Source organism: Ruegeria sp. CDSA221 (assembly GCF_059611825.1).
The window spans coordinates 1-104,823 of record NZ_JBXWPK010000013.1 but is presented as its reverse complement, the minus strand read 5'-3'; the positions used below and the strand labels follow the sequence as shown (position 1 = coordinate 104,823).

Here is a 104,823-nt window from a genome sequence, read left to right as displayed (position 1 = left end):
GGTTCGGTTACACCGCACACCAAGTTCGAAGCCGAAGCCTATATCCTGACCAAGGAAGAGGGTGGCCGTCACACGCCGTTCTTCGCGAACTACCGTCCGCAGTTCTACTTCCGTACAACTGACGTGACCGGCACCGTGACCCTGGCAGCTGGCACCGAGATGGTTATGCCCGGCGACAACGTGTCGTTCGAGGTTGAGCTGATCGCACCGATCGCGATGGAAAACGGCCTGCGTTTCGCCATCCGCGAAGGCGGCCGCACCGTCGGCGCCGGCGTTGTGTCGAAAATCGTCGAGTAATTCGCGCAAGCGAATGATCAAATGGAAAGGGCGCCCATCCGGCGCCCTTTCTCGTTTGATCTCGACAAGCCCGCGACGCACCCATGTCGTACACCAATGAGTGTTGAGTGATCGGAGGCGGTGATGAGATCGTTCGTCGAATAGTCTCAGACCTAACCGTCGAAACAAAAAAAGCCCGCCCCAAACGGGGCGGGCTTTTTCTGTTTGAATTTGGTAGTTCAAGACGGGGGAATTCCTAAAGAAGCAGCATGCTTCAGTCGTATGCGGCGTCCACTATGAATTCCACCTTCAGTTCGGGCCGCGCTAGTTTTGCTTCGCCACACGCCCTCGCAGGTGCGTATCCTGCAGGAACCCAAGCATTCCAGACCTCGTTCAAACCAGCAAAGTCCTTCATATCGGCCAGCCAGATGGTCACACGCAGCATCTTTTCCCGTGATGAACCTGCGCGCTCTAGCAGGTCGTCAATTTTCCCAAGGCAAATACGCACCTGTTCCTGAATGGTATCACCTTCGGCGACTTGCCCGGTCAAATAGGCCACACCATTATGTTTAACGATTTTGGACGATCTCTCGCCGGTTTCGATGCGTTCTATCATTGGAGTGATCTCGCTGTTTCCTGTTTGATGCACGCGTTCATGGTCATAAGATGCCCCGCATGGCAAACGGAAACCGCTTGAGTAACTTTCAGAAAAGTTGAACTGGTCGGGGACGGCCCGGGTCGATAGCATTTCGCCACGCCTAGGCTAGCTTGCCAGCGACACAGTATACCAGATTGCGCTTTTGCCGTTGAAGTGCTCTCTAGTTGGTTTCAGTGGATTGCATCGGGCGAAACCGCAAGAAGGATACTTCGACATGGACGAAACCGTAGAACGACTGTCCAAACGCCTGAAGCGGCGAGGATATCAGGTTTCGCCAATGAAGGAGACGGGTGCCTATATCGGTAATCTGGGTTTTGAGGTCGAGACAGTATTCGATGTCGGGGTGGCCTCGGGAACCGAGCATTTGTACGAAGCTTTCCCTGCAGCCAAGTTTGTGTTGGTTGAGCCCATTTCGGATTACGAAACCAAGGTACGGAAAAACTGGGGCGACAAGATCGATTTTGATTTCCATGCTTGCGGAGTTGGTGCCGAAAGCGGACAGACGACTCTTCGAATTCCAACAGTTGGCGATCGTTGGCTCGGCACACGGGCAACGATGCAGGAGTTTGACGAAGCGGCAATCCAGCACACCTCGCAAGTTGAAGAGCGACAAGTCCCGGTAAAAACACTGGATGAGATTGCGTCTTCCTACAAGGAACCTTTCGGATTGAAAATCGACACGGAAGGTTTTGAAATCGAGGTTATTAAAGGTGCATCGGAGATGCTGAAAAAATGCACCTTTGTATTGGCTGAAGTCTCTGTACGGCGTCGGTATCATGGCGGTTATAGGTTCAGCGATTTTGTCGCCGCGATGGCAGATCACGGGTTTGAGCTGCACGAATTCGTCAGGCCACCGTCTGCAGAAGCGACCGATTGCGATGCCATCTTTGCCCCTTTCGAAAGCTCAGTGTTCGACTATCAGGATACCAGACTGTCACGTATGGCGGCACGCGTAGCCAAGACATAGTCTAAGGGCATCTTTCCGCATGCAGCGCGAGTTGTGTTGTCCGCGAAGGCGTTGAGCCAATCGCGATGGAAGATGGCCTGCGCATTGCGATCCACGAAGGCGGCCGCACCGTCGGCGCCGGTGTTGTGTCGAAGATTGTTGAGTAAGTCGCGCAAGCGAATGATCAAACGGAAAGGGCGTCCCTCGGGGCGCCCTTTCCTGTTTCCGTTTTCAACTTGATATTTAGTTGGCGTTTTGACTTAAGCTCACTCAGCATTCTGCTTTTGGACCGTATATACGAACAAACACTGACGAGAAAATTTTGAACAAAACAACGTTTTTGATCCTCTCTTGCCTCGTATTGTGCGCTTGCACCACGCTTGAAACGACACAAGTTTCTTCAAGAAAAAAGCTGACCATCCTGGGGGGCGTTGCTTTGGATGCCGATTGGCATTGCGGCGCAGGCTTTTCAGATCCGAGCTTCAAACGTATCAGTTTGCCTAGCGTTTTCGAAGTTGATTTCATTAGAAACCGGTATCAAGGAGCGCTTAAACCTGACGGTAAAGCGCTTGCAGTATTCGATAGTGAAGAGAACTGTTCGCTATTGATTGAAGCCAATGAAAAGTTTGTTCTTGCGAACGGTGGATTTCCGCTGAAAGAACACATAGGAAAAAGCATGTATGCAGAAATTGTCGCTGCGACTGAAGAGTTCTATCGGAAATGCGAAAACGCTGAGATCAATTCGCGTGTTGACGCCAGCAAAGTCGAGTACCCTTCGTATAATGGCCCGGGTTCAGTTGTCCTAGAGCCGAAGTCCATTTGCGAGATGGAATTGGAAGCCGCCTCTCTAAGGTTTGGAGTTGTCGTTGATGACAAACCTACTGGCCTTTACATTGTGGACGGCAATGCTTTTCTTTGGCTCCCGTATACTGAGTGTTTTGAGCATTCAATTGATACCAATCTGATAAAATGGTGTGAGTAGCTGGAGCGGCATCGATTACACGTGTCGAAATACATTAAACCCCCTTGCCAAACCCCACCAACCCCTGTAGTTCGCGCGAGTTCTCTATGAGAACATCAAGGCGGGGTGATTCCCGCCTTTTGGGTTCGATGAGGGTTGGCGATGCGCGCTTGTCCTCCTCTCAACCTCAACGCCTGATAAAAGGCTGTTATTATGCAAAGCCAAAATATCCGTATTCGGCTGAAGGCATTTGACTATCGCGTTCTGGATGCCAGCACGCAAGAGATCGTCAACACTGCCAAGCGGACCGGCGCGAACGTGCGCGGCCCGATCCCGCTGCCGAACAAGATCGAGAAGTTCACGGTTCTCCGTGGCCCTCACGTTGACAAGAAATCCCGCGACCAGTTCGAGATCCGCACGCACAAGCGTCTGCTCGACATCGTTGATCCGACCCCCCAGACCGTTGACGCGCTGATGAAGCTCGACCTCGCTGCTGGTGTGGACGTCGAGATCAAGCTGCAGTCGTAAGATCGGAGGGTATAGATTATGCGCTCTGGTATTATCGCAAAAAAAGTCGGCATGACCCGCCTGTTCATGGAAGACGGCAAGCAGATCCCTGTGACCGTTCTTCACCTGGACAACCTGCAGGTTGTTGCACAGCGCACGGACGAGAAGGACGGCTATACTGCTGTTCAGCTGGGTGCCGGTGCTGCCAAGGCAAAACGCACCTCGAAAGCCATGCGCGGTCACTATGCCGCTGCCAAGGTTGAACCCAAGCGTAAGCTGGTCGAGTTCCGCGTCTCTGAAGATGGCTTGATTGAAGTTGGCGCCGAGATTTCGGCAGAACATTTCCTGGAAGGTCAGAAAGTTGACGTTTCGGGTACTTCGATCGGTAAAGGCTTTGCCGGTGCAATGAAGCGCTGGAACTTCGGTGGTCTTCGCGCCTCGCACGGTGTTTCGATCAGCCACCGTTCGCACGGTTCAACTGGCCAGTGTCAGGATCCGGGCAAAGTTTTCAAAGGCAAAAAGATGGCCGGTCACATGGGTGCTGCCCGTGTAACCACCCAGAACCTGGAAGTCGTCAAAACCGACGCCGACCGTGGTCTGGTCTTCATCAAAGGCGCCGTTCCCGGACCGAAATCCGGTTGGGTTACCGTCAAGGACGCCGTCAAGAAGAAAGCACCGGAAGGCCTGCCTTTCCCGGCTGCTGTGAAATCGGCTGCAACCGAAGCACCTGCGGAAGAAGTTCCCGCGGAAGGTGGTGAAGCATGAAACTTGATGTAATCAAACTGGACGGCGGCAAAGCCGGCAACATCGAGCTGGATGCAGACCTGTTCGGCCTGGAGCCGCGCGCGGACATCCTGCACCGTGTGGTCCGTTGGCAGCGTAACAACGCGCAGGCTGGCACCCACAAGGTCAAGACCCGCTCGGAAGTGTCCTACTCGACCAAGAAGATCTATCGCCAAAAAGGCACCGGTGGCGCACGCCACGGCGCCCGTTCGGCACCGATCTTCCGGGGTGGTGGCGTTTACAAAGGTCCGGTCGTGCGTTCACATGGTCATGACCTGCCGAAAAAGTTCCGTAAACTTGGTCTGCGCCACGCGCTGTCTGCTAAAATGGCAGCTGGTGAGCTGGTTGTGATCGAGAACGCCGAAGCCGAAGGCAAGACCGCCGCTCTGGCCAAGCAGGTTGCAAACCTGGGTTGGAAACGCGCTCTGGTCATCGACGGGGCGACCGTGAACGAAGGGTTCCTGAAGGCGTCGCGCAACATCGAAGGTCTGGATATCCTGCCGTCGATGGGTGCAAACGTTTATGACATCCTCAAGCGTGACACTCTGGTGCTCACCAAAGCGGCTGTCGAAGCACTGGAGGCTCGACTGAAATGAGCGCGAAGGCAGAACACTACGACGTGATCCGCAAGCCGATCATCACCGAAAAGTCGACCATGGCGTCCGAAAACGGCGCGGTTGTCTTTGAGGTTGCGATTGACAGCAACAAGCCACAGATCAAAGAGGCCGTTGAGGCACTGTTTGGTGTGAAGGTCAAAGCGGTGAACACCTCTGTGACCAAAGGTAAGGTCAAGCGGTTCCGCGGCCAGTTGGGCAAGCGGAAAGACGTCAAAAAAGCATATGTGACCCTTGAAGAGGGTAACACCATCGACATTTCCACCGGTCTTTGATCGGGCCTGTCTTTGGACAAACCATTAAGACCCCCGCGAAAGCGGGGGTTTTTCTTTAGGTAGTGACACCAAAAGTTGAGCGCCATTCCCAGCGTCTCGAACAGAAAATGATTGCTATGCCGGTGGGGTCGTCTATCCGGTATGGAACAAACAAACGATATGGCAGGCGCATGACCCAATCCACTCTCTCGACCCGGGACAACCCGGATGTGACTGTCGCGCGGGACTGGGTGTCGACGCTGGCCAAATATCGGGAGCCAAGCCAACCGCGTAGCTGGTTCGAGCTGGGGGTTACCTGTGTTCCCTTCATAGCGCTTTGGGCCTTGGCCTGGATGTCTTTGTCGGTCAGCTATTGGCTAGCGCTTGCGATCTCGGTTCTGAACGCAGCCTTTCTGCTGCGCCTGTTTGCCATTCAGCATGATTGCGGTCACGGGGCATTTTTTACGAACCGGACGGTCAGTGACTGGGTCGGTCGGGGGCTCGGGGTGCTGACGTTGACGCCTTACGATGTTTGGCGGCGCACACATTCCTCGCATCACAACTCATCTGGCAATCTGGATAAGCGCGGGATGGGGGACATCCATACGCTGACGGTGGCCGAATACCGGGCGCTGACGCCTTTGAACCGGTTATTTTACCGGCTCTATCGCCACCCGATCACCCTGTTTGGCTTTGGGCCCGGCTATTTGTTCCTGTTTCAAAACCGCCTCCCGCTTGGCTTGACCGGTATTCCGAAATTCTGGGTCAGCGCGATGGCGACGAACCTGGCCATTCTGACCGCACTGGGGGCCATCTACTATTTTGGTGGCCTGATGCCGGTTCTGCTGATTTTCCTGCCTTCGACCCTGATCGCTGCAACGGCTGGCGTCTGGTTGTTCTATGTCCAGCACCAATTCGAAGAGACGCAATGGGATCCGGATCAGGACTGGCAACTGCACGAGGCCGCTCTGCACGGCAGCTCGCACTATATCCTGCCATCCGTCTTGCAGTGGTTCACGGCCAATATCGGCATCCACCACGTACACCATCTGTACAGTCGCATCCCGTTCTATCGCCTGACCGAAGTGCTGCGGGATCATGACGAATTGGCCAACAGCAACCGGATGACCATCCGCGAGAGCCTCGCCAACGCACGGCTACACCTGTGGGATGAGAAAAACCGGCGCCTGCTGTCCTTTGCCGAAGCGCGCGCGCTGTATGGGTGACGGGATCGGTCAGAGGGTGTGAACGATAGCCGGAAATCCGGTCGTTGCCCCCGGCGTGTGATGCGGATACGGTCGCTCTTATGAAACATGTCCCCAAAGAAACAACAGATGAGGCCCTTATTCAGGAGTTCCTGGATAAAGGAGGCAAAGTCAGCATCGGCAAAACCAAACCCGCGCCCGCTGAGCTGGGTTTGAGCAAGAATGTTTGGAACGCCAAGCTGACCAAAGAAGAGAAGGCCGCGCGCGACAAGAAGTGATCGTGCGGGGCTATGGGTGAGCGTTGAGGCTTCTGGTGTAACACTGGAAAATGGCATCCATTGACGTGTTCGCCAGCCTCTGGTCGGCCTCGTCTTTGGAGAGAGATATTGGGCCCTCGCGAAAGCGGGTTTTTTGTTGTCTCTATCCGCAAGCCGCGCCAGTGACTGCCCGTGGGATGGCGCCGCAGCGACTGATCTGCGCGCTTTATAGTGCCAAATACATCCAACCTCAGAGCGAGGCGCAAACGTCCCCAAGCGCCAGCCCGCCGGGACGGGCAGTCGCTGGCGCGGCGGCCTTCGGCCTTGATTCCGCGCTGGATTCGTGTTGCGAAATTGGAAGCATCCCTGATGTTGAGGCGAGATGGGCAGTGCGGTTGTGCCTGTAAGTGACTTTAGTTTATCTCGTTTAGACCGATGTTACGTATTTAATAAATGGCGAAGAATTCAGAGGCGCTTAATTTGAACTACTTTGAATGGGTAAAAGCAGTAGTTGAGGCGCCAGCGAAGGTCGTATGGACTGTACTAGCTGTTAGCTGCACAATACTCCTAGTTGATTATTATTGGCCTGAGCGATTTGCTGGGCTCCCGCCGTGGGCACTGCCGCTGGGGTGGTTGGCATTCATTTTCTTTGGGTGTCTGGCTTTGACCTCTGTAATTAAGGGCCTGCTCTTGTTTGGTGGTTGGACCTTCAAGCTTCTCCGAAGTGCCTCAACATTTGTTGCTGCTCCATTTCGAAGGCGAATGATCAAAAAAAAGCTGTTGGACCTAGAGCTAAGTGAGGTGGAGAAACTTAGCGCAGCTCGTGCAAAGGAAGACAGGGCAGTAAATATCATACCCGACTCAGAAATTGCCATCAGCTTGCTAGGCAAGCGTTTAATTAATCGACCTTCGCTCGTCGTTCCTAATCGCAATGGAACTATAAGTTTCAAAATACCGAGGGAGGTTTGGAGAGTGATGTTATCTTTGGAGGAGTTTCGCTTACATAACCCGAACGCGTTGCGAAGAGCCTTGGGGCCGTATGGGAATGAGCGTGACCTATTGCGTGCGCTTCCACAAGCTCACCCGGCGGTTATCCGGAAAAACGAAACAAATACGTAGAAGAGTACTGCTAGATGTAGAAACCTGATTGATACCTTGAAGCTTATTCTTGGTCAGGAGTTTTGGATGAAACGAATTTAGACTGCCCTATAGACACCCACCCCCAACACGGCTATATGCACCCAATCTTGCGGCCTCGGATTCGTTCCGGGGCTTCTGATATTTGTAACCGGGGACCTTCGGGGCCCTATACCCTTGGCACCTACGGGGGCCTATCACATAGCGGGGCAATGCCTCGCACTTGCTAAACGGAAGACAGAAAGCATGGCACTCAAGTCGTACAAGCCGACGACGCCGGGCCAGCGCGGGCTGGTGCTGATCGACCGTTCGGAGCTTTGGAAAGGACGTCCGGTCAAGTCTCTCACTGAGGGTTTGACCAAATCGGGCGGCCGGAACAACACCGGACGGATCACTTCACGCCGCCGCGGCGGTGGCGCAAAGCGTCTCTACCGGATCGTTGACTTCAAACGGAATAAATTTGATGTCGCGGCAACCGTCGAGCGGATCGAATATGACCCGAACCGGACCGCGTTTATCGCACTGGTAAAATACGAAGACGGCGAGCAGGCATATATCCTGGCTCCGCAGCGTCTGGCTATTGGTGACAAGGTTGTGGCTTCGGCCAAGGCCGACATCAAGCCGGGCAACGCAATGCCGTTCTCGGGTATGCCTATTGGTACCATCGTCCACAACATCGAGATGAAGCCTGGTAAAGGCGGTCAGATCGCACGTGCGGCCGGTACTTACGCGCAATTCGTAGGCCGCGATGGCGGTTATGCTCAGATCCGTCTGAGCTCGGGCGAGCTGCGCATGGTCCGTCAGGAATGCATGGCCACCGTTGGTGCCGTGTCCAACCCCGACAACAGCAACCAAAACCTCGGTAAAGCCGGTCGTATGCGCCACAAAGGCGTGCGTCCGTCGGTTCGTGGTGTTGCTATGAACCCGATCGATCACCCGCACGGTGGTGGTGAAGGCCGTACCTCGGGTGGCCGTACACCGGTTACGCCTTGGGGTAAGGACACCAAGGGTAAGCGTACTCGCAACAAAAACAAAGCGTCCCAGAAGCTGATCATCCGCTCGCGGCACGCCAAGAAGAAGGGACGTTAATCCATGTCTCGCTCTGTTTGGAAGGGTCCTTTCGTCGATGCTTACGTGCTGAAAAAAGCCGAAGCAGCGCGCGAGTCGGGCCGCAACGAAGTTATCAAAATCTGGTCGCGTCGTTCCACCATTCTGCCCCAGTTCGTGGGTCTGACCTTTGGTGTGTACAACGGCCAGAAGCATATCCCCGTCAACGTCTCGGAAGACATGATCGGTCAGAAGTTCGGTGAGTATTCGCCGACTCGCACCTATTACGGTCACGCCGCTGACAAAAAAGCGAAGCGGAAGTAAGTCATGGGCAAGGAAAAGAACCCCCGCCGCGTGGCTGAAAACGAAGCAATGGCAAAAACGCGCATGCTCCGTACCAGCCCGCAGAAACTGAACCTGGTTGCGCAGATGATCCGCGGCAAGAAAGTTGAGAAGGCTCTGACCGACCTGACTTTCTCGAACAAGCGTGTCGCGCAGGACGTCAAAAAGTGCCTGCAGTCCGCAATCGCCAACGCTGAGAACAACCACAATCTGGACGTCGACGAGCTGATCGTTGCCGAAGCATGGGTTGGCAAGAACCTGGTCATGAAACGCGGTCGCCCTCGGGCCCGTGGCCGTTTCGGCAAGATCATGAAGCCGTTCTCGGAGATCACCATCAAGGTGCGTCAAGTTGAGGAGCAAGCCTAATGGGTCATAAAGTAAATCCGATCGGCATGCGCCTTCAGGTGAACCGCACCTGGGACAGCCGCTGGTACGCCGACACCAAGGACTACGGTGATCTTCTGCTGGAAGATCTGAAGATCCGTGAGTTCATCAACAAAGAGTGCAAGCAAGCCGGCATCGCCCGTGTGATCATCGAACGTCCGCACAAGAAGTGCCGCGTTACGATCCACACAGCACGTCCGGGTGTCATCATCGGCAAGAAAGGCGCGGACATTGAAGTTCTGCGCAAGAAAATCGCCCTGATGACAGACAGCGAACTGCACCTGAACATCGTCGAAGTGCGCAAGCCCGAGCTTGACGCACAGCTGGTTGCCGAGTCTATCGCTCAGCAGCTGGAGCGCCGGGTTTCGTTCCGTCGCGCGATGAAGCGGTCTGTTCAGAACGCCATGCGTATGGGCTCTCTGGGTATCCGGGTGAACGTCGCTGGCCGTCTGGGTGGCGCCGAAATCGCACGGACCGAGTGGTACCGCGAAGGCCGTGTGCCTCTGCACACGCTGCGCGCCGACATCGATTACGCACAAGCCGAAGCGATGACTCCTTATGGGATCATCGGGATCAAGGTCTGGATCTTCAAAGGTGAGATCATGGAGCACGATCCGCAGGCACGTGACCGTAAAGCACAGGAACTCCAGGACGGCCCTGCACCTCGTGGTGCTGGTGGCGGTCGTCGCTAAGGAGGGAAAGATATGCTTCAACCAAAGCGTACTAAATTCCGCAAGATGCACAAAGGCCGGATCAAGGGTGAAGCCAAGGGCGGCTCTGATCTGAACTTTGGCACCTATGGACTGAAAGCTCTTGAGCCTGAGCGTGTAACTGCACGCCAGATCGAAGCTGCACGTCGTGCCATGACGCGTCACATGAAGCGTCAGGGCCGTGTCTGGATCCGCATCTTCCCCGACACTCCGGTTACGGCTAAGCCGATCGAAGTTCGTATGGGTAAAGGTAAAGGTTCGGTCGACCGCTGGGCATGCAAAGTCAAGCCTGGCCGCGTGATGTTCGAAATCGACGGCGTCAATGACGACATCGCCCGCGAGGCCCTGCGCCTGGCTGCGATGAAGCTGCCGATCAAGACTCGCGTCGTGGTTCGCGAAGACTGGTAAGCGACCCGGGGGCGACCCCGCTCGCGACAAGATTGACCCCCGTCGGGAAACCGGCGGGGGTTTTGGGTTTGAGGGCGTTGCTCCGCCACAGCCTCGCAAAACACCCATCGCCTTCATCGAGAGGCTGGTTTAAGACAGACCCATGGCACAGATTGAATCACTTTTTGTCACCCGTCTCTATCGCGCAGCTTTGTCCGAGTTTGATCCCAAGATCGACCCGGAGGAGCTGGAAAGCTCCTGTCTTGTCATCGCCGAGGATGATGAGGCCGGGCAGGAATGGTGCGAAGAAAACGGCTATCCCGGTTATACCAGCTATGCCTCGCTGACGGATCTGCCTTGGCGGTTTCCGATCTTTGCCGATCTGGTTAAGGTGCTGGACCAGCACGTTGCAGCTTTTGCTAAGGATCTGGAGTTTGATCTGGGTGAGGGTGAACTAAAGCTTGAAGACCTTTGGATCAACATTTTGCCCGAGGGCGGAATGCACTCCAGCCACCTGCACCCACACAGCGTGATCTCGGGCACGACTTATGTTTCGATGCCCGAAGGCGCTAGCGCGCTGAAGCTTGAAGACCCGCGCTCGGGCCGCATGATGGCAGCGCCCACGCGTATGAAAGGGGGGCGTCGGGACCTGCAGCCATTCATCTATGTGAAGCCTCAGGTTGGCGATGTCTTGCTATGGGAGAGCTGGTTGCGCCACGAGGTGCCGATGAACATGGCCGAGGATGAGCGGATTTCCGTCAGCTTTAACTATAAATGGGACTAGCACGGTCGTTTAAGGGACTCTGATTCAAAGGAATGTGTGAAAAGTTCTTGCATTGTGTCGTCAGATAAACGATGTGGGGGGCGCTTACGTTTTTCTTTTTCGACCACTGTCTCCCGAATATCGGCGTTCAGTCTTTCGATCCAGACCGACAACGCCGCGCTGTCGCAATTCCGCGGACAGCAATTTACTAGGAGACTACGGATATGGCCAACGGCACCGTAAAATGGTTCAACACAACTAAAGGTTTTGGCTTCATCGCACCGGAGACCGGTGGCAAAGACGTGTTTGTACACATCTCTGCTGTCGAGCGCTCGGGTCTGACCGGCCTGGCCGACGACCAGAAAGTAACATTCGACATCGAACCCGGCCGTGACGGTCGTGAGTCGGCTGTGAACATCGCTCTGGCGTAAGTCACTTAGACTTAGACAGTTGAAGACGCGGCCTCGTGCAAACGAGGCCGCGTTTTGCGTTTGTGGAAGGTAGTGCCGAAATTGCGATTGACTGCACTGCGACGCACTGATGAAGATCGCCGCGAAGGAAGTGATCGGTGTTAGCTTTGACAACAAGTGGTATAAACCCGTGTCTCAGGCAGGCCATGGAAACTGCTACTCCAGTATTTTGGGGGGGCGTGTTGGTGCTGTTTCTGCTGATACTTTATCGAACGGGTTGGAACTTGAGGGAGAGCATTCTGGCGATCATAGGATTACGCGGAATGCGAAACATTACCTCGGTTGAAATGGTCGTTTCGGCGGTGACAATCAGCGCAACGTTTTATGTCCTGCTTCAAGCTTTGGAAGCCTGCAAGCAGATATAGTTTCTACTTGGCTAGTTTGCTTGCATTCCCATACGCCAAACTTTCCCTTGCCACCCACCCCTGAACCCCCTATAGAGCGGCATCTTGCGTTCCCCCGGCCGAGTCGGGGGATTCGTATGTCTATCATTCATCCACCAGGTCAAAGGTGACCCTGCATAGGGGCCTTCTGGTGTTTTGAGCAAAGGAAAAGGCGATGAACGCCCAAGAACTGCGTGACAAGACCCCTGACCAGCTCCGCGAGGAACTGGCCAACCTGAAGAAAGAAAGCTTTAACCTGCGCTTTCAACAGGCAACCGGTCAGATGGAAAGCACCGCTGGCATCAAAGCGGCCCGCCGCAACGCCGCCCGCGTTAAAACCATCCTGAACGAAAAGGCCGCTGCTGCGGCATCGGAGGAGTAATCCTATGCCTAAGCGTATCCTGTCCGGCACCGTAACCAGCGATGCCAACGCACAGACTGTAACCGTATCCGTCGAGCGCCGCTTTACGCATCCGGTTCTGAAGAAAACCATCCGTAAGTCCAAGAAATACCGGGCTCACGATGAAAAGAACGCCTTCAAGGTCGGCGACACAGTCCGCATTATCGAATGCGCGCCGAAATCGAAGACGAAACGTTGGGAAGTTCTGGAAGCGTAAGCCTCCGGGATTTTCCCATTTGTCGAAACCCTGGGGGATCTAACAAGACCAGCCCCCACAGGTCGGGAGAAACCACATGATCCAGATGCAGACCAATCTGGATGTCGCTGACAACTCCGGCGCACGCCGAGTTCAGTGCATCAAGGTCCTGGGTGGTTCCAAGCGTAAATACGCCTCTGTAGGCGACATCATTGTCGTCTCGGTGAAGGAAGCCATCCCACGCGGCCGCGTAAAGAAAGGTGACGTCCGTAAGGCCGTCGTCGTACGCACCGCCAAAGAAGTCCGTCGCGAAGACGGCACCGCGATCCGTTTCGATCGCAACGCCGCCGTCATTCTGAACAACAACAACGAGCCCGTAGGTACCCGTATCTTTGGCCCTGTTGTTCGTGAACTGCGCGCGAAGAACTTCATGAAAATCATCTCGCTTGCTCCGGAGGTGCTGTAATCATGGCTGCTAAACTCCGCAAAGGCGACAAGGTCGTCGTGCTGGCTGGCAAGGACAAGGGCAAAGAGGGAACTATCACCTCGGTCGACCCGAAAGCCGGTAAAGCCGTTGTTGATGGCGTGAACATCGCCATTCGCCACACCCGCCAGTCGCAGACCTCGCAAGGTGGTCGCCTGCCTCAGGCAAACCCGATTGAGCTGTCGAACCTGGCTCTGCTGGACAAAAACGGTAAAGCAACCCGCGTTGGCTTCCGCATGGAAGGTGACAAGAAGGTTCGTTTTGCCAAGACCACGGGGGACGTGATCGATGCTTGATACCGCAACCTACACCCCGCGTCTGAAAGCTCAGTACGCTGAAACCATCCGTGCCGCTCTGAAAGAAGAGTTCGGTTACAAGAGCGATATGCAGCTGCCCAAGCTGGAAAAGATCGTTCTGAACATCGGTTGTGGTGCAGAGGCCGTCAGAGACTCGAAGAAGGCGAAAGCCGCTGTTGAAGATCTGACCGCGATTGCAGGCCAAAAGGCTGTTGCAACACTGGCGAAGAAGTCGATCGCGGGTTTCCGCGTCCGTGAAGACATGCCGCTGGGTGCGAAAGTTACCCTGCGCGGTGACCGGATGTATGAATTCCTGGATCGTCTGATCACCATCGCGCTGCCGCGCGTTCGTGACTTCCGCGGTGTTAAGCCTTCTTTCGACGGTCGTGGCAACTTTGCCATGGGCATGAAAGAGCACATCGTGTTCCCGGAAATCGACTTCGACAAGGTCGACGAGGTCTGGGGCCTGGATATCGTAATTGCCACCACAGCGAAAACCGACGCTGAAGCGAAAAGCCTGTTGAAAGCGTTCAACATGCCGTTCAACGCTTAAGCGCCGGGAGGATTGAGACATGGCTAAAAAAGCAATGATCGAACGCGAGAAGAAGCGCGAACGCCTGGTGGCCAAATATGCCGCAAAGCGTGCCGAGCTGAAAGAAATCGCGAATGACGAGAGCAAGCCGATGGAAGAGCGTTTCAAAGCGCGTCTGAAACTGGCGAAACTGCCGCGCAACAGCTCGGCAACTCGTCTTCACAACCGCTGTCAGCTGACAGGTCGTCCTCATGCTTACTATCGTAAGCTGAAGGTCAGCCGTATCATGCTGCGCGAGCTGGGTTCTGCAGGTCAGATCCCCGGCATGGTGAAATCGAGCTGGTAAGGGAGACATAGATATGAACGATCCTATCGGCGATATGCTCACCCGTATCCGCAACGCGCAAATGCGCGGCAAGTCCACTGTAAACACTCCGGCGTCGAAACTGCGCGCTTGGGTTCTGGACGTGCTGGCGGACGAAGGTTACATCCGTGGCTACGAAAAGATGACCGGTGAAAACGGTCATCCGGCCATCGAAATCAGCCTGAAATACTACGAAGGCACCCCTGTCATTCGCGAGTTGAAGCGGGTCTCCAAGCCCGGTCGTCGCGTATACATGGGCGTCAATGACATCCCGCAGGTCCGTCAGGGTCTGGGTGTGTCGATTGTCAGCACTCCGAAAGGTGTGATGTCGGACCAGAATGCACGCTCCAACAATGTTGGCGGCGAAGTGCTCTGCACCGTCTTCTAAGGAGGTCTGTCAATGTCTCGTATTGGTAAACGTCCGGTCGAACTGCCCAGCGGTGTAACCGCCTCGGTTTCCGGCCAGACCATCGAAGTCAAAGGCCCGAAAGGTGCCCGTAGCTTCACTGCGACTGATGACGTTACGCTGTCGGTCGAAGACAATGTGGTTCAAATCAACCCGCGTGGCATGTCCAAACGTGCCCGTCAGCAATGGGGCATGAGCCGCACCATGGTTGCCAATCTGGTAACCGGTGTGACCGAAGGCTTCAAAAAAGAGCTGGAGATCCAGGGTGTTGGTTACCGGGCTCAGATGCAGGGGAACACCCTGAAGCTGAACCTGGGCTACAGCCACGACGTTGATTTCGTTGCTCCGGAGGGTGTCACCATCACCGCACCGAAGCAGACCGTGATCATTGTGGAAGGTAACGACCAGCAGCAGGTGGGCGAAGTCGCGGCGAAAATCCGCGAATGGCGCCGTCCCGAGCCGTATAAAGGCAAGGGTATCCGCTATAAGGGCGAATTCATCTTCCGCAAAGAAGGCAAGAAGAAGTAAGGACGCAAACAATGGCAAACAGCAAAAGAACCCTGTTTCTGAAGCGCCGCCTGCGCGTTCGGAACAAACTTCGCAAGGTCAATGCAGGTCGTGTACGCCTGTCGGTTCACCGTTCGAACAAGAACATCAGCGCTCAGCTGATCGACGACGTTCGTGGCGTGACCCTGGCCTCGGCCTCGACCCTGGAAAAAGATCTGGGTGTAGTTGGCACAAACAACGTCGAAGCGGCTACGAAAGTGGGCGCAGCCATCGCCGAGCGTGCCAAGAAGGCAGGCGTCGAAGAGGCTTATTTCGATCGTGGCGGCTTCCTGTTCCACGGCAAAGTGAAGGCTGTCGCCGACGCTGCGCGTGAAGGTGGTCTGAAGATCTAAGACTTGCGGGCAGCGCCTCAGCTGCCCCGATGATCCGGGGGCCTCGGCAATAGTCGAGGCTCACTTGGATTGAAACAACGGCGCCGCAATGCGCCACATGAGAAAAGGGATGCCAAATGGCAGAACGTGAAAACCGTCGGGGCCGTGGCCGCGACCGCGACGAAACTCCGGAATTCGCAGACCGTCTGGTCGCGATCAACCGCGTGTCGAAAACCGTAAAAGGTGGTAAGCGCTTTGGCTTCGCCGCTCTGGTGGTTGTCGGCGATCAGAAAGGCCGCGTCGGCTTTGGCAAGGGTAAAGCAAAAGAAGTACCCGAGGCCATCCGTAAGGCAACTGAACAAGCCAAGCGTCAGATGATCCGCGTGCAGCTGCGCGAAGGTCGGACCCTGCACCACGATATCGAAGGCCGTCACGGCGCCGGTAAAGTGGTTATGCGCTCGGCACCTGAAGGTACTGGTATCATCGCCGGTGGTCCGATGCGTGCTGTGTTCGAAATGCTGGGCGTCAAGGACGTTGTGTCCAAGTCGCTGGGCTCGCAGAACCCGTACAACATGATCCGCGCCACCATCAACGGCCTGCAAAAAGAGCAGAGCCCGCGTTCGGTTGCACAGCGTCGCGGCAAGAAAGTTGCTGACATCCTGCCCAAGCGGGACGAAGCGCCTGTTGCTGCTGAAGCAGAAGCATAAGGAGAGCGACCCATGGCAAAAACCATCGTCGTCAAGCAGATCGGTTCCCCGATCCGCCGCCCCGCCGAACAGCGCGCGACCCTGATCGGTCTGGGCTTGAACAAGATGCACAAAACCCGTGAGCTGGAGGATACTCCTTCGGTCCGCGGTATGGTCAACAAGATCCCGCATCTGGTAGAGATCATCGAAGAACGCGGCTAATCGCGAGTTCTTTGAAGACTTAAAAACGCCTCCGTTCTGATCGGGGGCGTTTTCTTGTTTGGCCGGTCGTTTTTTTCCGGCTCGTCTTATGGTGCTGTTCAGTGCCTCGGCGCAAACTCGGCTAAGACCCGAGCGCCTTTTTTTCTGCAAACTCAATATCGACTTCATGGCGCAACGAAGGTTCTCTGCCTGGTTTTTCGTACAGCCTGGGGCATCCATCGCAAAAACTGGCTGCTGCCTCGCGTTTGGAATGAGCACGCGGGTTCCAGACCTGCCGGCGCAGAGCTTTGTATTTTTCGTTGTTCCAGATGGTTTCAAGCGGTTCGTCGAAAACATTTCCCAACACATGCGGATCACGGTTCTTGTCGGAAACATATTGGCGGCCGGATCGCCAGAGACAGCAGGGAATCACATCGCCATCAAAGCGAATGACCGTGCTGCTGTGGGGCCAATGGCACCTTGGGGTGAGGGATGATGACAGGGGCAGGCCATTTTCAATCCGATCGGGATCGTCGTCTACGACGTTGTACAGATCTCCATTTGCATCGAACCGTAGCCCTTCAAACGTGGTAAAGGCGTCGATACCAATCTCGTCTACGATGGCCTTCACCTGATCCAGTTCATCCTCGGCGTGATGGGGGAAAGAGATATGCTGTATTTCTATGAACGGAGATTTCAGACCCTTCCTCTTTTTATAGCCAGCCAGTAGTCGCAGGTTGTTCAGAACGAAATCCAGGCGTCCGCGAACACGGGTAACCTGAAAGCTTTCCTGCGTCGCGCCATCAACTGAGATTGTGATATGGCTAAGCCCGGCATCGACTAGGTTATGAATTCTCTCGGCTTTTAGCCGATAACTGAAATGGGTGGTGATATGGCTTTCCAAACCGGCTGCGGTCGTGGCCCGGATCATGTCGGTGAGGTCCGGGTGTGCCAGAGGATCGCCATAGTAGAACATGCTTACACCAAGCGCGCGATCTTTGATCTGGTCAATGATATGCCGGTACTGCTGAAGGCTAAGCTTGTCCTGCTTTCCGAACTTCTGATCGCTGAGTAATGGCCGGTTGCGTCGGGATGGGTTCGCATGGACGCAATGTGGACAGGCTAGTGAGCACAGCGGCGAAATATCAATTTTCACCAGAGACGGCAGCGGGGCGGCTTGTTGAGAGTGAAGAAGATAGCCCCGAACGTTGCGCAACAGGTTTGCCGATTGCTTCAAGGAAGGACGGCGCTGAATCCAGCGCAACCTTCTAATAACGCTTGAAACCAAAGGCATGGAGTATCCTCATTCATGAAGTCGAGGACGCCCTAAACGTGCGAGGCGAAAATGGTAAAACAGGCCGAAATAGCCCGATAGTTCACAGATATGTGATAGAATAGTGAAAATATGGGTCCGTAAAAGAAAAAAGATATTAAAATATATAAATTTGATAAATCTTATCTTTAGCCGAGAAATCCAAAGGTCTATTTCAACGAAAGCCTGTAGTGGGATGTCTAAACAGTGTTTTCACTGCCATTCCCCCAATGCATACCGGCCAGACCGAATCTTCTGTTGTTAGCGTTATCTGGCGTTCTTATTTGAGCTTTGTCCCAAATAGGAACGCAAACGAAATCTGGAGAATACGCTCCGGTTTAGAAAGGAATATAGAAATGGCAAACACAGCAACTTTTTCCCGCGAAGGCTTTGGTCTGACCGCCCGCATCGCAACTCTGATCGCACGCGTGAAAGAGGCCTATGCCCTGCGCGCCGAATTCGGCCGCACCTATTCAGAGCTTCAGAACCTGACTGATCGCGAACTGAACGACATTGGTATCCGCCGGTGCGATATAAGTGATATTGCGCATAAGCACGTCTACTGCTGAGAACCTGGCAGGCTGAACAACACCGAGGCGCCATTTGGCGCCTCTTTTTGATTCTGCGTGCTTGAAAGGCACAGGCACGGTGAAATTGGTCGCTCTGCATTGTGGATCGTTTGGAAATTTTCCATGAGAATTATTAGAGGGGGCTATGTCCCAATAACGCGATGACGAGGCTGACACAGTGCGAGACTACCAGATCGGCATGTTGTGGGTGGATGGCCCGCTGAGCTTTCTCGAGCAGCTCTGCATCAAATCCTATCTGGATACCGGTCAATCCGTTCGCCTCTACACCTATGGGAATGTCTCCGGGATACCTGAAGGTGTGGATACCCGCGATGCGCGCGATGTGATGCCTGGCACAGAATTCATTGCGCATAGCCGTACTGGTAGCCCGGCGCCGCATTCGGACAAGTTCCGATACCGCATGTTGGCGCAGGAGCCCGATTTGATATGGGCGGATACGGACGCCTATTGCATGCGTCCTTTCACAACGGAGACCGGGCATTTTTACGGAATGCTCGAAGGAGAGATTGCGATCGGCGTATTGGGCATTCCGTCAGACAGCCCGGCGCTGGATCTGCTCATCGAATATACAACGGACCCGTATCGGATTCCGCCATGGCTGCCCAAACGATATCAGGAACCCCTTCGTGCGGCACAGGATGCAGGTGATCCGATCAATGTGCCCGCGCAATATTGGGGCGCATGGGGTCCGTCAGCCTTTGCCTGGGCTTTACGGCAAACCGGCGAACACCAATTTGTTCTGCCTGAGCATGTGTTCTATCCGGTGAACTTTACCAGACGGCGCGCTTTGGCACGCCCAAACGCCGATTTATCCAGGTTCTTCCACGAGGACACAGTTTCCATTCACTTTTATGGTCGCCGGATGCGTTCGATCCTTAGGAACAGGTATAATGGCCTGCCAGATCCAGATAGCCTGGTGGGTAAGCTTCTGGCCAAACACCGGATTAATCCACTGGACGCGCCAATCCAAAATGCTGAAGGCTAGACAGTTTGGGTGTTGTTCACTTCAAAACTTGCATCCTCAGCCACAAAGCTGTATCGGGCTCCGGTGGCGTACTGCGCCGCAAGAATCAAAACCAAGAAATGCCGTGTTTGACCCATCACGCTTCGGGGTCATTTCCGGCGAAGGAGAAGCGAAATGAAACTGAATGAATTGCGCGACAACCCGGGCGCCACACCGAAACGGACCCGCGTCGGCCGTGGTCCCGGTTCCGGCAAAGGTAAAATGGGTGGCCGTGGTATCAAAGGTCAGAAATCCCGTTCGGGTGTGGCCATCAATGGCTACGAAGGCGGTCAGATGCCGCTGTACCAACGCCTGCCCAAGCGCGGCTTTAACAAGCCAAACCGCAAGGCGTTTGCCGTTATCAACCTGGGCCTGATCCAGAAATTCGTCGACGCCGGTAAGCTGGATGCCAAAGCTGCGATCACCGAGGACGCACTGGTTGCATCCGGTCTGGTTCGCCGTAAACTGGACGGTATCCGCGTTCTGGCCAAAGGCGAAATCAGCGCCAAGGTGACCCTGGAAGTAACTGGTGCTTCGAAAGCTGCCGTTGAGGCAGTCGAAAAAGCGGGCGGTTCACTGACGGTCACAAAAGCCGCTGCGGCAGAGTAAGCGCTTGTGAGCGGGCCAAGACCCGCTTACATAGACCTCAGAGTTTTCCAAGACGCCGCCCGAGCCGGAAAACGGTTCCGGGCGGTGTTTTCATAAGAGAGACCGATTTATGGTATCAGCAGCAGAACAAATGGCAGCCAACACTAGCTGGGCTGCTTTGGGCAAAGCCACCGATCTGCGCAACCGCATCCTGTTCACACTGGGTTTGTTGATCGTCTATCGCCTGGGCACTTTTATACCGGTGCCGGGGATCGACGGACAGGCCCTGCGTGAGTTCATGGAGCAAGCGGGGCAGGGCATCGGCGGTATGGTTTCGATGTTCACCGGCGGGGCGCTTGGGCGGATGGGTATCTTTGCCCTCGGCATCATGCCTTACATCTCGGCCTCGATCATCATTCAGCTGCTGACCTCGATGGTTCCCGCGCTCGAACAGCTCAAGAAAGAGGGCGAGCAGGGTCGTAAGAAGATCAACCAATATACCCGTTTTGGCACCGTGGCGCTGGCCACCGTTCAGGCCTATGGCTTGGCCGTTTCGCTGGAGTCGGGCGATCTGGCGACCGATCCGGGCCTCTATTTCCGTCTGTCGACTATGATTACACTGGTTGGCGGCACCATGTTCCTGATGTGGCTGGGTGAGCAGATCACCGCGCGCGGCATCGGCAACGGTATCTCTCTGATTATTTTCGTTGGCATCATCGCCGAGGTTCCGGCAGCGTTGGCTCAGTTCTTCGCAAGTGGCCGCAGCGGCGCAATCAGCCCCGCAGTGATCATCGGAGTGATCGTCATGGTCATCGCCGTGATCACCTTTGTGGTGTTCATGGAGCGCGCTTTGCGCAAGATCCATATTCAATACCCGCGCCGTCAGGCCGGTATGAAGATCTATGAGGGCGGCTCGAGCCACCTGCCGGTCAAAGTGAACCCGGCCGGCGTTATCCCGGCGATCTTCGCCAGCTCGCTGCTGCTGCTGCCGGTGACGATCTCAACCTTCTCATCGGGTGCGACCAACGGGCCGATCATGTCCTGGCTGCTGGCCAATTTTGGACCCGGTCAGCCTCTGTACCTGCTGTTCTTTGCGTCGATGATCGTATTCTTTGCCTATTTCTACACGTTCAACGTGTCGTTCAAACCGGATGACGTGGCGGATAACCTGAAAAAGCAGAACGGTTTTGTGCCGGGTATCCGTCCGGGTAAGAAAACCGCCGAGTATCTGGAATACGTGGTCAACCGCGTGCTGGTTCTGGGTTCGGCTTATCTGGCGGCGGTTTGTCTGCTGCCTGAAATCCTGCGGGGCCAGTTTGCCATTCCGTTCTATTTCGGTGGTACTTCGGTTCTGATTATCGTCTCTGTGACCATGGATACGATCCAACAGGTTCAGAGCCACCTGCTGGCGCATCAATACGAAGGGCTTATCGAAAAGTCCCAACTGCGCGGGAAGGGTAAGAAACGCGGCAGGAAGGGACCCGCTCGTCGATGAACATCATTCTTCTGGGCCCCCCGGGGGCGGGTAAAGGAACGCAAGCGCGTCATCTTGTTGAAACACGCGGCATGGTGCAGCTGAGCACCGGAGACATGCTGCGCGAAGCCAAAACCTCGGGCACCGAGATGGGCCTGAAGGTTGCAGCCATCATGGATGCCGGCAAGCTGGTCACCGATGAGATTGTCATCGGCCTGATCGAAGAGAAGCTGACCACCGAAACCGGTGCCGGTTTCATCTTTGACGGTTTTCCGCGCACATTGGCACAAGCCGACGCATTGGCGGCTTTGCTGACCAAGCTGGGCCAGTCACTGCACACTGTGATCGAGATGCGGGTGGATGACGATGCCCTGGTGGATCGGATCACCGCACGTTCGACCTGTTCGGGCTGTGGCGAAGTTTATAATGACAAGACCAAGCCGATCCCGGCAGATGGTCGCTGCACCAACTGTGGTGAGCAAAAAGAGTTCACGCGTCGCGCCGACGACAACGAAGACAGCCTGCGCACGCGGTTGATGGAGTACTACAAAAAGACGTCGCCGCTGATTGGTTATTACTACGCCAAAGGCGATCTTCGCCCGGTCAATGGGTTGGCCGATATCAAGGAAGTGACTGCGTCGATCGAGGCCGTACTCGGCTAGCTCCAATATGGCCTTGACGCCAAGCGCAAAAGCCCATATCGACCCCCATCCCTAAAGGGAATCAAGATCGCAGGCGGGATTCGTCCTAACTGCCCCGACCACCTCGAATAATACTGGGCCCTCTGGCGTCACTGCCACGGTCAAGTGTTGTGAAAAAAGGTTCCGGAGCTACGGAACCGCAACAAAAAGGAAAGTGACACGTGGCACGTATTGCCGGCGTAAACATCCCGACTGCAAAGCGGGTACCTATCGCCCTCACATATATCACCGGTATCGGCAACACCTCGGCGCAGGCCATCTGCGAAGCCGTAGGCATTGAAGCGCACCGTCGCGTCAATGAGCTGTCGGATTCCGAAGTTCTGGCCATCCGCGAACATATCGACGCAAACTTCACCGTCGAAGGTGACCTGCGTCGCGAAGTTCAGATGAACGTCAAGCGCCTGATGGATTTGGGTTGCTACCGCGGTCTGCGTCATCGTCGTAACCTGCCCGTTCGCGGTCAGCGTACCCATACCAACGCTCGTACCCGCAAAGGCCCCGCAAAGGCCATTGCTGGCAAGAAGAAATAAGGAGGGTCTGACCGATGGCACGCGAAAAGACTCGTACCAAGAAAAAAGAGCGCAAGAATATCGCATCGGGCGTGGCCCATGTGAATTCGACCTTCAACAACACCAAGATCCTGATCTCGGACGTGCAAGGCAACGCCATTGCATGGTCGTCGGCCGGGACCATGGGGTTCAAAGGGTCGCGTAAATCTACACCGTATGCTGCTCAGATGGCTGCGGAAGACGCAGGTAAAAAGGCGCAGGATCACGGCGTCAAGACGCTGGAAGTCGAAGTTCAGGGCCCCGGTTCGGGTCGTGAATCGGCTCTGCGCGCACTGGCTGCAGTGGGCTTCAACATCACGTCGATCCGCGACGTGACGCCGATCGCTCACAATGGCTGTCGCCCGCCGAAACGCCGCCGCGTCTAAGCGAATTAGAATTGAGCTGGGGCCCGCATTTTCGCACGGCCCCAGCACGTCATTTTGAACCTCGGGCGTCTGCACCTTGTTGGTCATGGGGCGCGGACAGGAATGGAGGGATTACATGATCCACAAGAATTGGGCAGAATTGATCAAGCCAACCCAGCTGGAAAGCAAGCCGGGAAACGACCCTGCGCGCCAGGCTACGTTGGTTGCGGAACCGCTGGAACGTGGCTTTGGTCTGACTTTGGGCAACGCGCTGCGCCGCGTTCTGATGAGCTCGCTGCAAGGTGCGGCCATCACCAGCGTTCAGATCGACAACGTCCTGCACGAGTTCAGCTCGGTCGCGGGCGTGCGTGAAGACGTCACCGACATCATCCTTAACCTCAAGCAGGTCGCTCTGCGCATGGAGGTTGAAGGCCCCAAGCGTCTGTCGATCAATGCAAAAGGTCCGGCAATCGTCACCGCAGGGGACATCAGCGAAAGCGCTGGCATCGAGGTTCTGAACCGCGATCACGTCATCTGTCACCTGGATGATGGTGCCGACCTGTTCATGGAACTGACCGTCAACACCGGTAAGGGCTATGTCTCGGCTGAAAAGAACAAGCCAGAAGATGCACCTATCGGCCTGATCCCGATCGACGCGATCTATTCGCCGGTTAAAAAGGTCGCCTATGATGTTCAACCGACGCGTGAAGGTCAGGTTCTGGACTATGACAAGCTGACCCTGAAGATTGAGACTGACGGTTCGATCACCCCCGAGGACGCGTTGGCCTATGCCGCGCGCATCCTGCAGGATCAGCTGTCGATCTTCGTCAACTTCGATGAGCCGGAAGCGGCTGGTCGTCAGGACGAGGATGATGGTCTGGAGTTCAACCCGCTGCTGCTGAAGAAAGTAGATGAGTTGGAACTGTCGGTCCGTTCGGCAAACTGCCTGAAGAACGACAATATCGTCTACATTGGCGATCTGATCCAGAAGACCGAAGCCGAGATGCTGCGCACCCCGAACTTCGGCCGCAAGTCGCTGAACGAGATCAAAGAAGTGCTGTCCGGCATGGGTCTGCACCTCGGCATGGATGTCGAGGATTGGCCGCCTGACAACATCGAAGATCTGGCGAAGAAATTCGAAGACGCGTTTTAAGCGCGTCTTCCCAATGCCCGCGCTTGCGGGGAATGCACGGGCAATCATGCCCCAAGGAGAGCCGGTGACACGCATCGCCGGCCAGACAAAGCAAAACGCTGAAGAAGGAACTAGAAAATGCGTCACGCACGTGGTTACCGCCGCCTGAATCGTACTCATGAGCACCGTAAGGCTCTGTTTGCGAATATGGCTGGCTCGCTCATCGAACATGAGCAGATCAAAACAACTTTGCCCAAGGCAAAAGAACTGCGCCCGATCGTTGAAAAACTGATCACTCTGGGCAAGCGCGGCGACCTGCACGCCCGTCGTCAGGCCGCATCGCAGCTGAAAGAAGACAAAGACGTCGCAAAGCTGTTCGAAATCCTGGGCCCCCGTTATGCCGAGCGTCAGGGCGGTTATGTCCGGATCCTGAAAGCAGGCTTCCGCTATGGCGACATGGCCCCGATGGCGATCATCGAATTCGTTGACCGCGATCTGGACGCCAAAGGCGCTGCAGACAAAGCGCGTACCGCCGCCGAAGAGGCCGCAGACGAAGAATAAGAAAGCCTGGCTTTCATGTGAAAACCCCCGTGTCTCGGACGCGGGGGTTTTTCTTTTTCACAACTCTATCTCTGGCCTAGTTGATCCAGCCACGCTCTCGATAATATCGGGCTGCCCCTGGATGGAGAGGTGCTGGCATGCCATCGCCGATCATGTCAGTTGGTTGCAAACCTTTCAGCGCCGGGTGTCCGACCGCCAGTTGCGGCAGGTTTTCAAAGGTCGATTTCACAAAGGCATAGATATCGTCATCGGGTACGTTGGCATTGCTTAGAAGACTAGCCTTATAGCCGAATGTTCTGGTTGGTGACGTCACCCCTGTATAGGTATTTGCAGGGATGGTCACTTTGCTGAGCGCCTCGGAGCCGGAAACCAGACGGTCGATATCGCGCCCGGAAAGTTCGACCAGTTGAATCGCGCATGTCAGGGCTGTTTTTTGAATCAGGCTTGACGGATAGCCGACGACACTGGCGACGACGTCAATCTCGCCCGCGCACAAAGCCTTTCGCTGGAGGCCCATCTCTCCGAGTTTGATCGTGCTAAATCCCGAGATGTCCCAGCTTCCGGCATAGGGAAGCTTTCTGACCAAGCTGGATGCCGATCCTCCCAATCGGACACGCTTTCCATCCAGTTTATCAATGGAACTGATTCCGGACTCTTTGCGTATAACAACTGTCAGGGGTGCACTGTGGATCGAAAATAATGAGCGCAGAGTTGTGTCCGGCCCTTTGCCTTCGAAATAGGCTGCCCCCAACAGCGCGTCATTGACCCAGTCGGACCGCGCCACGACGATGTCGAACTTGCCACTGCGCAGCTTTGGAAGGTTTTCCTTCGGGCCACCTGTTGGCCGTGCGCGGCATTTATTACCGCTCGTCGCTTTGACAAATGACTTGCACAGCAGATTGCCGACGTTGAAATAGTACCCGGTTTTCCCTCCGGTCCCCATGGTCAGTTTGGTATCCGCCTGTACCGCCGGGGCGATTATCCCAAGGGTTGCGATCAGTGCGAGCGATGAAAGCCGCCCGCGCGACAGACATTTCAGAGTGAATGACCTCAAAACAATATTTCCTTCAAATGCACTTTGTGTTTGGCGGACATTCCCAGCCCTTCCGCCCCAAGTCAACGCGCCCTGTGCCTTAACACGCTTGCAATCCCTGCGCGGGCCTCGCATATCCGAAGGGCGCCCAATAGACGGATGGATCATGCGGAAAGTCTTGTGTTCACTCTTGCTGGCCGCTGCTGCGGTGTCAGCCCAGGCCGAAACAAAAGCACCTCAAACGCAGGCCGAAATCAGCCTTGGTTTTGCGCCCGTCGTGAAACAGGCCGCGCCGGCGGTGGTGAATATATACGCCAAGATTGTGCGCGAAGGGCGCTCGAACTCATTGTTCTCTGATCCGTTCTTTCAGGATTTCTTTGGCGGCGGCTTTGGCGAACCGCGACCGCGCGTTCAGAATTCGCTGGGGTCGGGTGTGATCCTGACGGATGACGGTTATGTGGTCTCTAACTATCATGTTGTTGGTTCAGCGACAGAAATACGGGTCGTCACGACGGACCGGCGCGAGTTTTCGGCCGAGGTGGTTCTGGGCGATCAGGAAAGCGACATCGCCATTCTACGTCTGAAAGATGCCGAGGCGTTGCCTTCGATCGACATGCGGGATTCCGATTTGGTTGAGGTGGGTGAATTGGCTCTGGCCATCGGCAACCCGTTCGGCGTCGGGCAGACGGTATCATCGGGCATTATCTCGGGGCTGGCGCGGACCGGTACGGCCACGGGCAATGCGCGGGGCTATTTCATTCAGACGGACGCGGCGATCAATCCCGGCAATTCGGGCGGGGCGCTGATCGATGTAAACGGTGATCTGATTGGCATCAACACCTCGATCCTGACACGTTCTGGCGGATCGAACGGGATCGGCTTTGCCATCCCTGCCAATCTGGTTGCCGAATTCCTGCGGCAAGCGCAGGCCGGCAATGACAGTTTTGTCAGCCCCTGGGCCGGAATGGCAGGGCAGCACATGAGTGCGGATATCGCTGAGTCTCTGGGCTTGGTCATCCCGCAGGGTGTGGTGATTTCGGATCTCCATGCGCTCAGCCCGTTGGCCGAGGCAGGGTTGCAGGTTGGGGACGTCGTGACCCATGTCGACGGGGATGAGGTCAACTCGCCGGCAGAGATGAAATTCCGCATGTCAGTGGCCGGTGTGGGCGGCACGTCGGTGGTGACGCGACTGCGCGGCGAGGACCGAGCTGAACTTGAGGTCGCTTTGGTCAAAGCGCCCGAGGTTCCGGCAGCGGAAGTGACGACGCTGAACGATGAAACCGTGATGCCAGGCCTGACCGTGTCGCGGATCAACCCTGCTGTTATCGCGCGGCTGGGGCTTTTGCTGTCGCAGACGGGGGTGGTTGTGGTCGACGCGGGCCGCTATGGCGGTCGGTCCGGGCTGCGTCCGGGCGATGTGGTCGATGGGATAAACGGCGCGCGGGTCGAGCGACCTGCTGATGTCGTGAAGGCGCTGACCGATCCGGGGCGTCGGATCAATCTGGATATCCTCAGGGGCGGGCGGCCGGTTTCCCTGCGGTTCAGGCTGTGACCGGATGAGTGACCTTTTCGATACCGGGTCATCTGACCCTGCGCCGCCTGTACATCGCCCGCTGGCCGACAGATTGCGCCCGCAAACGCTGGCCGAGGTGATCGGGCAGGAACAGGTGTTGGGCCCGGATGCGCCTTTGGGCGTGATGCTGGCCTCGGGCAGTCTGTCGAGCCTGATATTCTGGGGGCCGCCCGGCGTCGGCAAGACCACGATCGCGCGGCTTCTAGCGCAAGAGACGGACCTGCATTTTGTGCAGATCAGTGCCATCTTTACTGGTGTACCCGACCTGAAGAAAGTGTTCGAAGCTGCGAAGATCCGGCGTCAGAACGGGCAGGGGACGTTGCTGTTTGTTGACGAAATCCATCGCTTCAACAAGGCGCAGCAGGACGGGTTTCTGCCGCATATGGAGGATGGTACGATCCTCCTGGTCGGGGCGACCACGGAAAATCCATCGTTCGAGCTGAACGCCGCTGTGCTCAGCCGAGCGCAGGTGTTGGTGTTGGAAAGGCTCAGCCCTGCCGATCTAGAACGCCTGACGCAACGCGCTGAGCAGGAACTGGACCGTGGGTTGCCACTGGACTCTGCGGCCCGTGGTGCGCTGCAGGAAATGGCCGATGGTGACGGACGTGCCCTGCTGAACCTGATCGAGCAGGTTGCCGCGTGGAAAGTTGAGGGCCCGCTGGACCTTGAAGCCCTGTCGACCCGGCTCATGCGCCGTGCCGCGAAATACGACAAATCTGGAGATGAGCATTACAACCTGATCTCGGCTCTGCATAAATCGGTGCGGGGGTCCGACCCCGATGCCGCCCTGTACTGGTTCGCGCGAATGCTGACGGGAGGCGAGGACCCAAGGTATTTGGCGCGCCGGATCACGCGAATGGCGGTCGAGGACATTGGTCTGGCTGATCCGCAGGCTCAGGCGATCTGTCTGCAGTCCTGGGAAACCTATGAGCGGCTGGGCAGTCCCGAAGGCGAGTTGGCTTTGGCGCAGGCGCTGGTCTATCTGGCTCTGGCGCCGAAATCGAACGGAGCCTATGTGGGCTACAAGGCAGCGATGCGTCTGGCCAAGCAATCAGGTAGTGAGCCGCCGCCCAAACATATTCTGAATGCACCAACCTCTTTGATGAAAGATCAGGGCTATGGTGCAGGCTATGCTTATGATCACGATGCCGAGGATGGGTTTTCCGGCCAGAACTACTTTCCCGAAACCATACCGCGCCCGGTTCTGTATCAACCGGTCGAACGCGGGTTCGAGCGAGAGCTGAAGAAACGGCTGGATTACTTTGCCAAGCTGCGTTCGCAACGGAAACCAGACTAGCCCGGCTTGACTCTTTGGCCGATGCGCGCGACAGACGCGCATGTTTTCTGGGACAATGTTTACAGCGTGGTCCGGGCGGGTCTGCCGCGCGGCGCAAGGGGCAATGGCATGAGTGGCGTGCAGATGATTACAGTTGCGGATGGGGATGGCGACCAGCGGGTGGACCGCTGGCTGCGGCGCCTGTTTCCGCATGTCAGCCAAGGGCGCATCGAAAAAATGTGCCGCAAGGGCGAACTGCGTGTGGATGGCGGACGGGCCAAGGCCTCGACCCGGCTTGAGGTCGGTCAGGTCGTGCGCGTGCCGCCCCTGCCCGATGCGGATCACAAGCCGGTCGAGGTCAAGCCGCGGATCACCGATGCGGATGTGAAGATGATGCAGTCTTGCGTGATCTATCGCGATGACCACGTGATCGCGCTGAACAAACCGCAAGGATTGCCGGTGCAAGGCGGCAGCGGCCAGACCCGCCATGTGGACGGCCTGTCCGAGGCGCTGCGCTTTGGATATGACGAAAACCCCCGATTGGTGCACCGACTGGACAAGGATACCTCGGGCGTGCTGTTGCTGGCCCGCACACGCGAGGCCGCCAAAGCACTGACCGCCGCTTTCCGTCACCGGGACACGCGCAAGATATATTGGGCTCTGGTCGCTGGGGTGCCGACCCCTTATCTGGGCGAGATCAAGACCGGTTTGGTCAAGGCCCCGGGCCATGGCAGCCAGGGCGAGGGCGAAAAGATGATCCCTGTCCATCTGAACGAAATCAACGACTCGCCAGGCGCGAAGCGGGCCCATACACTTTACGCTACGCTATACCGCGTGGCCGGACGCGCCGCCTGGGTCGCGATGGAGCCGATCACCGGCCGCACTCATCAGTTGCGTGCGCATATGGCAGCGATTGGGCATCCAATCATCGGGGATGGAAAATACGGCGGTTCGGGTCAAGAGAACCTTGGCGATGGCTGGGGTGCGCAGTTGGGCGGTGTGATCAGCAAAAAGCTGCACCTGCATGCGCGGCAGGCTTCGTTTCAGCACCCGGTGACGCGTAAGAAGATCACGGTCACCGCACCCTTGCCCGATCATATGAAACACAGCTGGGACACATTCGGATGGGCCGAAGACCTGGCTGCGGATGATCCGTTCGAGTCTCTGCAATGAGCAGACCCTTGCGTCTGGTACTATTTGATGTGGACGGTACCCTGGTCGATAGCCAGGGCAGCATTATAGCGGCCATGACCGCCAGCTTTGATGCCTTGTCTCTTCCGGTACCGGATAGGGCGGGGATCTTGTCCATAGTCGGATTATCTCTACCACAAGCCATGGCACAGTTGGTGCCCGAGTGTTCTGCTGTGGATCAGGCGCGGTTGGTAGAGGGCTATAAACAGGCCTATCACGCACATCGGCTGGAACAGGGAATGGCCAGTTCGCCGCTCTACCCCGGAGCCCGTGAGGTTATCGAGGCACTGCATGCAATCCCCGAGATGTTGCTGGGCGTGGCGACAGGCAAATCGCAACGTGGTCTGGATGCTTTGATCGAAGGTCACGGTCTGCAAGGCTATTTCGTGACCCGGCAGGTCGCAGATCACCACCCGTCAAAACCGCATCCTTCGATGATCGACACGGCTAGGGCCGAAACCGGCGTCGATGCGGTTGATACTGTCATGATCGGGGATACCCGATTCGACATGGATATGGCCGCCGCCGCCGCCGTCACGGGAATTGGCGTCACCTGGGGGTATCACGAACGGCCTGCCCTGGCCGCTGCCTCTCGTATTATCGAAACGTTTGACCAGTTGCCGGGCGCACTGGACGATATCTGGACCTGAAGACATGAGTGACTGGAAACCGAAACGATTTTGGACTGCATGTCAGGTGGTAGAGGCCGGTGGCGGATTTACGGTCGAATTGGACGGTCGTCGGGTCAAAACACCTGCGCGGGCCGGACTGATCCTGCCGACCTTGCCGATGGCTCAGGCCGTTGCGGCCGAATGGGACGCGCAGGAAGAACAGGTCGACCCAGGGACGATGCCCTACACGCGTTCGGCCAATGCAGCCATCGACAAGGTACAGATTCAGCACGCCGAAGTTGCAGACATGCTTGCCGATTATGGCGATTCGGATTTGCTGTGCTATCGCGCCGCCCACCCGCAAGAGTTGCAGCAGCGGCAAGCTGAACAGTGGGACCCGGTGTTGGACTGGGCCGCGGAAGCCATGTCGGTTCGCTTGCAGCCCGTCACAGGTATCCTGCATCAGCCGCAAGACGTGGCGGCGCTGGATCAGTTGCGCCGGCGAGTGCATGATTTCAACAACTTCCAACTGGCTGCCTTCCACGACCTGGTCAGCCTTTCGGGCTCGTTGATCCTTGGGTTTGCGGCCACTTCCGATTGGTGTGATGCGCAAGAGATCTGGCGGATTTCGCGGTTGGACGAGCTGTGGCAAATCGAACAATGGGGCCATGACGACGAGGCGCATGAAGCAGCCGAAGTCAAACGTTCTGCCTTTTTACACGCTAAACGCTTCTACGACGTCTCTGATTGATCTTAGATTTCTGAATTTTTACCGCTCTGATGGACATCTGTGAGTTGATCCATCGTTTTCCCTGATCCGACCCTTGACGTTTGTTTATGAATGCGACCAAACTCGTGCGCACTAAAGGGGAGACACCTTTGGGGAAACCTTTCTGGTACCTGAGGTGCCGGATAGAACCGTCCCTGAACGGGATGGACAATCAGGAAGAGGTAAAAATGAAAAAATCCGTAATCTTGGGCGCGGCCACAGTTGCCGGTCTGGCCGCAGGCGCAGCCATGGCGGGAACCGTGGACGACGTCAAGGCGCGCGGTAAGCTGAACTGCGGTGTGACCACCGGTCTGGTCGGCTTTGCCGCGCCCGACGCAAATGGTGAATGGCAGGGCTTTGACGTTTCGTTGTGCCGCGCCGTTGCCGCTGCGGTTCTGGGTGACGCAAGCGCCGTTGAATTCGTTCCGACCACAGGTAAGACACGCTTTACCGCGCTGGCTTCGGGCGAAATCGACATGCTGGCCCGGAACACCACCTGGACCTTCAGCCGCGACGTAGACCTGAAGTTCGAATTCGTCGGTGTAAACTATTACGACGGTCAGGGCTTTATGGTTCCCAAAGCGCTGGGCGTAAGCTCAGCCAAGGAACTGGACGGCGCGACTGTCTGCATCCAGACCGGCACCACCACCGAGCTGAACCTGGCGGATTTCTTCCGCTCGAACAACATCAGCTACGAGCCGGTTCCGATCGAAACCAACGCAGAAGCGCAGCAGCAGTATCTGGCTGGCGCATGTGACGTCTACACCACCGACGCATCGGGCCTGGCCGCAACGCGCGCCACGTTCGAAAACCCCGGTGATCACATCTTGCTGCCCGAAATCATCTCGAAAGAGCCGCTGGGCCCTCTGGTCCGTCATGGCGACCACGAGTGGGGCGACGTTGTTCGCTGGACACTGAACGCACTGGTTTCGGCTGAAGAGCTGGGTGTGACCTCGGCGAACATCGACGAGATGTCTGCTGGCACCGACAACCCCGAAGTGAACCGTCTGCTGGGCAGCGAAGGCACTCTGGGTGAGATGCTGGGTCTGGACGCACAGTGGGCAATGCGCGCTATCAAGGCGGGTGGTAACTATGGTGAGGTCTTTGCCAAGAACATCGGTGAAGAAACCCCAATCGGTCTGGCACGCGGCCTGAACGGTCAGTGGACCGATGGCGGCCTGCTGTACTCGCCGCCGTTCCGCTAATATCCATTGAAGAGGGCGCAGTTCATCCTGCGCCCTTTTTCAATCCATAAGAAACAGTCCCGGTTAGATTGAACAGAGATCAACTCTGTCTGCGAATAACGGGATGACACGGGGATATACATAGGTCATGTCGACTCTCACTGACCCGCCAAAGGAGCAGTTCCGGCTGTCCATGCTCCTTTACGATACGCGGTACCGATCTGCGACCATCCAGGTCATTGCAATGATCGGTTTCATGCTTTTGGCAGCCTGGATCATTTCCAACACCATTCAGAACCTCGAAGCACTTGGTAAACCCGTAGAATTCGGGTTCTTCGGCGAACCTGCAAGTTACGATATCAACCAACGCCTGCTGGAATACGATTCTCGAGACAGCCACTTGCGTGCTGGGCTTATCGGATTGCTAAACACACTTGTTGTTGCAGTTCTCGGCTGTATCACGGCGACGATTATCGGTGTTTTCGTTGGTGTATTACGGCTTTCAAACAACTGGTTGATAGCGCGGATCATGACTGTTTATGTCGAGATGTTCCGTAACGTGCCTGTGCTGCTTTGGATCGTTCTGGCTATGGCCATTCTGATCGAAGGTTTACCGGCACCCAATGCATTCCGAGGCGAAACCCCGACGGCCACGATGGATTTTTTCAACTCTGTCGCCGTCACCAATCGCGGCGTCTATATCCCAGAGCTCCTGTTTTCACGCAGTCTTGGCGATATCCACTTGTTTGGTGCGTCCAGCTTACGCTTCGACATTTCATTGGATCTGGTCGCCTTTCTGGTCGTTTTGGCGGGCAGCATTTTTGTGATGCGCAAAGTATCCGCTAATGCCGCTGCAAAACAGGAAGCAACTGGTGATCGCCCAACCATCTGGCACATTCAGTTGGGTATACTGTTTGTGCCGATGTTGATCCTGCTGACTGCGTTGGGATTCCATTTGGGATACCCGGAACTGAAAGGGTTCAACTTCAAAGGCGGCACCCATTTGCGGAACTCGCTTATCGCATTGTGGTTGGCCCTGTCCCTTTACACTGCAGCTTTCATCGCTGAGATCGTGCGGGCCGGAATTCTCGCCATTTCCAAGGGGCAGACCGAGGCCGCCGCCGCGCTGGGTATACGCCCGAGCCGGATTATGCGTCTGGTGATCCTGCCGCAAGCGTTGCGCGTGATCATCCCGCCAATGATCTCGAACTACCTGAACCTGACCAAGAACTCGTCTCTGGCGATTGCGGTGGGATATATGGATATCACAGGTACCTTGGGTGGCATCACCATGAACCAAACCGGCCGCGAGCTGGAATGCGTTCTACTGCTGATGCTGGTCTATCTGTGCATCTCGCTGAGCATCTCGGCAGTGATGAACTGGTACAACAATAGTGTCAAATTGGTGGAGCGGTAATATGAGTGATGTTTCATTTGTCCGCGCGGAAATGTTGCCGGAGAAAGCGCCACCAGCGTCCGAAGTGGGAATAGTAGGTTGGGTTAAGCACAACCTGTTTTCCGGCTGGTTCAATTCGATCCTGACGGTAGTTTCGCTCTATGCGATCTACTATGTGTTGTCGGGCGTTCTGCCATGGACGTTCCAATCCGTCTGGAATGCCAATTCACTGACTGAGTGCCGTGAGATCATGATGGCAACCTGGGGAGACACCCATGGTCATGCTTGCTGGGCTGTCATCAATGATCGCTGGCTGCAGCTGTTGTTCGGATTCTACCCGAGCCATCTGTACTGGCGGCCGATTCTGGCGCTTGTTCTGTTGCTGGTTGCTCTGGCACCAGTGCTGTATTCGGACCGTGTTCCGAGCAAGTTGCTGATCTTTAGCGCGATCTACCCCTTCCTGATGCCTTGGTTGATGTGGGGTGGTACCATCTGGGGGCCATTGTCGGCGGCACTTGGATTTGTTGCCGGCTGGGCCGTCTACACCGTCGTCAGCAAGCAACAAAGCGAATTGCTCGGGATGATCGGTGGTGCAGTGGCTGCGTTGATCTGGTGGCTGTTTCTATCGAGCCACTTCGTTGGTGCCATGGATTCGATCCTGCCGATCGGTATCGAAGCCGTGCAAAGTCGTCAGTTCGGTGGTTTCATGCTGGCGATCCTGCTGGGTGTTGTCGCCATCGGTGTCTCGCTGCCGATCGGTATCGTGTTGGCGCTGGGCCGTCAGTCGGACCTTCTTATCGTCAAATACATGTGTGTGGGCTTTATCGAGTTCATTCGCGGCGTGCCGCTGATCACGCTACTGTTCGTGGCCTCGCTGCTGTTGAATCTGTTCCTGCCACCAGGCACCAATTTTGACATCATCCTGCGGGTGATGATCATGATGACCCTGTTCTCAGCCGCCTATATGGCCGAAGTGATCCGGGGTGGCCTGGCTGCATTGCCACGCGGTCAGTACGAGGGCGCCGACAGTTTGGGCCTGAACTACTGGCAGGCACAGCGACTGATCATCATGCCACAAGCCCTGAAAATCTCAATTCCGGGCATCGTGAGCACATTCATCGGGATCTTCAAGGATACGGTTCTGGTGTCGATCATCGGACTGTTCGACGTGCTTGGCCTAGCCAACGCGATCCGCGCTGATACCGCTTGGAACGGCATCTACTGGGAACTGTTCGCTTTTATCGGCGCGCTGTTCTTCGTCGTCTGCTTCTCCATGTCCCGTTATTCCATGTATCTGGAGCGCAAGCTTCAGACTGGCCATCGTTAAGGAGTTCAACACATGTCTGAACTTGCAATAGACCGCGAAATCGACCGATCCAAGATGCAGGTGAGCGACGAGGTCGCCATCGAAATCAACAACATGAACAAGTGGTATGGGTCTTTCCATGTGCTGCGCGACATCAATTTGACCGTCAATCAGGGCGAGAGGATTGTTATCGCGGGGCCGTCAGGGTCGGGTAAGTCCACCCTGATCCGTTGTCTGAACGCGCTGGAGGAACACCAGCAAGGCACGATCATGGTGGATGGGACGGAACTGTCGAATGACCTGAAAAACATCGACAAGATCCGGTCCGAGGTCGGGATGGTGTTCCAGCACTTCAACCTCTTCCCGCATCTGACCATTCTGGAAAACTGTACGCTGGCCCCCATCTGGGTGCGCAAGACGCCCAGGAAAGAGGCTGAAGAGCGTGCGATGCACTTCCTAGAGAAGGTGAAAATCCCAGAACAGGCCGACAAGTATCCTGGTCAGCTTTCGGGTGGTCAGCAGCAGCGTGTGGCGATTGCCCGTTCGCTCTGCATGATGCCGCGGATCATGTTGTTCGATGAACCTACATCGGCGCTGGACCCTGAGATGATCAAAGAGGTGCTCGACACTATGATCGAGCTGGCCGAAGAAGGCATGACCATGCTTTGTGTGACCCACGAGATGGGTTTTGCCCGTCAGGTCGCCAACCGTGTGATCTTTATGGATGCCGGTCAGATTGTGGAACAAAACGAACCAGAAGAGTTCTTCAACAACCCACAAAGCGAGCGGACCAAGCTGTTCCTGAGCCAGATTTTGGGTCACTGATCCCGATCGGAAGAACCATGAAAGGCGGGGTTTTTGCCCCGCCTTTTTTATTCCGGCAACTCGCGTGGAATGACGAACCCCAAGACATCCCCACTGTGCCACCGAAGCGCGGCCCAGGAGTTGATCTCGAACTGTATGACTGTTGTTGCGCAGGTCGGGTAGTCATCGAAACGGCCGTGATCTGGCGCCTGCCGCACAAGCTGTCTGGCGAATTCAGAGATCCCGGGGTTGTGGCCCAGCATCAGCACGGTTTGGCCAGAAGCCTGCGACAGGGCCCGCATCATGAGATCGGAACCGGCCAGATACAGCGAACGTTCGAACTGGATCAGATCAGCCTGCAGCCCCATTCGATCCCACGTCTCGCGGGTTCTGAGGGCGGTAGAGCTGAGCACCTCATTCGGTAGCCAGCCATTCCTGAGTAGCCAGCCGGACACAGCAGGTGCGGAGCAGCGTCCACGTTTGTTCAGTGGCCGATCATGATCGCTGAGCGTCTGCTCATCCCAACTGGATTTGGCATGGCGGGTCAGGATCAGGGTGCGAGTCATGACGGGTGAAAAGACCTCATGTGGTGGGCGGATTGTTCTGGGTCCCGCCCGGCCCCGGGGCTGAGAGGGCAGGCCAGGCGCGCAAGGCAGCCACCGGTCATGCAGGTTTGGCCCTGCTCTGTGCTCAGATGCCCGTGGCAGGCCTCAACGTCATAGAAGCTGTGGGTGTTCAGGGCCCCGACTGGGCAGGTCTGAGCGCAAGGGGCATCGCATGTAACACAGGGCGATGAGTTATGGGCACCGGGAATCTCGAATTCCTCATCAAAATGCAGCGCGCCGCGATACGAGATCATCATACCGACCGTGTCATGCACCAAGGCGCCAACAGGGCTGCTGAATGTACGCCCCGATTTCAGCGCCCAGTCGATAAACGGCACATAGGGTGGGCCACCGAATGGGAAATAGGCTTGCGCCCCCAAATTCCGCGCCATCTGATTGACGGCGCGGTGCGACCACCGGTCAACAGGGTCGGGACCTTGCCATTCGGGGGCTGATTTCAAAACAGGCCAGAACGTGGGCCCTGCACCTAGCAGGATCAGAGTGCCGCTGTCCAATTGCTTGGCATTAGCGCGCCCAGGATGCAACGCACCCATCACGATAAGCCCAACCTCAGCTGCCGCGCTGTCGACACGTTGATAAATGTTCGGAGAAGGTGCGGTTTGTTCTGTCATGTCACCTCCGTCGCTGTCGATCAATCGGGTCGGATCAGCGACCCAGCCCCGTGTTCGGTGAACAGTTCCAGTAGCACCGCATTGGGCGCGCGCCCATCCAGAATGACTACGGCCCGCACCCCACTATGTAGTGCGTCCAGCGCCGTTTCGGTCTTGGGGATCATTCCGCCTGCGATGGTCCCGTCCAGGGTCATCTCGCGGATCTGACCGGCTTTTAGCTCGGTCACGACCTCTCCGGCAGCGTTCTTGACGCCTGATACGTCGGTCAGCAACAGCAGACGGTCTGCCTTCAAGGCCGAGGCGATGGCACCGGCGGCGGTGTCACCGTTGACGTTGAACGTCTCACCCTCGCGCCCGGCGCCCAGAGGCGCAATTACCGGGATCACGTCATGCGTAAACAGATCGTGCAGGATTTCGGGTTTCATCTCGGAAGGAGAGCCAACAAACCCCAGCGAGGCATCGGTTTGATCACAGATCATCAGGTTGGCGTCCTTGCCCGACAGGCCAACCGCAGTCCCTCCCTGTCCGTTGATGGCCTGAACAATGCGTTTGTTCACGAGGCCCGAGAGCACCATCTCGACCACTTCGACAGTTGCCTTGTCCGTCACACGCTTACCGTTCACGAAACCGGATTGGATATCGAGCTTGTCCAGCATCGCGTTGATCATGGGACCGCCGCCATGTACCACAACCGGGTTGATGCCCACTTGGCGCATCAGAACCACGTCACGGGCAAAGCTTTCCATCGCTTCATCGCTGCCCATGGCGTGCCCGCCCAGCTTGATGACGACAATGGCCCCGTCATAGCGCTGCAGATAGGGCAGTGCGCTGTTCAATGTGGCGGCGGTGGCGATCCAATCCCGGTTCATATCTCTTGTCTTCATGGCTAAGGTCCCTCTGGCCCACCGTGTTAGGGCCTTTGAAAGGTGCTGCCAAGGGCCAAGCTATTCCAGATGCGTGATGATCGAGCGCAACGTTGGGATACCATCCCCTTTTTCGGACGACGTCAGCACGATTTCGGGGAAAGCGGCGGGGTGTTTTGACAGGGCCGAGCGGACCTGGTTCAGAACCTTTTCGCGTTCATTGGCCTTGACCTTGTCTGCCTTGGTCAGCACGCATTGAAAGGTTACGGCACTGGTGTCCAGCAGCTTCATGATCTCGGCATCAACAGGCTTTACCCCATGGCGCGCGTCAACCAGGACAAAGGCCCGGCGCAGGGTCTGTCGGCCACTGAGATATTGTTTCAGCAACCGCTGCCACTTTTCCACCACCTTAACCGGCGCATTGGCATAGCCATAGCCGGGAAGGTCGACCAGATATAGCTCTGGGCCCTGGGTGAAAAAGTTGATTTCCTGCGTCCGACCCGGCGTGTTCGACGCGCGCGCCAACCCCTTGGTTCCGGTCAGCGCATTGATCAAACTGGACTTGCCAACATTTGAACGGCCTGCGAAACAGACCTCAAGCCGGTCGGGGTCGGGCAGCCCGCTCATGGCGACAACGCCTTTGACGAACTCGGACGGGCCTGCAAACAGCTTGCGCCCGCGCTCCAACGAGAATTCATCGGGATCTTGGGCCAGAGGGAAGGGTAGGGTGCTCATAACGGTATCACCTTGTCACCGACCGAGATTAGCCCGCCGCGGACCACTTCGGTATAGATGCCGAAATCCTGATGGCCCCAGCTGTTCAGCGCGCCCAAAGTGTCGGCATCGCGGTCGCCGGTATCCGGGTTCGCAGTGGTCGCCAAACAGCGCACAATCCGCTCGCGGACGCGGAACACGGCCTCACCGATTTGCAACTCGCGGTCGAGCCAGTCGAATTCTTCCCATAGGGGCAGGCCATCGAACCAGATGTTACCGCGCCAGCGTTTGATTGACAGGTCTTGCCCCAGTTTTTGTTCAACCGCCCGGTGAGAGGCCATGTTGCACAGGCTGATTGACGGGAAATCGCTGTCTGTCATCCCACGCCCTGGTATCCGAACGATCCGGGCAGATGCCGCCCTGTCCGCGGGCATCAGCGGGCGCACCCAATCCAGAAACACTTCCTGTTCCCGATCTGGGTCAAAGGTTAGATCGGGGCGATTGGGGTGGGTCAGGGTCAGCAGATTCGCGTCCAGATTGGCGGAAATGGCCATCAGGTTTGGGGCTTTTGACCCTCGGCTGAAATTGACGCAGGGTACCCATTTCGTGCCATCGGCTTTTGACGCTTCGTGCGCAACTGCCCAAACGCGATCCCCGGGCATTGTCTGCCCGGGGGTCACTGTCACGTTCTGCACGGCTTCGTGGCCGTGGCTTTTCATAGGATGCCGCCAAATATGGGTGACTTTAGCCGTCATTTGTCATCCGTCTTAGCGGCGCGCTTGAAACCGGATTTGATGTTGCCAAATACATCCGGTTTATAACCCTGGCTGCGCATGATCAGATACTGTTGGGTAAAGGTGATCGTGTTGTTCGCGATCCAGTACACCACAAGGCCGCTGGCAAACCCACCGAGCATGAACATGAAGACCCAGGGCATCCAGGCAAAGATCATTGCCTGTGTCGCGTCTGTTGGTGCCGGGTTCAGCTTTTGCTGCAGCCACATCGAAATCCCCAGCAACAGTGGCAGGATGCCGATGAAGATCAGCGCCATAAGGGTGTCAGGTTGCGGCCCGGCCCAAGGCAGCCAGCCGAAGAAGTTCATGATTGACGTGGGATCCGGTGCGCTGAGGTCCTGAAACGGGCCAAACCACGGTGCTTGACGCAGTTCGATGGTGACAAAGATCACCTTATACAGCGAGAAGAAGATCGGGATCTGCATCAGGATCGGCAAACAGCCCGCGGCGGGGTTAACCTTTTCCTTCTTGTACAGTTCCATCATACCTTGCTGCATTTTCTGACGATCGTCACCAGCGGCCTCCTTCAGGGCCTCCATCTGCGGCTGCAGTTCCTTCATCTTCGCCATCGAGACATAGGACTTGAACGCGAGCGGGAACAAGATCGCCTTGATGATCAGGGTCAGGCCGATGATCGACCAGCCCATGTTGCCGATCTGGGCGTTAATGTTGTGCAGCAGCCAGAAGATCGGCTTGGTCAGGAAATAGAACCAGCCCCAGTCGATGCTGTCGATGAACTTTTGAACGCCTTCGGCCTGATATTCACGAATGGTTTCCCATTCTTTGGCACCGGCAAACAGCTGGGTTGTGACCTCTTCAGTAGCCCCAGGTGCGACAAGCAATGTCGGCAGTACAGTTTCCGTCTGATAGATCTTGCGACGGGCATCATATTTGGCTGCTGCCTTGAAGGTCGTGCCCTCAGCCGGGATCAGGGTGGTCATCCAATAGTGATCAGTAAAGCCGACCCAGCCACCGTCTTTGACCTGAAAGACCTCGGCTTGCGCCCGTTCGTTCGGATCAATGTCAAAGTCGCGCACATCGCCGTAGTCGATTTCATCCAGAACACCGTCGGCCATGACCATCACGCCTTCATGCAGGATGAAGAAATTCTTAAGTCCGGGCAGGTCGCCATCTTCGCCGATGCCATGGCGGGCGAGGATGCCATATGGCGCCATGCCGACCTCGGCTTGTGTGTTGTTTTCCACCGCTTGTGTGACTTCGAACATATAGTTCTCGTCCACCGAGATGGTACGGCGGAAGGTCAGGCCATTGCCATTCTCCCACTTCAACGTAACTGGAGCGTTCACCCCAAGTGTTTCACCACTTTCGACCATCCAGACCGTGTTCGGCCCGGGTACGTCCGTGCCGGTGACACCAGCGCCAGGCGCCCATCCGTAGAGCGCATAATATGCAGATTCAGATCCGACCGGAGAGAACAGTTCGACAATCGGTGCGTCGTCCTGGATCGAGACTTTATAATCCTTCAGGTACAATTCATCGATGCGGCCACCGGACAACGACAGGCTGCCCTCAAGGCGGGGCGTGTCGATCTTGATCCGCGCGGCCTCGGACCCGGGCAGCGTTTCTTCTGCTCTCGCCGTGGCTTCGCCTACGGTACCCGCGCTAGAGGCGCTGGGGGTCTGAACCTCATCGCTTTCGATGGCGCTGATTTCAGCCTGATCAGTAATGGTGGTTTGCTCGGGCGGTGGAAACAGCACGAACCAAACCAGGATCACGACAAAGCTGAGCGCGGTTGCGAGGATGAGATTCTTGTTCTGATCGTCCATCTGGGACAGCCACCTTAAGCAGTGAAACACACCCGGTGGGTTCAACAGAGTGCAGCCCCAAAGGTCAAGCGGATTCGCCCGCCTTATGGTTCCAGATTGGGCTTTTGTGGTGAAAACCTGCGATCAAGAACCCGCTTGCCGTCCAATCTTGGGAATGCCTTTGACTTTGTTCTGATGGGCCGAGATCCAATCCATGGTCTTTTCGAACGGCATGGGCTTGCCAATGCCAAAGCCTTGAACGTGGTCACAACCTAGCTGTGCCATCAACGCGTGCTCACCGGTGGTTTCAACACCCTCGGCGAGTGTTTCCACATTCAACCTTTCGGCCATAGTCAGAATTGCACTGACCAATTGTTGTTGCGATGCATCACTGTCCGCCTTGGCCACAAAAGTTCGGTCTATCTTGATCCGCGTCACATCAAACCGTTTGATCGAGGCGATCGAGGCATGTCCAGTGCCAAAATCATCCAGATCGATACAACAGCCAAGTGCTGCAAGGCTGGTCACGTTGCGGGTAATCACATCGTCCGGACGTCGCGAAAACACGGTTTCCAGAATTTCGACAGCCAGTCGGTCGGGCGTCAGGTCGTTTTGGTCCATTTCCCATTTCAATCGGTCCAGCAGAGCGGGGTCTCGTAGCTCGTCCGAAGAAAAGTTGATTCCGATTCGTGGGACGTGAATCCCGTTCCGGCCCCAGTCGCACATCGCGGAGAATGCATGATGCCGCATCGTCTGGCCAAGCCTCTCCATCAGCTCGGCCTGTTCGGCAAAAGGCAGAAATATCTGTGGGTTCAAGATGCCTTTTTGCGGGTGCTCCCAGCGGGCCAGGGCTTCAAACCCCGTAACCCGCCCTGTATCTGTGGAAACCTGAGGCTGAAACCAGGGGCGGATTTGTCCGTTGTCCAGCGCAGCCTCGAACTCTTTGCGAAGGTTGGCCCTGATATTGGATCTACGGCGGGTTTCGTTTGAAAAGGCGCGGATCGTTGAGGGCCCATTACGCTGAGCTTCGCATAGCGCAGCAGATGCGGCGTCAATCCAATTTTCAAACCCGGATCCGCGAACTGCGGATTGCAGGCAAAAACCGATTGAACACGAGACATAGGCAGTGGTGCTGTTTAGGGTGATCGGCTCTTCAACGGCGGATTGGATGCGGCCCGACATTTGAATACAGGCTTCGAGATCGAGATGCTGTGACGGGCGCAGGCCGATGGCTATTTTGCACTCGTCTAATCGTGTTGCAATATCGCCGGTTCGAATGACCGAGAAGATGCGGTCACAAAATTGGCTGGACAGATGGGTCGCGGCCGCATTTCCGTGCAGGTCAACAAATTCTGTGAACCCGTCTAAGGCTATGATCATACAAGCCGATCCCATGTTATTGTGATCGGTACGGTCAAAGAAGTTTTCAAGTTCGGCGGCAAACTTATCCGTTGGCGCGAGTCTTCCGTGATGGTGCAGTGGAGAGATGCGTGCAGTTTGCGTGCGTCTGACTGAGGCGAAGGCGACGATCAGCAACGGAAGGCTTAGTGCCACAACGACAAGCGCACGTTCTCCACCGATCCAGAAAGCCGCAAGCGAAATGGCGGGAGCAAAGGCCAGCACCGGCGGGCCACTCAGATACGTGGTGAGAGTATCGAGAAATTGATCAACGGAAACAGATTTCCTCATCGGTTCGTCTTCGCCTTTACCCTGAGCATCTTGCGCTCAGGTCAAACCGTAGAAAATCAGTCTGAGTCACTCGTTAACGCAGCTGTGGAATATCATCCGTTTTTTCAGTTTTTTCGCTCGAATTGATGGAAAGATTAACAAAATCAAACAATTTCGGGTCCAAAAGGTGCGAAGGGCGCGCATTGGTTAAGGCGCGGAACATCACTTGCCGCCGTCCGGGGCTGTTTTTTTCCCACTGATCGAGAATCTGTTTGACCTGTTGGCGTTGTAACCCGTCCTGGCTGCCGCACAGGTCACAAGGAATGATCGGGTAGTTCATCGCATTGGCAAATTTCTCGCAATCCGCCTCGGCGACATGGGCAAGGGGGCGAAAGACGAACAGGTCGCCTTCTTCGTTCACCAGCTTTGGCGGCATCGTTGCTAGACGGCCGCCGTGGAACAGGTTCATGAAAAACGTCTCAAGGATGTCGTCACGGTGATGACCCAGCACCACGGCCGAGCAGCCCTCTTCCCGCGCGATGCGGTACAGGTTGCCCCGGCGCAGGCGCGAACATAGCGCGCAAAAGGTGCGGCCTTGGGGAACCTTGTCCATGACGACCGAGTAAGTGTCCTGATATTCGATGCGGTGCGGTACACCCATGCGTTCCAGAAACTCGGGTAGGACGGTAGCGGGAAAACCCGGTTGGCCCTGATCCAGATTGCAAGCCAGCAGATCGACCGGTAGTAGGCCGCGCCATTTCAGCTCGTACAGAACCGCTAGCAAGGTATAGCTGTCCTTACCGCCTGACAGGCAGACCAACCAACGGGGTGGTTTGCCGTCTTTCTCATGCGCGGACGGGTCCACCATGCCATAGTGTTCGATGGCTTCGCGGGTGTGGCGCACGATGCGTTTGCGCAGCTTCTTGAATTCGGTGGTCGAAGGCGCGCCGGCAAACAGCGGATGGATATCGTCAGCTTCGTCAAACATGCGCTGCCCCTACAGCAGATGGCGTATCCGGGCAAGTGTGCGGGTCAGCCCAACCGCGCAAGCAGGGCACCAGTGTCCAGCCCGGACACCGAACCGGGGATGCGGCCATTGTTACATGTCAGCCGAGACGCCACAAATCCATCAGCGACCGGCTCGGGCGCTTGGCGTATCAGTTGAGAGGCCGTCAGCAGCAAGGCAGTGCGCTCCGCAAACCAGCGCGCCTCGGCTTCGGGTGGGATATTGGTCCAGCGGGCGCGGTGGTCCCTCAGCGCCGCATCATAGTGGCGGTTCACTCCGGTTGCCGCCTCAAGCTCGGCCTGCAGGACCTGGGCGGCCAAGGGGTCGCGCGCCAGGGTGCGCAGGATATCCAGACAGATCACATTGCCCGAACCTTCCCAGATGCCGTTCAAAGGGGCTTCACGGTAGAGCAGGGGCAGGGGGGTGTCCTCGACATAGCCCATGCCGCCCAACACCTCCATGGCTTCGACCACGACGGCTGGACAGCGTTTGTTGTTGAGGAATTTGGCGAGTGCAACAGCGATGCGGGAAAAGGCTTTATCCTCGGGTGTATGACCGTCAAAAGCCTGCGCCACACGCATTCCCAGTGTCAGCGCCCCCTCCCAGTCCAGCACGAGATCGGCCAGAACGATGCGCATCAGGGGTTGGTCAATCAACCGGCGCTGAAAGGCGCTGCGATGGCTGACCCAGTAATGCGCTTCGCTGAGGGCCGCCCGCATCAGACCTGCCGGGGCCATTGCAGTGTCGAGCCGTGTGTGATGCACCATCTCCAGGATTGTGCGCACACCCGCGCCCTCATCGCCAAGCTGATAGGCCAGCGCATCATGGTATTCAATCTCGGCCGAGGCGTTGGACCGATTGCCCAGCTTGTTCTTCAGCCGCATCAGGTGGATTGCGTTGCGTTCGTCGTCCAGCCAGCGGGGCACAAGGAAACAGGTCAGACCGCCGGGGGTCTGGGCAAGTGTCAGGAAACCGTCGGACATCGGGGCCGAGCAGAACCATTTATGCCCGCGCAACCGCCAGTGATCTCCGTCGCGTGTGGCCGTCGTGGTATTGGCGCGAATGTCCGAGCCGCCCTGTTTCTCAGTCATCGCCATACCCAGCGTGGCGCTTTTTTTGGAGGCGATAGGAGCGATAGAGGAATCGTGGTTCCATTCTGTCAATCTGGGAACCCAGATCGAGGCAATCTCTTCATTCGCCGCAAGTGCTGGAACGGCGGCGTAAGTCATGGTCAGCGGGCAGCAATGTCCGGGTTCGACCTGACTGGCAAGGTAGACCATGGCGGCGTGGGTTGCGTGACCATTCGGTAGGTCAGACCAGGCAACGGCTGCGTATCCGGATGATTGACTGAGTTGCATCAGGTGATGGTATGAATGAGTGAAACGCACTTCATCCAGGCGGCGTCCACCTTGGTCAAACAGAACAAGTTCTGGGGAGTGGAAATTGGCCTCGCGCGCCATGTCTCTCACTGCAGCACGCCCAAGGTCTGCACCATAGTTGCGAAGAATAGAGCTTCGCGCGCCTGCCACATTTTGCAGTACTGGGTCAGAGGCCCAAAGGTCTAAATCTGCTCGCACAGGCGGCTGGTTCAGAACGTCATGCGTGGATAGGGAATGGCGCGCGTCAGATGTCATCTGGCCCTCGAATTGAACAGCACAACTGTTCAGCGAAGGTGCGCTCCGGTCAAGTCCGACGACGGGTCAGGAGTGATCTTCACGGTCCGGAACCGGATCATACCCGTCACCACCCAAAGGGTGGCAGCGTCCGATCCGTCGCGCGGCCAGCCATGTGCCTTTGATGGCACCGTGTTTTTCCAGTGCCTCCAACGCATAGGCCGAGCATGTAGGCTGATAGCGGCAGTTGAACCCGACCCAAGGGCTGAACAGCAACCGGTACGCCCGAATGGGTAAGGCAAGGATATGCGAGAGCAATGTCATTTTCGCGCAGCATGCACTTTACGCAGAGCATAGCGCAAATCATCCAGCAGCGCCGCATAGGGGCGTCCGTCTGTGACATCGGCGCGACCGATCAGCACGTAATCCCAGCCGTCCTGCCCCTTCTCAGGCAGTACCGCGCGCGCAGCTTCGCGCAGGCGTCGCTTGGCCCGGTTGCGAGCCACGGCATTGCCGACCTTTTTGGAACAGGTGAAGCCGACGCGAATCCCGTCCGCCTCGCCCTCGGCGCGTTTGCGCGCCTGCACCATCATTGATGATGTGCCCTGCCGACGCGCACGCGCAGCGTTCAGGAATTCGGATCGTTTCCTGAGAATGGTCAAAGTTTCGGATGCGCAAACGGACGCCGCCGGGGGCGTATCCCCAGGTTGGTTCTTACCATCCTCAGGGGCCTCCGGCGGCGTCATGTTCATAACCTGATCGGTGAGCGGTTTATGCGCTCAGCGACTTGCGGCCACGTGCGCGGCGCGAGTTCAGGATCTTGCGGCCGGCCTTGGTGGCCATGCGCGCGCGGAAACCGTGGCGGCGTTTGCGAACCAGGTTCGAAGGCTGATAGGTGCGTTTCATCGCTCCGTCTCCAATCTATTCGGTCGGGTGCAGCGCGGATTCGCCTGCCCGTGGTGTTCGAAGCCCGTCCTCTACTGCCAAGCGGGGGGTAAGTCAAACCCCTTGGTGGGGGTTTTGCAGCCTTTTGCAACAATTCTATAATCCCGCGCGTTAAAAGATTTCAAAAATACGGATTTTAGGCACAAAACCCTCACATTCACTGTCGAAAAGATCAAGGCAGCGTGAGGCCCCTGTTGCCCGGGCGCGTGACGTCGCATGTTGAGGCCGGAATGAGACGCACAAAACCGGACACCATTATGAGCGATACAACTCAGGCCCCGCGCAGCGGGCTTGCGCGACATATTCCTTTGCTGGTGATTCTTGCCGTAGCCGCTGTGGGTTACTTTACACTGGGTGAATACCTGACTTTTGAAACCCTGCGCGACAACCGAGAGGCCCTTTTGGGTTGGCGTGATGCCAATTACTGGGCAATGGCAGGTGCGTTCATAGCGATTTACATTGCCATCGTTGCGTTCTCGCTGCCCGGCGCTGCGGTGGCATCGATGACCGGAGGGTTCCTGTTTGGCCTTTTCGCAGGCACGGTCTTCAACATTTTTGCAGCAACCATCGGCGCCTCGGTGATCTTTCTGGCGGCGCGCTGGGGGTTGGGGGCGTCCTTGACGGCGCGTCTTGAGGCCTCGGAAGGCACGATCAAAAAGCTGAAGGACGGCCTGCGCGAGAATGAGATCTCGGTCCTGTTCCTGCTGCGCCTTGTCCCGGTGGTTCCGTTCTTTGTGGCCAATCTGGTGCCGGCGCTGGTGGGGGTGAAGTTCCGCAACTTTCTGTTCACCACGGCGCTGGGCATCATTCCCGGTGGCATCGTTTATACTTGGATCGGCGTCGGACTGGGCGGTGTATTTGACCGAGGTGAAACGCCGGATGTCTCACTGCTGTGGGAGCCGTTTGTCATCGGCCCCATCATCGGCTTGTGTGTGCTGGCGGCTCTGCCCATTCTGATCAAAACGCTGCGCGGCCAAAAGGACAGCTGATCATGCAAGAACTGAAATCCGATATCCTGGTGATCGGGGCCGGGTCAGGTGGGCTGTCGGTCGCCGCGGGGGCGAGCCAGATGGGTGCGGATGTGATCCTGCTGGAAGGTCACAAGATGGGCGGGGATTGTCTGAATTTCGGCTGCGTCCCGTCCAAGGCACTGATTGCCAGCGGCAAGGCCGCCTATTGGCAGGCGCATGCCTCGGCGCTGGGTGTGGCGGATGTGGTGCCACAGGTGGATTACGCCGCCGCCAAAGATCACGTGCATGATGTGATTGCGCAGATCGAGCCGATGGACAGCCAAGAGCGGTTCGAAAGCTTTGGTGTCAAGGTGATCCGGGAATATGGCAGCTTTGTCTCTCCGACACAGGTTCAGGCGGGGGATCACCTGATCACCGCGCGGCGGGTTGTGATTGCAACAGGTTCATCCCCCTTGGTCCCGCCGATACCCGGTTTGGACAAGGTGCCGTATTATACCAACGAGACCGTCTTCGACTTGCGCGACAAGCCCGATCATCTGCTGATCATCGGCGGCGGCCCCATCGGTATGGAGATGGCGCAGGCGCATATTCGGCTCGGTTGCAAGGTCACAGTCATCGAAGGGCAAAAGGCGCTGGGCAAGGATGACCCCGAGGCGGCAGAGGTCGTGCTGGACAGTTTGCGCGCCGAGGGCGTTGCGATCCATGAACAGGCGATGGTGGCACAGATTCGCGGCTCCGATGGCGCGGTTGAAGTGGTGACCGAGAACGGCGAGATCTTCTCGGGCACGCATCTGCTGTTGGCTGCGGGGCGAAAGGCCAATACCGACCGCCTCAACCTTGCCGCTGCCGGGATCGAGCCCATCCGAACCGGCATCAAGGTCGACGACACCCTGCGCACCACGAACCGCAGGGTCTATGCGATCGGAGATGTCGCGGGTGGGCTGCAATTCACTCATGTGGCGGGCTATCACGCGGGGATTATCATTCGTTCGGCGCTGTTTGGGCTGCCCTCCAAGGCGAAAACCGCACATATCCCCTGGGCGACCTACACCGACCCCGAGCTGGCGCAGGTTGGCCTGACCGAGGTGCAGGCGCGCGCCGAGCATGGCGATAAGATGGAAATTGCGCGGTTTGACTATCACCACAACGACCGCGCCATTTCCGAGCGTAAAACGAATGGTTTCATCAAGGTCATGGTCGTCAAAGGCCGACCTGTGGGTGCCACAATTGTTGGCCATCAGGCGGGTGAGCTGATCAACTTGTGGTCGCTGGCGCTGGCCAATAATCTGAAGATGGGGCAGGTTGCCGCCATGGTTTCGCCCTATCCGACGATTGGAGAGCTTAACAAACGGGTGGCGGGCGCTTATTTCTCTCCAAGGCTGTTTGAGAATCAAACGGTTAAACGCGTAGTCAGGTTCGTCCAGCGCTGGATGCCCTGACCTGGAAGGGAGAGCAATGTGAACTCGCTGTCAGGCCGATTTCTGATCCTGACGACGGTCTTCGTGATGTTGGCCGAGGTTCTGATTTTTGTCCCTTCGATTGCGCGATTCCGCGAAGATTTCCTGCTGAACCGGCTGGAGCGCGCTCAGATCGCATCGCTCGCTTTGTTGGCCGATGATATGCTGGCCGAGGACCTTGAGGCTGAACTGCTGGCCAATGCGGGCGTCTATAACGTGGTTCTGCGGCGAGACGAGATGCGCCAGTTGATGCTGTCCTCTCCTATTCCAGGGCAGATCAGCAAGACCTATGACCTGCGTGACGCGCGACCATGGGTTTTGATCCGGGATGCTGTCGTGCGGTTGTTCACGCCGGAAAATGAAGTCATCCGGGTAATTGGCGAGCCTGTGAAAGGCGCAGGTCTGCTGATTGAGGTGACGACTGACAGCATGCCTTTGCGTATGGCGATGACGGATTATGGGTTACGCATTCTGGGCCTGTCATTTGTGATTTCGATCATCACGGCTTTTTTCCTGTTTCTTGCGGTTCGGGTGGTTCTGGTAAAGCCCATCAAAAGCGTTGTCGGATATATGCAGCGCTATGCCAGCGCCCCCGAAGATGCCCGTGGAATCATCTCACCGGATTCCAAAGTGACCGAGCTGCGCGAGGCCGAAGAGGCGCTGAAACAGTTGCAAACCGAACTGACCCAGGCCCTGAAACAGCGCGAGCGTCTGGCGCAGCTGGGCGGGGCTGTGGCCAAGGTAAGCCACGATCTGCGCAACATTCTGACCTCGGCCCAGCTGTTTACCGACCGGATCGAATCCAGCGAAGACCCGTTGGTGCGTCGCATGGCCCCTAAGCTGGTGAACTCGATCACCCGAGCGGTAACCCTGTGCGAAAGCACATTGGCATTTGGCCGCGCTGAAGAACCTGCACCGTCGCTTACTTTGATTCCGCTCCGCATTGTGGCCGAGGATGTGGTTGCTAGCGAGAAACTTGCCGTTGCCGATGCCTGTGTCGAGATCATCAATGATGTGCCGGAAGAGTTGGTCGTACGAGCTGATCCTGAACAGATTTTCCGTGTCATGATGAACCTCGTTCGAAATGCTCGTCAGGCGCTGGTTGCATCAGGAAAGCCCGGTCGGATCACCCTGTCCGGGCAAGAGCAGGACGCCAACTGGTGTATTCAGATCAGCGACACAGGGCCGGGCCTGCCGGCCAAAGCGCGTGAAAATCTGTTCACACCCTTTCAGGGTGGCGTCCGCAAAGGCGGGTCGGGTCTGGGCTTGGCGATCTCACAGGAACTGTTGCGGGGCCATGGGGGTGACCTTGTTCTGACCGAGACAGGGTCAACAGGTACCACCTTTGAAATTCGCCTCCCGCGGGGCGATGGGGCTTTTTGAATTATTTTTACAGAATCAACTTGCACGTCCCGAATACCGGGTCTACATAGCGCCTCACCAACGCGGACCGATAGCTCAGCTGGATAGAGTACTTGACTACGAATCAAGGGGTCGGGGGTTCGAATCCTCCTCGGTCCGCCACTTGGCCTCCCAACATATTGAAGTTGTTGTGAGAAAATTGCAGGTGCGTCGCATACCTGCCAAAGTACCAACCAAAGAAAACGCCCTTAACAAGCAACACGGCGACGCATAAGATTTTGCAGTGCATCTGCCTTTTGCTGATCCCCGCGCATAACGCAATGGATCAATGCACGTCCCCAAAGCGAAGTTTCGAACTCATCGCAGATGGTCTTTATCCGGCTAATTAGGCCAAAGTCGACAATACAGGATTCGTTGTTGTCGCTTCTGGGGGTACGGCCATAGTTATCAAGACCGGCGCTTAGGATTTTATCGTCGCGGCGCAAAGCGCAAATCATTAGCCCGAATGTTGCGAAATTCTCGCCATCAAGCTCTTTGACTAGTTCAGTGAATTCCTCCTTGCGATTGGGAGTCATGATGTCACCTTGCGTAGGTTCACGCTGTCCAGTCTGTTCTCCAGGGTATCAGCCATTTCAGCCATAACTTTCAAAATGGTTGTCACACCCCCAGCATGGACTCCTTCGTTGTCCAGCACAGAGGCAGTCTCGATCAGACTAGACAGGTCGGTTGCTATGCGCTGGCAGTCATCAAGGTATGTGAACAAATCTTCTGTTTTCGCGCTAGCGCGTTCATTGGTCATTGCTATGCTCTCCAAATGTGATAATGTTCTAAAAAGAACATAGGACTGTGTTCTAATTAGAACAAGAGAAAAATGGCGACAGCGGATCAGATCAGAGCAGCACGAGCACTCTTAGGGTTATCGCAAACACAAATTGCAAACGCGGCAGGGGTGTCCAGCATGACTGTAAAGCGGGCAGAGGGATCAGGAAGCCCATACCCTGCAGACAAGGCGGTTCAGGCAATCCGTGCTGCCCTCGAAGCGGCCGGTGTGGAATTCATAGCTGAGAATGGCGGCGGTGCCGGGGTGAGGTTGAAGAAATGATTGAAGCCATCGACACCATCATAGAATCGAACTTTGTTCGAGCGGTAATACTACTTGTCGTTGGCGTGTTGGTTCAGCGATTTCTTACCGCAAAGGGAAAACTCGTTTGGGGTCTTTCACATGCACACTACTATCAAATGCCTCGGCTCGATAACGATGGAAGCTTTCCTGTTAAAACTCAACAAATTTGGTTTCAAAATCTTGGCCGTGCAGCGGTGAATGACATGGAAATTGTCTTGAACTGGAAGCCTCAGCACTTGGAAATTTGGGGGCCGCGTCACTACGAAGTCGGCAACCTGCCTGACGGGCGTTACACCTTAAGGTTCCCAAACTTGGCGGGTCGAGAGTTTTTCACACTGTCCATGATTGACACTTTTTCAGACTTACCTAGCGTTATAAGCGTCAGATCTGCGGATGGGCTTGGGAAGCAAATCGAAATGGGCCCGCAACGTTTGTTTCCGAGATGGGTATTATTTTTGTTCACTACCGCAGCGATTGTTGGGGCGACAACAGTAGCACTTTTGTTGGTTCAGGGAGCTCTAAGTATCCCCGATCTAGCAACCTTAGTGACTGATACAAGGGCTGTTAAACCAACACCGTAAGTCACCCCCAACCGGACTTTTCGTCAAAGGATAAAAGGGGGCCGCGCCTTGTCGGGGTTTACCCACTCGCCGACTAATGGGGTTGCTTTAGCGGGCACTTGAAGCCGCAGGCGCAACCAAACCTATCCAGGTGCGGAAAGTATCAAGAGGTCTGCTGCGTCCTGAAAGTATCGTTCCAGGCTTTCCGCTTCATGTAGCGTTACCGCGCCAACCTGAAAGTCTCGGGCCATAATTGCGATTTGTTCAGCACAGGCCGCAGCCTCTTTGCACTTCTCAATCGCCTCACCCATCGTTGTTACCTTTGACAGATCAAGCTCAAGGTATTCGGCAACATCCTCTCGAACGTGAACCAAAGATTCCATGCACTCCTCAACAATGCGCTCGTGAAAGGGAGTCATACTGGAATCCCTCGCCTGCGCGCCAGAGCAACGGATGCCACGGCGCGCTTATCTACGGTTGGACCGTATTCCTCCAAAGCGCGGCGGATCTCATCGCCAACACCGGCTTGCGCGCCTCTGGCGTCAATGGACCAGTTGTTTACCGTTCCACCACCGCCCGACAGCATACGGTCCGTTCTTGCGGCATTCATAACTTGTGATCCACGTGGCAGATTTACGAGTTCCGGGCCTTGTTCGCCCACCATCGCGAGACCGCCTTTGGAATAGGTTGTACCAGCAGCGTGGGCAGGAATGCCTAGCAGGCCCGTCAACAGGCCGCCCTCACCGCCCAAAAGACCCGAGATAGCAGACTGCAGAAGCACACTAGCAAGTTGCTGTAGAAGACCGGCTAGCGCGTCCTCAACGCTGGAAGCGCCCGTGATGATTGAGGCAAAGGTGTTTGCGAATGATTGCTCAAGCGTTTGGGCTGCTGCGCTGATCCCGCTTACACCGTCCTGAAGTGCGCCCAATGCCCGATCGCGCACCTCCTCGGTTACGATCTCGGGGAACTGCTTATGCAGATCGTTGATGCGCTGCACCTCGGCGGCGTATTTCTCTGCCTCTGTACGAGTGTTTTGGAAAAGCGCCTGCGCCTCGTTTAGACCATCAGGAAGGCGGGCAGATGATCGTGTTGCTTTCTTGGGTTTCGACTCACGGACCGGCGGCAATTCAATTCCACCATCAGGCCCGAAAACGCCTGGCAGCATAGTCGTGGCAGCAGTCGTTACATTAGCCAGCTCTGCAGAGGCGTCTTGTGAGACCTTCAAGGCCCGCGACATGGTCGCGAAAGCATGGGCAGCAGATTGGGCGATATTGACGAAAGCACTGTCCAGCCGTGCGCCTTCTTCCACAGCAGATGAAAGGGCAAGAGAAATCTGTCGTACAGCCTCTGCCGCTTCCTCTGGGCCTTTGGCATTGCGCATTGCGTCCAAGGCATCGGTGATCCGGTAGACCTGTGCGGCGGTCAGCCCGAATTCTTCATGAAGCCGGTTGAAGGTTTCATTCATCTCCGCTTCAAGCGCCGCAAGTTCTGAGGGCAGTAGGTCAGAGAAACCATCTGATAGATCGTCCTGCGCCCGCAAAAACTCTCGCCGTGCATCTGCAAAGCTGCGCAAGTCGGTTTCCAGTTCGGCCAATTCATCGCCCGCAGCCATGACCGCCTCTTGTACAGAGTTCATGGCGCGCTGCTGATTGACTTGCACCAACGCAAGGTAGACCTCACGAACCGCAGCGGCGTTTTCGCCATAGGTCTGCCGCAGCTCGTCCATCGTCATCATGCCGATTTTTGCGGTGGCTTCCATATCGCCAAGCGCCTTGTCCATGTCGGTCACAATGTCAGAAAGGTCTCGCCCCTCTTTGCCCATAGCAAGAAATGCCGCTGCGACAGGCAGCCCCAATGCCGCGACAGTTCCAAGCAATGGACCAACTAGACCCAGTGCACCGCCAAGCGCGCCAAATCCACCGAACAACTGCGGCAACTGCTGGCCAAGGGCTCGACTTGCACTTGTGCCGCTGCCCATCTGGACTGCGATATCCCCGATCTGGTTGGCTGTGTTTTGCAGTACAAATCGGCCACGCCCGGAAATGTTGGTAAGACGCTGTAAACCAGTTGCCGCGCGGTTTGCATTGGCAGCGATGTTCTTTCCGCTGCGCTTCCACGCATCCTCGGCACCTTGAGCACCAGATACGGCGGCCTTGCGCCCCGCCTCCATCTGGCGCTCAAACTTCCGTAGGCTGGCCTCGATGCGAACAACAAGCGCGTCGTTCAGTTCTTGTGCCATTTCAGATGTCCTCCATGAATTGTGCAAACGGACAATCCGCATCTGGATCAGCCGGTGTCGGTGTCACATTGGAGCGGGTCACCGGGGTTCCACCAAGGCTTGATAGCTGCTGACGATGTTCGCGTATCAGTGAAGCGGTAACACTGTCACCCGCAGCTTGTATCTGCGCACGCGTCACACAAGCGAGTTCAACCATTGCTCTGTCCGACCGAGCGAGCCAAGGCAGTTCTACCCTGAATACTTCCCAGATTCTGATCTGGAGTGGATCAAAGTAATCAGGTGGATTGCCTAGCGGACCGCCACCATCGGGTTCACTCCGCTTTTTGAACCGATCCGGATGCTTTTTGTCCGCGCCGGTCAGCTTTGCTTTCGACAAGGGTGTTCTGTTGCGTGCCATCTGCTTGCCTCGTTGAATTTCTGAATTGGGGATGTGTGAAGAAGACTGAGCCGCCGGTTTCTAGATTGACGGCTCTAAAGATTTGCACACCCCCCGGGTAGTTCGGGCACCGCGCGATAGATGGTCGCCGTGCCCTGTCGCGGTTTTCCCACTCACGACTGACGGGGGCGCTTTGAGGGATGAAATCAAAACAACCTCGAGCGCGCCCAACTCATTAGCCCTGAACACCTGTGATAGTGTGGAACGCTGCCTCATGCTGTGCCGCGATATCCGCCCGCATGTGCGCAATCAGGCCATATTGGTGATAGTCGGCGAAGCGTTCTTTCAGGACTTCCACGCGGATATCTGAGCGCATGCCGATCATCAGGTGAGCGAAGTTACCCAAGAAGATGGTTGACTCATCAGAACCCGCACCGCCATCTGTGGGGATTGCAGTCGTTGTCAGCATGCGGATATCCGACACCGCCTTAGGTGCCATCAGCGGCTGCCCTGTGGTATCAGTCAGACCGTTCAAGGTCCCTTCATCACGCGGGTGCATGATGATTGCTGAGACAGGGCCGGCGTTGGCGCTGAGAATGCCGGTTCGAGCCGACACAAACGGCGCGTAATTGGATAGGGCCGCGCCGTGTGCCGTGGTACCGATGCCCGACATGTTGGCTACACCTTCCGGCTCCGGTGCTGTGCCGCTGCCCATCAGGGCCACACGGTCAAGTTCCTTTGCCAGGGCGATGGACAAAATGCGCGGCAACTCAGTGTCGATGTTCAGAGTGTCTTGTAGCAGTTCCCGAGAGATCTTGGTCATGACCGCCAAGGATTTGGGAACCAGTTGCACGTTGGTGAATGTCGGTTCTGACTCGGCAATCACCGCGTTTTCAACCCGCCACGCCGGGACCGGGTCGCTTGCCAGTTTAGCGATGTTGTTATTGTCGCTACCAAGAGGAACTGTGCGCGCGCCTGCGGCTACAGCGACCGAGTTCGCCCGAAGCAAGTCAATCAACTGTGCCGACAGCATGGTCGGTACGGTATAGCCGCCTGCGCTGTCGGTGCCCTCTGCCAAAGCGCGCTTTTCGGTTTCAGTCTTGGCGCCACGAACCATTGCCCCCAGATATTGCCCAAGGGTTAGGTTGTGCTTTTCCGGATCCTTGGCTTGTGCCCAGGCCGTCATGCGCTCTTCGGGTTTCAAGTCAAAGTCTGCATCGCGCGCGTCGTTGTTTGTGCTGTCGCCGGAAACCGTATGATTAACACCACGGGGGCGACGGTCATCGCCATCTTCGGCCCGTAACTCTTTGGCTTCCTCGATCTGTTCACGCAGCTCATCGGCCTCGGCCAACAGAACGTCAAATTCGCGTTCGATCTTACGCGCCTCGCTGTTCGTTGTCTTGTCGGTGATTTTATTGGACAAGGCGCGGGCCTCCTTGACCTTTGCCCGGTGCGCAGCTCTCAATTCCTCAAGGGACATATCTTTTTCCTTCCATTTGGGCGTAAAGAAGCAACGCCCGGTTTCGGGTCGCTACCTCTTCAGCCTTGACGGAAGGTTTGGTTGCCGATCGGCTAACCTGGCGAGCGTTCTTTCAGCATCGCCGCAATCGCGTATGGTGAACGTATCATGAACAAATGCCACGTTCAAGCCCGCCCACAGGGTTGGTGGCGTTTTTGTTCTTCTCGCAACAGGTGCTGAATCGCCTTTTCCAGTTCAGGGAATCCGCGCACCTCGGCAAAGAGGTGAAGGCTTGCTCTCAACATGGCGTAGCTGAACATGTGAATGTTTCCGCCGAACTGCTCCATTGTCGAAATGGCCTGTTCCAGCGTCGCCATCGAACGCTCGGCCTCGACTTGGAATTGCTGCTCGTTCTCGGTCGTCATTGCTCGATTTCCTTTGCTACTGAAAGTTGGATTGATTGTTGCAGGTTGAGGATCGTCCACCCCCGCAGTCTGGGGCGCGCTTGTGCCTTTTGGGGGCACCGCGCTTCCAGTCTGCTCTGCGCTTAGTTCAGCCATGTCTTTGTCCCATACCCCTGGTAGTTAAGGATGTGCCCTTAGAGGGAACGTCGGAGGGGTCGATTAGGGGCTGTTCGTGCCCTTTTAGGGAACGTCCTGTGCCCTTAGAGGGAACGTGGTTATTCTGTTCGTGCCCTTTTAGGGAACGTGTCATGCCCTTAGAGGGCACAGGGTTTTGAATCCCATTCTTGCCCTCGGGGTTGTTCGTTCTGACCTCAACAACCGGAAAATCAGCGCCCTTACGCCACTTCAGGTACAGCGCCCTTGGCCTGTCATTGGGTAGGCAGGTGATTTCGGTCAGTTCGATTTGATGTGTCCGAGCATGGCCCGCTAACCCGAGGTTTGCGGGGCGCGTGACCACGATCCACCCCTTACGTTGCAGATCATGAGAAGCCCGCATTGCTGTTTTGACATTGCACCCGGCCCGGTTTGCGATTTGGCGTAGGGACAATTCAATCTTGCCGTTGTTGTTCCTCTGAGGGCCTTTCCACTCAAGCTTGAGCCAGGGATAGATTGCTTGCGCTGGCAGAGAGAGCGCCCGCCAAGCGGGACACTCCATGTGTTGCCGGATCAACTTCGTCCAGTGTTCGTTGCCTTCACGCGTCCTGGTCATGATTTCCCCGGTTTCTTGTGGGCCTGTTTGTGATGCTTGCGGCAAAGCCATTGCACCAGAAGTGGCCGGTCATAATCGTGGTGGTGGGCTTCGGTTTTTTCTTCGCCGCAGATCTCGCAGGGTTTGCGATGGATCAGACCGCGTCGCAGTGCCGAAGCCGTCGCAACGTGCGCCCACACTTTCTTGGGATTGCGCAGTCGCCACCGTTCCTGCCGGGTCAGTTTTCGCTTTTCGGCCATCATTCAGCCTCCCCATATCAGGAGGGCCAACGCGCTGGCTTGGGCCTCAGTAAGCCCGTGAAGGCGCATTAGAAGTTTGACTTGAAGTTTCTGCATTGCTTTTGCCTCAAAGGTTTGCCTTTGACGGCGCAGAGTGGTAATTTCCGTATCAGAGAAGCCCGCAAAGCCTCTAAATTCGAAACCCCGCCCGCGACCGCCGCTGGTGGGGTTTTTTATGCTGCTGCACCTTCGGCTTGAGACTGTTCCCAAGCTTCCAGTTCAGACAATTTCCAACGCGCGCAGCCAGGTGTCAGCCGTACTACACGGGGGAAATCAGGCTGCTCACGATGCCAGCGCCAGACAGTAGGGCGGGCGATGTTGTATCGTTTCGCAACGTCTATGTCAGAAAGGTAAGTGGTGGTCATGTTGGCACCTGATTGTTACTGGTGCCATTCAAATAAAGGGCTAAAACCGTTGACCTCAAAGGTATTAAAACTGAGTTGGTTTTAATCCCTCAAGGCAAGTCTTTGCCGATATAGCTTCTCATATCGGTTCGACCGGCTTTCTTCTGTCCCGTGACCTTTCTCGCTGCTTGCAACATCTGACGCTGCTTGGGGAATCGACAGGCCGCCTGCGGTTAACAACCTCATGCGATCCAACTGCTCAACCACATTCCGCCACGGCGGCGTGACACCGGGTCGGCCTTTCGGTTTCTTTGCTTTTTCGAGGCAAACCAGAAAGTGCCAGATTTCGCGAGGTGTCTTGTCTTCGAACTCTCCGTCTTCATAAAGCTTCTGGAAGCGCGCGCGCTGCTCGGGGTTTGGGCTTTTCATACCCTGCAATAAGTTCGTAAATGGCGAAAATTCTCCGGCTTCAAAACGTGCTATCAACTCCTTTCGCGTAGATGAAATTGGCGGCAAAAGTGTCTTAAGGCGTTCCCGCTCTTCGAAATAACTACCTGTTATTTTCAGACTATCTATTTTCTGCAGCGCATTGCGGATTGCCTCAATGTCTTTTCTCTCTCTGTCTAGGGTTGGCTCGCCATAGTCCCAAGCCATTGCCTCAATGTCGATCTCATCTAAAGCCGCAATCCGGTACTCAACCAAAGAAAGGTGTTCACTGTACCTCAATTCAGCGCTCATCTCCCGGCCTCCATCGGCACCACCTTGTCTCCGATTTCATCGCGCAAAAAGCGCCCCCATGCTGCCATCATTCCGCGCCGTTTTTCTATCATGTCGCCCCGCCGATAGGCGCGCTCAACTTCTGATCCAACCGAGTGCGCAAGCGCAATTTCTGCCATGTCACTCGGGTATTCTGTCCTTTCCGCTGCCCAATCCCGGAACGTGCTGCGCAGGCCGTGGGGAACCGCAGGACGACCGGAGCGCCTGTCTAGGTACTTGTCAGGCTTTGCAGCGTGTATCCGCTTCATGCAGGCTGACAACGCGGCGTCTGAAAGCATCCCGCCACGTGCGGCGGGAAACACAAACTCGCTGCCTCCCATTCGGTCGAGATTGCGCAGCAGATCTACCGCCTCGCGGGTTAAAGGAACCCGATGTTCGTTGCGCATCTTCATTCGCGCTGCAGGCACGATCCACAGGGCTTGGTCTAAGTCGAACTCGGACCAAACCGCCCCACGTATTTCACCGGACCTGGTGGAAGTCATTGCCATGAATTCAAGTGCCCGAGTTGCGAAGCCGGAACGCGACTGAACGTCTCTGAACCAATCGGCGACATCATCAATAACAAGGGCAGGGTGATGTTCTACCTTTGCCACTTTGGAAGGCTTCGGCAGAACGGCGTCTAAGTTGTTCTTCCACCTTGCCGGATTATCCCCGGTGCGATGCCCTGCAACCGTTGCCCAAGCCAAAACGGCCTCAACTCTTCCGCGCAACCGAGCGGCGGTTTCATTCTTGGTCAGCCAAATCGGCTCAAGTATTCGCTGAACGTCTGGAACTTGGATATCTGCCACCAGCATTTTCCCCACAGCGGGAACCGCGTATTTGTCCAGTGTCGCGCGCCACTGCTTCTTGTGCTTCTGGTTCTCAAACTCTTCCAGCTTGCCGACCAGAAACTTTTCCATTGCCTGAGAGAATGTCATGCCGCGTTTCTGTGCCGCTATCAGTGCCGCTCTGTTGGCCTTGCGATGCTCTACCGGGTCGATGCCATCCCGTATCATCTGGCGAGCCTCGCGCGCCAGCTCCCGAGCTTTTGCAAGCGTCACATCGGGAAAACCGCCTAGGCCCAAGTGACGCCGTTTGTCGCCAACGGTACATCTGAGCAACCACGAACGCGCGCCGGAAGGGGTGATTTGCATAAGCAGACCGTCAACGCCACCAACGGCGAAAGTCGCGTTGTTTCCGTGGCCGGGATGAGTGAGCCGTTTCACCTCTAAGGCAGATAATTCTTGGGCCTTCTTAGGCATAGTTCCATTCTCGTTTAAATTCACCTGCCATTATACCTGCCATAAAAAATGACATTGCACGTTTCTTATTGCAACTAGTTATTTCATCATTTTCGAATTTTATCATATTTAACAGTATATAAGGCGCTTGATTGATACAGGTGGAAGCGGGGCAGGGGCGGTTCCTCGGTCCGCCACTGGTTTCCTGTTGAACGTCACACGAACCTGACCCAACCGTCATAGTTGGACCAGAAAAGCAGTGAACGTTCGACATCAGAAGGCGCCCCCAAAGTTGGACATCAGTTGAATTTGATCTTTGCGTCATCAACTAACACGCCGCCTCCATCTCAGACTCCCGCAGACAGTTTGGTTTGATCTGACTTCCTTTTGGGAAAATCAGGGCTGATTTGCAGATCAGACGCCGAAGCCGCCTGTTCCTGCTGATCTGCCACGTGGCGAACGCGGATGGAGGCGAGGCAATGCTATTCGACGGGGGTGGCGCGGCCCGCAGGCACAGCCGAGGACACGGTTCTGTCTAATAGGGTTGCCCGAGGGGGAAGGCAGCGTCTTTCCCCTGATGGCCAGGGGCGTTTGGCTAGTCCAATTCCCGCTGGCCCCAAGACAAGTGCGACGGTGTGGGCTGCGCCGTAACTCTTTGCGCCAGAACACGTTGTTTTTCTAAAAAATGGGCGGGAAGCAGACGTTCGCCGCGTATTCGAATTTCAAAAACCACAACAGTCAAAGTGGCCACTCGCTTGTATCGCTTCTTTGGCAGCTGGGCACGTTCGAGAGACGACTGCTGCCAGGATCAGGTGCTTAGGATGTAGCAGTTTTTTGCGATAACGAAGCGTTTTGCGTGTGGGCTTTGTTTTTTTCGGTCTGGCGAAGGGTGTGTAAGGGAAAATCATGCCCTTCTGATTAGGGGCGGCTTGCCATTTGGGATAGAGAGTGCAGCGGGAAAACTAGAAACTTAAAATGTCTTCAAGTTGTTTCCATATTTGCTCTGCGTGATCTGGCTGAGATTCTGCCAAGCGGACTACCCTGATTGCCAGAAGCTGTGTGGGCAGCACGTCGTCAATACACACAAGCGCGCCCTCAGAAAGGTGGGTCGCCACTAGAGAGCGGGGCAACCACGCGATGCCGATTTCATTCAAGGCGTATTGTAGTATGGCCAACGTAAGTGCGGTTTCAGCCCTGGGTACTGCGGTTTTACCTTCAGGTAATCGCGGCGCAATCATTCTGGAATAGACCTGCCCGAGAAAGACTTCGGGCGGGTAGCTGATTGTAGGAATTACGTCTTCCGTCACTTGCGTGCGCACAGTAGGCGCACAGACTGGAATCAAAGTATCCATCCCGAGTGTTTTGGTTTCAAACGCGTTAACGGGTTCTTGAATACTGTCATCAGGCACCGCGTACATGATGGCAAAATCAACTTCTTTTGAAATCAGATGCATCAGGCACTCGTCTTGATTTCCTGAACGAACACGAACCGAGATTTCGCCAGCTTCAGTTAAAACGCGAACAATTTCGGGTGAAATTGTCGTGGTAAGCGCGTGTTGGCAAACAAAAGACAGCGATTTGCCTGTCTGATCACTCGCTGTCTTTAAGGTGTGTCGAAGCCTCTGCAGCCGGGTGCTGAGTTCACGTAATTCAAATTCCAGTTCCCGCACGCCTGGCATCAAAGAGACTGGCTTGCGGCGGCGATCAAACAGCGTTGCGCCGATGTTGTCTTCGATAAGCCGCACCCGCCGAGTAAACGCAGATTGCGTCAGCAATCGCTTTTCAGCGGCGCGGGCGAGAGAGCCGCTATCAAGCACGGCCAATATATCATCGATCCACTCAAGACGCATGGCGGATCGATAGTGCAGTTCGTGACAACATGCAATTCCCGCAATTTATGTACCGAAGTTCGAATTAGGAATGTGCCTCAGCGCGTAGTAACTTGACAAAAGCAAATATTAGGAACCATGACATGCACCTTGCCCGTTTTCCCCGCCTGCATCTTGCCCATCTTCCAACACCGCTCGAACACATGACTCGATTGTCAAAAGAGCTGGGGGTCGAAATATGGATCAAACGCGATGATTGCACTGGTATGTCGACCGGTGGCAACAAGACCCGCAAGCTTGAATTCCTAATGGCTGAGGCCGAGGCGCAGGGTGCCGACATGGTGATGACCCAAGGGGCCACGCAAACCAACCACGGTCGGCAGACGGCTGCATTTGCCGCCAAGCTGGGGCTTGCCTGTCACATCCTTTTGGAGGATCGCACCGGTTACCAAAATGGAAACTACAATACGAACGGTAACGTCCTGCTAGACCATTTGCATGGCGCAACCACCGAGAAGTTTCCCGGCGGCCATGACATGCCGGGTGAGATGGAAAAAGCAGCCGAGAAGAAGCGCGCGGAAGGGCACAATGTCTATGTCATTCCTGGCGGCGGATCGAACCCGACCGGCGCACTTGGCTATGTTAACGCGGCCTTCGAACTGTTGGCACAAGCAAATAACTGTGGTTTGCAAATTGACAGATTGGTGCATGCAACCGGTTCTTCAGGAACGCAGGCCGGATTGGTGACGGGCATGTGTGCCATGAATGCGCAGGTGCCCGTTCTGGGCATCGGCACAAGGGCGCCTCAGCCCAAGCAAGAACAGATGGTTTTTGACCTCGCCTGCAAAACCGCTAAAAAACTGGGCTGCGCAGGTGTGGTCAAGCGCGAAGACGTGAAGGCCAATACTGACTATGTCGGCGAGGGTTATGGCCTGCCCACGAAAAGCGGCATAGAGGCGATCCAGATGTTTGCAGAGCTCGAAGGCATCCTCCTCGATCCGTGCTATTCCGCCAAGGGCGCGGCCGGTCTGATTGATCTTGCCCGCAAGGGTGAGTTCAATGGCGAACGGATTGTGTTCCTGCACACCGGGGGCGCCGCAGCCCTTGGGGGGTATGATTTTGCCTTTGATCATCAAAACCGCTGGGTGACTGTCTGAGCCATGACACTGCGCCCGGTTGGAATTCTTGGCGGTATGGGCCCCGAAGCGACGATCCTCCTCCAGCGCAAGCTGGTGGCGGCCGTACCCGCAACTGATGACCAAGACCACATACCTTTGTTGATCGACATGAACCCGCAGGTGCCGTCGCGGGTTAGTCATCTGCTCGAGGGCGTCGGCGAGGATCCGGGGCCGACGCTTGCCGCTATGGCGCGTCGGCTTGAAGATGCTGGAGCCTTGGCGCTGGCGATGCCGTGCAACACCGCCCATCACTATGCCAAGGCGATTACGGACTCCGTGGAAATACCCTTGCTGAACGTGGTCGAACTGACGGCTGATCATGCGGCTGGGACGCTCGGATCAGGGGGATGTGTCGGGATGCTTGCCTCGCCCGCCGTACGACATACGCAGCTATTCGAGACAGCGTTGCACAGGCGCGGGCTGTCGGTGGTTTGGTCCGCAGGTGATGAAAAGATGCTTGCAGCGATCCGGAAAATTAAGACCGACGGTCCGTGCGAAGAGGCGCGCGAAACACTAAGAGTTGCCTCGAAAGAACTTGTTGCCGCAGGGGCCGACCTGCAGCTTGTGGCTTGCTCAGAATTCTCGCTCATCGCTGATAGTGTTGCGGCCGAGGTCAATGCCATTGATACGATTGACCTGCTTGTCCAGGCGATTGTCGAATTTTCCCACGCAGGGCAAGTTTAGGCGATTGAATAAGTGCGCCACAGCGTTCGGAGGCAATCTGTAAGTCAACAGATACCTTTGTTCATAATTGGTCCCAAAGCTGTTGCGCTGTCTGATCAAAGGTCGCCGGATTGGCAAATGCGGAAATCGTCAAGGTGGCACACCACGCGTCATCGCCGATTGGCACCAGCAATCCTGCGTCCAGCTCTGGCGAAATCGCGGTTTCGGGCATCCAGGCAAAGCCGCTTCCGGTAATCAGGCGTCTCTTGATTGTCTCAACCAGACTATCAACATAAATCGTCTCGGCGTTCAGGGGTTTGCGGTCTATGGTATTTTCTACAACCATGCCCAAAAACGAAGAACGGTCATATGCCAGATAGGGGATGGGTGGGCCATCCTGCTCTGCGAGACTCCAACCCATGGCACGCACTGAATCAGCTGTAGCCACTGGCACCAGACGATCCTTTAACAGGTCTTTTCGCTCAAATGCGGTTTCATCAATCATCGGTGAAACCGAGTGGTGATTGTAACACAAAAGAATGTCCACTGCGCCCTCGACCAACAGGTCACAGCAGGTGCTTAGGGAATCGGACAATACTCGAGTGCGCAGATCGGGAATTTGCATCTGCAACTCTTCGATGCGACTTGCCAAAAAATTAACCGCGATCGTGTGGAGGACCGAAAACCGGATGAAACGGCTATCCCCACGATCGGCATCCCGCAGCGATTGACGGGATTCTGACAGTTGTGAGATCGCCGCCAGCGCGACCGGTAAGAATTGTTGACCTGCTTCTGTCAATTGAACAGGATAGGTGGCGCGATTGACCAGAGGCAGCCCGACCCAGCTCTCCAACGCTTTGATTCTACGACTGAATGCGGATTGTGTGATGTTACGTTCATCGGAGGCTCGGGTGAAGTTCAGTGTCCGGGCGAGGCATTCAAAGTCGCGCAGCCAATTCAAATCCAATGTGTGTACCTGCATTTCCAAGGAAGCATTGGTCGAGCATACTCAAAACTATGCATTACGGGAATAGTTTGATGAAATGTTCGAATTGGCCCTCAGAAAACCTCATGCTCTAGACTTTAAGCTAGGGCCTGGCGGTTTGTCCCCCTTTTCCCCTTCCGTCCGAAGTCGCAGCCCGAGACGACTTTGTACGACACCGCCGAGTGATGTGAATGAGATTGACTAAAAAAAAACGACGCCAAAATACGGCGCAATTCAACAGAGGAGACTATCATGAGAAACAAGCTAAAGGCATTTGGTATGGCAGCGGCGGTAGGTATCTATGCGATGCCCGCATTCGCGGCGGAAGAGGTTAAAATCGGTGTGCCGTCTTGGACCGGGGCGCAGGCAATCGCTCATCTTCTGGGTGCCGTTGTTGAAACGCGCATCGGCGGGACGGTTGAATATGTGCCCGGTAACAATGCAACCATCTTTCAAGCCATGGATCAGGGCAAAGGTGACATCGACGTGCATCCAGATGTGTGGCTGCCCAATCAGGAGAGCTTTACCAAGAAATATGTCGACGAGGCCGGTACGGTAACATTGTCCTCGAACCCCTACGAAGGCAATCAGGGTTTTTGCGTCAGCAAGGATTTTGGTGAGGCCAACAATATCACTGACATAGCTGATCTGGGCCGCCCAGATGTCGCCGCCCTGATGGACAGCGATGGCAACGGCAAGGGTGAGATGTGGATTGGCGCCCCAGGCTGGGCTTCGGCTAATGTGAACGAGGTGAAAACGCGCGACTACGGTCTGCTTGATTTCATCGAGCCCGTGCGTGCAGAAGAAAGCGTGAAGACCGCGCGTATTAAAGACAGCATCGCCAAAGGCGAGGGCTATGCCTTCTATTGCTACAAGCCACACGCGGTCTGGTACATGTTCGACGTTCAAATGCTGAGCGAGCCGACGTTCGACCCGGCAAAATACGTGATGGTGCAGCCATCGGACGATCCGGATTGGTATAGCAAATCCAGTGTAGCCACCAAAGACGCCCTGAAGAACGTCCAGATCGCATGGTCTAATACGTTGCCAGACCGCTCACCTGCGATTGCAGATTTCTTCGCGAATTTCGCATTGACTGCAGATGATGTCAGCGGTTTCGCCTATGAAATCAGCGGCAAAGGTCGCGATCCGGCAGAGGTTGCCCGCGAATGGGTCGATGCGAACCCGGATCGCGTCGACGCTTGGCTGGGTCTCTGATCCCACTTCCAGAAACAGGGTGGCGGCATCTGCTGGCGCCACCCAAAAGCAGATCTCTGGAGGACCTATGAGCGACCACACCGTTATCGAAATTTCGAATGTCTGGAAAATTTTCGGAGGCAGACCCGAGGTGGCGCTGCAGGCGATCCGCGACCGCGGGTTGGAAAAGTCCCAAGTGCTGGCCGAATACAACTGTGTTGTCGGCGTCGCTGATGTCAGCCTGTCGGTAAACCGGGGTGAGATTTTTTGCATCATGGGTCTGTCAGGCAGCGGTAAATCCACCCTGGTTCGCCATTTCAACCGACTGCTGGAGCCGACAGCTGGTAAGATCGAAATCGAAGGAACTGATGTCATGGCCTTGGGGCCAAAAGAGCTTCAGCAGTTTCGCAACAACAAAATAGGTATGGTGTTTCAGAACTTTGCGCTGATGCCGCATCGGTCGGTGTTGGATAACGTGGCAATGCCACTGGAAATCCGACAGGTCAGCAAGAATGAACGCATGCGTCAGGCTGCTGCTATTCTCGATATTGTCGAACTGGGCGCCTGGGGGTCAAAGTTCGCACACGAGCTGTCCGGTGGCATGCAACAACGTGTGGGTCTGGCCCGCGCTTTGGCCGCCAACCCCGACGTGCTTTTGATGGATGAACCGTTTTCGGCCCTTGATCCGCTGATCCGGCGACAATTGCAGGATGAATTCATCCGGCTGAGCAAGATTCTCAAGAAGACTACAATCTTCATTACCCATGACCTTGATGAAGCCGTCCGCATCGGCAATCGGATCGCCATCATGCGGGACGGCAAGGTGGTGCAGATCGGGACAGCCGAAGACATCGTCATGAACCCCGCTGATGACTATGTGGCTGATTTCGTTGCAGGTATTTCGCGCCTCAAAGTGGTGCGCGCCCATGCGGTCATGCGGCCAATTCCAGAACATATTGCGGCCCATGGACCGCTACCGTCGGATGCCCCGCGCGTGAATGAAGACGAAAATCTGAGCACGCTGATCAATCTGGCGATCGACAACAGTAGCGCAATCCTTGTGGAGGACGGCGGCGTGGATGTTGGCGTCATAACCCGTGCCGATCTGTTGCGCACCGTGATCGAAGGGACCGAAGTGTCATGAGCATTTCTGATGTGAACCCGCTGGAAGATACCGAAAGCGAAGCGGCCCTTGCCTATGCCGAAGAGCGGCGTGAAAACATTCGCACATTTGTGCGCACCAGCCCTGACTACTACATCCGTAATTTCGACAAGATTGGTGCATCGTCCCGCTTTACACCAACTTTCAATCTGATGGCCGGATTGTTTGGTCCGGTCTGGTTCGGTGCGCGAGGTCTGTGGTCATGGGCGTTACCATTTCTGATCCTCGAAACAATAGCCTTTGTGCAGATTGCGCGAGGGTTGTTCGGCGATCTGGCAGCCGAGGCAATGGAGCGTATTGCATCGATTGAAGGGACGCTTGAACTGCGCCGTCAGCAATTGGCGGCGGCTATCGAAAACAATTCGGACAAGATCGATGTCTATCAGCGAACGGTGGACTCGCTTGAAGAAAACATAGGGGGTATCCGTGCCGAGGCCGAGGCGATGGCAGCTGAAGGTCCTTACATCATTCTAACCGGCCTGATCATACTGATCATCATCAAATTCATACAGTCACAGGTGGCGAACTGGGCGCTTGAGGCGCGTTTCTCGGAGTGGCTATCGGATCGTTCGATCCGTTCGGCCATGCCGGTGTCGCAGATCGTGTTCAGCGCAATCTTCATGGCGTTAATCGTCGCCGCGGCAATGTTGCATTACAGCTTCCCAGGGCGCTTTTCACTGCTTAGCCATTTTCCGACAGACCCAAACATCCGCCTGACCAGTATCACTTGGGTAGAAGATTTCATCGCCTGGTGCGTACGCAACAGCGAGACCTTCTTTGATGGGCTGACATTCGGCATCCGCACTCTGTTGGATGCGCTAGAGGTCATACTGGTTCAGACGCCATGGATCGTGATTGCGAGCTTGATTATTCTGCTGACCTGGCTGACAGCGGGCATCAGCACGGCGATCTATTCGGGCGCATTTCTGGCCTATATGGGTCTGCTGGGTTTCTGGGAAGGTGCCATGACGACGCTGGCCTTGTTGGGGACAGCGGCGTGTCTGTCGATTGTTATCGGAATTCCGCTCGGCATGTTTGCTGCCCGTCGCCCACGGTTCTATGCGTTTATCCAGCCGATCATGGATTTCATGCAAACCATGCCAGCCTTCGTGTTCATGGTGCCTGTGATTGCGTTCTTCGGCGTTGGAAAGCCAGCGGCGGTTGTGGTCACGATGATTTTTGGCGGCACACCGGTGGTACGATTGACCGTTCTTGGTCTGCGTGGTGTACCAGAAAGCGTGCGCGAAGCAGCTATTAGTTTCGGTGCCAATAAGTGGTACTTGCTCACTAAGGTAGATCTTCCATTAGCAAGCCCATCGATCCGCGCGGGGATCAACCAGACGATTATGTTGTCGCTGGCGATGGTCGTCGTGGCCTCGCTGATTGGCGCCAAGGGGCTGGGTGAGGACGTGCTGGAAGCGTTGCAATATGCCAATGTGGGCCAAGGCATCCTCGCCGGGTTTGCGATCCTTTTCTGCGCCATGATCCTTGATCGCATTGTACAGGGTGGGCGCAAATGACACCTGTCGTATTCGTCCATGGATTTTTGGGCGGCAGTCGGCATTGGTTGGGGCAAGTCGATGCTCTGGCCGGTTTCAATGTCGTGGCCCTGGATCTACCAGGATTTGGTGAAAACGCACATCTCGAGGCCCCCGCCAGTATTGCGGGCTTTGCCGAGTGGGCGCTGAGAGAATTAAGCGCGCGTGGGATTGAGCGGTTTATCCTGATCGGCCATTCAATGGGCGGGATGATCGTTCAGGAAATGGTTGCCCGTGCACCCGACCGCATCGACCAGTTGGTGCTGTACGGAACCGGAACAATCGGCATTTTACCCGGCCGGTTTGAGACAATCGACACCTCAAAGCATCGGGCCAATACAGAAGGACCAAGAGCCACGGCCAGACGTATTGCGGCAACCTGGTTTCTTGATCGGGGAAAAGCTGCGGCCTATGAGGACTGTGCTATGATTGCAGAACAATGCAGCCTGCAAACCATGCTAATTGGGCTCGACGCAATGGAAAGTTGGAGCGGCGCCAAACATTTGGCGGATATCATGACCCGTACGTTGGTGATTTGGGGTGACCGGGATCGGACCTATCCATGGAGCCAAACCGAACAATTGTGGCAATCAATTCCCGACGCCAACCTCGCGGTGATACCTGGATGTGCTCACGCGACGCATTTAGAGAAGCCGGGGCTCTTTAATTCGATACTGCGAGATTTTTGTACCGCCTGACAGCTTGTCTGCAGCCAAAATGTTAGAACGACCGCTGTCGTGACCAATACCGGTCTTTCCCGGATAGTGTAGATTTTGCTGCGAATGGGTATGCACGGGCAGCAAACGCCGGTTTGCAACGCTGTATTTCAGTAATCCGCTCGGTTGTAGAATGTCTCTTATGGGCCGTTCTGCCACGATGCTAGTTCTGCGAAACTGGCAGATGCCGCGCCGCATCTGAGGTCGGCTCTGAGCCCTTACTGACTGATGCTGCGAGACGTTCGAACGTCCGGCGTTGCTTTTTTTGTTTGTGTGGAGCGGAGGTCAGTTCAGATCAGATTTAGAAGAGGCCCACATTCGAAGACCACCTAAAAGTTAGCCTGATATTTTGGCGTCCTGCGCCGCGTCCCAACCCAAATTTGCAGACATTTCACGCGCAATAAGGGAGATCTGGGGACCAAGTTTTTCGCGGAACGCTGGCGTAAAGACCCGTACCGATCCGGTTGCACCGATGGACATCGTGGAACCTGGCCCGCTTGGCGCAAGGGGAGCTGCCACCGAACACATGCCGCGCTCAATCTCTTCCACGCACTCTGCGAAGCCGCGCTTGCGAATGGTGTCAAACTCGGCTTCCAAGTCCTGCACGTTTGTCAGGGTGAATTCGGTGTAGGCGCGCAGCTGGCCTTCCATTTCGCTGGTCAAAAACAAGTCGGGTGAGAATGCAGCAACGGCCTTAGAGCAGGAACAGGCATGCAAGGGTCGTTTCCCCAAACCGGGATGGAGATAGGAGACCCCAGTGTCAGGTGTTTCAACGTGAATAATTTCCACGGATTTTCCGCGCAGACGGGACAGGAAAAATGCGGTGCCATATTGTTTAGCGGCTTGCTTTAGCGCAGGCGTAATCACCTCTAGCAGTGCACGGTCAGAGTGGTCACTTTTCGTGATCCGCTTCAGGCGGGAGCCGATTGTGAATGTACCACGGGTGACAGGTTCCAGTAGACCCACACCGACGAGGTCCTGCACCAACCGGTAGGCAGACGGCTTAGGCAGGTCAGAATGAGCGCAAATCTCGGCCACTGTAGCCTCGCCCTTTTGTCCAACAACTTCGAGGATGAATGTCAGGCGTTCCAGGTGCATATTTTTACCTTGCGAGAATCTTTTTATCGATTTACGAGAATCTTCAAATGATCGCAAGGGAGGAATGTGAAGTTGGACGGAGCATGTTGTGGCCCGGGGTATGCAAGCCCTGCCGAGGCGATCAAAGCGCCGCGTGAAAAACTCTTGTACACAATTGCCATCTACACCGGCACCGGCATTCAAAAGCCGGACTACCTAGCCACCGTGGACGCCGACCCGGAAAGCCCGACCTATTCACAAGTCATCCATCGCTTAGAGATGCCCGGCATCGGGGATGAATTGCATCACATGGGCTGGAATGCCTGTTCTTCCTGCCACGACGACGCGGGCATGAGCCGTAAATACCTGCTGGTGCCAGGCGTGCGGTCCAACAATATCCATGTGATCGACACCGCGACGGACCCGTTTGCTCCGCGCCTTCATAAGGTGATTGACGGGGCCGAGATCAAGTCAAAAACCAATCTGAGCGGCCCACACACCGTGCATTGTTTGGGCTCTGAGATCATCATTTCCTTCTTAGGTGACGCACAGGGCGAAGCGCCCGGTGGTTATCTGCACCTCAACAAAGAATTCGAGATCGTTGGTCGTTGGGAAAACTCAATGGGCGATATCCCGTTTGGTTATGACTTCTGGTACCAGCCGCGCCATAACGTGATGGTCAGTTCCGAATGGGCCGCACCCAACACATTCATGCCAGGGTTTGATTTGGAAGAAGTGGGCCACCTGAAATACGGTCGCCGCCTGCACATCTGGGATTTTGAGAAAAAGGTGCCGGTCGAGACGATGTATCTCGGCGAAGACGGCCTGATCCCGCTGGAGGTAAAGTTTCTGCATGATCCTGACAGTACACATGGGTTCTGCGGTGCCGCGCTTAGCGCCAATGTCATCCATTTCTGGAAGTCCGAAGCTGGGAAATGGGAATGGGAAAAGATCATTGATGTGGAGAATGAACCGCATCCCGAATGGCCTATTCCCGTGCCCGGTGTGATGTCGGCCATCCTTGTATCGATGGACGACAAATACCTTTACCTCAATAACTGGTTGCACGGAGATATGCGCCAGTACGACATCTCTGACCCGCATAATCCTGTTTTGACCGGGCAGGTTTGGATGGGCGGGCTTTTGGGCAAAGCGCCCGAGGTCAATGGCGTCAAAGTGGCAGGCGGGCCGCAAATGTATCAGCTCTCGCTTGATGGCAAACGGCTTTATGTCACGACCTCGCTGTTCTCGACCTGGGACAACCAGTTCTATCCGGAAATTCGCACCCAGGGCGGTGTCATGCTGATGATCGACTGTGATGTCGAAAACGGCGGTATGAAAATCAACGAAGATTTCGTTGTTGATTTTGGCAAAGAGCCAAACGGACCAAGCCGCTGCCATGAAACCCGCTATCCCGGTGGCGATTGTACAAGCGACATCTGGCTGTGAGCGAAACCCGCACAATCACAATCGCCAACCGCGATGATGCGACCTATCAGGTCGACGCCCGCCGTCCGTTGCTGGACGCTTTACGCGAACAGGGAGTCGATCTGCCCTATGGCTGCAAATACGGCGGCTGCATCACCTGTGCGGCCAAACTGACCGCTGGCGAAGTGGATCAGCGCAGGCAAGTGGCGTTGAACAATCGCCAGATCAACAATGGCTATGTTCTGCTGTGTGTGGCCCGCGCGGTGAGCGATTGCATATTGGAAATCGGCGTCGAAAGCCACGACAAACTTTATCGCAACCCCTTCCTTGATCCGCTGGAGCCGCATGAGCTGAAGGCGGATATCGCGACCCCTAAGGAGGCTTAAATGCCCGAAGCTGACATCGATCACCTGTATGATTACGCGCCCGAATATCTGGCGGACATCCTGCGTTCGGTCAAAACCATTGCGATGGTGGGGGCCAGTGGCGACAAGACCAAGTTCAGCTATGGCGTGCTGCGTGTGCTGCACGAAACGGGCTATGACATGATCCCTGTCAATCCAAACCCAAAGCTGATCGAAATTCGCGGCATACCTGTCGTTCATTCGCTGGAAGAGATCGACCGGCCCGTGGATATGGTCGAGGTCTTCCGCCCGAAAGAGGAACTTTACGCGATCACCGAGAAAGCCATTGCAATCGGCGCCAAGGTGCTTTGGGGCCAAATCGGCGTTTATGATGACCGCGCGGCCGCGCTTGCCGAAGAAGCGGGGCTGAAGGTGGTGATGAACCGCTGCCCCAAGATCGAGCTGTTCCGCCCGTTCTGGAAGCCCCGTCTTGATCTCGCAATTTGACTGAGAGCGGCACAGAAACTCATGTGGCCTCTGCCTGCGCATACGGCTGTAGCGGTGCCATAAATTGGCCGCTCGACGCACTATTGGACTGGCTCAAAACCAATCGAAAATGAAACCAAACATGGCTCAGACGATCACCAAAAGCGCGAAAGACATCGCAAAGGTGGCTACGAAAGCGGTGCCTGCGATCAGTGCCGAAGAGGCATTGGCCTTGGTAGGCACGCTCGATCACGTTTTTGTCGATCTGTGCGATGGTACGGAACAGGCCAAAACCGGCGTCATTGAGGGTGCTGTCGCATCGTCGCGCGGCATGATGGAATTCCACATCGACCCGGAAAGTCCTGCGCATAAGCCGGAGTTCAGTCAAGATAAGACTTACGTGTTCTATTGCTCATCGGGTGGGCGTTCTGCCATGGCGGCGGTGGTGGCCATGGATATGGGACTATCGCCCGTTGTGAACCTGACCGGAGGCGTTGGTGCCTGAAAAAAGGCCGCGGGCGCGCTGGAATAAATCATGGAACCTTCAACAAATTTCCCAAATCTCAATATGGCAGCAAAGCCTAAAGTCGAAGGGTTCTTTGATCCTGCCAGCAACACGATTTCTTATGTCGTGAAAGACCCCGCATCTAACGCCTGTGCAATAATCGACAGCGTTCTGGATATGGATTACGCCGCCGGGCGGATCACTTACGACAGTGCCGATCGCTTGATCGACGCCATCCAGTCACAAGGCTTGTCGGTAGAATGGATCATTGAAACCCATGTCCATGCCGATCACCTGTCTGCTGCACCCTATATTCAGGATAGGCTGGGTGGCAAAATGGGCGTTGGTGCAGGCATCATCGAAATTCAGGACACCTTCGGCAAAATCTTCAACGAAGGCACGGAATTTCAACGCGACGGGTCGCAGTTTGATGCTTTATTCGAGGATGGTGATACCTACACCATTGGCGAAATGACAGCCTTTGTGATTGCCACGCCGGGCCACACACCAGCCTGCATGGTGCATGTGATTGGCGACGCCGCCTTTGCCGGTGACACGCTCTTTATGCCTGACGGCGGCTCAGCCCGCGCAGACTTTCCGGGTGGTGATGCAGGGCAGCTTTACGATTCTATCCAAACCGTGCTGAGCCTGCCGGGCGAGATGCGCCCGTTCATCTGCCACGACTATGGCCCCGGTGGGCGCGCCATCGCGTGGGAGACCACAATTGGCCAGCAACGTGCCGACAACATCCATGTGGGTGCTGGCAAATCGCGCGAAGATTTCATCAAGTTCCGAACAGAGCGTGACGCGCAACTGGCGATGCCCAAACTGATCATTCCGTCCCTGCAAGTGAACATGCGGGCCGGCGAAATCCCGTGCGACGAAAGCGGCGCACCTATGCTGAAAGTTCCACTCAATGACCTATGAGGGCGAAATGCAAAACGATGATTTGATCCTGCGGGCTGACATCGATGGCGTTACCGTTCTGACTCTGAACGCGCCCATGTCGATTAATGCGTTGTCAGAGGCGATGCTACGCGCTCTGTCTGACACATTTGACGAAATCGCAGAAGATCGCAGTGTCAAAGCAGTGATCTTGCGTACCGGCGGCAATCACTTTTGCGCGGGTCATAACCTCAAAGAAATGTCGGCGCGCCGGGCGGATGCCGACGGTGGATTTCAGTATTTCCAAGACCTGTTTGCGACGTGTTCGGCGATGATGCTTCGGGTGGTGCGCTTGCCGCAACCTGTAATCGCCGAGGTCAAAGGGATTGCCACAGCGGCGGGGTGTCAGCTTGTTGCGTCCTGTGATCTGGCGGTGGCCGCCGACAACGCAACTTTCGCAACATCGGGCGTGAATATCGGGCTATTCTGCTCAACCCCGATGGTCGCGCTTTCGCGCAATGTGCCGCGCAAGCTGGCGATGGAAATGTTGCTTTTGGGGGAATTCCTGCCCGCAGCCCGCGTCGCCGAAATGGGGTTGGTCAACCGCGTGGTGCCCTTGGCGGAACTGGAAGCGGCATCCACAGAAATGGCTAGGATCATTGCCTACAAATCGCCGTCCGCCGTCAAGATCGGCAAGCGTGCCTATTACGAACAGCTCGAAATGCCGCTGGAAGAGGCCTACGCCTTTGCCGGTCGCACGATGGCGGAAAACATGATGGCCAAAGATGCCGAGGCCGGTATCGGGGCCTTCACCCGCAAAGAACCGAAGCCTGAATGGACCGGGGAATGATCTACGAGGGCCCGGAGCTTGCCCGTAATGCAGCGAACCACACCGCCCTGTCACCGGTTTCGATCCTCAAACGCGTCGAGCGCGTGCATCCAGAGCTTCCGGCGCAAATCCATGGCCACATCCGGCGCAACTGGGGCGAGGTCGCGGAACGTTGCAAACGGCTGGCCTCTGCCCTGGCCAAACGCGATATCGGCAAGGGCGATACCGTCGCCCTGATTGCGCCGAATATCCCCGAGGCGCTGGAATGCGCGCTGGCTGTGCCCATGCTGGGCGCGGTTCTGAACGCGAACAACACGCGGCTGGACGCGGGCACGATCGCTTATATTCTGGATCACGGCGACGCCAGGGTTTTGTTGGTCGATACCGAATTTTCCGATCTGGCCACTGAGGCCGTCGCCCAATCGGGCCGTGACCTGTTGGTCATCGATATCGAGGATAGTGAAGGCCCGGGCGGCGAGAAAATCGGCACGTTGACCTATGATGCGCTGCTGGCGGAAGGCGACCCGGATTTTGCCTATTCCTTGCCGGAGGATGAGTGGGACGCACTTGCTCTGAGCTATACGTCAGGCACCACAGGACGGCCCAAGGGTGTTGTCTATTCCCATCGTGGCGCCTGGACCAACGCGGTCAACAATGTCGTCACATGGGAAATGCGGCATCATCCGGTTTACCTGTGGACGCTGCCGCTGTTCCACTGCAATGGCTGGTGCTTTCCCTGAACAATCACCATGCTGGCCGGGACGCATGTGTTCCTACGTGCGCCAAGGGCCGACGCGATTTATAACGCCTTCGCCGATCATGGCGTCACCCATCTTTGCGGAGCGCCGATCATCATGTCGATGATCTCGGGCGCAGAGGAAAACGCGACTTCCCGCAATACATCAATATGATGACCGCCGCCGCCCCACCTCCGGCCAGTGTGATTGCAGGAATGGAGGCGATGGGCATCTCGATCACCCATGTCTATGGCCTGACTGAGGTCTATGGCCCCGCGGTGGTTTGCGCGGAAAAACCCGATTGGGCAGCACTGCCAGCGGAAGAACAGGCAAGCCCGAAAGCCCGTCAAGGCGTCGCGTATGAATTGCAGGAAGACGTGCTGGTCCTGAACCCCGACACATGTGCGCCCGTGCCATGGGATGGTGAAACGCTGGGCGAAATTGTTTTTCGCGGCAACATCGTCATGAAGGGCTATCTGAAAGCGCCCGAGGAAACCGCCAAAGCCTTCAAGGATGGCTGGTTCTGGTCGGGTGACATCGCCGTGCAGCATCCCGATGGCTATATCGAGATCCGCGACCGGTCCAAGGACATCATCATCTCGGGCGGCGAAAACATTTCGTCCATCGAGGTGGAAAAGGCGCTTTATTCGCATCCTGCGGTCAGCCTCTGTGCCGTCGTGGCGATGCCGAATGAGAAATGGGGCGAAGTGCCTTGTGCCTTTGTGGAGCTTTCCGGCGAGGCCACCGAGGATGAGCTTCTGGCGCACGCCAAAGCCCGTCTTGCGGGATACCAGCGGCCAAAGAAGGTGATCTTTGGTGAGCTGCCCAAGACCAGTACCGGAAAAATCCGCAAAAACGAACTCCGAGATTTGGTCCGCGCAAATAGCTGAACTCCCACACAATTAACTGGATACACGTCATGTCCCATGAACTTAGCTTTGCCCAATTCAGCTTTGGAACACAGGTCCGAAAATCCCCTTACTCCGACGCAGCCTTGCGTTGGGGGGCCAAAGGATTTTCCGTCTACAACCACATGTACATCCCCCGCGATTTTGGCGATCCGAGGCAGAATTTCTGGAATCTGGTCAATGAGGCGATCCTGTGTGACGTCTTTGTCGAGCGTCAGGTCGAGATCAAAGGACCGGACGCGGCAAAATTCACCCAATTCCTCAGCTGCCGTGATCTTTCGAAATGTGAGGTCGGACAATGTAAATACGTACTGATTACCGACCAGAGCGGCGGGATCATCAACGATCCGATTCTTCTGAAACTGGCCGAGGATCATTTTTGGCTGTCTATTGCGGACAGTGACGTCCTGCTCTGGGCGCGCGGTATTGCGGTGAATTCCGGCATGGATGTGGAGATTTCCGAACCCGACGTGTCACCGTTGCAGCTGCAAGGCCCCAAATCCCGCGACGTTCTGCGCGCAGCCTTTGGCGATGCCCCGACCGAGCTCAAATACTACCGGTTCATGGAATTTGACTGGGACGGCGTGCCTTTGATTATTTCACGCACCGGATGGTCAAGCGAGCTTGGTTACGAGATTTTCCTGCGCGACGGATCACAAGGTGACCGGCTTTGGGAACATCTGATGGTCGTTGGCACTCCTTTGGGTCTCAAGCCCGGCCATACATCGAGCATTCGCCGGATCGAGGCGGGCATGTTGTCGTATCACGCGGATATGAACCTTGCGAACAACCCCTATGAGCTGGGTATGGGGCGTCTTGTCGATCTGGACACGGAGGCTGATTTTGTCAGCAAGGCGGCCTTAACCAAGATCAAGGAACAGGGCGTGTCGCAACAGCTAGTCGGTCTGGAAATTGACGGTGATCCTTTTATCGGATCCAATGATTTCTTTTGGCCCATTATCAAGGGTGGCGTGCAGGTCGGCGCGGTCACGTCTGCGATCTATTCCCCAAGACTGGAAAAGAACATCGCACTTGCGATGATCAGCATCGACTACGCAGCATCAGGCGGGGTCCTACAGGTAGATAAGTTGAGCGAAATGCGTATGTGCACTGTCGTGCCGATCCCGTTTTACGATCCCAAGAAATCACTTGCCTCAGCGAGCTGAATGGGCCGCTGCATAGGTTTGGTCGCCTGTGCAGCGAAGCGTTTCCCCTCGATGTAATCCGCGTTAAAAAATACGGAGCATAAGTGAGTTCCCTAACTACGATCATAGAAAACGACGGTTTCGTATTGCCGAATTGGAAGCAGACATTGAACAGCCTCATCTGACTGGTCCAAGTTGATTGTTAGGGTCTGGACCCATTGATTTCCGTTTTGCGGCGTGATTCACGGTTCAAAAACGAGCGGTGAACATGTCTGATCTCTTCTGACTTACGGATGCGCAAATGGCGCGTCTGGAGCCGTTTTTCCCGAAGCCCCACGGCAAGCCGCGCGTCGATGACAGGCGTGTGTTGAGCGGGATTATCTTCATCAATCGGAGGTTTGCGGTGGTGGGATGCCCCTGCCGCCTATGGACCGCACAAGACGCTGTACAATCGATGGAAACGGTGGAGCGACAAGGGCATCTTCGCGCGAATGATGGCCGGTCTGGCCGCCGAGCACGGCGAACAGAAGACTGTAATGATCGACGCGACCTATCTGAAGGCTCATCGGACAGCGACCAGCATGGGCGTCAAAAAGGGGGGCGTGGACGCCTGATTGGCCGAACCAAGGGCGGCTTGAACACCAAACTGCACGCCATCTGCGACAGTCAGGGACGCCCGCTGAACCTGTTCATAACCGCAGGACAGGTCAGCGACTACATCGGTGCTCGGGCTCTGTTCAGCGGCATACCGAATGTCGATTGGCTACTCGGAGATCGCGGGTACGATGCCGATTGGCACCGAAAAGCGTTGCAAGACAAAGGGATACGCGCTTGTATCCCCGGTCGGAAGCAGCGCAAGACAACGGTGAAGTACGACAAGCGCCGATACAAACGCCGCAACCGGATCGAGGTCATGTTTGGCAGGCTCAAGGATTGGCGCCGTGTGGCAACCCGTTACGACAGGTGCCCGAAGGTCTTCCTCTCAGCAATCGCCCTCGCAGCTCTCGTCATCTATTGGCTATGAGTCGTCAGCAGAGAGTCCAAAGCGGCCTTTATCTATCTACGCCTATATCGGAGAATTGGGTTTTCTGGGCCGATCACTCGAAATCACCATTTTGGGTCATCAAAAGCCAACTTCGCGCATGTCAATTCCGGCTGGGTGTTGGAAAATGGGACCGAGAAATGTAATCTCTGCTCATCTCCATTGATTGGAGATGAAGTGGCCTGCACGCCGCTAGACCGTTCAGAAGGACGTCGAACGCGATCGTTCGAAATTTGACGGTTTTGAATAAGATGTTCATTTTCAAATGCTTGGGGGGGGACGCATGAGCTATTTCGACCTTGGGACCTATTCACGGCCCAGCGCATCCGCATCAAATGAAGCGCAAACGTGGTTCGACCGCGGTCTGAACTGGACCTTTGGCTTCAACCACGAAGAGGCGGCGGATTGTTTTCGCAAGGCGATTGCAGCGGATCGCGCCTGTGCGTGGGCCTATTGGGGGTTGGCCTTTGCGATTGGTCCAAACTACAACAAAGAGTGGGATTTTTTCGAGCTTGAGGAGCGGATCTCGGTCCTGAAAGAAGCGCACGAAGCCCTGTCGACGGCCAAGGCGCAAGCAGGCATCAACACAGTCGCCGCGGCGATGATCGAGGCGCTCACGGCGCGGTATCCGACCGACCCGGAAGTCGAGGATTTCGGTCCGTGGAACGACGCATTCGCTGATGCGATGCGCCCGATCTACGCGGCCCACCCGAACGACCTTGAGGTGGCGACAGTGTTTGCTGAGGCGCTCATGAATCGCACCCCCTGGGGGCTTTGGGACATTGAGAAAAATCAACCTTCAGACGGCGCGTCGACAGAAGAGGCGCGAAACGTTCTCGAAACCGCATTCTCAAACAACGCTGGTGCTTGGGACCATCCGGGGTTGTTGCACCTCTATATCCACCTAATGGAGATGTCGCCCTGGCCCGAGCTGGCCCTGTCGCATGGGGATCGCCTGCTGGATCTTGTGCCGGATTCCGGGCATCTGGTGCATATGGGGACGCACATCGACGTGCTGTGTGGTGACTACCAGAATGTCATTTGGCGAAATCACCGGGCCGCGGAAGTTGACGAAGCATATGAAGCCTACGCGGGAGCCCAGAATTTCTATACTGTCTACCGTTTGCATAACATCCACTTTGAGGCCTACGGCGCGATGTTCATGGGGCGAAAGTCGCAGGCGCTTGCCGCTGCAACGCGGCTGCAGGAAGTCCTGCCGCGCGAAACGGTCGCGTACCTTCCCGTATTGTTTGAAGCCTTCTGGGGTATGCGTATTCACGTGTTGGTGCGGTTCGGCATGTGGCAGGCGCTGTTGGATGAGACGCTTCCTGAAGATCAGGCGCTCTTTTGCTTCACTACCGCGCTGACCCTTTACGGGCGCACCGTCGCTCTGGCCAACCTGGGGCGCATCGACGAGGCCCGCGCGGCATTTGCGGAATTCCGTGCTGCACAGGATAAGGTCGGCGAGGATCGCTTCATGTTCAACAACGAAGCCCGCGACGTCTTGAAAATTGCGGCGGCTATGGCCGAAGGTGAGTTGCTATACAAATCAGGCGAGGTTGAGAACGGCCTTCTACTTCTGGAGGCGGCCATCGCTGCGTCTGACGGGCTGGTCTACGATGAACCCTGGGGCTGGATGCAACCACCGCGGCATGCGTTGGCTGCCCTGCTGATGGATCAGGGCCGGTTCGCCGAGGCCGAGCCGATCTACCGCGCAGATCTGGGTCTAGATGATACCCTGCCACGCCCGGTTCAACACCCGCGCAACGTCTGGTCGCTCCACGGGCTGCACGAGTGCCTTGAGGCCCGCGGAGAAGAGGTTGAGCGGCGCCACGTCGCGGAGTTGCTTGATCAAGCGCTGGCTAGGGCAGAGGTCCCCATCCGAGCATCGTGTTATTGCAGAAGCGCTGCTGCAGAATAGATGCGATGGAAGTTAATTTAGTCCCACACGCTGTACAATTCACGAAGCGAACCAAAAAATGGGGTTTTGATACCGCATCAATCGACTGCTTTGCACCCAAAGCAACCTACCCGCAAATGACGGCGAATGCCCATTTCATTTGGCGAACTTGACAATTTGCCCCTTTCGGCGGTCCTCCGAAACGTGGCGACTGAGGAGATGTTGGATGCCTGACAATCAGGAACAGGACACATTTGCCGCCCTCGAAAGGCGCGAATGGGCCAAGTGCGATGTGGCACAATCCTATGCCGAGGTGTTTGCCAAGGCGGCGGACATGGTTGTCCCACACCTGGTCGCTGCGGTTTGTGCTGGACCGGACACTCGTGTGCTCGATTTGTGCTGCGGACATGGCAATGTATCCGCAGGCCTTTTCAACACAGGTGCTCGCGTAACGGGCCTTGATTTCTCACCCGCCATGCTTGAGATGGCGCGGCTGGCGGTGCCACAGGCTCAGTTCGTTGAAGGCGATGCGATGGCCTTGAGCTTTGAAGACAATACGTTTGACGCTGTAACAATTGGCTTTGGGATGCCGCATATGCCGGACCCCCCGAAAGTGTTGGCAGAAGTTCGCCGTATTTTGCGCGACGGCGGTCGGCTGGCGTATTCGGTGTGGTGCGGGCCCGAAGTTGACACTGCACTGGGGTATGTTTTTGGCGCCATTGAGGAACACGGGTCGCCAGAGATTGCCTTGCCACCGGGTCCCGGGGCAAATGATTATGCCGATCCGACTATCGCCTTTCCCGTACTCGCCAAGGCCGGTTTTTCAGATTGCCATCAAACCTTCGTCGCGTCGAAATGGCAGGTTAGTGATCCGGGCGCACCGTTCGATTTCTTTCTTGAAGGAACGGCCCGAGGTGGCGCCCTTTTGCGCCCTCAACCTACAACGAATTCGGCCGCAATCCGAGCGGCGGTTGTGGCCAAAGTTCTGGCAAAGCACGGTACGGGTCCTGAATGGGACGTGCCAATTCCGTCTGTCGTGACCTCGGCGGTCGTTGCCTAGCCGATCGGAACGATGTGCTGAAATGCGCGTCGTCGCCATTCATCCAAGTGTCCGGATTGTCCCGCGTTTTGTCTGTTCACACGCGTGCCGCAAAAGTCGTTTCGTACCAGAGCGGCCCTCGGTGCAAGTCGCGGCATAGGTTTAAGGAGAGCCCGAAGTCTCAGTTGCCGCGCTTCGTACGAATGTCCGCTAGGTATTTCGACGAGGTGTAAGCCTTGTGATTTGGATAGCAGTTTTGTTGGCTCCATTTACGGCCGCACTTATGGAGCGGCTATTCCGAGACCTCGTGGGCGGCAAAGGCATCCGCATAGCCAGGATGCCAGCGCGACAGCGCGGGCCGGTTATGGATAATATCACCCAAGGCCCATTCGACGCGTTTCCTGTCGCGGGCTTCTGAGACATCGTTGTCGGGGCAGAGAATATAGAAATCTCCGTTCGACATGCGCTGCAGCAGATAGTCGATCGCCTCGTCGCTTGACCATGCCGCCGCGGGCTTTTCGGGCATGAACTTCTGGATCATGCCCGTGTAGGTAAAGCCGGGCACAAACAAATGGGCGCTGATCTCGGCACCCGCCTCGCGCAGCTCGTGGGCCAGCATCTCGGTCATGACCTTCACAGCGGCCTTGCTGGTGTTATAGGCGGCGTTTCCGGGCGGCGTGGTGATCCCCTGTTTCGAGCCTGTGTTGATGACCACGGCAGGGCGCGCTGTGGCGATCATCCGCGGCAGCAAGGCGTGCACTCCGTTCATGACGCCAAACAGATTGACCTCTATCAGTTTCCGCCAGTTCTCGCTGTTTTCCCAACTGCCGGTCGGCAACGCAATCCCGGCATTATTCATCAAGACAGCCACTTCTCCGAGTTCAAAGACCTGATCGGCGAGATCCGTCATGGCTGCGGCGTTGGTCACGTCCGCGGGTATCGCCCGAACCGTCTGGGACGTATCCGCCAGTTCGATCAAATCCGGCTCGGCTTTGTCCAGCGCCTCTCCCGGAAGATCGACCAGCACAACACCCAGACCCGCCTGCAAGAACCGTTTGGCCGCAGCGAAGCCCACGCCGCTTGCCGCCCCGGTGACAACAGCCAGGCCGCCTTTATCGATTGCTTTTTGGTACATGTTGTTCCCTCTCTTGATGACGGGTCACGTCGTGTTTCAGGGCGCCATCTTTTGTTTAATGCCCCCGATAAACGCCGCATCGTCTTGTTGTTTGCGGGCATCCAGCAAAGCCTCGGCATCAGGTCCTGCGCGATACCGCAAACGGTCGCCGGTGTCGTTGGCCGCGTCCCAAATCATCTCGGCAACCGTCTCTGGCGCAGAAGGGTTCGATGCGAGTTTGCCGAACAGGCGCCCCATAGCTTCGGCCATCGGCACGTAGTCTGACAGATTTTCATCCATCGCAAAATCGAACGAGCTGCCGCCGAAATTCGTTTGGATCATGCCAGGCTGAACAATACGCACCCGTATGCCCAACGGTTCCAACTCGTAGTGCAGGGCTTCGGACAGACCTTCCACCGCAAACTTGGTACCGTGATAAAGCGCGCCCAGCGGGAAGGTGATCTGCCCACCGATAGACGAGATATTGATCACCGTGCCGGAACGGTTTTGACGAAAGTGGGGAAGCACCGCTTTGGTCACCTCCATCAAGCCGATCACGTTGGTGTCGAACTGGCGTCGGATGCGGTCCATCGTAAAGGCTTCGAGCGCGCCATAGGCCCCATAGCCTGCATTGTTCAGCAAAACGTCGATCTGTCCAAAGCGTTCGATGCCCCCTGCCACGGCCGTCGCGATTGAGTCGGCATCCGTCACGTCCAGCCGCGCCAGGTGGACGTTCTCCAAATTGGCAAGATCCGAGCCGCCGGTAGGGGTCCGCATCGTGGCAACGACGTTCCATCCCTTGGCCTGAAAATACCGGGCCGTTGCCGCGCCGATACCGGACGACGCGCCGGTAATTAGAATGGTCTTCATATCTTTGATCCCCTGATGCCTTTGCGCATAATACTCAAGAATTCTGTGGGAATCTTTTTCTATTCTCCAAAAAATTAGCACATTTCTCCAGAAACGGAGTTTTTTTAAGAAATAAGGCTGCGCCCATGCTAAAGGAGGACAAACCAAGGGAGGCGGACATGGAACCCCAGGATTTGTTGGACTACGTTTCGACACTGCTTGACCAGAAAGGGATCGGCCAGGGCGTTCTTCAGCATGAAGAAAGCGGGACGGTGTTCCTGACCCATCCGACGCCAACCCAACAAGAGGCCAATGTCTACCGTCCTCTTTTGTGTGCGGTGCTGCAGGGCGCAAAGCAGGTTGGCACCAGCACGAGAATCCTGACAGTTGGGGCTGGGCAATCACTGATCGTCAGCAATGCCTTGCCCGTGGTCTCGCAGGTTACCAACGCAACGCCCGAGCATCCCTATGTCGCACTCGTATTCCCTTTGGATTTGGATGTGATGCGCGCCTTGGCGTCGTCGCTGCCACCGTCATCTGGTGCCCGTGTATCGGACCCGTTTTCGATTTGCCTCGCAGATACGGATGATGCGTTACAGGACGCGCTGTTGCGCTATTTCCAACAGTGCGAAACCGATGAGACACGGTGCATGCTCGCCCCCATAACAGCGCGGGAAATCCATGCCCGCCTGTTGATTGGCAAGCATGGCGGCACGCTTCAGAAACTGGTGTGGCATGAAAACGTGGCCAGCAAAATCTTTGCAGCGACACACGAAATCCGCTCTGATCTGGGTCGGTCACTGTGTGTTCCCGAGCTTGCCGGGCGTGTTGGTATGAGCAACTCGGCCTTTTTTGAGCAGTTCAAGGCGGTCACTGGAACGTCTCCCTTGCAATACCAAAAGGACCTGCGGTTGATGCAGGCCCGCAACGAGCTGCGCACAACCGGGTCGAAAGTGTCCGAGATTGCCTATGGCGTCGGATACGAAAGCTCGGCCCAGTTTTCGCGGGAATATGCACGCAAATTCGGATGCTCCCCAAGACACGATCGAGTTTCTATGGCCGTCCAATAAGGCAAAAAGTAACAAATTCAAACGTCACAGCTCTATTACGGACAAGAGCCTTTCAGCCCGGCCAATTTCCGAAAGCAGCCGTAGGCGCATTCGCAGCGAAAGTCGGCTGCGTCCCGCAATGTGTGAGTTCGAGCAGCGCCAAAGTTTGCACTTGCAGCGAATGACCGGGATGCGGGCTGCGACCGCAGAATCCCAGCAGGGTGCCGAATGTCTCTTATGGGCCGCTCAGTGCTTGCGGCTGCGTGCGCGGTAAAATTGCACAATAACCTGCTCTTCACGTCAGAGCTGTGCGGCATTTTGCACTTGGCACCGTGCGGAAGGAGTGCGGTGTTCATTGCTGTTAATGCCTCCGAGCGGCGACGCCCTAGGTGGCACCTGATTGACATTTTGGGTATTTTGGCGTAAAATAAACGCATATTTAAACAGCATTAACACTATTCCAAATTTGCAAATCACACTTGGTCGAGATTGGTGTAAAGCGTCCTATTTGGCGCAATTCCCAAGAGAAATTGACAGAAGTTCATTTTTAAAACGGAGGCTTACTTTAGCTATGTCCAGTCTTATTCAATCTGTTTTCGGTCGTGTCACCCAACAGGAGAACGGTCAGCCCGTACATGGTATATTGGTCAAGATTCAGGCGGTATTTGGGGATGGCTGGCGCAAGCGAGACGGCTGTAAGATCGATCTTGGATGCGTCCTGACGGCCGCCGATGGCCGATTTGTGCTCATAGTGGATTCGTCGAAAATACCCGAAGACTGTCGATGTGCAGGTCCGATGGAATTGCGGATAAAGCTGCGCGACCGCGATGGCGTGCGCATCCATAAAGCCCGGCTCAAGATTGAGGATTGTTCCTGCACCGACGATATTAAAATCGACGTCGCCATCCCGGCAAAGAAGCTGGCGTGTCACCTGAGGCGCTCGTTAAGCTGGGCTGCACCGGATAAGCCGTTTTTGCCAGAAAGCGTTCTCGATGACATTGAGGAAGCGCTTGAGCTTGCGGATGCTGATCGGTTGCTGCGCAAGCGCACTCACTTCTTTGAGTGCATCCGCCCGACGCTTGCGATTTTTGACAACTCGCTTAGTGATGCCTGGAGTGTTCTGAACGGAGACGTCGCTGCCAAGGGGCGCTATGTGGATGTCCTCAATGCTCTTTGTGCCACGTCGCCAACAGGCTGCGGCTGTGGCGGCGCATCCGGGGATGATGCAGGCGGTATCTTGCAGGACATTTTTTCCGACGACTGCAATGATGACAGCTGTAGGCCCATCAAATCCAAACCCAACCCGGTGTGCTGTTCCGACCATGTCTGCCCGACCGGTAAGTCTCTGATCGCTGACAAAGACATGAGCTTGATGGTCTTTGCGGCCATGCATGTATCCTGTGGTCACAGACCAACAATGATCAAATACGTCGGCGCGCTGCTTGAACAACGTTGCCGGTTCCAGGTGTTGACCGCGCTTCATGAAGCAGCTGTCAACCTGATTTGCAAGAAGCCGCACGCAGGGCGTCATTTTAAGGATCTGCTCGAATATGTGATGTGCATCTGCACCGGTCAAACCCCTTGCGGACAAGTGCCTTGCTGTGAAACTTGTGTCCGCCAGCCCATCCTGGATTGCATCACGGATGCATATAGAAACTGGTGCAGTATCGAATGCTACACCGTGACCAAGATCAACCCAGAGCGTGCCTGCCCCGGTGACACGGTTGCGATCTGCGGGTGCGGGTTTGGCGATATTGCGGGGCAAGTGCAATTCACCCAGCATGGCACGATGAACCCCGGTCCGATCGCTATGCCGACCTCGTGGTCAGACGAACGCATCTGCGTGATCGTCCCGTCCAGTGCAGGATGTGGTTTGGCGATCATTCCTCCGACCCAAACGATCAGCGTCTGCGATCGTTTCCTGGACTATCGAAAAAGCGGCACGATGTTGGCTGAGTTCGAAGGCACAAGCGCTGACATTCTCAAGTTTATCGTCAAAGGGCATCAAAACGACGACTGCCTGTTACCCGGCGAGGTTCTGAAAATCCGCTGGAAGGTCTGCGCCGCTGACTCAGTTACTGTGCGCATCGTCAATACAGACACCGGCGCTGCCATTGCACAGATTTCGCCGGCCCCCGATCTGGGACGCTGGGACTTCGATCAGACTGACTTCGACCAAACGACCCGAGTGCGGGTCGAAATCGTCGTGACCGGCAAATGTAAACCTCCTACAGTAAGTCAGGGCTTAGACCTCGTTTTCCAGAACCCGCCGGATCTATCCATCGACGGGGTCGAGGTAACGCAGGCGATTCAGTATTTCCGAGCCAACCAGCATCTGACTGATCCAGCTGACCGCGGCCCGGACAACTCCCTTCAACTTGTTGCCAATAAATCGGCCTGGGTGCGGACATATCTGCGCAGTGGACAGGATCCGAATTTCGATAATGGGCAGCTCGGCAATGTCAGTGGCACACTTCAAGTGGAACGCCGGGTTGGTGGGATCTGGTCCACAGTGGCCAATATCGTTCCGACCAATGCCCCGGTGACAGCGCAGGACAGTTTCTCGAGCTACGACGCAGAGAGACGCGACATTGATGCGACGCTGAACTTCATTATCCCTGCCAACGTGATGACCGGGCTCTTGCGCCTCTCTATCACTGTCTCGTCGCCAGACGATTGCTATGGAGGCAGCGGCACGGCCCAACAGCTTGTTGATGTCGACCTTGAGCAAGAGTTGCGCGTTGCAGCCGTCACAATTGGCTATAACGGTCCACCGATGGGCGGCGGCGCCAATATTACCTTGCCTGCCCCCAACGCAGCGCAAGTTGCCGCTGATACCAGCTTTGCCCTTCGGGTTTTCCCGGTAGGCAGTACGCCCAACGTGCGGATCATCGACAGTCAGACAACAACACAAGGTCTGACAAACAACAATTTCCCAGCGGGGGGGTGCGATCCCAACTGGACGCCGATCCTGAATTTCGTGGCTAACGCGCGCACGAATGACGGTAATCAGGGCGATTGGCTTTACTATGGATTGGTCAATGCGGCGATCCCGCGCTCGCATGGCAACACAGGATGCGCCAGCGGCGGCAACGGCGCTGGCTTGTCCGGTAGCCCGGTCACGTTGGCGCATGAGTTGGGCCATCAGGCGGGTTTACCACATGCCCCATGTGGCACGGTCGGCACGCCAAACGCGAGCTACCCGCTTTACGAGCCTTACGATACCGGCATGACAACGACCGACAGCAACGGCAACACTGTCTATTCGGATGCGAGCATCGGCGAATACGGCCTCGACACAAATGACGGGACAATACACCGGCCAGCCAACAGTGAGGATCTGATGGGTTATTGCGGCCCGCGGTGGGTCTCGATCTTTACGCATAACTATATGCTGAACCGCGCCGAATTTGACCCGGTGGCGCTGGCAACGGGCGTGTCTGGCGGCAGCTCGGAGGGGGCAGGCGCCATGGAAGTCGACAGGCAAGACCAGATGCGTCCTTTCGTGACGATCGTGGGTGAAGTCGGCAAAGACATGCAGGTCTCGGTCGCAAGCCTCGTACGGGTTCCAACCCGGCCCTTGCGTATGTCTGGCGCCCGTACCGATCTAGTTTTGCAGTTGATCGGGGACAAGGACGAGGTGATCTCATCTGCGCCGGTGTTCACAATGGATAATCACGACGCCAATGGCGATGGCTGCGGTTGCGGCGGAGGCGATAAAAAGGATCCGCCTAAACCGCCGTATAGTTTCATTGCGGCAATGGGCGATGTCGGCTCTGGAATTGCTATCCGCATCTGCCAGGGGGACGCAGTCATATGGGAGCGCAAGCGACCGGCACGGCTGGTTAAATTGGCTTCGGCTGAAGCCAGCATTGGCAAGTCTGGTCTAAAGGTTTCCTGGAAAACGACCGGTGCCAAGCGTGGTTACGATCCCGATATTTGGCTGCAATGGTCTTCTGATGGTGAACGCTGGAACGGGCTCAGGGTTGGTGCGAGAGGTAACAGCGTTGAGATCGACCCCAACACCATTCCAGTCGACAAGGTTTGGATTAGGGTCCTTGCTCATGACGGTTACTTCACCGCAACGGCAGACACCAAGCAAGTTAAACTGCCACCAGCGCCACCCGAACTCGCCATTATTCACCCCTCTGAGGGGCAAGTGGTGCGCCTGGACCGACCGCTGCATCTCTGGGGTACATTCACTGGCCGCACCGAAGTAAAATCTGTTGAATGGTATCTGGACGGCAAGAAGGTCGCCAAAGATCTGGATGCTTGGATCGATGTACCCAAGCCAGGTGAGCATGTGGCGGAGCTGCGCGTTAAAGGCGCAAACCCGGTAACTGTCAAGTTTTCTACAGGTGAGCGCTAGATAGCTGGCTTCGATGTGCTGAAAGGGAACTCAATCCAATGCTAGCATCCAGGGTTAACGCCTGAGATCTGGCAAGTGTTAGCCCACAACGCACCCTTCAGGTAGCAGCCGCCGCCGTCTAGAGATCAGATTAGATGTCGTTCGCCATTCCCTGGTGCGGTTTGTTTGCGCGACGGGTGAAAAACCAATGCTTTGCCCATTCGGCACAAAGGCCACGTTTATAAAGAGGCGCCCTTATATACTTGGATTAGTAGTTGGCGGTACTGGTTCTCAATAGACTTAATTATTCTGTCACTGGAGAAAACAACATTTATGACCAGCCCAAAATTGACAGGAGCATCCGGTGACGATCTCATTCAAGGGCTCGCATTTCCCAAAAGATGTGATCTTGCACGAGGTGTTTTTCTATCTGCGCTACTCAGTGTCGTATCGGGATCTGGAAGAAATCCTGGCTGAGCGCAGAGTTAAGGTTGATCACGCGACGCTGAACCGTTGGATCGTCAAATATGCGCCATTGATTGCCGACAAGGCACGTCGCCAGAAGCGAAACTGCGTCCGCCTCTGCAACGCTCGATGGGATTGAAGTTGCGCAGATGATCAGAAAGGGTCAGTTCGGAGTCGGAATCTGCCCGTTCAAGCAGTTTGCGAACCTAACCGCTTGAACTTAATAAATTCCAACCAGCCCTCACACTTCAGAGAATTTTGCGACAAAGCCGCTAAGATCATACCGAACTTGCGAATTCGGACCAACGGTGGCTCTTCCCGCAATATGCGGTCGGAAGGGCAGAGTAGATGAACGGCAGATTCCTTTCGCGAGCTGTTAGTTCGTAGACCTGCCGATTTTGTGGCTGCGGCGAATGTCTCCTTTGATGAGCTGCAGCGCAGTGGTGGGACAAATCTGCCAATGGCAGGTTCGGGCCGCCCGTTCATTTGCACACAGCGTCTGGAAAAATCGCAAAGGTCAGCTACAGTAGTCAATGTTCAAGCGTCCGCTTCAACACAATGCTTTGCTGCTACCTAACAGTTGCGTGAGATTTCGGGATAGGTCTAAAAAAGTTATGCCCTCCTAGCAATCTCAATTCAATACTGAAGAATATGAGTTATTTGGCGGAGATTTAAGTGCGACTTAGCGTGGGCATCGCTGTGTCAATTCTGGTGGCTGTGTCTATCGGAGTGTCGACCTTTATTGTCCATTCCCTATGGTGGACGACTGCGCGCGACAATAGCCGCATGCTTGCAGCTGAAATCAACGGCCAGATCGCGAACACTGTCCGCATCGAGGTGGGGGTGACGCTTAGGTCGGCCGAAGCCGCCTGGGCAGCCGTTCGCACGATCTTTGTCCAGAACGTCATCGCGACGCGACAGGCCGACAAGCGCGAGTTTGTTTTTCTGTCGCAACTGCAGGCGCAGCCGAATATTTCATGGATGTTCTTTGGCTGGCCCGATGGCAATTTTTTCGCGTCGCACCGTTTAGGTGACGGCGGGCTTGAGATGATTGAAATCGACAAGGGAATCCGCGATCGAATGCTGCGGAAGGATCGCTACATCTTTATCCCGGGTGACATTCAGTTCGAGGAGCGGGCCTTTACTGAAACATCCTATGATCCGCGCGAACATGCCTGGTTTGAAAACTTCATGGGGCTCAGCTCTGCGGGGTGGATCGAAACGCGCGACCTTCCGGATAGTAAAAAAACCGTTTACGCCTTTGCTGGTCCGATAGACGTTAACCGAACGCGGCAAGGTGTTCTGGCCGTTGCAATCGAAACGGATCGTTTGTCACGTTTTCTCGCCACGCTTGCGCCCGGCGAATTCGGCGCGGCATTTATTCTGAACGCTGACGGCAAAGTTATTGCGGTACCTGATGCAGAAGCGGATGAGATTACCCCGGCGCGAATGGGCGAAGGGAAGCTTTATGAAGTTGCCATGATCTCAGGCGAAAGGTTGTTGGCAGACCCCCAAGCGAATGCCCAGGGCACGTTAACGAAACGTGTCGTCATCGACGGCGTGCCTTATGCGGTGGCGCTGACGCCACTGGGGTTTTACGGCTGGCGCGTTGCCACGGTCATACCCGAAGCGGCGTTTCTGTCGAGCATCGATGAAGCGCTGATAAACTTGATATACGTTTTGATCGGTGTGGTGATCGTCGCAACCGGGCTGGCGATCTGGCTGATCCGAAGCATTGTCGCAAATCCGTTGGCACGCATCGCCGAAGATCTTGGCAAAATCGAACGCTTTGACGTCGAACGCATTGAGCGCAGACCCTCCAGACTGTCTGAGCTTGCCAATCTTTCTGCGGCAACCGCGAGCATGGCCGCTGGTTTGTCCGCTTTCCGAAAATACGTGCCCACCGATCTTGTGCGTATGCTGGTTGCTGAGGGCATCAAGATACAGCCGGGCGGAGAAATGAAACAGATCTCTGTGTTGTTTTGCGATGTAGCGGGTTTCACAGGGCTGTCCGAAAAACTTGGCCCAAATATTGTCCATCTGATGGAGCCCTTCTTCAGCGCAGCCTCAGCGGCCATTACTCAAAACGGTGGGACGATCGACAAGTTTATTGGCGATGCCGTGATGGCGTTTTGGGGGGCGCCGCGTAAAGATGCCAATCACGCTGAAAATGCTTGCCGCGCAGCGCTGGACCTTGTCGCTGCCGTGGGCGCGTCCGGAATTGAAGATGAGGCCGGCAACCCCCTACGCGTCAGGATCGGGGTGAACAGCGGCGAGGCTCTGGTCGGAAATATCGGATCAGAGCAGCGGTTGAACTACACCGCGATTGGTGATGTCGTGAACGTTGCCAGTCGGTTGGAAGGGGCCAACAAAGACTATGGAACGCTGATCCTGGTCGGGCCGGAAACGAGGCGACAGGCCGCTGACGCAATCGTGGTCCGTGAGTTGGACACGCTTACCGTGTTTGGACGTGTTGAAGAGCTGGTGGTCTACGAACTGATCGCGATGGCGGATGGGCGTGTTGGATCATTTGCCTGGATAGAGGCTTATGAACAGGGCCTTACACATTATCGGACAGGGCGGTTTGAAGAGGCCGTTGCCGCATTTGCGGCCGCAGACCAGGCGCGAAACGGAGACCCCGCCTCAGTCGCCATGATGACCCGCGCCCAAGACCTGTTAGACAGGCCGCCAAAGGAAGGTTGGCGTGCGGTTACTAGCACCAACAAGAACCAGTAGGTAACTTCCGTTTAAGTTAAGGGGCTTTGGGAAAGTCCGACAAGTCTTGTGTTGTATGTGCTCAGCGCGCCAGGGGCTTCGCTCTCGCAGCGAATGTCCGGAAAGTGGGTTGCGACCGCAGCATCACCACGCTGTAGCCAATGTCCGGTTTGGGCCGTCTAGGAAAACGACCCTGTGGCTCTAAATTTCAAAAGCTTCCGCGATGGCCAATGTGTCCTCCAACTCTAGGCCAGAATACCGTACCGTCCTATCCAATTTTGTATGTCCAGGCAGAAGTCGCTTATTGCGCAGATTGTCAATGTTTCTGCAGATCTGAGTAACCTTGGTTCACCTCTTAGAATGCGTTCCGTTGGTGCTCGCCTCAAGGTCTATGGGCTTCACCCATTCCCGGACAATTCGCACATACTGGCGGGTCGAGACGAGCGGGCGCACATGAATAGCCGTAATTAACATGCCCGTCGTTTGCTAATGTCACTAATACTCTTAAGGTGAATGGAGCCTTAGGAGGCCTTAATGAAATACCTAATTTTGATCTCGGTCTTGGCCGCTACTAGTACTGCGACCAGTGCCGAGGAGCAACGCATCGAGCTTAATAATTTCTATCCGCTTTCTCAGGAAAACTTTGACCTTGGTGATCATATTTTCCACATCGCCGACAACAAAGGAGGATTTGAAGTTATCGAAGGTCCTGTTGACGGCGGGCTTGCTCGATGCCTTGGATCGGGGTTCGGTTACCAAGATGGGACCAACTCAATCTCCGGAATATGCATTTTTGGTGAGGGCGAAGACACTTTCACGATGCGTTGGAAAGCAGGTGAAAAAGGCGCGGCAAACTCTTGGGAAATTATCGTCGGAACTGGGCGCTATGATGGGATGACTGGCGAGGGCATAGCCACGACGGACATTGTGTCGATGTACCAAGCACTACCTTTGAGGCGAACCCACATAGTAGGAACCGTGGAAATCCCTGAGTGAAATGTTGTCCCTGAGTTTATGAGGGGTAGGGCCGTTGGATTGATCGTGGGAAGCAGGGCATGGGAAAACGTTACTGTTGCTCCAATGTTCGGTAGGCGATGGCGTCAGACATCATACACATCACAGAGAGCAGCATTTCGCGGTTGCCGACGCAATATAAGCCGTCCCAACAAAGCGCTCTTACTTCGAGGCCTTGAGTTGTTCGTCCAGATCAGAGAACGATGCGGCCCAGAATTCTGCCAGGAACGCTGAAACCTCCTGTTCTGAGATTTCCGACCTATTGCCCTCGGCATCCGTCGCTTGACCCATTGTGTATCGCAAGTCGGTGCCGGTGTTCGTTTGCGTCAGCTGATATGTCTCGGGCAGGCTTACTCCAGTGCGCGCCGGATCCTGGATGCAGGTCGAGAAATAATCGAACGGTTCCCAATCAGTGATGCGATAGAAAAAGTCCGCTAATTCGTGAGAGCAATGATAACCCGTCCCGTTGCCGAGGCGTCCTTGCGGGCTGTCGACGGTGATTTTCTGTACGCGGTTCATCCATTTCAGCTTTAGTTCCGGCGCGACCAATGCCTCCCAAACCACCGCGATTGGCGCATCGAAGTGATGGAAATATGTCCAAACGCCGTCTTCTTCGGTCAGGAAATGACGCTCGCGGTTTGCACGCAAACGTTCCCACGATTTAGCCAAATCGTAGACCTTCATCGAAACCTCGCCAAAATGTTCGATGTCTTGTGAAAACGGTTCCACTATACCTTTGATATCCATGGCGTTTGCAGCGGCCTCGCTGAACAGCGCGTAACTGCGCACACCGGTGGCTTCTACAACGTTCGTCTTGGCCATTCGGTGGACCAGAATAACGTCGGTGCCGGAAAAGTCCGTTACCGGGCCAAGTTGCATTTCTTCGAACTGGCCATGGTGGGCGATAACCTTCAAATCCAGACCTCCGACATTGGCACACGCGTTGCAGGTACAGGTTGTGTTGGCAATCATGTCCTGCCGACGAAGAGCAAATGCGTTGTAGAGATTTTCGCAGATGGTCAGGAAGGTCTCGCCGGAGGGGAAATCCTGCCGCGTCGAATATGCCAGAACGGCATCGCCTTCGGTTTTCCAGAAATGGAGCGGATCACCCACCTGTTCGATCAGTACGCCCAGCAAGGATTGCAAAATCGGATTAGCGTGATCCATTTCCGAAGTGGTCAGAAACTGTGTGTATCCGGAAATGTCGGCAATCAACAGATATCCAGTTTGTGTTGACATGGCACGCTCCTCAAAAGAGTGTTTGGCGCGACTATTTTAGTTCACAAAGGGTTCAAAACCACTTTGGGTCCAAATGCGCCATAAACGGTCATCATGGTGTGTAGGCCGGAGCTCAGACGCAAAGTTGCCGGTGAGAGCCCGAAGTGGTTACCAAGTTCCGCAAAACAGCCCCTAAATGGCGCCGCCGCTATAGCGACGTCACTACGCCCATCCGAGTTGTTTTAGAGAGTGCCCATCATTCCAGATTTTGGTCATTCGGGCGATCTTATCACCTTCAAATTCCATAACGTAGGCATAGTTGGTTGCGATTTCTTTGCCGGTGGCAGGAACTGGTCCACCTTCACCGGTTTGTTTGCCGCTGAATACTGCTGTGGCCGTTACGATGTTGCGTTCGTGATCAGTCGAGAATGAGGTGATGTCGTAACTGCCATCTGGGATTGGGGTCAAAATTCCGGCGGTCCAAGCTGTATAACCTTCGATTGTCGAGATATCGGCCAATGCGTCGGCTTCACATGTAAAAGCGGCACTGTCCTGACAGTATGACTTGCAGACGTTCCAGCCTTTGCCTGTTTCGCATGCATCAAAGAAGGCCATGGCCGTTTCGGAAATACTCATCGTGTTTCTCCTATCCCTGTTTCACTAGCGTCCAGCACGTCGTTGCCTTCAATTCCGTCTGGATGGGGTAGTTTTAGAACATTTATTTTAAAAAATCAATTTTAAAATAAATAAGGGATGAAATTCACTCGCGAATTTCCCTCATGATAAAGTCGTAAAAATTTGGTATCACGTGCTTTTTTTCGTCGTGCCGCCCATACAAGACGGTCCCGTGAACGCAAAAAACCACAAAGCTTGCAAGCTGCGCCGTGTCCTTCTCCGCCCCGATGTCTCCATCCGCCTGGGCATTACGAAGAGCGGTTTCAACCAATGTCTCGACTTCTGCGCAGAACGCGCCCACTTGCTTTGCGGCCTCAGGACTTATCACATGCTTTTGTGCAAGGTGGTTCATCATCAGGCAGCCCTTGTATTCCGACTTGGCGGCCCCCAAAAAAACGTTTCGGAGAAACATTTCGACGCCTTCTAAGTTAGGGTTGTCGATCAAAATACGATAGCGCGGCCCGATAACATGATCGCGGTAATGATCCAAAGCTGCTGAGAACAATCCTTCCTTGTCTCCAAACTCCTTGTACATGCTGGCCGTGTTCAGCCCGGTTTCGCGGACAACGTCACTTATCGATGCAGCTTTGTAGCCGTTTTGCCAAAATACACCCATGGCTTTTTCAACTACAGCTTCGCGTGAATATGATCTTGGTCTACCCATCGGAGTATATTAAAATGATCATTTAAAAATCGCAACACATACCGTCTCAGCAAGATCAAGAAAAACCGTTACGCAGGGTAGAATCTTCGTGAACTGCCACGTTTTGCATGGTGCGCTCTTAAATTCCAACTCGCAGGCAAGTAGTTGATTTGTCATTGCTCCGTGCAGCGGGAATGCTCCCGCGTTTTCTAAAATTGACGTCAGGATTGACCGCCATTCTTATTGTTCAAACCAACCGCAGAAAACGCGTGGCTCAATTTTCGCATTCCAGCGCGGCCTTCAATGACCAGTTCGATGAAATTCGCTGAGAGGCAAAGTTCCGATGGTCGAACGAGCCTGCCTTGACCTAGACCATTTGCACGAGCAATGCTGCATGATTTACAGCCTGGTCGCGTATCCCCGAAAATGTGAATCTTGACGCGTTTAGGTTTCTCTGTAACGAGCGTCGGCTCACTCCCATTTCATCTGCCATGCATTGGACCGTTGCCCTACCGTCTCGTGCCAAATCGAGCTTTGGTTCGGGACTGAATGGACCACTCGTGGCGCGCAGATGTTCGCGTAATCTCCAACGTGGAAATTCGACCTATTTGAGCGCAAGGTAATTTAGGGCTGCATTTGGAGGAATACGTTTTGATGGAATCGAATTCTGACTCTGGGACTTCCCCAGAATACTCCAAAGCGGTGGAGAAATTTGATCTGGACGTCGCGAAGTCTGTCTTTTTCGGTAATTTCAGCGACGGGATCAATGCATGCGTAGAATGTTGTGATGTCCATTTGCAGGGCAATCCCCTGGCTTTGAACTGGATTGCATTGGACGGGCACTATGAGACCCGCGACTTTAGACAGTTGCGCGATGAAGCTGCACGCTTCGCCAACTTGCTGAAAGAACAAGGTATCCAACCCGGTGACATCGTGGCGGGTCTGTTTCCGCGCACCCCGGATCTTGTGACGGTTGTTCTTGGCGCCCTCCGAGCTGGCGCTGCCTATCAACCTTTGTTTACAGCTTTTGGGCCCAAGGCCATTCAGGACCGTTTGACCATGAGCGGCGCGAAGATGGTTGTGACTGACGCCGCGAACCGCAAAAAGCTCAACGAAGTGGAAGGTTGCCCGCCTGTCGCGATGATTGCTGACACGCGACAAGAGGTTGTTGGGGGAGACATTGATTTCCGCCGGGCAATGGCCTCGCAATCGCCTGAGTTCGTCCCGGTATTGCGGAACGGCGATGACCTGATGTTCATGATGGCGACATCTGGAACTACAGGTCCCGCAAAAGGAGTTCCCGTGCCCCTAAAAGCTCTGCCTGCCTTTAGATCTTACATGATCGAAGGGATCGGTCTGCGGCATGAGGATGTTTTCTGGAACATTGCCGATCCGGGCTGGGCCTATGGTCTATACTATGCGTTGATCGGCCCGCTACTATTGGGTCATGCAACCACTCTCGTCGAGGGGCCATTCACAGTGGACAGTACATATGACGTGATTTCGAGATTGAATGTGACTAACTTTGCAGGCGCGCCCACTGCGTTTCGACTAATCATCGCCGCCGGAACCGAGCGCGCGTCACAGCTGCGCGATCAGATCCGGTGCATCAGCAGCGCAGGCGAGCCGCTAAACCCCGAAGTCATCCGCTGGTTCGAAACCGAACTGAATGCGCCGATTAAAGATCACTATGGGCAGACCGAAACGGGTATGCTGGTGAATAACCATCACGGGCTTGAGCATCCGGTTCGTCCGGGATCGGCTGGCTATGTTATGCCGGGATACAGGGTCGAGGTTCTGGCCGAGGATGGCAGCATCGCCGATTTCAATGAGCCTAGTCAATTGGCCGTCAACATCGCGGATTCACCTCTCTTGTTCTTTAGCGGCTACCTGAATAAGGGCAACAAATCGATCGAGAACGGATACTATCTTACCGGGGACACGGTGGAGCGGGACGAACACGGATGTATCACTTTCGTAGGGCGGAACGACGACGTTATCACCTCTTCGGGGTATCGCATCGGACCGTTTGACGTTGAAAGCGCCCTGATCGAACACCCTTCTGTGACGGAGGCGGCAGTCGTAGGCGTGCCGGACAAGGAACGGACCGAAATAGTGAAAGCGGTGGTCGTACTGGCGGAAGGCACAGAAGGTAATGAGGAGTTAGCTGCAGAGCTGAAGGATTATGTAAAACAGCGCCTTTCTGCACACGCCTATCCTCGGCTTATCGAATTCGTTGAAGAACTGCCAAAGACACCCAGCGGCAAAATTCAAAGGTTCCTGCTTCGACCAGCGAGTGTCGGCGCCACTTGATCTAGCCTCTCGAGGGCAAGCTTCGTCGTTCATCTACATGGCAATTCTGCTGGGCAGCAACCGGCAGCTTCGTCCCGCGTTCTGTGAGTTCGCTTGTGTTGAGATATTGCTGTCGTAGCGAATGACCGCAAAGTGGGCTGCAACCGCAGCATCGTGACGGCATGTCGAGTGACCGGTAAGGGCCGACCGTGTAGGCGGCCCAGAGATGTTTGATTTCAATAGCTTCATCAATGGCCAAGTCACCCTCAAGTTCAACGCCAAGATACCTAACTGTACTGTTCATCTTTGTGTGCCCGAACAGAAGCTGAACGGCGCGAAAGTTGCCAGTCTTTTTGTAGATCTGAGTGACATTCGTTCGCCGCATCGAATGCGTGCCCTATGCACTGACTTCCAGTCCGATCGACGTGACCCAGTCCCGAACAATCCACGCATATTGACGTGGCGATATGTGAAGGCGCTCATGAGAACGGCCTAGCCAAAGATACTCTGATCCGACCATCAGTTCGTCTTCCATCCATTTCTCGACGGATGTGCGGGTGCCTTCAGATATCTCAAACCGAACTGACTTCTGCGTCTTGTTCTGTAGCACTGAGGCGCGTTCCTTGATCTGGCCTGACGCCATCACATCCACAACTTTCATCTTCACAAGGTCGCAGCCGCAAAGCTTGCTGTCGATTGCCATATTAAACAGAGCAAGATCACGATGGTCCTCTGCCAATTCAAGCCGCACCCAGATTGCTCAGACATGCTTAGGTTTCAGTGGCCGCTTCTGACCGACAATGCGGCCCTTGTTCCAGGCTGGCCGAAGTGCGCGAATGGCAGGTAAGTTTGGTATTTCCATGACTAATCCTCCGATCCGCCATGCCCTCCCAAAACGACAACCCGACGTTGACACAAACGTCATACCACAGGATGCCGCGCCGCCTCCGATGTCAGGAACCGAGTCCGACCTGCCCATTTGACAGAACGCAGTGAAAGTCAGTTTTTTATGGCTTGGCCATAAATGCGGCTCGGATCGCCTCCTTCATAGCGTCTTGAGGCCCTTGTTCTTTCGGCTTGCTGGATGCCATCACCAGCTTGGAGGCAGGTGTGTTTCCGAAGTCCAATGCGTCGTTCACCACCGATAGACCTGCGTGAAGCGACGAGCGACCAAGTAGACCTACTGCAATCCCAGCCTCAACCGCTGCGATCACGCCAGAGACGCTCTGGCTGGAATATACAAGGCGATATGGCTCTCCGCGGGCTTGCAATGAACTGACTGCCGCGTCGCGCCACCAGCACGCATGATCGAATAGGGCCACCGGAAGGCTTTCATCGATCTGAAAATTCCGGCGCGCCGACGACACCCAACAAGTTGGGTCTTCATAAAGAACTTCCTCTTGGCTGGACGGGTTTTCGACCTCATAGACCGCAAGGTCCAGCGAACCTTTGTCGAGGGCCTCGGGAAAACTTGTGCTCAGGGCGCAGGTGACATCCAGTTCGACTTTTGGGTGATGACGGGTGAAGGACGCAATGATCTCGGCGAGTTTGGTTCGCCCGTGATCGTCGGGTATCCCCAAACGTAGTTTCCCGCTTACAGTGTTCTGGGAAATCTCCCGTAGTGCCGCGTCGAGACGTGCCGTCACCTCCTGCGCGACTGGAAATAGCTTTCGTCCCGTGTCGCTCAGGACCACCCCGCGGCCATGTCGGTCAAAGACCGGCTGACCAAGAATCCCTTCAAGGCGCTTGATTTGAAGGCTTGTTGCGGACTGCGACCGGTGGATACGAGCGGCGCCTTCTGTGACGCTTCCGGCATCAGCCACGGCGACGAAGGTTCGCAAAAGATCGCTATCCAGGTTTTCCATTTGTTTTTCCAATATCGGAAATTGAAACTATGCGTTTCACAGATGCCTCGCGCCGCACTATTTTTCAAGGTCAGAGGAGTATCCCATGTCCGATCAGACAGCTGCCAACCGACCATCCAACCGGAAACCCTTAGTGTGGGGCCTGTTTCTGCTTCTGTTGGCAGGTGTAGGTTTTGCTTGGCCGGAACACGCCGCAAACGCAGCAAGGTTCGTCCTATGGGGTCTAATTGTCGTTGCCCCCATTGTCATTCCGGGCATCATACTAGCAGCTTGGATCATCGCCAGCGGCGCGGATACCCACATCGCTGGCGCGTTCGAGGGCAGGACGCTGAGAGCGGTTTTGGCTGCATCGCTCATCGGAGCCATCACGCCGGTCTGCGGTGTGACGGTGCTGCCCTTAATGGCCGGATTGCTGGCAGCGGGCGTGCCACTCGCTCCGATCATGGCATTCTGGCTGTCCTCCCCAATAACTGATCCGGCGATGCTCGCGACAACAGCCGCGACACTGGGTTTGAGCTTTGCGATCGGCAAAACACTCGCAGCTTTCGGATTAGGCGTATTCGGGGGCGTGATCACAGGGCTATTCGCCAAGACACCTTGGGCAATGAGCGCGCTTCGAGACAATGGTCTTGCGCGCCAATTGAGTGCCGCACGATGCGGCAGGGATCAACCCTTTGATCCATGGGTATGGCGGTCTGAGGCACGAAGGCATTCTTTCAGCAGACAGTTCTGGGCGACCACGCGGCTGATCCTGATCTGCCTGATCCCGGCATTTGCCGCCGAGTATGCCTTAAACGCCGCACTGACGCCGGGCGTACTGGCAGCATATGTTGGCGAAGACAAATGGTGGGCCATACCCGCCGCTGTCTTTGTCGGTGCCCCGGCCTATATCGACGGTTACGCTGCGCTCCCGCTGACACGCGGGTTGATCGACAACGGCATGTCCGAAGGCGCGGCGATGGCTTTCCTTGTCTCGGGCGGTGTTGTCAGCATCTGGGGTGCGATGGCCATTGCACCGGTGCTCAAAATGCAACCGTTCATGCTCTATCTGTTGCTTGCAGTTCTGGGGTCGCTCGGGGCGGGGTATGTCTTTGGGTGGATTGTCTGAGATTCAGCGTTAACGGGAAGCAGATGTTCAGCAACAGGCAGCTTTGTCCGCACTGTGTGAATTGATCGTTCCAGCCTCGCTGCGCGCTGCACCAATGGCCGGTTTCATCGCCGCGTCACAGCGCCAGATTTCGAGCGCATGCAGCGTTTCTTCCGTTGCGAGCCTGCGCCGCGAAAAATCACAATGACCGGGTTGGGCAGTTCGTATCCATATCGATAATGGGAGCCATTATCGTTATTGGTTTGCACTCGCAAACTTATCATTCACCTGCACGCAGTGCTGTAATAAGCGGTCGGCTACGGCAACTTTTGAGGTATCGAGGTGGCGCACATGTTTCGCAAGGGCCAATTCACGCCCGGACTCTGTCCATTCAAACAATTCGCAGAGCTGACCGTCTAGCTCCGATCTGATCGTTAAGACAGCTGGTCGGGCTCAAATCTTTGCAACAAAACCGGCAATGTCCAGGTCGGTGAGTGACTTCGGGCTGCAATCTGTTTTAGTAGCAAATCCCGAGCCTGCCGTCTCGTGAATGGGCTCTAGGTTTCAGCCGACATATCGGCTTCCACCCAGAACACCCCAGCATGATCTCCCTGACGGAGTAGCCCCTGAAGCGTCTCTTGTGAGCCGGCGCAGGGGTTTGGGTCATGGTCGGTCCATACCGTGGTGATCTTCCCACTATACCGGGTGGCCTTTCAGTATTGCAGCGCAGCAGTTACCGGAACTACATCGCAGCCGGACCTAATTCTCCCGCATTCCAGAATTGGTAGCATTCAGCTGGGCCAAGATTGCCACGTGGGCAAGCGATATCATAAATAATTTCCGCAAAACCCTCGATGATAACCCCAAACCCTGCCGCGACAATGATCACGGAACCAATGAGGTATCGACCATCTTCTTCAACTTGACCAAGCATTTGGTTTTCTTGATTTGGCCCCCAATTCAGGTGAATACCGTCTTCGATCGCGTATCCACCAGTATCAGTTCCGATCACATCAACATCGGACAAATCCAAGCTCCAATTCGGGTCTATTGCGGGATATTGCAGAGTGGCGGGCAGGTTATTTTGACCCAGATGACGCTCTGAAGGCAAATCGAAGCTAAAGCCGGACGAATTGGTGGTTTGGTAGGTATTGGCCATCCCATCAGTGTGGTTGACTGTTTGCGAAACTGATGAGTGAACTTTGTGCGCAAACCCGCGTTGGCCATGGTCGCGCAACGGACCAGCCGTGGACGTTCCGGCACTCAGGACAATGGCGAATGCGGTGACGGATGTAATAAGTGTCTTTTTCATTTCTTGGTCCCTCTAGGTTGAGCCTGTCTGATACGCTGTAGGTGGACCCAACTTGGAAGTTTGCGGATTCTATTTATTGCGCTGACAGGTCAAGGTTTTGAGAAAAGGCTTCAAGTTGACGCCTATCCCCGCCAGGCATGAACTTGCCTTCGCCTTGCGTAAAATCGGCAAGATGGAACGGACGCTGTTTGTCATCCACTGGTTGCTCGATGCCGATATGCAGCGCCGTGCACAGATTAGGCTGAACAAGGGCGAGGCGCATCACGCCCCGAAGAACGCCTTGAGAATTGGTCTACAGGGTGAAATCCGCGACCGTACTGCCAAGGACTAGCACTATCGGATGGCAGGCCTTGTCCTCTTGGCCGCTATCATCATCCACTGGAACACCAAGCATCTGAGAAGAGCGGTCACCGCTTATGATACAATCCTGCCCCTTACCGGAATCCATCCCAAACACGCTGCTAACAGGCGCTAGCTTGATGACTTTTCTCAAAACCTTGACTTGTCAGCGCAATAAATCTGAACCGCGGTTTGCCAGATTGAGTGCACACACAGCGTTTCAGATACGCTCGGCTGAAAAGGAACCAAACGATGAAAAAAGTACTGATTGCCTCCACCACAGTGTTCGCGATTGTTGCAAGCGCCGGAATGTCCATGGCTGGTCCGGTGCGTGATCAAGCCCAGCGTGGGTTTGAGAAGAATGTCCACACATCCGTTTCACAAGCAAACAACCACGCTGGGAAGAAAGCCAACAACCATCAAACCACTCAGATGATTGGCGGCGGTTCTGGTTTGACGTCAAAGCACGATCTGGGTCAAAAGAACCAGTCCTTAACTCAGGAGAATAGCACATATGGCGCCGGAGGGGGCTCGCAGCTTTCCAATGCTCCCCTTATCGGCGGCATTACCGTTTATTTCCTTGAAGTGCCTGAATTCGACTTTGATGCAAGAAGGCTTAAAAACGTTTTTGACATTGATGCTGGTACAGTGATCAAACGCAGGAGACGCTGAGGCTAAGATGCTGAAAGAGACCAAGCTGTGAACAGCGAGGCGAGATTTACCGGTGATCAACTCCAGCTGGTTCGCTCCTTTTGCTGGCTGGACGTTGTGATGCAACGGAGCTTCCAAGACCCGCTAAATTCCTAGATCACAAACCGATCATGTGCTTTGCCATTACGCGCACCCAGTGACCATTCGTTTAAACTAGACCAACTACGGAATGAGTGCGCTTGTCGGCTTTAACCTGATCAATCCGGCGCGGTTGTCGCTAAGCCAGTGTTTACCTGACAGAGAATGCCCCACTGCCAAACACGCCGCAAACAGGCGTTCGTTTGATGTATTTTCTCAAAACCTTGATGTGCCAGCGCAATCAATCTGAGGCGCAGATCGCCAATTTGATTGCACACACAGCGTGCCAAACACGCTTAGCTGAAAGGCGCGAAAAGATGAAAAAGGCAATGTTCACATCCGCAACAGTATTCGTGCTTGTCGTAAGTGCCGGAATGTCTATGGCCGGTCCTTCGCGTGGCAACCTAAGCGGGTTTAAACAGGGTGTTCGCTCATCAGATTCGCAAGCACACAACCGCACTGAGACGCAAAGCAACGGTTCCAAAGCCTTCACCGCCAGCCAGGTGCTGATTGATTTGACCACAACCGCCGGACCATTGTTCTGGTTTGAGTCCCAAAGTGAACGCGACAGCTATGATGTCGGTGAAGGCGAGTTGACGACGAACAACGGCACTCTGCGATATGGCGCGAATTTGCCTTTGGGTGAGATCGCGGGCGGACAGCTGTTTGGCGGGCTGGAATTTGGCATCGGCAGCCTGTCATCGAACGTCGGCACCAGCCTGGCCAGTGCCAATATCTCGACCGAAGCCTACGATGCAACCCTGAGCGCGCTTTGGGTTGCGGACAGTCTGCTTTATGTCGACGGGCAGCTTCGCTATGGGTATTTCGACAGCCAGATACGTCCGAATGGCAGGGGCGCAGTGGATGCCGATGGCAGTGGGTATGAGGTATCTGTTGAAGTTGGCAAGCCCTTCACGCTGCTGAACGAATGGACGCTCACCCCGCAAGTGCAGATCATGTACAGCGATATCGACATGAACGATGTCCCAGATGGCGTCGGGGGTGGTCGGATCGGATCCCTGGTGGATGGTGACACATTGACGGCTCGGGTCGGACTGCGCGCTGAACGTGCCATTGCAAACAATTCGATGCTGTATGGTCAAATCGACGTTTATCATACGTTCGACAACGCAACCTCGTTGGTGTTTGGGCAAAGTACAGTGTTCACCGAGCGCGGTCAGGACACAGCGGCCCTGACCTTTGGCGGTAATTTCTCCCTGTCAGATCGCTCTTGGTTCTATGGTGAGATCACTACTGAAACTGGATTGGGAAGCAGCTCGGACGACTACGCCTTCAGCTGGAGCATCGGCGTAGAGGTGCAGTTTTGAAGAGTAACGGGGTTCAGACGCTAGCTCGATGTTTTTTCTCAAAATCTTGATGTGTCATCGCAATAAATCTGACCGACAGATCGCCAATTTGAATGCGCACACAGCGTTTCAAACACGCTCAACCGAAAGGGACCAAGAAATGAAAAAGGCACTGATTTCCTCCGTCACCGCGTTCGCCATTGTTCTGAGTGCTGGAATGTCCATGGCGCACCCGTTGGATGGCTACGACCACCAAACTT

The 104,823-nt window shown here is 55.7% G+C and carries 111 protein-coding genes, 1 tRNA gene and 5 pseudogenes; 80 read left to right on the top strand and 37 right to left on the bottom strand.

Annotated elements, in window-relative coordinates:
• On the top strand, window positions 1–297 hold a 297-nt coding region (locus AC2FJ5_RS17375; RefSeq protein ID WP_496794134.1), incomplete at its 5' end, for an EF-Tu C-terminal domain-related protein.
• A gap of 253 nt (window positions 298–550) precedes the next feature.
• Here the strand turns inward: AC2FJ5_RS17375 and AC2FJ5_RS17370 are convergent.
• On the bottom strand, window positions 551–892 hold the full coding sequence (locus AC2FJ5_RS17370; RefSeq protein ID WP_142639802.1) for a RidA family protein: 342 nt from the start codon (window positions 890–892) through the stop codon (window positions 551–553).
• A gap of 256 nt (window positions 893–1,148) precedes the next feature.
• On the opposite strand from AC2FJ5_RS17370, the gene AC2FJ5_RS17365 reads away from it, so the two are divergent.
• The 28 genes and pseudogenes from AC2FJ5_RS17365 to rpmD all read left to right on the top strand — a co-directional run bounded on the left by AC2FJ5_RS17365 (window position 1,149) and on the right by rpmD (window position 16,548).
• Window positions 1,149–1,901 carry an FkbM family methyltransferase gene (locus tag AC2FJ5_RS17365; protein WP_271951961.1) on the top strand — a complete coding sequence of 251 codons (753 nt, stop codon included), beginning with the start codon at window positions 1,149–1,151 and terminating at the stop codon, window positions 1,899–1,901.
• A 44-nt stretch (window positions 1,902–1,945) separates the two neighbouring features.
• Window positions 1,946–2,047, top strand: a pseudogene (locus tag AC2FJ5_RS17360) (EF-Tu C-terminal domain-related protein); the annotation flags it as partial.
• A gap of 155 nt (window positions 2,048–2,202) precedes the next feature.
• On the top strand, window positions 2,203–2,862 hold the full coding sequence (locus AC2FJ5_RS17355) for a hypothetical protein (protein WP_496794133.1): 660 nt from the start codon (window positions 2,203–2,205) through the stop codon (window positions 2,860–2,862).
• 192 nt (window positions 2,863–3,054) lie between these two features.
• Window positions 3,055–3,369 (top strand): 30S ribosomal protein S10, encoded by a 315-nt coding sequence (rpsJ, locus tag AC2FJ5_RS17350; RefSeq protein ID WP_008756422.1) that lies wholly within the window; start codon window positions 3,055–3,057, stop codon window positions 3,367–3,369.
• An 18-nt stretch (window positions 3,370–3,387) separates the two neighbouring features.
• Entirely contained in the window at window positions 3,388–4,113 is a 726-nt protein-coding gene (gene rplC, locus AC2FJ5_RS17345; RefSeq protein ID WP_271951966.1) for a 50S ribosomal protein L3, read from the top strand.
• Entirely contained in the window at window positions 4,110–4,727 is a 618-nt protein-coding gene (rplD, locus tag AC2FJ5_RS17340) for a 50S ribosomal protein L4 (RefSeq protein ID WP_050605826.1), read from the top strand. The genes rplC and rplD overlap by 4 nt, the downstream gene beginning before the upstream one ends.
• Window positions 4,724–5,020: a 50S ribosomal protein L23 gene (locus tag AC2FJ5_RS17335; protein WP_142639794.1), complete on the top strand. Its 297-nt coding sequence runs from the start codon at window positions 4,724–4,726 to the stop codon at window positions 5,018–5,020. The genes rplD and AC2FJ5_RS17335 overlap by 4 nt, the downstream gene beginning before the upstream one ends.
• Window positions 5,021–5,190: 170 nt before the next feature.
• Entirely contained in the window at window positions 5,191–6,225 is a 1,035-nt protein-coding gene (locus AC2FJ5_RS17330) for a fatty acid desaturase (RefSeq protein WP_496749423.1), read from the top strand.
• Window positions 6,226–6,305: 80 nt separating this feature from the next.
• Window positions 6,306–6,482, top strand: a complete 177-nt coding sequence (locus tag AC2FJ5_RS17325; protein WP_176797675.1) for a hypothetical protein — start codon at window positions 6,306–6,308, stop codon at window positions 6,480–6,482.
• A 432-nt stretch (window positions 6,483–6,914) separates the two neighbouring features.
• Window positions 6,915–7,580 carry a hypothetical protein gene (locus AC2FJ5_RS17320; protein ID WP_496794131.1) on the top strand — a complete coding sequence of 222 codons (666 nt, stop codon included), beginning with the start codon at window positions 6,915–6,917 and terminating at the stop codon, window positions 7,578–7,580.
• 264 nt (window positions 7,581–7,844) lie between these two features.
• Window positions 7,845–8,687, top strand: coding sequence for a 50S ribosomal protein L2 (gene rplB, locus AC2FJ5_RS17315; RefSeq protein WP_271951974.1), 843 nt, complete (start codon window positions 7,845–7,847; stop codon window positions 8,685–8,687).
• A 3-nt stretch (window positions 8,688–8,690) separates the two neighbouring features.
• A complete protein-coding gene (rpsS, locus tag AC2FJ5_RS17310; RefSeq protein WP_005980699.1) occupies window positions 8,691–8,969 on the top strand; it encodes a 30S ribosomal protein S19 in 279 nt (92 codons plus the stop codon).
• A 3-nt stretch (window positions 8,970–8,972) separates the two neighbouring features.
• On the top strand, window positions 8,973–9,353 hold the full coding sequence (gene rplV / locus AC2FJ5_RS17305; RefSeq protein WP_039538267.1) for a 50S ribosomal protein L22: 381 nt from the start codon (window positions 8,973–8,975) through the stop codon (window positions 9,351–9,353).
• Window positions 9,353–10,063 carry a 30S ribosomal protein S3 gene (gene rpsC / locus AC2FJ5_RS17300; protein WP_037311761.1) on the top strand — a complete coding sequence of 237 codons (711 nt, stop codon included), beginning with the start codon at window positions 9,353–9,355 and terminating at the stop codon, window positions 10,061–10,063. The genes rplV and rpsC overlap by 1 nt, the downstream gene beginning before the upstream one ends.
• Before the next feature lie 12 nt (window positions 10,064–10,075).
• Entirely contained in the window at window positions 10,076–10,489 is a 414-nt protein-coding gene (gene rplP, locus AC2FJ5_RS17295; RefSeq protein WP_085823145.1) for a 50S ribosomal protein L16, read from the top strand.
• Window positions 10,490–10,631: 142 nt separating this feature from the next.
• A complete protein-coding gene (locus tag AC2FJ5_RS17290) occupies window positions 10,632–11,252 on the top strand; it encodes a 2OG-Fe(II) oxygenase family protein (protein ID WP_496691900.1) in 621 nt (206 codons plus the stop codon).
• A gap of 203 nt (window positions 11,253–11,455) precedes the next feature.
• Window positions 11,456–11,662 (top strand): cold-shock protein, encoded by a 207-nt coding sequence (locus AC2FJ5_RS17285; RefSeq protein ID WP_010437077.1) that lies wholly within the window; start codon window positions 11,456–11,458, stop codon window positions 11,660–11,662.
• 597 nt (window positions 11,663–12,259) lie between these two features.
• Entirely contained in the window at window positions 12,260–12,466 is a 207-nt protein-coding gene (gene rpmC, locus AC2FJ5_RS17280; RefSeq protein WP_074736205.1) for a 50S ribosomal protein L29, read from the top strand.
• A gap of 4 nt (window positions 12,467–12,470) precedes the next feature.
• Window positions 12,471–12,701: a 30S ribosomal protein S17 gene (rpsQ, locus tag AC2FJ5_RS17275; RefSeq protein ID WP_037311742.1), complete on the top strand. Its 231-nt coding sequence runs from the start codon at window positions 12,471–12,473 to the stop codon at window positions 12,699–12,701.
• Window positions 12,702–12,777: 76 nt separating this feature from the next.
• Window positions 12,778–13,146, top strand: coding sequence for a 50S ribosomal protein L14 (gene rplN, locus AC2FJ5_RS17270; protein ID WP_005621870.1), 369 nt, complete (start codon window positions 12,778–12,780; stop codon window positions 13,144–13,146).
• Between the two features lie 2 nt (window positions 13,147–13,148).
• Window positions 13,149–13,460 carry a 50S ribosomal protein L24 gene (rplX, locus tag AC2FJ5_RS17265; protein ID WP_142639787.1) on the top strand — a complete coding sequence of 104 codons (312 nt, stop codon included), beginning with the start codon at window positions 13,149–13,151 and terminating at the stop codon, window positions 13,458–13,460.
• Window positions 13,453–14,013, top strand: coding sequence for a 50S ribosomal protein L5 (rplE, locus tag AC2FJ5_RS17260; protein WP_142639786.1), 561 nt, complete (start codon window positions 13,453–13,455; stop codon window positions 14,011–14,013). Before rplX ends, rplE begins: the two co-directional genes overlap by 8 nt.
• Window positions 14,014–14,032: 19 nt before the next feature.
• Window positions 14,033–14,338 carry a 30S ribosomal protein S14 gene (rpsN, locus tag AC2FJ5_RS17255; RefSeq protein ID WP_142639784.1) on the top strand — a complete coding sequence of 102 codons (306 nt, stop codon included), beginning with the start codon at window positions 14,033–14,035 and terminating at the stop codon, window positions 14,336–14,338.
• A gap of 13 nt (window positions 14,339–14,351) precedes the next feature.
• A complete protein-coding gene (gene rpsH, locus AC2FJ5_RS17250) occupies window positions 14,352–14,744 on the top strand; it encodes a 30S ribosomal protein S8 (RefSeq protein ID WP_142639782.1) in 393 nt (130 codons plus the stop codon).
• 12 nt (window positions 14,745–14,756) lie between these two features.
• On the top strand, window positions 14,757–15,290 hold the full coding sequence (gene rplF / locus AC2FJ5_RS17245; RefSeq protein ID WP_058272374.1) for a 50S ribosomal protein L6: 534 nt from the start codon (window positions 14,757–14,759) through the stop codon (window positions 15,288–15,290).
• Window positions 15,291–15,301: 11 nt separating this feature from the next.
• Window positions 15,302–15,661 carry a 50S ribosomal protein L18 gene (rplR, locus tag AC2FJ5_RS17240; protein WP_142639780.1) on the top strand — a complete coding sequence of 120 codons (360 nt, stop codon included), beginning with the start codon at window positions 15,302–15,304 and terminating at the stop codon, window positions 15,659–15,661.
• A gap of 116 nt (window positions 15,662–15,777) precedes the next feature.
• A complete protein-coding gene (gene rpsE / locus AC2FJ5_RS17235) occupies window positions 15,778–16,347 on the top strand; it encodes a 30S ribosomal protein S5 (RefSeq protein ID WP_142639778.1) in 570 nt (189 codons plus the stop codon).
• Window positions 16,348–16,359: 12 nt separating this feature from the next.
• Entirely contained in the window at window positions 16,360–16,548 is a 189-nt protein-coding gene (rpmD, locus tag AC2FJ5_RS17230; protein ID WP_008757946.1) for a 50S ribosomal protein L30, read from the top strand.
• 121 nt (window positions 16,549–16,669) lie between these two features.
• Here the strand turns inward: rpmD and AC2FJ5_RS17225 are convergent, their stop codons facing one another.
• The gene (locus AC2FJ5_RS17225) at window positions 16,670–17,683 is read right to left on the bottom strand and encodes a radical SAM/SPASM domain-containing protein (RefSeq protein WP_496794130.1); all 1,014 of its coding nucleotides are present in this window, start codon (window positions 17,681–17,683) and stop codon (window positions 16,670–16,672) included.
• 512 nt (window positions 17,684–18,195) lie between these two features.
• Here AC2FJ5_RS17225 and AC2FJ5_RS17220 point away from each other — a divergent pair.
• From AC2FJ5_RS17220 to rplQ, 9 genes are all read left to right on the top strand, one after another.
• Window positions 18,196–18,408, top strand: coding sequence for a DUF1127 domain-containing protein (locus AC2FJ5_RS17220; RefSeq protein ID WP_496691902.1), 213 nt, complete (start codon window positions 18,196–18,198; stop codon window positions 18,406–18,408).
• Window positions 18,409–18,586: 178 nt separating this feature from the next.
• Window positions 18,587–19,414: a hypothetical protein gene (locus tag AC2FJ5_RS17215; RefSeq protein ID WP_496691903.1), complete on the top strand. Its 828-nt coding sequence runs from the start codon at window positions 18,587–18,589 to the stop codon at window positions 19,412–19,414.
• A gap of 153 nt (window positions 19,415–19,567) precedes the next feature.
• On the top strand, window positions 19,568–20,041 hold the full coding sequence (rplO, locus tag AC2FJ5_RS17210) for a 50S ribosomal protein L15 (RefSeq protein ID WP_142639772.1): 474 nt from the start codon (window positions 19,568–19,570) through the stop codon (window positions 20,039–20,041).
• Between the two features lie 109 nt (window positions 20,042–20,150).
• The gene (gene secY / locus AC2FJ5_RS17205) at window positions 20,151–21,515 is read left to right on the top strand and encodes a preprotein translocase subunit SecY (RefSeq protein ID WP_271951986.1); all 1,365 of its coding nucleotides are present in this window, start codon (window positions 20,151–20,153) and stop codon (window positions 21,513–21,515) included.
• Complete coding sequence (locus tag AC2FJ5_RS17200) at window positions 21,512–22,156, top strand: adenylate kinase (RefSeq protein WP_142639768.1); 645 nt, start codon at window positions 21,512–21,514, stop codon at window positions 22,154–22,156. Before secY ends, AC2FJ5_RS17200 begins: the two co-directional genes overlap by 4 nt.
• A gap of 200 nt (window positions 22,157–22,356) precedes the next feature.
• Window positions 22,357–22,725 (top strand): 30S ribosomal protein S13, encoded by a 369-nt coding sequence (gene rpsM, locus AC2FJ5_RS17195; protein ID WP_142639766.1) that lies wholly within the window; start codon window positions 22,357–22,359, stop codon window positions 22,723–22,725.
• A 14-nt stretch (window positions 22,726–22,739) separates the two neighbouring features.
• On the top strand, window positions 22,740–23,129 hold the full coding sequence (rpsK, locus tag AC2FJ5_RS17190; protein WP_037311698.1) for a 30S ribosomal protein S11: 390 nt from the start codon (window positions 22,740–22,742) through the stop codon (window positions 23,127–23,129).
• Window positions 23,130–23,244: 115 nt separating this feature from the next.
• The gene (locus tag AC2FJ5_RS17185) at window positions 23,245–24,261 is read left to right on the top strand and encodes a DNA-directed RNA polymerase subunit alpha (protein WP_281995981.1); all 1,017 of its coding nucleotides are present in this window, start codon (window positions 23,245–23,247) and stop codon (window positions 24,259–24,261) included.
• A gap of 117 nt (window positions 24,262–24,378) precedes the next feature.
• A complete protein-coding gene (gene rplQ, locus AC2FJ5_RS17180) occupies window positions 24,379–24,801 on the top strand; it encodes a 50S ribosomal protein L17 (protein ID WP_142639761.1) in 423 nt (140 codons plus the stop codon).
• A 76-nt stretch (window positions 24,802–24,877) separates the two neighbouring features.
• Here rplQ and AC2FJ5_RS17175 read toward each other — a convergent pair whose 3' ends face one another.
• The gene (locus tag AC2FJ5_RS17175; protein WP_496794129.1) at window positions 24,878–25,855 is read right to left on the bottom strand and encodes a TAXI family TRAP transporter solute-binding subunit; all 978 of its coding nucleotides are present in this window, start codon (window positions 25,853–25,855) and stop codon (window positions 24,878–24,880) included.
• A gap of 145 nt (window positions 25,856–26,000) precedes the next feature.
• Between AC2FJ5_RS17175 and AC2FJ5_RS17170 the strand changes: the two genes are divergently transcribed.
• The 9 genes from AC2FJ5_RS17170 to AC2FJ5_RS17130 all read left to right on the top strand — a co-directional run bounded on the left by AC2FJ5_RS17170 (window position 26,001) and on the right by AC2FJ5_RS17130 (window position 35,965).
• Window positions 26,001–27,386, top strand: coding sequence for a trypsin-like peptidase domain-containing protein (locus tag AC2FJ5_RS17170; RefSeq protein ID WP_496704040.1), 1,386 nt, complete (start codon window positions 26,001–26,003; stop codon window positions 27,384–27,386).
• A 4-nt stretch (window positions 27,387–27,390) separates the two neighbouring features.
• Window positions 27,391–28,704, top strand: a complete 1,314-nt coding sequence (locus AC2FJ5_RS17165) for a replication-associated recombination protein A (RefSeq protein ID WP_496794127.1) — start codon at window positions 27,391–27,393, stop codon at window positions 28,702–28,704.
• Window positions 28,705–28,812: 108 nt separating this feature from the next.
• Window positions 28,813–29,856 (top strand): RluA family pseudouridine synthase, encoded by a 1,044-nt coding sequence (locus tag AC2FJ5_RS17160; RefSeq protein WP_496794135.1) that lies wholly within the window; start codon window positions 28,813–28,815, stop codon window positions 29,854–29,856.
• Entirely contained in the window at window positions 29,853–30,524 is a 672-nt protein-coding gene (locus AC2FJ5_RS17155) for an HAD-IA family hydrolase (protein WP_496729460.1), read from the top strand. Before AC2FJ5_RS17160 ends, AC2FJ5_RS17155 begins: the two co-directional genes overlap by 4 nt.
• A gap of 4 nt (window positions 30,525–30,528) precedes the next feature.
• Window positions 30,529–31,236: an ATP12 family chaperone protein gene (locus AC2FJ5_RS17150; RefSeq protein ID WP_496729462.1), complete on the top strand. Its 708-nt coding sequence runs from the start codon at window positions 30,529–30,531 to the stop codon at window positions 31,234–31,236.
• Between the two features lie 206 nt (window positions 31,237–31,442).
• Window positions 31,443–32,459 (top strand): amino acid ABC transporter substrate-binding protein, encoded by a 1,017-nt coding sequence (locus AC2FJ5_RS17145; protein ID WP_142639749.1) that lies wholly within the window; start codon window positions 31,443–31,445, stop codon window positions 32,457–32,459.
• A gap of 127 nt (window positions 32,460–32,586) precedes the next feature.
• On the top strand, window positions 32,587–33,855 hold the full coding sequence (locus tag AC2FJ5_RS17140) for an amino acid ABC transporter permease (RefSeq protein ID WP_496691910.1): 1,269 nt from the start codon (window positions 32,587–32,589) through the stop codon (window positions 33,853–33,855).
• A gap of 1 nt (window position 33,856) precedes the next feature.
• Window positions 33,857–35,161, top strand: coding sequence for an amino acid ABC transporter permease (locus AC2FJ5_RS17135; protein WP_496794126.1), 1,305 nt, complete (start codon window positions 33,857–33,859; stop codon window positions 35,159–35,161).
• 12 nt (window positions 35,162–35,173) lie between these two features.
• Window positions 35,174–35,965 (top strand): amino acid ABC transporter ATP-binding protein, encoded by a 792-nt coding sequence (locus tag AC2FJ5_RS17130; protein WP_142639743.1) that lies wholly within the window; start codon window positions 35,174–35,176, stop codon window positions 35,963–35,965.
• Between the two features lie 47 nt (window positions 35,966–36,012).
• On the opposite strand, the gene AC2FJ5_RS17125 is transcribed toward AC2FJ5_RS17130, so the two are convergent.
• The 12 genes from AC2FJ5_RS17125 to rpmH all read right to left on the bottom strand — a co-directional run bounded on the left by AC2FJ5_RS17125 (window position 36,013) and on the right by rpmH (window position 46,511).
• The gene (locus tag AC2FJ5_RS17125; RefSeq protein WP_496786471.1) at window positions 36,013–36,510 is read right to left on the bottom strand and encodes a SixA phosphatase family protein; all 498 of its coding nucleotides are present in this window, start codon (window positions 36,508–36,510) and stop codon (window positions 36,013–36,015) included.
• Complete coding sequence (locus AC2FJ5_RS17120) at window positions 36,507–37,181, bottom strand: ferredoxin (protein WP_496794125.1); 675 nt, start codon at window positions 37,179–37,181, stop codon at window positions 36,507–36,509. The genes AC2FJ5_RS17125 and AC2FJ5_RS17120 overlap by 4 nt, the downstream gene beginning before the upstream one ends.
• Before the next feature lie 20 nt (window positions 37,182–37,201).
• Complete coding sequence (gene argB / locus AC2FJ5_RS17115; RefSeq protein ID WP_496699206.1) at window positions 37,202–38,065, bottom strand: acetylglutamate kinase; 864 nt, start codon at window positions 38,063–38,065, stop codon at window positions 37,202–37,204.
• A 60-nt stretch (window positions 38,066–38,125) separates the two neighbouring features.
• Complete coding sequence (gene yihA / locus AC2FJ5_RS17110; protein WP_142639735.1) at window positions 38,126–38,779, bottom strand: ribosome biogenesis GTP-binding protein YihA/YsxC; 654 nt, start codon at window positions 38,777–38,779, stop codon at window positions 38,126–38,128.
• The gene (locus AC2FJ5_RS17105) at window positions 38,776–39,513 is read right to left on the bottom strand and encodes an MOSC domain-containing protein (RefSeq protein ID WP_496794123.1); all 738 of its coding nucleotides are present in this window, start codon (window positions 39,511–39,513) and stop codon (window positions 38,776–38,778) included. The genes yihA and AC2FJ5_RS17105 overlap by 4 nt, the downstream gene beginning before the upstream one ends.
• Window positions 39,510–41,339, bottom strand: coding sequence for a membrane protein insertase YidC (gene yidC, locus AC2FJ5_RS17100; RefSeq protein WP_496794122.1), 1,830 nt, complete (start codon window positions 41,337–41,339; stop codon window positions 39,510–39,512). Before yidC ends, AC2FJ5_RS17105 begins: the two co-directional genes overlap by 4 nt.
• Window positions 41,340–41,462: 123 nt before the next feature.
• Window positions 41,463–43,007, bottom strand: coding sequence for a putative bifunctional diguanylate cyclase/phosphodiesterase (locus tag AC2FJ5_RS17095; protein WP_496794120.1), 1,545 nt, complete (start codon window positions 43,005–43,007; stop codon window positions 41,463–41,465).
• Between the two features lie 73 nt (window positions 43,008–43,080).
• The gene (gene ttcA / locus AC2FJ5_RS17090) at window positions 43,081–43,974 is read right to left on the bottom strand and encodes a tRNA 2-thiocytidine(32) synthetase TtcA (protein ID WP_142639727.1); all 894 of its coding nucleotides are present in this window, start codon (window positions 43,972–43,974) and stop codon (window positions 43,081–43,083) included.
• Between the two features lie 44 nt (window positions 43,975–44,018).
• The gene (locus AC2FJ5_RS17085) at window positions 44,019–45,626 is read right to left on the bottom strand and encodes an acyl-CoA dehydrogenase family protein (RefSeq protein WP_496794119.1); all 1,608 of its coding nucleotides are present in this window, start codon (window positions 45,624–45,626) and stop codon (window positions 44,019–44,021) included.
• Window positions 45,627–45,692: 66 nt separating this feature from the next.
• Entirely contained in the window at window positions 45,693–45,929 is a 237-nt protein-coding gene (gene yidD / locus AC2FJ5_RS17080) for a membrane protein insertion efficiency factor YidD (RefSeq protein ID WP_496694398.1), read from the bottom strand.
• Window positions 45,926–46,351 carry a ribonuclease P protein component gene (gene rnpA, locus AC2FJ5_RS17075; protein ID WP_496699220.1) on the bottom strand — a complete coding sequence of 142 codons (426 nt, stop codon included), beginning with the start codon at window positions 46,349–46,351 and terminating at the stop codon, window positions 45,926–45,928. The genes yidD and rnpA overlap by 4 nt, the downstream gene beginning before the upstream one ends.
• Window positions 46,352–46,376: 25 nt before the next feature.
• Window positions 46,377–46,511: a 50S ribosomal protein L34 gene (gene rpmH / locus AC2FJ5_RS17070; protein ID WP_005632162.1), complete on the bottom strand. Its 135-nt coding sequence runs from the start codon at window positions 46,509–46,511 to the stop codon at window positions 46,377–46,379.
• A 296-nt stretch (window positions 46,512–46,807) separates the two neighbouring features.
• Here rpmH and AC2FJ5_RS17065 point away from each other — a divergent pair, with 296 nt between their 5' ends.
• From AC2FJ5_RS17065 to AC2FJ5_RS17050, 4 genes are all read left to right on the top strand, one after another.
• Entirely contained in the window at window positions 46,808–47,539 is a 732-nt protein-coding gene (locus tag AC2FJ5_RS17065) for a TVP38/TMEM64 family protein (protein WP_271952047.1), read from the top strand.
• A 2-nt stretch (window positions 47,540–47,541) separates the two neighbouring features.
• The gene (locus AC2FJ5_RS17060) at window positions 47,542–48,960 is read left to right on the top strand and encodes a dihydrolipoyl dehydrogenase family protein (protein WP_496794118.1); all 1,419 of its coding nucleotides are present in this window, start codon (window positions 47,542–47,544) and stop codon (window positions 48,958–48,960) included.
• Window positions 48,961–48,978: 18 nt separating this feature from the next.
• Window positions 48,979–50,361 (top strand): ATP-binding protein, encoded by a 1,383-nt coding sequence (locus AC2FJ5_RS17055; RefSeq protein WP_496708986.1) that lies wholly within the window; start codon window positions 48,979–48,981, stop codon window positions 50,359–50,361.
• 64 nt (window positions 50,362–50,425) lie between these two features.
• A tRNA-Arg gene (locus AC2FJ5_RS17050) sits at window positions 50,426–50,502 on the top strand.
• Between the two features lie 86 nt (window positions 50,503–50,588).
• Here the strand turns inward: AC2FJ5_RS17050 and AC2FJ5_RS17045 are convergent.
• Window positions 50,589–50,915 carry a hypothetical protein gene (locus AC2FJ5_RS17045; protein ID WP_496691923.1) on the bottom strand — a complete coding sequence of 109 codons (327 nt, stop codon included), beginning with the start codon at window positions 50,913–50,915 and terminating at the stop codon, window positions 50,589–50,591.
• Window positions 50,912–51,139: a hypothetical protein gene (locus AC2FJ5_RS17040; RefSeq protein ID WP_496691924.1), complete on the bottom strand. Its 228-nt coding sequence runs from the start codon at window positions 51,137–51,139 to the stop codon at window positions 50,912–50,914. Before AC2FJ5_RS17040 ends, AC2FJ5_RS17045 begins: the two co-directional genes overlap by 4 nt.
• Before the next feature lie 159 nt (window positions 51,140–51,298).
• Between AC2FJ5_RS17040 and AC2FJ5_RS17035 the strand changes: the two genes are divergently transcribed.
• Window positions 51,299–51,442, top strand: a complete 144-nt coding sequence (locus AC2FJ5_RS17035; protein WP_496691925.1) for a hypothetical protein — start codon at window positions 51,299–51,301, stop codon at window positions 51,440–51,442.
• Window positions 51,439–52,044 (top strand): hypothetical protein, encoded by a 606-nt coding sequence (locus AC2FJ5_RS17030; RefSeq protein WP_496691926.1) that lies wholly within the window; start codon window positions 51,439–51,441, stop codon window positions 52,042–52,044. The genes AC2FJ5_RS17035 and AC2FJ5_RS17030 overlap by 4 nt, the downstream gene beginning before the upstream one ends.
• Before the next feature lie 122 nt (window positions 52,045–52,166).
• Here AC2FJ5_RS17030 and AC2FJ5_RS17025 read toward each other — a convergent pair whose 3' ends face one another.
• The 10 genes from AC2FJ5_RS17025 to AC2FJ5_RS16980 form a co-directional block, all read right to left on the bottom strand.
• Window positions 52,167–52,442 carry a hypothetical protein gene (locus AC2FJ5_RS17025; protein WP_496691927.1) on the bottom strand — a complete coding sequence of 92 codons (276 nt, stop codon included), beginning with the start codon at window positions 52,440–52,442 and terminating at the stop codon, window positions 52,167–52,169.
• Window positions 52,439–54,262: a hypothetical protein gene (locus AC2FJ5_RS17020; protein ID WP_496691928.1), complete on the bottom strand. Its 1,824-nt coding sequence runs from the start codon at window positions 54,260–54,262 to the stop codon at window positions 52,439–52,441. Before AC2FJ5_RS17020 ends, AC2FJ5_RS17025 begins: the two co-directional genes overlap by 4 nt.
• 1 nt (window position 54,263) lies before the next feature.
• The gene (locus AC2FJ5_RS17015) at window positions 54,264–54,659 is read right to left on the bottom strand and encodes a hypothetical protein (RefSeq protein WP_496691929.1); all 396 of its coding nucleotides are present in this window, start codon (window positions 54,657–54,659) and stop codon (window positions 54,264–54,266) included.
• Between the two features lie 214 nt (window positions 54,660–54,873).
• Window positions 54,874–56,118 carry a phage major capsid protein gene (locus tag AC2FJ5_RS17010; RefSeq protein ID WP_496691930.1) on the bottom strand — a complete coding sequence of 415 codons (1,245 nt, stop codon included), beginning with the start codon at window positions 56,116–56,118 and terminating at the stop codon, window positions 54,874–54,876.
• Window positions 56,119–56,282: 164 nt separating this feature from the next.
• The gene (locus AC2FJ5_RS17005) at window positions 56,283–56,522 is read right to left on the bottom strand and encodes a hypothetical protein (protein ID WP_496691931.1); all 240 of its coding nucleotides are present in this window, start codon (window positions 56,520–56,522) and stop codon (window positions 56,283–56,285) included.
• A 744-nt stretch (window positions 56,523–57,266) separates the two neighbouring features.
• Window positions 57,267–57,509 (bottom strand): hypothetical protein, encoded by a 243-nt coding sequence (locus tag AC2FJ5_RS17000; RefSeq protein ID WP_496691932.1) that lies wholly within the window; start codon window positions 57,507–57,509, stop codon window positions 57,267–57,269.
• Between the two features lie 212 nt (window positions 57,510–57,721).
• Window positions 57,722–57,913: a helix-turn-helix transcriptional regulator gene (locus AC2FJ5_RS16995; protein WP_496691933.1), complete on the bottom strand. Its 192-nt coding sequence runs from the start codon at window positions 57,911–57,913 to the stop codon at window positions 57,722–57,724.
• 81 nt (window positions 57,914–57,994) lie between these two features.
• Complete coding sequence (locus AC2FJ5_RS16990) at window positions 57,995–58,630, bottom strand: hypothetical protein (protein ID WP_496691934.1); 636 nt, start codon at window positions 58,628–58,630, stop codon at window positions 57,995–57,997.
• Complete coding sequence (locus tag AC2FJ5_RS16985; RefSeq protein WP_496691935.1) at window positions 58,627–59,910, bottom strand: tyrosine-type recombinase/integrase; 1,284 nt, start codon at window positions 59,908–59,910, stop codon at window positions 58,627–58,629. The genes AC2FJ5_RS16990 and AC2FJ5_RS16985 overlap by 4 nt, the downstream gene beginning before the upstream one ends.
• A 941-nt stretch (window positions 59,911–60,851) precedes the next feature.
• Window positions 60,852–61,739, bottom strand: a complete 888-nt coding sequence (locus tag AC2FJ5_RS16980; RefSeq protein ID WP_496708985.1) for a LysR family transcriptional regulator — start codon at window positions 61,737–61,739, stop codon at window positions 60,852–60,854.
• A gap of 122 nt (window positions 61,740–61,861) precedes the next feature.
• On the opposite strand from AC2FJ5_RS16980, the gene cuyA reads away from it, so the two are divergent.
• Both cuyA and cuyB read left to right on the top strand, forming a co-directional pair.
• Window positions 61,862–62,875 (top strand): D-cysteate sulfo-lyase, encoded by a 1,014-nt coding sequence (gene cuyA, locus AC2FJ5_RS16975; RefSeq protein ID WP_496794116.1) that lies wholly within the window; start codon window positions 61,862–61,864, stop codon window positions 62,873–62,875.
• A 3-nt stretch (window positions 62,876–62,878) separates the two neighbouring features.
• Window positions 62,879–63,580 (top strand): cysteate racemase, encoded by a 702-nt coding sequence (cuyB, locus tag AC2FJ5_RS16970; RefSeq protein WP_496794115.1) that lies wholly within the window; start codon window positions 62,879–62,881, stop codon window positions 63,578–63,580.
• A 61-nt stretch (window positions 63,581–63,641) separates the two neighbouring features.
• Here cuyB and AC2FJ5_RS16965 read toward each other — a convergent pair whose 3' ends face one another.
• Window positions 63,642–64,541, bottom strand: a complete 900-nt coding sequence (locus AC2FJ5_RS16965; protein WP_496794114.1) for a LysR family transcriptional regulator — start codon at window positions 64,539–64,541, stop codon at window positions 63,642–63,644.
• A 255-nt stretch (window positions 64,542–64,796) separates the two neighbouring features.
• Here AC2FJ5_RS16965 and AC2FJ5_RS16960 point away from each other — a divergent pair, with 255 nt between their 5' ends.
• The 4 genes from AC2FJ5_RS16960 (at window position 64,797) to AC2FJ5_RS16945 (ending at window position 69,139) form a co-directional block, all read left to right on the top strand.
• The gene (locus AC2FJ5_RS16960) at window positions 64,797–65,762 is read left to right on the top strand and encodes an ABC transporter substrate-binding protein (protein WP_496794112.1); all 966 of its coding nucleotides are present in this window, start codon (window positions 64,797–64,799) and stop codon (window positions 65,760–65,762) included.
• 67 nt (window positions 65,763–65,829) lie between these two features.
• Window positions 65,830–66,885, top strand: coding sequence for a quaternary amine ABC transporter ATP-binding protein (locus AC2FJ5_RS16955; RefSeq protein WP_496794111.1), 1,056 nt, complete (start codon window positions 65,830–65,832; stop codon window positions 66,883–66,885).
• On the top strand, window positions 66,882–68,423 hold the full coding sequence (locus AC2FJ5_RS16950) for an ABC transporter permease (protein ID WP_142639703.1): 1,542 nt from the start codon (window positions 66,882–66,884) through the stop codon (window positions 68,421–68,423). Before AC2FJ5_RS16955 ends, AC2FJ5_RS16950 begins: the two co-directional genes overlap by 4 nt.
• Window positions 68,420–69,139 (top strand): alpha/beta fold hydrolase, encoded by a 720-nt coding sequence (locus tag AC2FJ5_RS16945; protein ID WP_496703449.1) that lies wholly within the window; start codon window positions 68,420–68,422, stop codon window positions 69,137–69,139. Before AC2FJ5_RS16950 ends, AC2FJ5_RS16945 begins: the two co-directional genes overlap by 4 nt.
• Before the next feature lie 354 nt (window positions 69,140–69,493).
• On the opposite strand, the gene AC2FJ5_RS16940 is transcribed toward AC2FJ5_RS16945, so the two are convergent.
• Window positions 69,494–70,255: an IclR family transcriptional regulator gene (locus AC2FJ5_RS16940; RefSeq protein ID WP_496794110.1), complete on the bottom strand. Its 762-nt coding sequence runs from the start codon at window positions 70,253–70,255 to the stop codon at window positions 69,494–69,496.
• A 72-nt stretch (window positions 70,256–70,327) separates the two neighbouring features.
• Between AC2FJ5_RS16940 and AC2FJ5_RS16935 the strand changes: the two genes are divergently transcribed.
• The 11 genes and pseudogenes from AC2FJ5_RS16935 to AC2FJ5_RS16885 all read left to right on the top strand — a co-directional run bounded on the left by AC2FJ5_RS16935 (window position 70,328) and on the right by AC2FJ5_RS16885 (window position 81,503).
• A complete protein-coding gene (locus tag AC2FJ5_RS16935) occupies window positions 70,328–71,683 on the top strand; it encodes a selenium-binding family protein (RefSeq protein WP_281996139.1) in 1,356 nt (451 codons plus the stop codon).
• Window positions 71,680–72,048, top strand: a complete 369-nt coding sequence (locus AC2FJ5_RS16930) for a 2Fe-2S iron-sulfur cluster-binding protein (RefSeq protein WP_142640391.1) — start codon at window positions 71,680–71,682, stop codon at window positions 72,046–72,048. Before AC2FJ5_RS16935 ends, AC2FJ5_RS16930 begins: the two co-directional genes overlap by 4 nt.
• Window positions 72,049–72,513 (top strand): CoA-binding protein, encoded by a 465-nt coding sequence (locus AC2FJ5_RS16925; protein ID WP_142640390.1) that lies wholly within the window; start codon window positions 72,049–72,051, stop codon window positions 72,511–72,513.
• Window positions 72,514–72,634: 121 nt separating this feature from the next.
• Complete coding sequence (locus tag AC2FJ5_RS16920) at window positions 72,635–72,997, top strand: rhodanese-like domain-containing protein (protein WP_496794108.1); 363 nt, start codon at window positions 72,635–72,637, stop codon at window positions 72,995–72,997.
• Window positions 72,998–73,060: 63 nt separating this feature from the next.
• Window positions 73,061–73,924: an MBL fold metallo-hydrolase gene (locus tag AC2FJ5_RS16915; protein ID WP_496794107.1), complete on the top strand. Its 864-nt coding sequence runs from the start codon at window positions 73,061–73,063 to the stop codon at window positions 73,922–73,924.
• 7 nt (window positions 73,925–73,931) lie between these two features.
• The gene (locus AC2FJ5_RS16910; protein ID WP_496794106.1) at window positions 73,932–74,732 is read left to right on the top strand and encodes an enoyl-CoA hydratase; all 801 of its coding nucleotides are present in this window, start codon (window positions 73,932–73,934) and stop codon (window positions 74,730–74,732) included.
• Window positions 74,729–76,338: pseudogene (locus AC2FJ5_RS16905) on the top strand (AMP-binding protein). The gene AC2FJ5_RS16910 and the pseudogene AC2FJ5_RS16905 overlap by 4 nt, the downstream one beginning before the upstream one ends.
• 29 nt (window positions 76,339–76,367) lie before the next feature.
• Complete coding sequence (locus AC2FJ5_RS16900) at window positions 76,368–77,522, top strand: glycine cleavage T C-terminal barrel domain-containing protein (RefSeq protein ID WP_496703437.1); 1,155 nt, start codon at window positions 76,368–76,370, stop codon at window positions 77,520–77,522.
• 280 nt (window positions 77,523–77,802) lie between these two features.
• The gene (locus AC2FJ5_RS16895; protein WP_496703435.1) at window positions 77,803–78,525 is read left to right on the top strand and encodes an IS5 family transposase; all 723 of its coding nucleotides are present in this window, start codon (window positions 77,803–77,805) and stop codon (window positions 78,523–78,525) included.
• Window positions 78,526–78,826: 301 nt separating this feature from the next.
• Complete coding sequence (locus AC2FJ5_RS16890) at window positions 78,827–80,464, top strand: hypothetical protein (protein WP_496794104.1); 1,638 nt, start codon at window positions 78,827–78,829, stop codon at window positions 80,462–80,464.
• A gap of 205 nt (window positions 80,465–80,669) precedes the next feature.
• The gene (locus AC2FJ5_RS16885; RefSeq protein ID WP_496691949.1) at window positions 80,670–81,503 is read left to right on the top strand and encodes a class I SAM-dependent methyltransferase; all 834 of its coding nucleotides are present in this window, start codon (window positions 80,670–80,672) and stop codon (window positions 81,501–81,503) included.
• Between the two features lie 271 nt (window positions 81,504–81,774).
• On the opposite strand, the gene AC2FJ5_RS16880 is transcribed toward AC2FJ5_RS16885, so the two are convergent.
• A complete protein-coding gene (locus tag AC2FJ5_RS16880) occupies window positions 81,775–82,617 on the bottom strand; it encodes an SDR family NAD(P)-dependent oxidoreductase (protein WP_496794103.1) in 843 nt (280 codons plus the stop codon).
• Between the two features lie 36 nt (window positions 82,618–82,653).
• A complete protein-coding gene (locus AC2FJ5_RS16875; RefSeq protein ID WP_496703431.1) occupies window positions 82,654–83,466 on the bottom strand; it encodes an SDR family oxidoreductase in 813 nt (270 codons plus the stop codon).
• A gap of 158 nt (window positions 83,467–83,624) precedes the next feature.
• Between AC2FJ5_RS16875 and AC2FJ5_RS16870 the strand changes: the two genes are divergently transcribed.
• From AC2FJ5_RS16870 to AC2FJ5_RS16850, 5 genes and pseudogenes are all read left to right on the top strand, one after another.
• A complete protein-coding gene (locus AC2FJ5_RS16870) occupies window positions 83,625–84,515 on the top strand; it encodes an AraC family transcriptional regulator (RefSeq protein WP_496789077.1) in 891 nt (296 codons plus the stop codon).
• Window positions 84,516–85,065: 550 nt separating this feature from the next.
• Window positions 85,066–88,863: a hypothetical protein gene (locus tag AC2FJ5_RS16865; protein ID WP_496794101.1), complete on the top strand. Its 3,798-nt coding sequence runs from the start codon at window positions 85,066–85,068 to the stop codon at window positions 88,861–88,863.
• A 343-nt stretch (window positions 88,864–89,206) separates the two neighbouring features.
• A pseudogene (locus AC2FJ5_RS16860) lies at window positions 89,207–89,410 on the top strand (IS6 family transposase); the annotation flags it as partial.
• 572 nt (window positions 89,411–89,982) lie between these two features.
• Complete coding sequence (locus AC2FJ5_RS16855; protein ID WP_496794100.1) at window positions 89,983–92,043, top strand: adenylate/guanylate cyclase domain-containing protein; 2,061 nt, start codon at window positions 89,983–89,985, stop codon at window positions 92,041–92,043.
• Window positions 92,044–92,556: 513 nt separating this feature from the next.
• The gene (locus AC2FJ5_RS16850; protein ID WP_496708972.1) at window positions 92,557–93,018 is read left to right on the top strand and encodes a hypothetical protein; all 462 of its coding nucleotides are present in this window, start codon (window positions 92,557–92,559) and stop codon (window positions 93,016–93,018) included.
• Between the two features lie 180 nt (window positions 93,019–93,198).
• Here AC2FJ5_RS16850 and AC2FJ5_RS16845 read toward each other — a convergent pair whose 3' ends face one another.
• From AC2FJ5_RS16845 to AC2FJ5_RS16835, 3 genes are all read right to left on the bottom strand, one after another.
• Window positions 93,199–94,275, bottom strand: a complete 1,077-nt coding sequence (locus tag AC2FJ5_RS16845; RefSeq protein WP_496794098.1) for a DUF2652 domain-containing protein — start codon at window positions 94,273–94,275, stop codon at window positions 93,199–93,201.
• A 201-nt stretch (window positions 94,276–94,476) separates the two neighbouring features.
• Window positions 94,477–94,890, bottom strand: coding sequence for an ester cyclase (locus tag AC2FJ5_RS16840; RefSeq protein ID WP_496794097.1), 414 nt, complete (start codon window positions 94,888–94,890; stop codon window positions 94,477–94,479).
• A 124-nt stretch (window positions 94,891–95,014) separates the two neighbouring features.
• Window positions 95,015–95,593, bottom strand: coding sequence for a TetR/AcrR family transcriptional regulator (locus tag AC2FJ5_RS16835; RefSeq protein ID WP_496794096.1), 579 nt, complete (start codon window positions 95,591–95,593; stop codon window positions 95,015–95,017).
• A 633-nt stretch (window positions 95,594–96,226) separates the two neighbouring features.
• Between AC2FJ5_RS16835 and AC2FJ5_RS16830 the strand changes: the two genes are divergently transcribed.
• Complete coding sequence (locus tag AC2FJ5_RS16830; protein ID WP_496794094.1) at window positions 96,227–97,885, top strand: AMP-binding protein; 1,659 nt, start codon at window positions 96,227–96,229, stop codon at window positions 97,883–97,885.
• 211 nt (window positions 97,886–98,096) lie between these two features.
• Here the strand turns inward: AC2FJ5_RS16830 and AC2FJ5_RS16825 are convergent.
• Window positions 98,097–98,567, bottom strand: a pseudogene (locus AC2FJ5_RS16825) (tyrosine-type recombinase/integrase); the annotation flags it as partial.
• A 304-nt stretch (window positions 98,568–98,871) separates the two neighbouring features.
• Entirely contained in the window at window positions 98,872–99,729 is an 858-nt protein-coding gene (locus tag AC2FJ5_RS16820; RefSeq protein ID WP_496789083.1) for a LysR substrate-binding domain-containing protein, read from the bottom strand.
• A gap of 85 nt (window positions 99,730–99,814) precedes the next feature.
• Here AC2FJ5_RS16820 and AC2FJ5_RS16815 point away from each other — a divergent pair, with 85 nt between their 5' ends.
• A complete protein-coding gene (locus AC2FJ5_RS16815; RefSeq protein WP_496703411.1) occupies window positions 99,815–100,837 on the top strand; it encodes a permease in 1,023 nt (340 codons plus the stop codon).
• A 721-nt stretch (window positions 100,838–101,558) separates the two neighbouring features.
• On the opposite strand, the gene AC2FJ5_RS16810 is transcribed toward AC2FJ5_RS16815, so the two are convergent.
• Window positions 101,559–102,128 carry a hypothetical protein gene (locus tag AC2FJ5_RS16810; protein WP_496704071.1) on the bottom strand — a complete coding sequence of 190 codons (570 nt, stop codon included), beginning with the start codon at window positions 102,126–102,128 and terminating at the stop codon, window positions 101,559–101,561.
• A 112-nt stretch (window positions 102,129–102,240) separates the two neighbouring features.
• Here AC2FJ5_RS16810 and AC2FJ5_RS16805 point away from each other — a divergent pair.
• The 3 genes and pseudogenes from AC2FJ5_RS16805 to AC2FJ5_RS16795 form a co-directional block, all read left to right on the top strand.
• A pseudogene (locus tag AC2FJ5_RS16805) lies at window positions 102,241–102,540 on the top strand (Tn3 family transposase); the annotation flags it as partial.
• A 179-nt stretch (window positions 102,541–102,719) separates the two neighbouring features.
• Complete coding sequence (locus tag AC2FJ5_RS16800; protein WP_496703407.1) at window positions 102,720–103,139, top strand: hypothetical protein; 420 nt, start codon at window positions 102,720–102,722, stop codon at window positions 103,137–103,139.
• Window positions 103,140–103,573: 434 nt separating this feature from the next.
• Window positions 103,574–104,584, top strand: coding sequence for an autotransporter outer membrane beta-barrel domain-containing protein (locus AC2FJ5_RS16795; RefSeq protein WP_496794092.1), 1,011 nt, complete (start codon window positions 103,574–103,576; stop codon window positions 104,582–104,584).
• The last annotated feature ends 239 nt before the right edge of the window (window positions 104,585–104,823 follow it).

What these genes read in the sequence shown, in the direction of transcription:
- rpmD (WP_008757946.1), top strand. Translation starts at nt 16,360, where the DNA reads ATGGCAAAAACCATCGTCGTCAAGCAGATCGGTTCCCCGATCCGCCGC.
- AC2FJ5_RS17005 (WP_496691931.1), bottom strand. Translation starts at nt 56,522, where the DNA reads ATGACGACCGAGAACGAGCAGCAATTCCAAGTCGAGGCCGAGCGTTCG.
- AC2FJ5_RS17030 (WP_496691926.1), top strand. Translation starts at nt 51,439, where the DNA reads ATGATTGAAGCCATCGACACCATCATAGAATCGAACTTTGTTCGAGCG.
- AC2FJ5_RS17145 (WP_142639749.1), top strand. Translation starts at nt 31,443, where the DNA reads ATGAAAAAATCCGTAATCTTGGGCGCGGCCACAGTTGCCGGTCTGGCC.
- AC2FJ5_RS17000 (WP_496691932.1), bottom strand. Translation starts at nt 57,509, where the DNA reads ATGGCCGAAAAGCGAAAACTGACCCGGCAGGAACGGTGGCGACTGCGC.
- rpsN (WP_142639784.1), top strand. Translation starts at nt 14,033, where the DNA reads ATGGCTAAAAAAGCAATGATCGAACGCGAGAAGAAGCGCGAACGCCTG.
- AC2FJ5_RS17220 (WP_496691902.1), top strand. Translation starts at nt 18,196, where the DNA reads ATGGCAAACACAGCAACTTTTTCCCGCGAAGGCTTTGGTCTGACCGCC.
- AC2FJ5_RS16940 (WP_496794110.1), bottom strand. Translation starts at nt 70,255, where the DNA reads ATGCACCTGGAACGCCTGACATTCATCCTCGAAGTTGTTGGACAAAAG.
- rpsC (WP_037311761.1), top strand. Translation starts at nt 9,353, where the DNA reads ATGGGTCATAAAGTAAATCCGATCGGCATGCGCCTTCAGGTGAACCGC.
- AC2FJ5_RS16990 (WP_496691934.1), bottom strand. Translation starts at nt 58,630, where the DNA reads ATGAGCGCTGAATTGAGGTACAGTGAACACCTTTCTTTGGTTGAGTAC.
- AC2FJ5_RS17320 (WP_496794131.1), top strand. Translation starts at nt 6,915, where the DNA reads ATGGCGAAGAATTCAGAGGCGCTTAATTTGAACTACTTTGAATGGGTA.
- rpmH (WP_005632162.1), bottom strand. Translation starts at nt 46,511, where the DNA reads ATGAAACGCACCTATCAGCCTTCGAACCTGGTTCGCAAACGCCGCCAC.
- AC2FJ5_RS17370 (WP_142639802.1), bottom strand. Translation starts at nt 892, where the DNA reads ATGATAGAACGCATCGAAACCGGCGAGAGATCGTCCAAAATCGTTAAA.
- rplQ (WP_142639761.1), top strand. Translation starts at nt 24,379, where the DNA reads ATGCGTCACGCACGTGGTTACCGCCGCCTGAATCGTACTCATGAGCAC.
- AC2FJ5_RS16950 (WP_142639703.1), top strand. Translation starts at nt 66,882, where the DNA reads ATGAGCATTTCTGATGTGAACCCGCTGGAAGATACCGAAAGCGAAGCG.
- rpsE (WP_142639778.1), top strand. Translation starts at nt 15,778, where the DNA reads ATGGCAGAACGTGAAAACCGTCGGGGCCGTGGCCGCGACCGCGACGAA.
- AC2FJ5_RS16795 (WP_496794092.1), top strand. Translation starts at nt 103,574, where the DNA reads ATGAAAAAGGCAATGTTCACATCCGCAACAGTATTCGTGCTTGTCGTA.
- AC2FJ5_RS16880 (WP_496794103.1), bottom strand. Translation starts at nt 82,617, where the DNA reads ATGTACCAAAAAGCAATCGATAAAGGCGGCCTGGCTGTTGTCACCGGG.
- AC2FJ5_RS17185 (WP_281995981.1), top strand. Translation starts at nt 23,245, where the DNA reads ATGATCCACAAGAATTGGGCAGAATTGATCAAGCCAACCCAGCTGGAA.
- yidC (WP_496794122.1), bottom strand. Translation starts at nt 41,339, where the DNA reads ATGGACGATCAGAACAAGAATCTCATCCTCGCAACCGCGCTCAGCTTT.
- AC2FJ5_RS16800 (WP_496703407.1), top strand. Translation starts at nt 102,720, where the DNA reads ATGAAAAAAGTACTGATTGCCTCCACCACAGTGTTCGCGATTGTTGCA.
- AC2FJ5_RS17170 (WP_496704040.1), top strand. Translation starts at nt 26,001, where the DNA reads ATGCGGAAAGTCTTGTGTTCACTCTTGCTGGCCGCTGCTGCGGTGTCA.
- rplC (WP_271951966.1), top strand. Translation starts at nt 3,388, where the DNA reads ATGCGCTCTGGTATTATCGCAAAAAAAGTCGGCATGACCCGCCTGTTC.
- rplE (WP_142639786.1), top strand. Translation starts at nt 13,453, where the DNA reads ATGCTTGATACCGCAACCTACACCCCGCGTCTGAAAGCTCAGTACGCT.
- AC2FJ5_RS16830 (WP_496794094.1), top strand. Translation starts at nt 96,227, where the DNA reads ATGGAATCGAATTCTGACTCTGGGACTTCCCCAGAATACTCCAAAGCG.
- AC2FJ5_RS16820 (WP_496789083.1), bottom strand. Translation starts at nt 99,729, where the DNA reads ATGGAAAACCTGGATAGCGATCTTTTGCGAACCTTCGTCGCCGTGGCT.
- AC2FJ5_RS16960 (WP_496794112.1), top strand. Translation starts at nt 64,797, where the DNA reads ATGAGAAACAAGCTAAAGGCATTTGGTATGGCAGCGGCGGTAGGTATC.
- rpsS (WP_005980699.1), top strand. Translation starts at nt 8,691, where the DNA reads ATGTCTCGCTCTGTTTGGAAGGGTCCTTTCGTCGATGCTTACGTGCTG.
- AC2FJ5_RS17140 (WP_496691910.1), top strand. Translation starts at nt 32,587, where the DNA reads ATGTCGACTCTCACTGACCCGCCAAAGGAGCAGTTCCGGCTGTCCATG.
- AC2FJ5_RS17015 (WP_496691929.1), bottom strand. Translation starts at nt 54,659, where the DNA reads ATGGCACGCAACAGAACACCCTTGTCGAAAGCAAAGCTGACCGGCGCG.
- rplO (WP_142639772.1), top strand. Translation starts at nt 19,568, where the DNA reads ATGAAACTGAATGAATTGCGCGACAACCCGGGCGCCACACCGAAACGG.
- AC2FJ5_RS17160 (WP_496794135.1), top strand. Translation starts at nt 28,813, where the DNA reads ATGAGTGGCGTGCAGATGATTACAGTTGCGGATGGGGATGGCGACCAG.
- rpsH (WP_142639782.1), top strand. Translation starts at nt 14,352, where the DNA reads ATGAACGATCCTATCGGCGATATGCTCACCCGTATCCGCAACGCGCAA.
- AC2FJ5_RS17025 (WP_496691927.1), bottom strand. Translation starts at nt 52,442, where the DNA reads ATGACTCCCTTTCACGAGCGCATTGTTGAGGAGTGCATGGAATCTTTG.
- yidD (WP_496694398.1), bottom strand. Translation starts at nt 45,929, where the DNA reads ATGACATTGCTCTCGCATATCCTTGCCTTACCCATTCGGGCGTACCGG.
- AC2FJ5_RS17045 (WP_496691923.1), bottom strand. Translation starts at nt 50,915, where the DNA reads ATGACTCCCAATCGCAAGGAGGAATTCACTGAACTAGTCAAAGAGCTT.
- rplV (WP_039538267.1), top strand. Translation starts at nt 8,973, where the DNA reads ATGGGCAAGGAAAAGAACCCCCGCCGCGTGGCTGAAAACGAAGCAATG.
- AC2FJ5_RS16850 (WP_496708972.1), top strand. Translation starts at nt 92,557, where the DNA reads ATGAAATACCTAATTTTGATCTCGGTCTTGGCCGCTACTAGTACTGCG.
- AC2FJ5_RS17330 (WP_496749423.1), top strand. Translation starts at nt 5,191, where the DNA reads ATGACCCAATCCACTCTCTCGACCCGGGACAACCCGGATGTGACTGTC.
- rplX (WP_142639787.1), top strand. Translation starts at nt 13,149, where the DNA reads ATGGCTGCTAAACTCCGCAAAGGCGACAAGGTCGTCGTGCTGGCTGGC.
- AC2FJ5_RS17040 (WP_496691924.1), bottom strand. Translation starts at nt 51,139, where the DNA reads ATGACCAATGAACGCGCTAGCGCGAAAACAGAAGATTTGTTCACATAC.
- AC2FJ5_RS17105 (WP_496794123.1), bottom strand. Translation starts at nt 39,513, where the DNA reads ATGACGGCTAAAGTCACCCATATTTGGCGGCATCCTATGAAAAGCCAC.
- AC2FJ5_RS16845 (WP_496794098.1), bottom strand. Translation starts at nt 94,275, where the DNA reads ATGTCAACACAAACTGGATATCTGTTGATTGCCGACATTTCCGGATAC.
- AC2FJ5_RS17135 (WP_496794126.1), top strand. Translation starts at nt 33,857, where the DNA reads ATGAGTGATGTTTCATTTGTCCGCGCGGAAATGTTGCCGGAGAAAGCG.
- yihA (WP_142639735.1), bottom strand. Translation starts at nt 38,779, where the DNA reads ATGAGCACCCTACCCTTCCCTCTGGCCCAAGATCCCGATGAATTCTCG.
- AC2FJ5_RS16985 (WP_496691935.1), bottom strand. Translation starts at nt 59,910, where the DNA reads ATGCCTAAGAAGGCCCAAGAATTATCTGCCTTAGAGGTGAAACGGCTC.
- AC2FJ5_RS16915 (WP_496794107.1), top strand. Translation starts at nt 73,061, where the DNA reads ATGGCAGCAAAGCCTAAAGTCGAAGGGTTCTTTGATCCTGCCAGCAAC.
- argB (WP_496699206.1), bottom strand. Translation starts at nt 38,065, where the DNA reads ATGAAGACAAGAGATATGAACCGGGATTGGATCGCCACCGCCGCCACA.
- AC2FJ5_RS17325 (WP_176797675.1), top strand. Translation starts at nt 6,306, where the DNA reads ATGAAACATGTCCCCAAAGAAACAACAGATGAGGCCCTTATTCAGGAG.
- rpsQ (WP_037311742.1), top strand. Translation starts at nt 12,471, where the DNA reads ATGCCTAAGCGTATCCTGTCCGGCACCGTAACCAGCGATGCCAACGCA.
- AC2FJ5_RS16890 (WP_496794104.1), top strand. Translation starts at nt 78,827, where the DNA reads ATGAGCTATTTCGACCTTGGGACCTATTCACGGCCCAGCGCATCCGCA.
- rplP (WP_085823145.1), top strand. Translation starts at nt 10,076, where the DNA reads ATGCTTCAACCAAAGCGTACTAAATTCCGCAAGATGCACAAAGGCCGG.
- rplN (WP_005621870.1), top strand. Translation starts at nt 12,778, where the DNA reads ATGATCCAGATGCAGACCAATCTGGATGTCGCTGACAACTCCGGCGCA.
- cuyB (WP_496794115.1), top strand. Translation starts at nt 62,879, where the DNA reads ATGACACTGCGCCCGGTTGGAATTCTTGGCGGTATGGGCCCCGAAGCG.
- AC2FJ5_RS16955 (WP_496794111.1), top strand. Translation starts at nt 65,830, where the DNA reads ATGAGCGACCACACCGTTATCGAAATTTCGAATGTCTGGAAAATTTTC.
- AC2FJ5_RS17365 (WP_271951961.1), top strand. Translation starts at nt 1,149, where the DNA reads ATGGACGAAACCGTAGAACGACTGTCCAAACGCCTGAAGCGGCGAGGA.
- AC2FJ5_RS17095 (WP_496794120.1), bottom strand. Translation starts at nt 43,007, where the DNA reads ATGAGGAAATCTGTTTCCGTTGATCAATTTCTCGATACTCTCACCACG.
- AC2FJ5_RS17125 (WP_496786471.1), bottom strand. Translation starts at nt 36,510, where the DNA reads ATGACTCGCACCCTGATCCTGACCCGCCATGCCAAATCCAGTTGGGAT.
- AC2FJ5_RS16925 (WP_142640390.1), top strand. Translation starts at nt 72,049, where the DNA reads ATGCCCGAAGCTGACATCGATCACCTGTATGATTACGCGCCCGAATAT.
- AC2FJ5_RS16810 (WP_496704071.1), bottom strand. Translation starts at nt 102,128, where the DNA reads ATGAAAAAGACACTTATTACATCCGTCACCGCATTCGCCATTGTCCTG.
- AC2FJ5_RS16870 (WP_496789077.1), top strand. Translation starts at nt 83,625, where the DNA reads ATGGAACCCCAGGATTTGTTGGACTACGTTTCGACACTGCTTGACCAG.
- rplD (WP_050605826.1), top strand. Translation starts at nt 4,110, where the DNA reads ATGAAACTTGATGTAATCAAACTGGACGGCGGCAAAGCCGGCAACATC.
- AC2FJ5_RS16815 (WP_496703411.1), top strand. Translation starts at nt 99,815, where the DNA reads ATGTCCGATCAGACAGCTGCCAACCGACCATCCAACCGGAAACCCTTA.
- cuyA (WP_496794116.1), top strand. Translation starts at nt 61,862, where the DNA reads ATGCACCTTGCCCGTTTTCCCCGCCTGCATCTTGCCCATCTTCCAACA.
- AC2FJ5_RS16995 (WP_496691933.1), bottom strand. Translation starts at nt 57,913, where the DNA reads ATGACCACCACTTACCTTTCTGACATAGACGTTGCGAAACGATACAAC.
- AC2FJ5_RS16945 (WP_496703449.1), top strand. Translation starts at nt 68,420, where the DNA reads ATGACACCTGTCGTATTCGTCCATGGATTTTTGGGCGGCAGTCGGCAT.
- AC2FJ5_RS16865 (WP_496794101.1), top strand. Translation starts at nt 85,066, where the DNA reads ATGTCCAGTCTTATTCAATCTGTTTTCGGTCGTGTCACCCAACAGGAG.
- rplB (WP_271951974.1), top strand. Translation starts at nt 7,845, where the DNA reads ATGGCACTCAAGTCGTACAAGCCGACGACGCCGGGCCAGCGCGGGCTG.
- AC2FJ5_RS17085 (WP_496794119.1), bottom strand. Translation starts at nt 45,626, where the DNA reads ATGACATCTGACGCGCGCCATTCCCTATCCACGCATGACGTTCTGAAC.
- AC2FJ5_RS17035 (WP_496691925.1), top strand. Translation starts at nt 51,299, where the DNA reads ATGACTGTAAAGCGGGCAGAGGGATCAGGAAGCCCATACCCTGCAGAC.
- AC2FJ5_RS17150 (WP_496729462.1), top strand. Translation starts at nt 30,529, where the DNA reads ATGAGTGACTGGAAACCGAAACGATTTTGGACTGCATGTCAGGTGGTA.
- AC2FJ5_RS16920 (WP_496794108.1), top strand. Translation starts at nt 72,635, where the DNA reads ATGGCTCAGACGATCACCAAAAGCGCGAAAGACATCGCAAAGGTGGCT.
- rpsJ (WP_008756422.1), top strand. Translation starts at nt 3,055, where the DNA reads ATGCAAAGCCAAAATATCCGTATTCGGCTGAAGGCATTTGACTATCGC.
- AC2FJ5_RS16900 (WP_496703437.1), top strand. Translation starts at nt 76,368, where the DNA reads ATGTCCCATGAACTTAGCTTTGCCCAATTCAGCTTTGGAACACAGGTC.
- AC2FJ5_RS17060 (WP_496794118.1), top strand. Translation starts at nt 47,542, where the DNA reads ATGCAAGAACTGAAATCCGATATCCTGGTGATCGGGGCCGGGTCAGGT.
- AC2FJ5_RS16885 (WP_496691949.1), top strand. Translation starts at nt 80,670, where the DNA reads ATGCCTGACAATCAGGAACAGGACACATTTGCCGCCCTCGAAAGGCGC.
- AC2FJ5_RS17335 (WP_142639794.1), top strand. Translation starts at nt 4,724, where the DNA reads ATGAGCGCGAAGGCAGAACACTACGACGTGATCCGCAAGCCGATCATC.
- AC2FJ5_RS16980 (WP_496708985.1), bottom strand. Translation starts at nt 61,739, where the DNA reads ATGCGTCTTGAGTGGATCGATGATATATTGGCCGTGCTTGATAGCGGC.
- rplR (WP_142639780.1), top strand. Translation starts at nt 15,302, where the DNA reads ATGGCAAACAGCAAAAGAACCCTGTTTCTGAAGCGCCGCCTGCGCGTT.
- AC2FJ5_RS16840 (WP_496794097.1), bottom strand. Translation starts at nt 94,890, where the DNA reads ATGAGTATTTCCGAAACGGCCATGGCCTTCTTTGATGCATGCGAAACA.
- AC2FJ5_RS17065 (WP_271952047.1), top strand. Translation starts at nt 46,808, where the DNA reads ATGAGCGATACAACTCAGGCCCCGCGCAGCGGGCTTGCGCGACATATT.
- ttcA (WP_142639727.1), bottom strand. Translation starts at nt 43,974, where the DNA reads ATGTTTGACGAAGCTGACGATATCCATCCGCTGTTTGCCGGCGCGCCT.
- AC2FJ5_RS17165 (WP_496794127.1), top strand. Translation starts at nt 27,391, where the DNA reads ATGAGTGACCTTTTCGATACCGGGTCATCTGACCCTGCGCCGCCTGTA.
- AC2FJ5_RS16910 (WP_496794106.1), top strand. Translation starts at nt 73,932, where the DNA reads ATGCAAAACGATGATTTGATCCTGCGGGCTGACATCGATGGCGTTACC.
- AC2FJ5_RS17155 (WP_496729460.1), top strand. Translation starts at nt 29,853, where the DNA reads ATGAGCAGACCCTTGCGTCTGGTACTATTTGATGTGGACGGTACCCTG.
- AC2FJ5_RS16965 (WP_496794114.1), bottom strand. Translation starts at nt 64,541, where the DNA reads ATGCAGGTACACACATTGGATTTGAATTGGCTGCGCGACTTTGAATGC.
- AC2FJ5_RS17010 (WP_496691930.1), bottom strand. Translation starts at nt 56,118, where the DNA reads ATGTCCCTTGAGGAATTGAGAGCTGCGCACCGGGCAAAGGTCAAGGAG.
- AC2FJ5_RS16895 (WP_496703435.1), top strand. Translation starts at nt 77,803, where the DNA reads ATGGCGCGTCTGGAGCCGTTTTTCCCGAAGCCCCACGGCAAGCCGCGC.
- AC2FJ5_RS16835 (WP_496794096.1), bottom strand. Translation starts at nt 95,593, where the DNA reads ATGGGTAGACCAAGATCATATTCACGCGAAGCTGTAGTTGAAAAAGCC.
- AC2FJ5_RS17020 (WP_496691928.1), bottom strand. Translation starts at nt 54,262, where the DNA reads ATGGCACAAGAACTGAACGACGCGCTTGTTGTTCGCATCGAGGCCAGC.
- AC2FJ5_RS17290 (WP_496691900.1), top strand. Translation starts at nt 10,632, where the DNA reads ATGGCACAGATTGAATCACTTTTTGTCACCCGTCTCTATCGCGCAGCT.
- rpmC (WP_074736205.1), top strand. Translation starts at nt 12,260, where the DNA reads ATGAACGCCCAAGAACTGCGTGACAAGACCCCTGACCAGCTCCGCGAG.
- rnpA (WP_496699220.1), bottom strand. Translation starts at nt 46,351, where the DNA reads ATGACGCCGCCGGAGGCCCCTGAGGATGGTAAGAACCAACCTGGGGAT.
- rpsK (WP_037311698.1), top strand. Translation starts at nt 22,740, where the DNA reads ATGGCACGCGAAAAGACTCGTACCAAGAAAAAAGAGCGCAAGAATATC.
- rplF (WP_058272374.1), top strand. Translation starts at nt 14,757, where the DNA reads ATGTCTCGTATTGGTAAACGTCCGGTCGAACTGCCCAGCGGTGTAACC.
- AC2FJ5_RS17130 (WP_142639743.1), top strand. Translation starts at nt 35,174, where the DNA reads ATGTCTGAACTTGCAATAGACCGCGAAATCGACCGATCCAAGATGCAG.
- secY (WP_271951986.1), top strand. Translation starts at nt 20,151, where the DNA reads ATGGTATCAGCAGCAGAACAAATGGCAGCCAACACTAGCTGGGCTGCT.
- AC2FJ5_RS17285 (WP_010437077.1), top strand. Translation starts at nt 11,456, where the DNA reads ATGGCCAACGGCACCGTAAAATGGTTCAACACAACTAAAGGTTTTGGC.
- AC2FJ5_RS17200 (WP_142639768.1), top strand. Translation starts at nt 21,512, where the DNA reads ATGAACATCATTCTTCTGGGCCCCCCGGGGGCGGGTAAAGGAACGCAA.
- AC2FJ5_RS16875 (WP_496703431.1), bottom strand. Translation starts at nt 83,466, where the DNA reads ATGAAGACCATTCTAATTACCGGCGCGTCGTCCGGTATCGGCGCGGCA.
- AC2FJ5_RS17120 (WP_496794125.1), bottom strand. Translation starts at nt 37,181, where the DNA reads ATGACAGAACAAACCGCACCTTCTCCGAACATTTATCAACGTGTCGAC.